Raw genomic sequence first — 83,080 nt, 5'->3', positions numbered from 1 at the left:
GTAGGCGCCCGCGCGGGCGGCGGCCGCTGTCGCGGCGGCGGCGCGGGCGGCCGCGGACTGGTCGAGGGGGTCGCCGGTGACGAGGAGGCGGTAGTAGAGGGGGGCCGAGAGGGCGCGGACGACCTCGTCGGGGTCGGTGCCCTTCGGGAGGTCGCCGCGGTCGACGGCTTCGGTGACGCACGGGGACCACTCGTCGATGCGGACGCGGTAGAAGCGGTGGAGGGCCGCGGCGGTCTGGGGGTCGGAGGCGGCGGCCGCGATGACGGCTTTGAACAGGGGGCCTTGGCGTTCGTCGGTGAGGGTCTTGAGGATCAGGGCGGCGAGGGCGGCCAGGTCGGTGTCGAGGGCGCCGGTGCGGGCGCGCGGGAGCGAGGACTCGGCCATCTCGGCGAGCATGTCGGCGACCAGGCCCGGGACGGTGCCCCAGCGGCGGTAGACGGTGGTCTTGCCGACCCCGGCGAGGCGGGCGACCTCGGCGAGGTCGAGGCCGCCGATGCCCTTGTCGGCCAAGGCGTCCCCGGCAGCGCGGAGCACGGCTTCGCGGACGCGGGCGGTGCGCCCGCCGGGGCGGGACGTGCCCGGGGCGCCAGTGGCCTGATTCATAACGGGACTCCAGTTGCGTTTAGCGGTGTTGCTGAGCTAGCTTAGACCTCGCGTTAATGGAACTGTAGTTCCTTTAGAAGGGATCTCCCATGGAACACCGCCGCCTCGGCCGCTCCGGCCTCCACGTCCCCGCCCTGTCCTTCGGCGCCGGCACCTTCGGCGGCTCCGGGCCGCTCTTCGGCGCGTGGGGCGACACCGGCGTCGCCGAGGCCCGCCGCATGGTCGACATCGCGCTCGACGCCGGGATGTCCATGTTCGACACCGCCGACGTGTACTCCGACGGGGCCTCGGAGGAGGTGCTCGGCGCGGCCCTCAAGGGCCGCAGAGACAAGGCGCTCATCTCGACCAAGGCGGGGCTCCCGATCGGCGAGGGCCCAGGCGACGCCGGGGCCTCCCGCGCCCACCTCGTGCGCGCCGTCGAGGCCGCGCTGCGGCGCCTGGACACCGACTACATCGACCTGTTCCAGCTGCACGCCTTCGACGCCCGCACCCCGGTCGAGGAGACCCTGTCCGTCCTCGACGACCTCGTGCGGGCCGGGAAGATCCGCTACACGGGCGCCTCGAACTACGCGGGCTGGCAGCTCCAGAAGAGCCTCGACGCCGCCGACCGCCTCGGCCGCCAGCGCTTCGCGGCGCACCAGGTCTACTACTCGCTCGTCGGCCGCGACTACGAGTGGGAGCTCATGCCGCTCGGCGTCGACCAGGGCGTCGGGGCCCTGGTGTGGAGCCCGCTCGGCTGGGGCCGGCTCACGGGGAAGATCCGGCGCGGCAGCCCCGTCCCGGACGGCAGCCGCCTGCACCAGACGGCGCAGTTCGGGCCGCCCGTCGAAGACGAAGCGCTGTACCGGATCGTGGACGTCCTCGACGAGGTCGCCGCCGAGACCGGGTGCACGGTCCCGCAGATCGCCCTCAACTGGCTCCTGCGCCGCCCCACCGTCGCCTCGGTCATCGTCGGCGCCCGTAACGAGGAGCAGTTGCGGCAGAACCTCGGCGCCCTCGGCTGGGAGCTCGACGCCGACCAGATCGCCCGCCTCGACAAGGCCAGCGCGAAGACCGCCCCGTACCCGTACTACCCGTACGAGCGCCAGGAGGGCTTCGCGCGGCTCAACCCGCCGGTGATCGCGGCTTAGAGGGCGGCGGAGGCGATGGTGACCGTGTCGGAGCGGCGGTCGCTGGAGCGCATGAGGGCTTCGGGGCGGTCGGTGTAGCCGGGGAGGTCGTCGAGGCCGTGGGTCTGGTCGAAGACCGTGGCGTCGGCGACCTCGCCGTGGAGGGTGAGGGTGAAGCCCTCGGCGGGGACGTCGTAGAACCAGATCTGGTTCGGGCCTTCGGATTCGGTGATCGGGACGTCGGCGGTGGTGCCGTCGGCCAGGGTGACCTCGGCGCGGTCGACGTCGCCGGAGACGCTGAGCCACACGGTGTCCGCGCCGCGCGGGGAGGCGACTTCGAGGGTCGCCGCGTCGGCGGTGCGGGCGGTGTAGACGGCAGTCGGGGCCGGGAGGTCGACGGCTGCGGCGGGGCCGGAGCCGGTGTCGGGGTCGACGGCGTCGACGTAGGCGGCCGGGAGGCCGGACTCGGCGAGGTCGCCGGTGACGTATCCGGCGGTCCAGTCGGAGCGGTCGCGGTCGGTGGAGACCCATGCGGCAGTGCCGGTGTCGGCGTCGAGCACATAGGACAGGTAGGCCTGGCGGGGGTGGTCGGCGTCGAAGCGGTCGACGGCGAGGCCGGTCCCGACGAGGGCGAGGGCGACGAGCGCGGCGGCGGCCGGGATGAAGCGCAGGCGCAGCATCGTCAACAGCGGCAGCGCGGGCGCGGCGAAGAGGAGGATCAGGACCGCGGGGACGGCCGCGAGTTCCAACCCGAAGGCCTCCATGAGGTTCGCGGTCCAGCTGACCTGGACGGCGGCCGGGACGAGGGTGAGGGCGAAGGCGCCGTAGCCGATGAGTCGGGCCCGGCGCGAGCGCCCGTCGAGGAGCATCGCGACCACGAGGCCGACCGCCGCCAGCGCGGGGAGAGCGAAGACGAAGGACACGCCGGGGACCGCGAACACGGTCGCGGTGGCGAGGGCGGCGAGCCAGGCGAGGGGTGCGAGCGCGGTCGCGGCCTCGCCGAGGCGGCGGCGCACGGCCGCGTACCAGGCGGTGAGGGCGGCGACGGCGAAGACGAGGACCGCGAGGTAGTAGAACGTGCGGTTGAACAGGAGGCCCTCCTGGTCGGCGTAGCCGGGGCGCAGGGCCTGGAGCAGGGGCCACAGGCCGACCGCGGCGAGCGCCGAGACGGCAATGGGCGCAATGAAGGTGGCGATCGCGAGGGCGAGGCGCGGCAGGCTCAGGACGCCGCGGGCGCGGGCGAGGGCGGCCGCCGCGATGACGGCGGCGAGGCCGAGGAGCGCCAGGGGCAGGTTCCAGGCGTCGCCGTAGTGGACGAAGAGTCCGAGGAACGAGAAGAAGGTCTGGTCGTGGCCGGTGTCGAGGTCGGCGAGGTCCATGGCGGCGAGGGCGCGGGCGGTGCCGAGGGTGTTCGCGCCGTGGTGCTGGAGGCTCGCGGAGTTGAGGTGGTCGGTGTCGTCGTACGGGGAGTGGTACCAGGCGGCGCCGCCGATGAACGCGTTGTTCAGTCCGATGTAGCCGGCCGCTTGGAGGCGGGTGAAGTCGGTGTCGTTGGGCAGCTGCCGGTACGCCTCGATCGCGGAGGAGTCGCCGTACGGGTGGGGCGCGGCTTCGGCGAACACGTCGATGAGGGCGGCGTTCTCGGTGGAGGTCTCGAACATGAGGGAGGGGCCGGAGACGCCGCGGGCCTCCAGGTTGAACACGACGGTGGGGTCATCGGTGGCGGGGTGGGTGCGGGCGTAGGCCTCGGCGCCGAACAGGCCCATCTCCTCGCCGTCGGTGATGAGGACGACGACGTCGTTGCGGTGCGGCCCTTCGAGGCTGAGGGCGCGGGCGGTCTCGACGATGGCCGCGACGCCGGAGGCGGCGTCGGCGGCGCCGGGGCCGGACGGCACGGAGTCGTAGTGGGAGGTCAGCAGGACCGTGCCGGTCGGGTCGGTGCCGGGGAGGGTGGCGACGATGTTGTCGACCACGCCGAAGCGGACGAGGGCCTCGCCGTCGCCGGGGTCGCGGGCGAGTTCGGTCTGGACCTCGGTGTCGAAGCCGAGTGCGTCGAGTTCGGCGACGAGGTGGTCGCGGACCTCGTCGTGGGCGGGGGTGCCCATCGGGTGGGGTTCGGCGGCCATGGCCTCGACGGTGGCCCAGGCGCGGTCGGCGCTGAACTCGTCCTCCGGGGCGTCGGCCGAGACGGGCGCGGGCGGGGTGGCGTCGATCGCCCAGTTGCCGATGCCGATGAGCGCCAGGGCGGTCAGCACGGCGAAGGCGGCCCAGGGCCGTGGGGGCAGGTGCAGGAGGCGGCCGCGCATGTCAGGTCCTCGTCGACTCGGGGCGGAGGGGCGCCCTCACTGTACTGCCGGGTAACGACGATCACAATCCACGGGGTTCGGGGGCCGTCCGGGGAGGTCGGGCCCGTTGCAGCGCAAAGCGCCCCCGTGCCGGGTGGCACGGGGGCGCTTCGGAAGCCCGGGGCTAGACGGGTTCGAGCTGCTTGTCCTTGGGCTGCTCGGGGACGTCCGCCGGTTCGTGGTCGTCGACGAGCGTGGCCTCGTTGAACGGCTCCTGCCCGGCAAAGACGCGCGTGGCCTGGTCGCGGTCGAACTCCTTGGTCCAGGTGCCGATGAGGACCGTGGCGACGGCGTTCCCGGCGAAGTTGGTGAGCGCGCGGGCCTCGGACATGAACCGGTCGATGCCGAGGATGAACCCGACGCCGTCGACCAGCTCGGGGCGGTGCGACTGGAGCCCGCCCGCGAGGGTCGCGATGCCGGCGCCGGAGACCCCGGCCGCGCCCTTGGAGGCGATGATCATGAAGACCAGCAGGGAGATCTGCTCGCCGAGGCTGAGCGAGTCGCCCTGCGCGGTGGCGATGAACAGCGTCGCCATCGTCAGGTAGATCGCGGTGCCGTCGAGGTTGAACGAGTAGCCGGTCGGGACGGTGATGCCGACGACGGGCTTGCTCACCCCGAGGTGCTCCATCTTGGCGATGAGCCGCGGCAGCGCCGACTCCGAGGACGAGGTGGAGACGATGAGCAGGAACTCCCGGCCGAGGTAGCGCAGCAGCTGGAAGATGTTGACGCGGGCCGCGAGCCACAGGACCGCGCCCAGGACGCAGAACACGAACAGCAGGCAGGTCGCGTAGAACCCGATCATGATGACCGCCAGGCTCTTGAGCGCGTCCCAGCCGGTCTCGCCGACCACGGCCGCGATCGCGCCGAACGCGCCGATCGGCGCGGCCCACATGATCATGGCGAGGATGCGGAAGACGAGGCGCTGGAGGTGCCCGATGCCGACCAGGATCGGCTCGCCCGTGCGGCCCATCTTCTGGAGCGCGAAGCCGGTGAGCAGCGCGACCAGGAGCGCCTGGAGTACCGAGCCGGAGGTGAACGCCGAGACCATGCTCTCGGGGATGATCCCGAGCAGGAACTCGACGGTGCCGCCGCCTCCGGCCTCGGAGGCCGTCTCCTGCGCGGTCGCCGCGGCGGTCGGGTCGAGGTTCATGCCCGAGCCCGGGTGCAGGATGTTGCCGACGACCAGGCCGATCGCCAGCGCGAACGTCGACATGAGCAGGAAGTAGCCGAGGGCGATGAGCCCGACCTTGCCGACCTTCGCGGCCTTGGCCACCGACCCGATCCCCAGGACGATGGTGCAGAAGATGATCGGGACGATCATCATCTTGATGAGGGCCACGAAGCCGGTGCCGAGGGGCTTGAGCTGCTTGGCGAACTCGGGGAACGCGAAGCCGACCGCGATGCCGAGGAGGACGGCGACGATCACGGCGAGGTAGAGGTAGTGGGTGCGATCGCGTCGCTTCGGGGGTGGCGCGGTGGACATCGTTGTCTCCTAGTTCACGGGGAGTTTGACGTAAGTGTCCAAGCGCTTGTGAAGCGAGTCACTATTAAGTTCATTTCGGTCGCGTCAACGGGACGTGATCAAATGTGTCGTGACCAAACCGTGGCCCCTGGCCCGGCAGCTGCTGGTGCTGCAACTCGTCCTGGTCGGCCTGCTCGTGGGCGCCGGGGCGGTGCTGGCGTACGTGGACGCGGGCCGGGCGACCGACGACAACGCGCGCGAGGAGGTCCTGGCGGTGGCCGAGACCGTGGCGGATTCGCCGAGCGTGGAGGCGGCGCTGGAGACGGCCGATCCGAGTGCGGAGTTGCAGCCGTTCGCCGAGCGGGTGCGGGCCGACACGGGGGTCGACTTCATCACGATCATGAGCCCGGAGGGCATCCGGTACACGCATCCCGATCCGGACCAGATCGGGAAGGAGTTCATCGGGAACACCGCGAAGGCCCTTGCGGGCCAGGCGTTCACGGAGACGTACACGGGGACGCTAGGGCCGTCGATGCGCGCGGTGGTGCCGGTGTTCGGGATCAACGGCAAGGTCGTGGCGCTGGTGGCCGTGGGGATCACGATCGAGGCGATCTCGGACGAGCTGAACGAGCGGCTGCTGCCGCTGGCGGGCGTCGCGGTCGGCGTGTTCGTGGTGGGCGTGGCGGGGAGCTACCTGGTGAGCGACCGGCTGCGGCGCCAGACGCGCGGGGTCGCGCCGGCGGAGCTGCGGGACATGTTCGAGTACTACCAGGCGATCCTGCATTCGGTCCGCGAAGGACTCGTCCTGGTGGGCCGGGACGGGCGGATCGCGCTGTGCAACGACGCGGCGCGGGACCTGCTGCGGCTGCCCGCGGACGTCAAGGGCGCGGCCGTGGCGGACCTGGACCTGGCCGCGGACCTGGCGGCGGCGCTGACGGCGGACGAGCCGCGCAGCGACGAGCTGCACCTGACGGACACGCGGCTGCTGCTGGTGAACACGATGCCGGTGGAGTCGCGGGGCAGGTCGATGGGGAACGTGGTGACGCTGCGGGACCACACCGACCTCCAGAACCTGACCGGGGAGCTGGACACGGTGCGCGGGTTCGCCGAGTCGCTGCGGTCGCAGGCGCACGAGTCCGCGAACCGGCTGCACGCGGTGATCTCGCTGATCGAGCTGGGCCGGACCGACCGGGCCGTCGAGTTGGCGACGGCGGAGCTGGAGACGGCGCAGCAGCTCACCGACCGGGTCGTGGGCTCGGTGACCGAGCCGGTGCTGGCCGCTTTGCTGCTGGGCAAGCTGAGCGAGGCGAGCGAGCGCGGGGTGGAGCTGGAGCTGACGGCCGACACGGCGATGCAGGAGGCCGCCGAGGACGTCGACTCGCGGGACCTGATCACGATCCTGGGGAACCTCATCGACAACGCCCTGGACGCGGCCGTCGACAACGCGGCCGAGCGGTCGCCGAAGGTGCGGGTGACGGTGCGGTCGGAGGCCGACGGGCTGTTCGTGCGGGTCGCGGACTCCGGTCCCGGGGTGGACGAGGACGCGGACATCTTCCGCCGCGGCTGGTCGACGAAACCGGACGGCGAGGCCGGGCGCGGCCTCGGCTTGGCGCTCGTGGGGCAGGCGGTGCGCCGCAACCACGGGGCGATCGACGTCGCGAACGATGGCGGCGCCGTGTTCACGGTCCGGCTCCCTATATCGTCGGTCCGATGATCCGCGTACTGGTGGTCGAGGACGACCCGGTGGCCGCCGAGGCCCACCGGGCCTATGTCGAGCGCGTCGCCGGGTTCACGGTGGCCGGGGTCGTCCACGCGGGCAACGACGCGATCCGCTTCTGCGCCAAGAACCCCGTGGACCTGGTCCTGCTCGACTTCTACCTGCCGGACACGCACGGCCTCACGGTGTGCGCGGCCCTGCGGGCGGCCCGCGCGCCGGTCGACGTCATCGCCGTGACCTCGGCCCGCGACCTGTCGGAGGTGCGCGCGGCGGTCTCCTCGGGGGTCATGCAGTACCTGCTCAAGCCGTTCACGTTCGCGACGCTGCGCGGGAAGCTGGAGACGTACCGGACCTGGCGCGAGCAGGTGGGCGGCCCCGGGGAGGTCGGGGGCCAGACCGACGTGGACCGGATGCTCTCGGAGCTGCGCACGCCCGGCGCGGGGCCGCTGCCGAAGGGCCTCAGCGCCTCCACACTGGACGCGATCACGGCGGCGCTCGACGAGGCGACCGAGGGGCTGTCGGCGGCGGCGATCGCCACGGCGGTCGGCATCGCCCGCGTCACCGCCCGCAGATACCTGGAATACCTGGCCGACAACGGCCTGGCCCAGCGCCGCCCGAACTACGGGAGCGTCGGGCGGCCGGAGGTCCAGTACACGCTCGTGCGGGGCTGAACGCGAAGGGGCCGGGACCCGTCGGGTCCCGGCCACCGCCATTGCAGTCCGCTCGGAGAGCGGGGGCGTTAGCGCCAGGCGCTGTCGCGCTGCTTCCAAGCGCTGTCACGCTGCCGCCAGGCGCTGTCGCGCTGCCCGTTGACGTTGTTCGTCATAACTTCTCCCCTCTCGCGTTCGATTCGGTCCCGAGGAATCCCCGGCAAGTGCTTCGCCATTGAATCCCCTGCGGGCGTTCGCGAGTAGAGTCCGTTGAACTCCGTTGAACCGCTCCTCGGCACCCCGGCCGACCACCCCCAGTGGAGGCAGACCCGTGACCTCGAATCCGCGCCCGCCCGGCCCCGACACCGTCGCGAAGCTCTCCTCGTGGCTGGCCGTGCACCTCGCCGACACCGGCCGGACCGTCGCCGAGACCGCCCGCGAGCTGGGCGTGGGCGAGGAGACCGTGCGCGCCTGGCTCGCCGGCCACCCCGTCGAGGACGACGGCGGCGAGTTCGCCCACCTCGACACCGCCGCGAAGCTCGGCGGGTGGCTGCGGGCGCGCATCGCCGACTCCGGCTGCACCGTCCGGGAGATCGCTGAGTCCACTGAGGATGTCAGCCGGGTGACGGTCTACTACTGGATCAAGGGCGAGCACCTCCCCCGGCCCCCGGCCGGGGACAAGCCCGACCGGTTCGACCTGCTCCTGAGCAACCCCCGCCTCGGACTGAGCCTGCGCCAGCGCGTCCAGCTCGACGAAGTCCGCCGCCGCCTCACCGGCACCTCCCTCAAGGCCGCCCCGCCCGCCGCGGACTGGCCCGCCCGCGCCCTGCCCGCCGACGACCGCGCGTTCACCGGCCGGAACGAGGAGCTGCGGCGCCTCGACCGGCTGCTGCGCGAACACGGCCGCGGCAGGGCCGTGGTCATCTCCGCGCTCACCGGCATCGGCGGGGTCGGCAAGACCGCGCTCGCCGTCCACTGGGCCCGCAGCCGGGCCGTCAGGGCGCGGTTCACCGACGGGTGCCTGTACGTCAATCTCAACGGCTACGCCGAGGTGCCGCCGACCAGTCCCGAGCAGGCGCTGACGCGACTCCTGGAGCAGCTCGGCGTCGATCCGAAAGCCGTGCCCACCGAGCTCGACGCGCTCGCCGGGCGGTACCGGGAGGCACTCAAGGGCAGGCGGCTCTTGATCGTGCTCGACAACGCCCACGCCGAACCCCAGGTCCGCCCGCTCCTGCCCGAGGAGGCCGACTGCCTGGTGGTCGTCACCAGCCGCAACCGGCTCGACGGACTCCACGCCACGCACTCCGGGATCACGGGCCTCGCGCTCGACACCCTCACCGCGGCCGAGGCCGCGTCGCTGCTGCGGAACCTGCTGGGGCGCCTGACCGTCAAGGGCGCCAAGGAGGAGGAGATCGCGGCGTTCACCGCCGCCTGCGGCCGCCTGCCGCTGGCGATCCACATCGCGGCGGCCAACTACCTCACCCACCACGCGCGTTCGGCCTCGATCGGCGAGTACGCCCGGACCCTGGCCGGAGACCCGCTCGGCCACTTGAACGTCGGCCCGACCGATCCGTCCACTTCGGTCGCCGCGGCGCTGGGCTGGTCCTACCGGCACCTCACCGGGGCCGCGCAGCGGACGTACCGGCTGCTCGGCCTGTACGCCGGCGCCGACGCCACGACCGCCCTGGCCGCCGCCCTCACCGGCCTGGGCCGCGACGAGACCCGGGCCGCGCTGATGGAGCTGACGCGGGCGAACCTCCTCGCCGAGGACGACCGGGGCCGCTTCTCGTTCCACGACCTCCTGCGCGACCACGCCGCGGCGCTGGCGGACCGCGCCGACACCGCCGCCGAGCGGCGCGAGGCGATGGGGCGGCTGCTCGACCACTACGTGCACACCGCGTACCCGGCGGCGCTACTGCTGCAACCGAGTACGCACCAGCTGGCGATCCCGCTCGGCGAAGCGGCCCCGGGCAGCGACCCCGTGGCCTTCACCGAGCGGGACGCGGCGCTGGCCTGGTTCGAAGCGGAGTTCCCGGGCATGATCGCCACCGCGCTCAACCAGGCCGCCGGGGAGTTCGACGCCCGGGTCTGGCAGTCGGCCTGGTCGCTGTTCGGGTTCTTCAACGTGCGCGGGTACCTCCGCGACCACATCGCCCTCCAGCACACCGCCCTGGCGGCGGCGGCGCGGCTGGGCGAACCGGCCGCGCAGGCCCACTCGCACCGCCTCCTGGCATGGAGCAACACCCGGCTCGGCCGGTTCGACGAAAGCCGCGCGCATCTGGACCGGTCGCTGGAGCTGTCGATCGAAGCGGGCGACCTCGTCGGCCAGGCGGCCACGTACAACAGCCTGGCCGTCCAAGCCGCCCAGCGGCGGGACTACCGCGGGGCGCTCGACCACGCCCGGCGGTTCCTCGACCTGTTCCGGGCCGCGGGCAGCGAGATCGGCGTGGCCCGCGGCCTGGGCGTGGTGGGCTGGTGCCTCGCCCGCGTCGGCGAGTACACCGCAGCGCTCGACTTCTGCAGCCGGGCGCTCGACGCCTGCAAGGCACTGGAATCCGGCGTCCGCTCCAGTATGGAGGCGGACAACTGGACCAGCCTCGCCTTCATCCACCACCAGCTCGGCGACCACGAGCGGTCCCGCCGCTACTACCGGCGAGCCCTCGACCGCCAGCGGGAACTCGGCCAGCACCTGCACGAGGGCGAGACCCTCGATTCCCTGGGCGACCTTCACCACGCCACCGGAGACCCCGACGCCGCCCGCGCCGCCTGGCAGCAGGCGCTTGCGATCTACGCCGACCTGGAGTACTCCGACACCTCCGAACTCCGCGACAAGCTCGCCGCCCTCGACGCCGAACCGGCCTGACCCCACCGGTCCGGTCGAGCCCACCGAGCGCTGTTCCGCAAGCTCGATGTCGGACCTCGGTGGCACCATCGCGGGCATGACCGACACCAAGACCCGCCTGCACCACGATCTGCGAGGCGCCCGCGAGAGCCTCCTGTGGAAACTCGACGGCCTGGGCGAATACGACCTGCGCCGCCCCATGACCCCGACCGGCACCAACCTCCTCGGCCTGGTCAAGCACGTCGGCGGCATCGAGGCGGGCTACTTGGGCGAGGTCCTCGGCCGCCCCATCGCGGACCCGCCTCCCTGGTTCGATGACGACCCGGACGAGCCCAACACCGACATGTGGGCCCGGCCCGGCGAGTCCAGTGCAGCCATCACCGGCTTCTACCGCCGCGTCTGGGCCCACGCCGACGCCGTGATCGACGCCCTCGACCTCGACGCCCCCGGCACCGTCCCCTGGTGGCCCGCCGAGAACGCCGACGTCACCCTCCACCAGATGATCGTCCTCATGATCGGCGAGACCAACCGCCACGGCGGCCACGCCGACATCATCCGCGAACTCATCGACGGCACCACCGGCCTGCGCCCCGACTTCAACGGCCTGCCCGAGAGCAGCGAAGCATGGTGGGCCGACTACCGCGACCGCCTCGAACACGCCGCCCGCGAGGCCGCCGAGCAATAGCCGGCCGCGACCCGGAGGAGGCCGGATGCTGCCGCGGCATTGCCGTTTCCGCTGACGCTCCCGCAACGGGCCGCGCGATGTACTGATCCTGCCGGACGGAACCCCTCCCTGCGGCGGCGGAAGGACGAGACCCGATGAGCACCTTCAGAACAGTGGCGATGTGGACGGGCGTCGCCGTCATCGCGTCGTGCGGCGTGATCCTGCTCGGCGGCGGGAAGGTGGTGTCGGGGGCGCTGATGATCGCCACGGCTTTCACCTTGGCGCTCACGGTCAAGCGGCGCGGGTTCTCCTGGTGGGCGCGCGTCGGACTGGTGTGCGTCGTGCTCGCACTGGTGGCGGCGAACATCTCCACCACCGAGATCCCGGACCCCTCGATGGCGATGGCCGCAGGCTGCACCGAAACCGCCTTCACGGCCACGCCGACCGGATTCAAGTTCCTGGACCAGGTGATCCTCATCTTCAACCACTTCCTCGCCCAGGCGGCGCCTTCCTGAGAGCACCACGCCGCGGAACCGGCTTGACGAGGCCGTGAAGATGATGGGATGCAGCCACTTCGACACGGGTACACCAATCGCACGGTCGGCGACGGCAGGACCGTGGTCAAACACTATGAAGGCCCCGACGCGGCGGCGCGGCGCGACCGGGAGCGGCAGGCGCTCGCCGAGCTCCAGGGAGCCGTGCCGGTCCCGCCGGTGCTCGGCTCCGAGGGCGGGTCGCTGGAGATGGGGTTCGTGGCGGGCGTGCAGGGTCAGGAGCTGATCGAGGCCGGTCATGCGGTGGCGGTGCTTCGCGCTTGCGGCGAGGTGCTGCGGCGGATTCAAGCCGTGCCCGCGCCGCCGGGAACCGTGCTGGTCCACGGCGACTTCGGCCCCAACAACGTGCTCGTCGACCCGGAGGCCTTCGCGGTGACGGCGGTCGTGGACTGGGAGTTCTCCCGCTTCGGCGACCCGCTCGCCGACCTGGCGTGGTGCGAGTGGATCGTGCGGATGCACCACCCCGGCGAGGTCGAGGCCGTCGCGGACTTCCATGCGGCCTATGGCAAGTCGGTGCCGGAGTGGCCCGTGCGGCACGCCGCCATGCTCGAACGCTGCGCCGAACTGCGCGAGTTCTGCGAGCGCTGGGAGCCGGGCGGGGCCGGCGTGCGCAGCTGGGAGGAGCGGCTCGCGGTCACCGCTGCGTGGACGCTCTGACCGGGCGGGGCGGGCGCCCCGCCCGGTTCGGGGGCTAATTCGCGGTCCACGACCACAGTTCCTGGGTGACGATGTAGCTGTAGTTCGACTTGTATCCGCTCGACGCCACGTGACTGCCCGCCTCGGCCCAGTCGAAGTTGCACACCGCCCAGTTGCCGTATCCGAGGTTGTTGCGGCAGTAGCGTTCGTGGACGGAGCCGTTCGAGGTCTCGACCAACGCCATGGCGGCGTAGCCGTCGGCCCTGCCGTCGTACACGTAGACGAGGTCGCCGTCGTACTTCACGCACATCACCGTGGAGCCGAAAGCGTAGTCCGAGACCATGCAGTTGCCCTCCGTCTGCTCGACCGCGGTGCCGGTCTGACAGGACGTTCCACTGTCCCCGCAGCCGATGTAGTAGCTGTCGGCGTGCGCCGCGCCGGGCAGGGCGAAGACCGCGACCGCGGCGACCGCTGCGACAAAGACCGCGCCGCGGCCGAAGGTCCGGTTCGCACTGCGACGCAACCGGTTGACGATGGTTCTCATGGCAAGGGGTCCGTTCAGGAGTCACGTGCCGCACTCTGCGGCAGATACCGCAGCCTAGGACCTTTCCACTAGGCGCGCAATGGTTCTGGGTTCATCTTGTTGTTTTCGCGGGCGCGTAGTGGTCGAGGGCGGTCTCCAGGACGGCTTCGCCGTGGGCGGCGGCGTGGAGGGCGGTGCGGAGGGGGTTGGCCTCGGCGGCGCGGATCGTGCCGGTGACGACGGTGAGGGTGCCGGTGGTCTGGGGCGGGTCGGGGACGGCGCGGTGGCGGCCGAGGAGGTTGAGGACGGCGGAGAGGGTCGTGGCCGGGGCTTCGAGTTCGAAGCGGTCGACCGGTTCGCAGACCACGGTTCCGGCGCGGCGGACCGCCTCGCGGACGACGAGTTCTGTGGTGCGCTTGACGTCCAGAGCGCGCGGCCCGGCCGGCGGGTAGTCGCTTTCGACGACGGTGACGAGCAGGTCGGTGACCGGCCATCCGTGCAGGCCTTCGGAAAGGGGCGCGATGAGGTAGTCCCGCATGGCGTCGCGGTAGCCGTCGGCGTTGCCGTAGACGTGCATCGGGAGGGTGATCAGGTTCGCCGTCACGGCCAGGCCGATCCCGCTGCCGGGGGCGGCAGGTTCGACGGTGACGCCGAGGCTGTAGCCGTACTGGTGCCCGGGGTCGCCCATGCGGACGACGGCGTTGGCGCGGCGGGCGAGGCGTTCGACGCAGACCACGGTGGTGCCGTGGAATTCGACGTCGATGCCGTATTCGGCGGCGAGCGTGTCGGTCAGGACCTCTTGCTGCACTTCGCCGTAGAGGCGGATGCGGGCCGCGCCGCGGTCGGGGCGGACGGCGATGAGCGGGTCGATGTCGGCGAGGTCGGCCAGCGCGCGGTGCAGGTCGGCCTGGCGCAAGGGGTCGGTGGCGATCACGCGCGCTTCAAGGCCGGGCTCGGGCAGGACCGAGGCGGCCGCGGTCGTGTCGGCGCCGATCCAGTCGCCGATGCGGGCGGTGTCGAGCCCCTGCACGCGGCCGATCTGCCCGGCCGCCACGGCGTCGGCGGCCACGGGGCCGCCGGGCGCGAAGACCTCGACGGCGGTCACCGTGGCGGTCCGGTCGGGGCCGAGGACGGCCCGGTCGCGGACGTGCAGGGTCCCTTCGCGCATCCGGACCGTGCAGACCCGCTGCCCCGCAGGCGAACGCTCGATCTTGAAGACCTGCCCGACCGCCGGGCCGTCGCCGGTGCCGGAGGACGCGGGCAGGATCTCGGTGACCGCGGCCGTCAGCTGCTCGACGCCTTGTCCGGTTCTGGCCGAGCCGAACAGCACGGGGTGGACCGTGCCGGCCCTGGTGAGGGCGGCCAGGGAGGCCCTGAGTCGCTTCTCGCCGACGGGTTGCGCGGGGTCGAGCCAGGCTTCGAAGAGGGCGTCGTCGTGCTCGGCCAGCCGCGCGGTCGTCTCATCGGCCCATTGGGGATCGTCCCAAGTGCACGGTTCGGATTCCGTGGCGGTCGTGCCGGGGCGGTGGACCTGCGCGAGCGGGACCAGTGCCGGGGTCAGGCGCTCGGCGACGGCGCGGAGGACCCGCTCGGGGTCGGCGCCGGACCGGTCGATCTTGTTGATGAAGAAGAGCGTCGGGATGCCGAGGCGCCGCAGGGCGCGGAACAGCACGATCGTCTGGGCCTGCACGCCTTCGACGGCCGAGACGACGAGGATCGCGCCGTCGAGGACCGCCAGCGAGCGGTCGACCTCGGCGATGAAGTCGGGGTGCCCGGGCGTGTCGACCACGTTGACGGCGACGCCGTCGGCCTCGAAGGTCGCCACCGCGGCGCGGATGGTGATCCCCCGCTGCCGCTCCAGCGACATCGTGTCGGTCTGCGTGGTGCCGTCGTCGACGCGCCCCAGGCTCGCGATGGCGCCGCCGCGCAGCAGCAGCGCCTCGGTCAGGCTGGTCTTGCCGGCGTCGACATGGGCGACGATCCCGAGGTTGACGCAGCGCCGCGGCGCCCCGTCAGCGGCTTCAGGTCGTGCATGGGCGGACTCGTGCGATCGGTTCATGGCTCCTCATGTGCTGGTCGGTCCTGGATTCGCACATGAATCGGCGCATGATCGGTTTCCTTCGCATTCGGCTGACGGCAACGAGCCCGGACCCGCCGATGGTCCACCCGCAGGTCCCGGCCCGTCAAGTCGATTTCGCGGAGCCGGATCCCGATGAGCCGACAAGCGGCCTTGGGATCGTTACCAAAATTTTCAACGCGCAGGCAACCACGAGGCGGCTTCTGCGCGTACTGTGTGCGACATCGTCGAGTAACGCGGATCCCCCTGCCGCGCAGCGCGTTCCCGACGGCTCGCTCGGTAGTGGACCGAGCGGGTGCCAGAGACGAGAAAGGACTCGCAATGATGCGAAAGAGACTCGCCGCCTTGGTGGGAGCGCTCCTATTTTCGATGACCGTCGTGCTGGGGATCGCCTCCCCTGCGATGGCCGCCGACGAGCCCAACCAGGCCGTGGACGCCGACTGGTCCAGCAACTGCACCCCCAAATACCTCCCCATGGTCGACGGCTGCATCCAGGCCAACGGCGACGACCTGTGGATCAAGGACAACGTCGCCAACGGCTACTCCGTCAAGATGGAGTGGTACGACCTTGACGGCACCCGCACCGGCGAGTGCGTCAACACCCTCGGCCAGGCCAAGGCCTGGACCTACTGCAACAAGGACTTCACCGAAGGCCACGACATCAGGTGGCAGCTCTGCTGGAACTCCGCCAACGGCTGGGACTGCTCCGACTGGTGGACCACCCGGGTCTGAGTGAGTCCGGCCCGCCGGTCCGCATGGGCCGGCGGGCCGTCACACCCCTGTGGCACATTGGGGGCATGTGCCGCAGCATCAAGACCCTGTTCAACTTCGAGCCGCCCGCCACCGACGAAGAGGTCGACGCCGCCGCGCTCCAGTACGTGCGCAAGCTCAGCGGGTCGACCAAGCCGTCGAAGGCCAACGAAGAGGCCTTCGACAAGGCCGTCGCCGCGGTCGCCGAGGCCACCCGGGAGCTTCTCGCCGCCCTGGTGACCACCGCGCCGCCCAAGGACCGCGAGGAAGAGGCTGAGAAGGCGAGGGCCCGGGCCGCCGAGCGGTTCGGGACCGCGTGATCCGGCGGGTGTGTGGCGTGGATCATTGTTGACCTTGACCCGAGGTCAAGGTGGAAGGTTCCCTCATCGGCAGGACGCCGAGGGAACCGAACGCTTCGAAGGAGCGAACCACCATGACCGCCAACGCCTCCACCCGGACCACCGACCTCCAGCGGACCATCGAGTCGATCGTCGACCCCGGCATCATCGGGATCACCGCCCGCGCCAACGACGAGCACGGCGAGTGGACCGGCAGTGCCGGACAGGCCGAACTCGGGAAAGACGCGACGCCGCCTGTCGACGGGCACATCCGCATCGGCAGCAACACCAAGACCTTCACCGCGACCCTGGTCCTGCAACTCGTGGCCGAGGGCCGGCTCGGCCTGGACGATCCGGCCGCCGTTCACCTGCCCGAGTTCGGGATCGACGAGCGGATCACGGTGCGGATGCTGCTCCAGCACACCAGCGGCCTGTTCAACTTCACCGGTGAGGTCTACGAAGACGGCTCGATGGTGTTCGGCGTTCCGATCCCCTACGGCCCCAACGGGAATGAGTGGCTGGACCAGCGGTTCACCTCGTATCGGCCGCAGGAGCTGGTCGAACTCTCGCTTGCCAAGCCCGCGCGGTTCGAGCCCGGGGCGGGTTGGAGCTACTCGAACACCAATTACGTCCTGGCCCGGCTCATCGTCGAGCGGGTCTCCGGCCGCACGGTCCAGGAGGAGCTGGAGCGGCTGATCCTGGCCCCGCTCGGCATGTCGCACACGACGGTCCCGACCGACGCCGAGATCGCCGAGCCGCACGCCCACGCCTACTACCGGTACGAGGACGGCGGCGAGGAGCGCACGGTCGACATCTCCCGCCAGAACCCCTCGTGGGTCTCCGCGGGCGGCGACATGATCTCCACGACCGGTGACCTGCACACCTTCATCGCCGCGCTCACCGGTGGCAAGCTCCTCCCCGACGAGCTGCGCGCGGAGATGTTCACCCCGCGCGTCACGGGCATCCCGGGCATGGACTACGGGCTCGGCGTGTTCGTGCTGACCACCGCCGACGGCGCCACCGTCATCTCCCACAACGGCGCCTCGGTGGGCCACGCGGCGCTCATGTACGCCACCCCCGACGGGTCCACCACTCTCACCGCGGCCCTGAACTGCGTCGACGACGCGAACCTGACGGTGGCAGCGGCGTTCCAGGGCGCCCAGCAGCGCCTGCTCAACGAGGTCTTCGGCGCCTAGCTCACCGGGGCCGTGCCCGGCTCGGTGAGCCGGGCACGGCCGGTCCCCGCACACGCAGCAGCGACCCGAGGCAGGATGAGCCCATGCGCAACGGAGTCACGATCGGCCAGGCGGCCGCGTTCGTCGGCATCACGATCAAAACGGTCCGGCACTACCACAAGCTGGGCCTGGTCCCCGAGCCCGAACGCGACGGTTCCGGTTACCGCCGTTACGGATCGGACGACCTCCTCAAGCTGGTCCGGGTCCGCACCCTCGCCGCCGCAGGAGTGCCTCTTGCCGAGATCGGGCCGCTGCTCGACGCCGACCCCGCGCTCTTCAAGTCCGCGCTCGCGGGGGTCGAGAAGCAGATTGACGACCGCATCGCCGAGCTGGTCGAACGGCGCGCGATGCTGCACCGGCTCGCCGACGGCGACCGTGCTCTATTGCCCGACCGCGCCGTGGAGTTGTTGGGGCGCATGCTCGATGCCGGGTATTCGGAGGAGGAGGTCAGGTCTACGCGGGATGGTTGGGTCCTGGCGCGGGCCTTGGTTCCTGATGACTTCGACGGCTATCTCGACCAGTTCGAACACGCGCTCAACGACCCCTGGCTCACCGCCTTGAGCCGACGCGTCGCCGAAGCCGCGACCTGGGACCCGCACGATCCGCGCCTTGACAAGCTTGCGGCCGACGCGGCCGACCACTACCTGTCCGATCCTGAACTGTTGAAGACCGTCACCGGCATGCAGGCCCGCACCGACACCGCGGCCCGCTACACGATGATCGCCCGCCACGGTGACGAGCCGACACCGGCCATGACGCGACTGTCTGAGCTGTTCGAAGGGCGGCTACGCGCCGCCGGCATCCGCATCCCGCGCGCATAGAAAAGCCCGGCCGGTGAACCTCGGGTTCACCGGCCGGGCTGCGCTTCGGACTAACTCGGCCGCGCTGATCAGGGCCTTGAAGTCAGTCGTAGAGAGGTCGAAGATCGGGGAGTCGTGACCAAGCTTCGAGTCCCTGACCTGGAACGCACCGTCCTGGGTGCGCGCCTCGACACAGCTACTGTCATCGCCGCTGTTGCTTCGGGTGCTCTTTCGCCAATCACCGTATCCAGTCATCAAGCCGCCCTTCAATCATCGATGCGGATTCCCACATCCCTACCATGCGCCCATGGTACAACTCGATCTGCGCTTTTGACTCAAGGTGTCGGCTCTGATCGATCGACTCGATGAAGACGAATGGCGGTGCGGCATCCGGCATTCCGGCCGGCAGGTAGAGCTCGTAGGCATGGTCATTGCCGAAGTGCAGCCCCTCCAAGATCCGGATCTCGCAATTCGGCCATCGGTTGATTTCCATCAGATAGTTGAACTGGGCCTCGGCCCCGCTCCAGTGGCGCATCTCCCAAAGGGCGATTGCGCTCACCAGGAATCGGAGGGCCGGAGCGGGGTTGCGCGGACCGAGGGCCTGAAGTCTGCGAAGCTTGCGTTCCCAGTTCTTCCGCGGGTGCGGGCTGGGTTCCGGAAGCAACTCCAAGTGGTACTCCCATGTCTGAAGCGGACCGGGGAGGTACAACGGCTCCCACTTCCAGACTTCTCCGGAGGTGGCCTCCGCTCGCTCGATGATGAAGATGTTCCTCGTCTCGAGGTCCAGCTCGATCATTCCGACATCCAACTGCTTGATGACATGCCCTAGGAACTTCGAGCGCTTCTCGCTCGCTCCGCACACCCGGGCGAGACTCATCGCCATCCCCGCCTTGGGACGGGTCTCTCCCGTGATCCAGTTGAAAATGGTCCGTACCGTCACCCCGAGATGATCGGCGACCTCCTTTTGGGTCAGGTCGGTCTCGGCAAGCAGCGCAGCGAGTTCGGCCTTGTAATACCAATCCGCGACGGCGGTGAGCGGCATCGGAAACCCCCGGAGTTCGTTGGCATAAACGGACTGTAGCCGAAACAGTACACTCGGCCCGTCACTCCGTGCAATAGGGATGCGGCATCGGAAAGGTTGCGGCACATATCTTTCCAGTCAACCTTTCAAACGACCCTGACCAGCCGAAACTTCCGCCGTGTCGCCGGTTCCGCCGCGCCGGATCAGCGCTTAGATTCGAATCATTGCGAGTTCGTCCGTTCGACTCGCTGTCGGAAGCCAATTGATCTGAAATGGAGGTGTGTGATGGTCGGCGCAACTGCCGCAACGAGTCCGGGCGGGGACTCACTCGATCGAGGGACCTTTCACGATGACTACCGGAGCTACCGTGTGAGGGCGTCGAGCGCCGTCGCTCCCGACTCCTTCCAAGTCATCACCGGGCCGCGCAACGACGACGTTGTCCTCATCGTCTCCGGCCTCAACTCCGGCGACCCCAAAGCCACCTGGGGCCCGTTCTGGAACCGCCTCAAGCCCCAGGCCAAGATCTGGGTGGAGGAGCAGGCGTTCCGGATCTTCTACCGCCGGGGCCTCGCCTCCGCCAGCGCGATTCGGTTCTGCGATGGGTAACCGAACCAAGGACCCGTACAACTTCCGCTCCGACGGCAAGCCCGGTGTGGACGGCTACCTCGGTGACTTCCGGCGCGGGCCGGCGGTCTTCACGCTCTACACCCTCGGCGCCGACCACCCAGGCCGCGCCGAGAAGATCACCGCGTACCTGCTCGACGTGGACGACGGCGCGGGCCCGCGCCAGTGCTGCCGGTTCACCGACGATCCCGAGGACTTCGCGGAGTGGTCCGTCGCGTGGGAGGGCGATGAGTGGTGCCTCTGGATCATGGCGCAGTGCCACACGCTCATCGCCGAACTCGAAGTCGACTGAGAACCGGTACTTATCCTCCTTCCCAACAGGGGCCGGGCGATCTTTGGTGGAAGATCGCCCGGCCCCGCCTTCATGCGTCCCGGGAAGGGCAGAACTTTCGCCGATCCGAGCTCGATTCGTAATAGTCTGGACATCGGTCGGGGCGCCGTTCGTGATCCGATGTGCCTCAACGGTCTGCGGGGCCGGATGGCCGGCCTGCGGGACGCCGCGCCGCCGCAGCGACCGACTCGATGATGGGAGCGACCATGTCAGTCCGCGAAGGAGACCCAGGCCAGGAGGCACCTGAGGAGCTGCGGGTCGTCCCGCTCCGGCTGCCGGTGGAGACCGGTTCGGACGGTCGGGAGTGGATCGTCTGCGAGGCGCCCCGAAGCATGTTGGTGCCCAGGATGCTCGCGGCCACCGGGCTCGCCGGGTACGAACCGGACACGATCGCATGCTTCCTGGCCGCGCTGGAACTCGCCGGGGACGGCGCAGTGTGGGACGTCGGGGCGAACATCGGGGTGTACGGCTTGATCGCGAAAGCGTTGGGCGACAGGGACGTCCGCGGGTTCGAGGCGGTCCCCGACCTCGCGGCGGCGGCCACGGCCGCTGCGGTGGGGAACGGGCTGGACTATCCGATCGAGGCCGTCGCCCTCGGTGCGGAGCCGGGCGAGGCGGTGTTCTACCTGTCCGACCGGTCGGACACCTCGAACTCGCTGGCCGAGGGGTTCCGCCCCTCCTCGCGGTCGCTGACCGTTCCGGTCGACACCGTGGACGAGATCGTGAAGCGCACCGGCGAGCACCCGGCCGTGCTCAAGATCGACACGGAGACGACCGAGCCCGACGTGCTCCGCGGGGCCGCCGTCACGATCGCCGAGCACCGGCCGTGGATCCTCTGCGAGGTCCTCACCCGCCCCTACTGCGGCCCGGCGCTGATGGAGGTCATCGAGTCGTGGGGCTACCAGTGGTTCCTCATCAAGGGCGAGTTCCCTCTCGTCCCAACCGACGAGATCGAGGGCGACGCCGAGGCCATGATGTGGTTGCTCGCCCCGGAGGCGCCGTCACCGGAGTTCTGGGCCGCGGCCCGGCGGTGGCGCGAGCGCCTGAACGCGTGCGGGCCGGTGGGACCGCAGGCGGAGCTGAAGGCCCTGCGCGCCGAACTCAAGGCTGAACGCCGGAAGACCAGGCAGGTCAGGGCGAAGCTGTCGGCCCTGAAGTCCTCGGCCACGATGCAGGCCGGAGGGATCGTCGCCGACGTGGCCCGCCGTCCCCTCCGCGGGACCCTGGCCGCTCCGGGCAAGGCGCTCAGGCTCTGGCGCTCGCGCCGCAGGGGCTGACGCACCCTGCTCGGCCCCTGCACCCGGGAGCGCGGAGCGGTGTGATGACATGTCGCTGACCGATCGGGAGAGCGAGGGGGCGGCGTGGTGGAACGGGTACCTGTGGTGGTGCTGACGGGGTATCTGGGGGCGGGGAAGACGACCCTGCTCAACCACCTGCTGTGTCAGCCCGGGGCCCGGGTCGGGGTGATCGTGAACGACTTCGGCGAAGTGAACGTCGATGCGGGGCTCGTGAGCGGGCAGATCGACGAGCCGGTGTCGATCGCGGGCGGGTGCCTGTGCTGCATCGAGGACCTGAGCGGGCTCGACTCGGCGCTGGAGAAGCTCACGGACCCGAAGTTCGGGCTCGACGTGGTGATCGTCGAGGCCAGCGGGATCGCCGAGCCGGGCGTCATCGCCAAGATGATCCACTTCAGCGAAGCCGGGCGGGTGCGGGCCGGCGGGGTCGTGGACGTGGTCGACGCCGTGGAGTACTTCAACACCGTGGACCGCAACGACCAGCCGCCGGTGCGGTTCAAGGCCGCGACCCTCGCGGTGATCAACAAGAGCGACCGGCTGCCTGAAGGCGAGGCGGAGGGCGCTTTGGCGGCGATCGAGGAGCGGATTCTCGCCGTCAATCCCGAGATCCACATCGTGCGGACCTCGAACGGGCGGGTCGATCCGGCGCTCGTCTACGACACGGCCTCGGTCACCGATCCCGAGGACGAGCTGCCGCTCGCGGCGCTGGCGCGGCAGGCGCACCACGACGCGGGGCACCATGCGCACGCGCAGGCCGTGACGGTCCGGGTCTCCGGGCCCGTCGACCCGGGCGCTTTGATCGCGCTGCTTGAGAATCCGCCGCCTGGGGCGTACCGGATGAAGGGCACGGTCACCGTGGAGTCGGGCGGGCGGCGACGCGGGTTCGTGGTGCACGTCGTGGGCGACCAGATCGACGTCGCCGCCCATCGCGCGGGCGAGGGCGGCGAGCTGGTGGCGATCGGGTCGCACCTCGACGTCGAGGCGGCACGGCCGAGGATCGAGGCCGCGCTCGCCGTCCCGGACCAGCGCGACCCCGAGGGGCTCAAGCGGCTGCTCCGGTACCAGCGGTAGGAGTGGGCGACCGGGCGCTGCCCGACGGCCGCGGCCTGGCGGTCGATCCAGCGCGAGCGCAGCGGTCTGCAAGGACGCGGAGGGTCGGGATCGCGGTGGCGATCAGTCGACCGCGAGGGCGTCGGTCGGCGGGTCGGCGAGGGCTCGTCGCGTGGGGATCGCGGTGGCGGTCCAGGCGAGGAGGACGGCGACGGCCACGGTCGCGGGGATGACCCACAGTGGACCTTGCGGCCAGGGTTCGCCGAGGAAGGCGTGGCCGAGGATCGCCATGGGCAGCACTGAGAAGGCGAGTCCCGCGCCGACCGCGATGGCGGCCGTCACGAGTGATTCGCGGGTGACCATGGCCTGGACTTGGCGGGGTGTTGCGCCGACGGCGCGCAGGGAGGCGAACTCCGTGCGGCGGCGGGAGGTGGCCGCGATGAGGCTGTTGGCGGTGCCGAGGAGGACGTAGCCGGTCATGGAGAGGGTCGCCATGAGGCTGATCCACTGGTCGGGGGTCATCCCGCTGGGCGCCTGCGGGACCGCGGCGCCCGTGGCGACGGTGAGGCCGGGAGTCGTTGCGGCCCAAGCGGTGACGGCGGCCGGGTCGCCGGTGACGAGGGCGGCGTCGTAGAAGCGCGGGTCGTCGAGGAGGTCGGCGGCCAGGACGATCGAGCCGAAGCCGAAGCCGCGCTCGTAGGTCGCGACGACCTCGGGGCGGGCCTCGGTGCCGTCGGGGAGGACCACGTCGATGCGGTCGCCGAGGTCGATGCCCCACATGACGGCCATGGCATCGCTGACGGCGACGGTGTCGCCGTGGAGGTCGGCGAGGTCGCCTTCGGCCTCGCCGAGGTCGGCGACCGATTCGACGCCGGGCGTGAAGGCAAGGGCCGGAGAGGATTCGACGCCGCCGTCGTCGAGTTCGCGGATGAGCTTGGTCTGGGCGACGCCGACCGCGGCGTCCACGCCCGGCTGCTCCCCCAGTGCCGCGAGGTCGGCGGCCGAGACCGGGCCCGTGACGGTCGCGTCGGCGATCGAACCGGCCTCGATCTCCGCGGCCGTGACCTCCGTGTAGGTGGTCTGGGAGAACACCTGCGTGATCGTCAGGCCCACGGCCAGCGCGATGATCGCGACGGCGCCGGCGGTGCGGCGGGCGTAGGCGCGGTTGTTCTTGACCGCCAGCCACATCGGGGCGGGCGTGCGGTCGTCGAGGCGTGTGGCGGCGCGGCGGGTGAGGAGTCCGATGAGGACCGGTCCGGCGAGGGCGAAGCCGATGACGGCGGTGAGGGTGGCGGTGACGGCGGAGATGAACGCGGTCTCGCCGGGGACGAACAGCGGCAGGACCGACTGGGCGGCGGCGCCGAGCAGCAGGAGGATGCCGATGGTGGTGCGGACCGGGCCGGGGTTCCCGGGTTCGACGCGGGATTCGGCGACGGCGGCGGTCGCGGGGAGGCGGGAGGCGCGCATGGCGGCGCCGCGGGCGGCGAGCTGGACGGTGAGGATGAGGAGGGCTGCGGTGGCGAGGGCGCCGATCGGGCCGCGCGCCAAGGGAAGTCCGGCGGGGAGCATGCCGGAGTCGGCGAGGAATCCGGTGAAGGCCCCGGCGAGGAGGTGGCCGACGGCGATGCCGGGGACGAGGGCGATGACGGCGGCCGCGGTGGCCTGGGTGGCGATGAGGCGGCGGACCTGGCGCGGGGTGGCGCCGACGGCGCGCAGGAGGGCGAGGTCGCGGCGCTGGCCCGCAACGGCGACGGCGAGCGCTCCGGCGGTGATGAAGCCGACGAGAAGGATGATGGTGCCGCCCATGGAGAAGGCGAGGGCGACGAGGTCACCGGTGGCGGTGGCTTCGTTGAGGCGTTCGACGTCGCCGCGGGCGTCGCCGGTGGTGACGGCGAGCGCGGGGAGGGCGTCGGTCAGCTGCTCGGCGACGGTGTCGGGGTCGGCGCCGGGTTCGGTGCGGACGGCGATGAGGTCGGCTTCGGTCGCGTCGAGTCCGGCAAGGGTGCGGGCGGTGGCGGCGTCGGTGTACAGGCCGGGGGCATCGGTGAGGCCGGTGACCTGGAGGTCGACGGTGCCGGTGGGGGTGGTGACGGGTGCGGTGTCGCCGATGGCGAGGCCGGTGGCTGCGGCGGTCGCGGTGTCGAGGACGATCTGGCCGGGTCCGGGCGCTTCGCCGTCCACTGTGGCGTCGGTGAGGGCGGCGGTGTCCCAGTTGTGGCCTTCGACGGTGGCCGTGGGGAGGTCGTCGAGGCGGGCGGTGAAGGTGATGTCGGCGGCGGCCGCTTCGACGCCGGGGACGGCGGCGACGGTGTCGAGGATGCTCGCGTCGATCGTCTCGCGTTCGGGGAGCGCGAGGTCGATGTCCTCGGGGACGGGGTGGGTCTGGGTGGCGGCGACGAGGATGTCGGCGTCGGCGAGGCGCTGGGGGCCGAGGTGGGCCGTCAGACCGGTCTCGGCGAGGACGGCGGCGACGGTGACGAGGGCGGCGCCGCCCGCGACGGCGAGGCCGACGGCGACGAGTCCGGGGAGGCGGCGGCGGGCCATGTGGAGGGAGGGGCCGGCCATGCCGAGGCGGCCCGTGGGGAGGGGCTTGGGCATGGTGGTCAACGCCTTCCGAGGGTGGTGAGCCGGCGGGCGAGGTCGGCGGCGTCGGGGTCGGTGACGTAGGCGTCGATGCGGCCGTCGGCGACGACGCAGGCGGCGTGCGCGCGGGCCGCGGCGGCGGGGTCGTGGGTGACCATGACGACGGTCTGCTCCCATTCGTCGACGAGCTCGCGGAGCAGGTCGAGGACTTCGGCGGCGGTGTCGAGATCGAGGGCGCCGGTGGGCTCGTCGGCGAACAGGACGTCGGGGCGGGCGGCGAGGGAGCGGGCGATGGCGGCCCTCTGCTGCTGGCCGCCGGAGAGCTCGGCGGGCCTGCGGTCGAGGAGGTCGGCGAGGCCGACGCGTTCGACGAGGTGGCTCAGCCAGGGGCCGTCGGCGGTCGCGCCGGACAGGCGCAGCGGGAGCGTCAGGTTCTCTTCGACGGTGAGCGAGGGCATGAGGTTGTAGGACTGGAAGACGAACCCGATGCGCTTGCGGCGCAGGAGGGTCCGCTTGGTCTCGCTGAGGCCCGAGAGGCGGTGGCCGCCGACGCGGACTTCGCCGCTCGTCGGGTCGTCCATGCCGGAGGCGCAGTGCAGCAGGGTCGACTTGCCGGACCCGGAGGGGCCCATGACGGCGAGGAACGAGCCCCGCTGCACTTCGAGCGAGACGCGGTCGAGGACGGTGTGCGCGCCGTCGTAGGTCTTGGTGACCTCGCGCAGCTCCAGGGCCGGGGTCCTGGTCGGGTCGGCGCGCCGCTGGCCGCGAGAGGCGGTCAGGCCCTTCACCGGCGCTTGCCCGAGACGACCGCGCGGACGACGAGCCCGGTCGCGCTGGCGAGGGCGATCAGGCCGAACGGCCAGGCCAGGAACCACAGGCCGATGGCCTGGAGGGCGATGTTGAACGCCATCCCGGCGCCGAGGCCGATCCAGAGCGCGGTGGTGGTGAGCTTGTAGTGGTCGCCGGGCGCGGTGTGCGGCGGCGTGTGAGCGGTGGCGGGCTGCTGGTCGTTCATGACGCTCCTCCATTGGTTTCGGATACCACTGACGCTATGGCGAAACGGCTTCGCGCCCAATGCAGTCACCTGGTGATTCAGGGGTGGGGCCAGGGGCCGACCGGGCGGTACAGCCAGCTGCACTGTGACGCCGGGCACGGACCGGTCACGTTCTCGTCCGGGGATCCGTCAAGGGGGTGAACCACGATGAAGGAGACCGACATGGAACCGCGTTTCAACCTCTACGCCTCGCCCGTCGCCCAGAAGGTCGCGAAGTACGTCAACTCGGCCGCGAAGGCCGTCGAGAGCGCCGGGCTGCCCGAGACGATCCCGAACCTGGTGCTGCTGCGCGCCAGCCAGATCAACGGGTGCGGGTTCTGCACCGACATGCACTACAAGGACGCCGTCCACGCCGGGGAGGACCCGGTGCGCCTCAACCTCGTCGCCGCCTGGCGCGAGGCGACGCTCTTCACCGACGCCGAGCGCGCCGCGATCGCGCTGACCGAGGAGGGCACGCGGATCGCCGACGCGCAGACGGGCGTCGCCGACGACGTGTGGGACGCCGCTCGCAAGGAGTTCTCCGACGACCAGCTCGCCGGGCTCATCTCGCTCATCGCGATCATCAACGCCTACAACCGGCTCAACGTCATGGCCGGCAGCCCGGCCGGGGGCTACCAGGTGGGGCAGTTCGCCTAGCGGGCCTGCGGCGCCATGTGGTCGCGGCCTGAAACCAGGTCGCGACCTCGGCGGATCGGATGACATGATCTTCGGGTGCTCCTGACGATCACCACCACCGCGAACCCGGCGACGGACCTGGGCTGGCTGCTGCGCAAGCACCCCGACAAGGTGCAGGCGTTCGAGCAGACCTTCGGGACCGCGTGGGTGTTCTATCCCGAGGCGGGCGAGGACCGGTGCACGGCCGCGCTCCTGCTCGAAGTCGACGCCGCGCGCCTCGCGCGCTCGCATTCGCGCGCCTCCGGGGACGGCTCGATCAAGCAGTACGTGAACGACCGGCCGTACGCGGCGTCTTCGCTGCTGGCGGTGGCTTTGGGGAAGGTCTTCTCGACCGCGCGGACCGGCGTCAGCGAGGAGCGGCCCGACCTGGCCGCGGCCGCGCTGCCGCTGGAGATCGCGCTGCCGGCCGTCCCGTGCAAGGGCGGGCCGGAGCTGGTGCGGGACCTGTTCGAACCGCTGGGCTGGGAGGTCGAGGCGACGGCGGTGCCGCTGCCGGGCTTCGACGCCGACTCCCGGCACGTGCGGGTGCGCCTGCGCGGCGAGGTCCGGCTCTCCGAGGCGCTCAGCCACCTGTACGTGCTGCTGCCGGTCCTCGACGACGCCAAGCACTACTGGGTCGACATCGGCGAGGTCGACAAGCTCGTGCGCTCCGGCGGCGAATGGCTCGCCGCCCACCCGCGGCGCGGCCTCATCGCCCGCCGGTACCTCGCGCACCGCCGGTCCTACGAGCGGGCCGCGTTCGCCAGGCTCGAAGAGGTGGCCGAGGCCGCGGGGTCCGAAGAGGAGTCCCCCGTCGAGGAGGAGGCCGCGGAGGGCAGCGAGGCGTCGCTTCCGCTGCACCGCATCAGGATCGGCGCGGTCATGGACGCGCTCGCCGCGTCGGACGCGGCCTCGGTGCTCGACCTCGGGTGCGGTTCCGGGAAACTCCTCGACGCGCTCCTGGACGATCCGCGGTACACCCGCGTCACCGGCGCCGACGTGTCGTCGCGCGCGATCGGCATGGCCGAGCGGGCGCTCCGGCTCGACCGGATGCCCGAGCGGCGCCGCGCGCGGCTCCAGCTCATCCAGGGCTCGGTCGTCTACCGCGACAAGCGGTTCGCCGGGTACGACGCGGCCGTGCTCATGGAGGTGATCGAGCACCTCGACCCCGGGCGGCTGCCCGCGATGGAGCGGGTCGTGTTCGGCGAGGCCCGACCGCGCACCGTCGTCGTGACCACCCCGAACGCCGATTTCAACGCCCGCTACGGCCTCGGTCGGCACGAGATGCGCCACGACGACCACCGCTTCGAGTGGGACCGGGCGGACTTCGCCGCCTGGACGGCGGCGGTCGCGGGCCGGTACGGGTACCGGGTCCGAATCGAGGGGGTCGGCACCGTCGACCCCGAAGCGGGGACCCCGACGCAGATGGGAGTGTTCGACCGTGACTGACGCGCAGACCATCGCCGTCCCCGAGTTGTCCCTTGTGGTCCTCGTCGGCGTCTCCGGCTCCGGGAAGTCGACGTTCGCGGCCACCCACTTCAAGCCCACGCAGGTGATCTCGTCGGACTACTGCCGGGGCCTGGTGGCCGACGACGAGACCGACCAGGCCGCGACGGCGGAGGCGTTCAAGCTGCTCCACCACATCGTGGGGACGCGGCTGCGGCTCGGGCTGCTCACCGTCGTCGACGCCACGAACGTCCACGAACGCGCCCGCACCGAGCTGGTCGACCTGGCGCGGTCGCACCACGTCCTCGTCGACGCGATCGTCCTCGACGTCGAGCCCGCGCTGGCCGTCGAGCGGAACCTCGCCCGGCCCGACCGGGACTTCGGCGAGGCCGTCGTGCGCCGCCACCACCGCGACCTCAAACGCAGCCTCAAGCACCTGAGCAAGGAGGGCTTCCGGCGCGTCCACCGGCTCACCGGGGCCGAGGCCGTCGCCGCCGCGCGGGTGGTCACCGAGAAATCCTGGAACGACCGCAAGGACGAGACCGGCCCGTTCGACCTCATCGGCGACGTGCACGGCTGCCGCGCCGAACTCGAAGTGCTGCTCGGGGAACTGGGCTGGGCCGTCGAGCGCGACGACCGGGGCCGCGCCGTCGGCGCCGCGCACCCGGAGGGCCGCAAGGCGGTCTTCGTGGGCGACCTGGTCGACCGCGGGCCCGACACTCCGGGCGTGCTGCGCCTGGTCATGGGCATGGTGCGGGCCGGGAACGCGCTATGCGTGCAGGGCAACCACGAGCACAAGCTCGTGCGGGCCCTCAACGGCCGCAGGGTGACCGTCGCGCACGGCCTGGCCGAGTCCCTGGAGCAGCTCGCCGCTGAGGACGAGGCGTTCCGCGAGGAGGCCCGCGCCTTCATGGACGGGCTGCGGGCGCACCTCCTGCTCGACGGCGGGCGGCTCGTCGTCGCGCACGCCGGCCTCAAGGAGGAGTACCACGGGCGGGCCTCGGGCACGGTGCGCTCCTTCGCGCTGTACGGCGACACCACCGGGGAGACCGACGAGTTCGGGCTGCCGGTGCGGCTGCCGTGGGCCGAGGAGTACCGGGGCGCGGCTACGGTCGTCTACGGCCACACCCCGACCGTCGATCCCCAGTGGATCAACAACACGATCTGCCTGGACACCGGCTGCTGCTTCGGCGGGAAGCTCACCGCGCTGCGCTACCCCGAGCGGGAACTCGTGTCCGTGGACGCCGAGCGGGAGTGGTACGCGCCGGTGCGGCCGCTCGCCCCCGCCGCGGCCGAGCGGGACGCGGCGATGCTCGACGCCACGGACGTCGCCGGGGACCGGTACCTGACCACGGATCTCGTCGGGACCGTGAAGGTCCGGGCCGAGAACGCGGCGGCGGCGCTGGAGGTCATGAGCCGCTTCGCGGACGACCCGCGGCGGCTGCTGTACCTGCCGCCGACGATGGCGCCCGTCGACGCCTCCGATGTGGACGGATACCTGGAGCACCCGGCGCAGGCGTTCGCGCAGTACCGCGACCGCGTCGAGCGGGTGGTGTGCGAAGAGAAGCACATGGGCTCGCGGGCCGTGGCACTCGTGTGCCGCGACAAGGAGGTCGCCGCCTCGCGCTTCGGGCTCGACGCCGCGCCGTGGGGCGCACTGCTGACGCGGACCGGGCGGGCGTTCTTCGAGAACGAGGCGCTCACGGGCGACCTGCTCAGCCGGGTCGCGGCCGCCGCTTCCGCTGCGGGCCTGTGGGAGCGGCTGGAGACCGACTGGATGCTGCTCGACTGCGAGCTGCTGCCGTGGTCGGCGAAGGCCAAGGGGCTCATCAAGGACCAGTTCGCCGGCGTCGCGGCCGCGGGCGTCGCCGCGCTCCCGGCCGCTTCGGCGGTCCTGGAGGCCGCGGCCGCACGGGGCCTGGACGTGGGCGCGCTCCTGGAGCGGACCGCTTCGCGCACTGCGAACATCGAGGCGTTCGCGGAGGTGTACCAGCGGTACTGCTGGCCGGTCGACGGGCTCGACGGGGTGCGGCTCGCGCCCTTCCAGGTGCTCGCGACCGAGGGCCGCAACCTGGCCGACCACCGGCACGACTGGCACCTGGAGGTCGTCGACGCGCTCAACGCGGCCGACGCTTCGGCGCTGCTGCTGGAGACGCGGCGGCGGTTCGTCACGCTCGGCACCGCCGACGAGGACGAGGCGACGCAGTGGTGGATCGACCTGTGCGCGGCCGGAGGCGAGGGCATGGTCGTCAAGCCGGTCCTCGACGACCGCCCGCGCCTGCAACCGGGCCTGAAGGTGCGCGGCCGGGAGTACCTGCGGATCATCTACGGCGCGGACTACACCGACCCGGCGAACCTGACGCGCCTGCGTCAGCGGCGCTTGCAGCACAAGCGGTCCCAGGCGCTGCGCGAGTACGCCCTCGGCGTCGAGGCCCTCGACCTGGTGGCGAAGAATGCTCCACTGTGGCAGGTGCACCAGTACGTGTTCGCGATCCTCGCGCTCGAATCCGAGCCGGTCGACCCGCGGCTGTGAGAGGACGGACGGACCCTTGACGTTCGACGCCGGCGCGGTCGCCCGCGCCAACGAGATCCTGCGGACCGAGGCGGGCTCGGGCGTGCACGGGCTCGCCATCGCCGGGGTCAGCGACCACGACGAGACGGGCGTGTTCATCGAGCCGGCCGAGCACGTCATCGGCCTGGCCGAGCCGGTCGACCACGCGACGTGGCGCGACCGGCCCGAGGGGCACCGGTCCCAGGCCGGCGACAGCGAGTGCACTCTGTACTCGCTGCGGAAGTTCCTGCGCCTGGCCGTCGCCGGGAACCCGAACCTGCTGCTGGTGCCGTTCGCGCCTGAGGCTTCGGTGTACCGGACGTCGGTCCTCGGCGACGAGCTTCGCGCGCTCGGCCCGGCGTTCCTGTCCCGGGCGGCCGCGCGGCGGGTCGTCGGCTACCTCGACGGGCAGGTCGCCATGCTGCTGGGCCGGGGCCGCCAGAAGGACATGCCGAAGCGGCCCGAACTCGTTGCGGCGCATGGGTACGACACGAAGTTCGCGTCGCATGCGCTGCGGCTCGGGTTCCAAGGGCTGGAGCTGATCGAGCACGCCCGCCTGACGCTGCCGATGCCCGAGGCCGAGCGCGAACGGGTCCTGCTGGTCAAGTCCGGCGGCGTCCCGGACCTGGACACGGTGCTCGCGGAGATCACGGCGGCACGGGACCGCATCGAGTCCCTTCTGGACGCAGGGAAGACCCCGCTGCCGGAGACGCCGGACCTCGACCGGCTCTCGGCGTGGTCGATCGACGCGCACCGGCGGCACTGGGACTCGACGCGCCCGGACTGATCCGGAGTGGATGTCGGTCGCCGCCGGTACGCTCGCGGCATGGGTGCGCTTCGATATTCGATCAACATCACCGTGGACGGCTGCTGCGATCATCGCGCGATGTCCGGCGGTCAAGAGATGCATGAATACTCGGCGGAGATCTTCGGCCGCGTGGACGCGCTGCTGTTCGGCCGCGTCCTCTACCAGATGATGGAGGAGGCGTGGCGGCTGCCGGACTCGGGCGAACCGCCGGAGTGGATGGACGCCGCGGCGGTGGAGTTCGCCGAGTCGATCGACGCCAAGCCGAAGTACGTCGTCTCGAACACGCTGGAGCAGGTCGACTGGAACGCCGAACTCGTGCGCGGGGACCTGGCCGAGGAGGTCCGCCGGCTCAAGCGCGAGCACGAGCACGGCCTGTACGTGGGCGGGGTGACGCTGCCGCTCGCCTTGGCCGACCTGGGGCTGATCGACGAGTACGAGTTCATCGTCCACCCGCGGATCGCCGGCCACGGCCCGACGCCGTTCGCGGGGCTCGCGGAGTACCTCGACCTCGCGCCGGTGGGCCGCCGGGAGTTCGCCTCCGGCGCGGTGTCGATGCGGTTCGAGCCGCGCCGGTAGACCCCCGCCGCCTCAGACCAATGCGCGCTCGCGGAGGCGGTTCCTGACCAGGAGGTTGATCCGGAACGTCAGGAAGATCAGGGCAAGCCCGTTGAGGGCGTGCACCAGGAACAGCGACTGGCCCCAGAGCGTGCCGGGGACGCTGAGCAGGCCCATGACGTGCTGGAGCAGGACCATGAAGGTGCCCAGGCCGATCAGCCACACGATCCGCGCCCCGGGCCGGGCCGCGAGAGCGAGCAGGATCGCCGCCGCGTAGCCGTACAGCAGGACGTCGCCGTTGAGGAAGTGCAGGCGGAAGCCGTCACCGACCCCGCCGCCGTAGCCGACGCCGAACCCGGCCAGCGCGAACTGGGCGACCAGGAGCGTGAAGAGCAGGATCATCCAGACCCGCAGGAGTCTCGCGAAGACGGGGTTCATGCCGGGACCTCGATTCGTGCGGCGCGCTTGGCGCGTTTCGCGTCGACCGCGCGCTTGGCGAGGCGGGCGACGACCACTTGGACGGTGAGGATGCCGAGTCCGTTGGCGGCGTGGAGGGCGATGCCGATGCCGCCGCGGACGCCTTCGGTGCCGAAGCCGTAGGCGAGCGCGCCCTGCATGAAGATCATGAACAGCGACAGGACGGTCAGCAGGACCGCTTTCCACCCCGGCCGGGCGAGGAGCGCGAAGACCACCGACAGCATGAGCCAGAGCATGAGCATGCCGCCGTTCCCGGCGTGGACGATGAACCGCATGACCCGCTCGTCGCCAGCCGTGACCGCGCCCCATCCGGCGAACCCGACCTGGAGCACGAGGAGGACGACGACGAACCGCGTCCACCCCAAGAAGAACACCTTCACCGCACATTCCCTCCGCACGCTTGTCGCATGCGGGCCAGTGTGCTGAGGTCTTCACCGCCGCGGATCGGCCTGAAGGGGGCAATCGGCCTACCCCGCAGGAGGTACGCCGTGACGCAGCCCTACCCCACCCGGCGGACCTGCCGGGTTCCCGCCGGTCAGCTGCCTCGATTCGCCCGCGAATCCCTGGTGCACTTGAAGACGCCTCTTCCAGCCGACCTAAGGATCGATCGTGCCTCCGATTCACACCGCACCGGCCAAGCTCCTCGCAGTCGTCGGGGTCGGGCTCTTGGGACTCACCGCCTGCACCAGCATGGGCTCCGGTGAGGACGCCGACGGCGCCGAGACCTCCGCTGAGGAGAAGATCGAGGCCGGTCCCGTGGTCGTCGAATGCGAGTACGTGCCCGCCGCGGCCGATCCCGAGGCCGGGCGGAGCATCGAGGGGCCGCTCGACTTGTGCGCGACCGGTCAGGTGGACACGTGGGACATCGCGGTGACCGCGGTGGAGGTCGACGCGACCGAGACGATCCTCGGGTTCGACGACGCCAACACGGCCCCCGACGGGGGCTCCCAGTACTTCATGATCACGTTGAACGGCATCAACAGGGCCGACGAGGCCATGGCTCCCGCCGACCTCTTGATCGGCCTGCGCAACGGGTCCTGGACCTACCAGAGCGGCTGCGGCACCGTCCCCAAGGACCTTGTGGACGTCGGCGAGGTCGCGCCCGGCGAGTCCTTCACTGCGAACCGGTGCGTCGTCGTCGAGACCGAGCAGGTCGAGGGGGCCGTCATCGAGATGGCGCTGCTGAACTCGTGGGACGTGGAGAAGTACACCTACTTCGCCGCCGCTTAGAGGGCGATGCCGTTGACGCCGTTGGGGTTCGGGATTACGCGGCTGGACTCCGCGGCGTCGTCGCTGCCGGTCAGGGCCGCGCGCTCCTCGAAGGCCGTGACGAGGTCTTCGGCGAGTTTTTCCCTGTCCGCCTTGACGACCTCGGCGACCTGGTCGAAGGCCGCGAGGACCTGGTCCCGCAATTCGTCCGGGTCCGAGGAGTCCATCGTCGGCTCGTCGGCCTGTTCGAGGGGCAGTTCCGACAGGATCGTCTTGATGGTGCTCCCCACCCAGCCGACCGCGGCGGGCAGGGCCGGGCCGCCGGGCGTGCTCACCATGATGCCGATGAACGTCAGCCAGCCGATGATCGGCTCGAAGTCGAGGTTCGGGCCCGCCGGGCCGTTGTCGATGGCGGTTCCGGCGGTCCTCACCAGGCCGTCGAGGTGGTGGCGGACCTTCATCACGATCAGCGAGTCGAGTTGCGCCGCATTGGCCAGCGCGTTCGCCATCGCACTGTGGGTCTGCGTCGACCTGGTGAGGTGATCGGAGTAGCCCTCCCTGATCGCGGAGCCGGCGTCGCCGTGCCAGCTCTCGAACCGGTCCTGCACGATGGTGAGCTTGGCGTCGGTCATCGCGCCTTCGTACGACACGGCCAGCTGCCGGAGGTCCGCCGCCAGTGCGTCGAGGTCGCCTTCGTCCTTGTCCACGAGGTTGTCGATGCCGACCATCATGTCGATGACGAAGTTGGTGGCGAGCGGCCAGCACAGGGCGCGCAGTTCCTCTTCCTCAGCGGCGGTCATGCGCGTGTCGAAGTCGAACGTCCAGTTCTCGCGCGGGTTCTGGATCGTGCTCCCGGTGGGGTACCGCTCGTTGAAGAACGCGTCGTAGCGGGACCGGACGTACAGCATCTGGAGCGGCTCGCCGAATCTCGCGACCATCTCCTTGAGCTCGTCCTTGCTGGGCGGCTGGTCGTCTTGCATGCTCTGGAACGTGTCGAACTTCGGCATGGTCAGGAGTCTCCGCGTTCGTCGAGGGGCGGCCGGTCGCCGCCCCGGTCGGTCAACCGGGCCCGCTCGAACAGCGGCTCGGGTTCGATCCCGTAGTCCTGGTGGTCCACCGGCTGCCGGGGGCCGCCCGAGAGCGCCTCCTCGTACCCGGAGCCGCCGTCGGCGCTGTCGAAGTTGCCGAACCGGTAGCCGCTGTCGTACTCGTACTCGCCCGCGTCGACCTTGCCAAACTCGCTTGCGACGGAACCGGTCAGGTCCTCGCCGGCCATTTCGAGGCCGTGCGCGCCCGCGTCGTCGGCCCGCCGGTACTCGTATCCGGCTTCGGCCACGCTCACGCCGACGGCGCGGTGGCTGTCGGCCGTCTCCTCCGTGACCGCGTACAGGAAGCGGTGGCAGCGCATGACGGCCTCGCCGAGGGCGTTGCCCGCGGGCGACCTGCTCAGCGTCGGGATCAGTCCGCGCCCGGCGCTATTGCCGACGGCGGCGAGCCGGTTGGCCATCTCGTCGTAGAAGTCGGCCGCGTACGGCAGCGTTATCTCCCCTGCGTCGATCAGGTCGTCGGGGTCGACTTCGAATCCGCGCATCGCTTCCTCCCTTTCAGTTGTCTTGGGGCGGTGGACGAAGGCGGTGCCGGCGATCCACTGGAGGGGCGACTTCAAGGTAGGGCGGGAGACGGCCGGGGTAAAGGCGGTCAGGAGGCGGTTCACCGGCGGGACTCGGCGCCCCCGCCGCGGTCAGCCGCGGCGTCGGGGCCCGGTGGCCGGTCGGGTCATTCGGCGGCGTCGGCGTCGGGGAGGAAGCGGAGGGAGTCCTCGACGCCGAGGAGGTGGTTGGTCATGCGGATGCGGGCGGCTTCGGGGTCGTGGGCGCACAGGGCGCGCCAGATCGCGAGGTGCTCTTCGTGGGTGCGCTGGAGGACGCCGTCTTCGCGGAGGCTGCGCCACAGGCGTTCGCGCACGGTGCGGCTGGCGAGGGCCTCGATCATGCCGATGAGCACGGGGTTGCCGGTGTGGGAGGCGATGATGCGGTGGAAGGCGATGTCGATCTCCATGAGGCGCTCGTGCGCGTCGGGGTCGCCGCCGTCGAGGAACGGTTCGGCCTCGTCGAGGAGGGTCTTGGCGTCGGCGAGGGAGCCCTCGGTGATGTGCTCGGCCGCGAGCCGGGCGGCCTCGCTCTCCAGGAGGCGGCGGAGGGCGTGGACGTACTCGGCGTGGCCCTCGCCGTGGAGGTCGACCAGGAAGCCCATGGGGGCCAGGAGCTGCGAGACGTCGAGGCTCGTGACGTAGGTGCCGTCCCCCTGCCGGGTGTTGAGGACGCCGAGGATCGACAGCGCCCGGACGCCCTCGCGCAGCGACCCGCGGGAGACCCCGAGGGCCTCGGCCAGCTCCTTCTCGACCGGCAGCCGCTCGCCGGGGCCGAGCTCGCCGTTGAGGATCATGTGCTTGATGCCGTTGACGACATCGTCGGTGCGGGACATGAGGGCAAGTATCGCCGAGGGCATGAGGTCCCGCAAGAATCATCTGACCACTGGTGAGTTCGCTTCCATGGCGGGTTGGGCGGGTTGGGCGATATCCCAGTGGCTTCTCGCGCCCCGGTGGTCGATCCTTTTCCCGTTAATATCCATATATTTCAATGGTTGACAGGTGATCGCGGCGTTACTACGATTTCGATACATCTGATGTTTGGTCGTCCCCGGGAGGTCCGATGCACGAACCGCTGCTCAGCCTCGAAGGGATCTCCAAGGGCTTCCCCGGCGTCCAGGCACTGTCCGATGTGCACCTGGAGCTGCGGGCGGGCGAGGTCCACGCGGTGGTCGGCGAGAACGGCGCGGGCAAGTCGACGCTCATGAAGCTGCTGGCGGGCATCCACCAGAAGGACGCCGACGTCATCCGCATCGACGGCCGCGAGGTCGACATCGACAGCCCGCGGGCCGCGCAGGAGCTGGGGATCAGCATCATCCACCAGGAGTTCTCGCTGATGCCGGACCTCACCATCGCCGAGAACATCTACATCGGACGGGAGCCGCGCACCGGCCTCGGCCTGCTCGTGGACGACCGCAAGCTCAACCGGCTCGCCGCCGACCTGTTCGCGCGCCTGGGGATCGAGCTCGACCCGCGCACCAGGGTCGCCGACCTGCTCGTGGCCCAGCAGCAGGTCGTCGAGATCGCCAAGGCGCTGTCGTTCGACGCGCGCATCCTCATCATGGACGAGCCGACCGCCGCGCTCACCGAGTCCGAGACCGCGAACCTGTTCCGCCTCATCCGCGACCTGCGGGGCGAAGGCACCGGCGTCATCTACATCTCGCACCGCCTCGGCGAGCTCAAGGAGATCTCCGACCGGATCACCGTCCTGCGCGACGGCGAGTACGTCGACACCCTGCCGACCGCCGAAGCCGAACTGCCGCACGTCATCTCGCTCATGGTCGGGCGCCACCTCGCCGCCGGGTCGCGGACCAGGCAAGGGCCGCAGACGGACCGGCCCGTGGTCCTGGAGGTGCGCGGCCTCGGCGACAAGGGGCTCCTGGACGACGTCAGCTTCGACCTGTGCGAAGGCGAGATCCTCGGGTTCGCCGGGCTCGTCGGCGCGGGACGGACCGAGACCGCCCGCATCCTCTGCGGCGCCGACCGGGCCGACCGCGGGCAGATCCTGCTGCGGGGCCGGCCGGTGAAGATCCGGACCCCGGCCGACGCCGCGCGGCTGCGCATCGGCTACCTCTCGGAGGACCGCAAGCGCTTCGGGCTCATGCTCGACCAGGACGTCGGCTTCAACATCCTCGCGTCCTCGCTGGCCGACCACGCCAACGCGCTCGGGTTCATCCACGATGGACCGGCGCGCCGCAGTGCGCAGACGTACGCCGAGCAGCTGCGCATCCGCACGCCGTCGCTGCGCAGCGAGGTCCGGACGCTCTCGGGCGGCAACCAGCAGAAGGTCATCCTCGCCCGCTGGCTCGCGCGCGACTGCGACGTCCTCATCTTCGACGAGCCGACCCGCGGCATCGACGTCGGCGCGAAGGAGGAGATCTACGAACTCCTCGACCGCCTTGCGGGCGAAGGCAAGTCGATCATCATGATCTCCTCCGAGCTGCCGGAGGTGCTGCGCATGGCCGACCGGATCGTCGTCATGTGCGAGGGCAAGGTGACCGGCGTCCTCGACGGGGCCGCGGCCGACCAGAGGACCGTCATGGAGTACGCCACCCGGTCGGGGGCACACGGAGGGATCGCCAGATGAAGCAAGTGGACACCGCCGAACCGGACTCCGGGGACGTCCTGCGCGCAGGCCCGCGCGGGGTCCTCGGCCCCTCCTGGAACCTGGTGCGCCGCCAATTGCAGCAGGTCCTGGCGTTCGCCAGCCTCATCGTCCTCGTCGCGTTCTTCGCGATCGCGAACCCGAACTTCCTGACCTGGTCGAACCTCAGCGGCATCCTGCTGTCCACCGCGGTCATCGGCATCCTCGCGCTCGGCACCACCTTCGTCATCATCACCTCCGGCATCGAGCTGTCGCTGGGCACCGGCATGACGCTCGCGGCGGTCATGACCGGCGTGATGCTCACCGGATGGGGCCTGCCGCTCATGGTCGGCGTCATCGGCGGCGTCCTCACGGGTGCGGTCATCGGGCTGATCAACGGGCTCAGCATCGCCGTGCTCAAGATCCCGCCGTTCATCGCGACCCTCGCGATGATGCTCATCGCCCAAGGGCTCGCGCTCGTCATCTCCGGGACCGCGCCGATCTACTTCACCGACGTCCCCGGGTTCACCGACATCGCGCTGGCCTCCGTCATCCCCGGCGTCCGGCTCCCCAGCGCCGTCCTGATCCTGTTCGCGCTCACCGCCATCGCCGCGCTCATCCTCGCCAAGTCGGTCCTGGGCCGGTACTCGTTCGCCATCGGCAGCAACGAGGAGGCCGCGAGCCTCTCCGGGATCGCCGTGCGCAAGTGGAAGATCGCCGTCTACACGCTCTCGGGCTGCTTCATGGGCATCGCGGGCGTCGTCCTGGCGGCGCGCCTCAACTCCGCCCAGCCCGCGCTCGGCATCGGCTACGAACTCCAGGCGATCGCGGCCGTCGTCATCGGCGGCACCTCGCTCCAGGGCGGCAAGGGCAGCATCATCGGCACGCTCATCGGCGCCCTCATCGTCGGCACCGTCACCAACGGCCTGCGCATCATGTCCATCCCGCAGGAATGGCAGTCCGTCGTCATCGGCCTGGTCATCCTCGCCGCCGTCTACATCGACATCCTCCGCCGGGGCAGGTAGTCCGGCTCCTCCTCCCCCGCAACCAGATCCGTCCCCCCACGAAACGGAGAACCCCATGATGAAACGCAGGGCCGTACTCGTCGCCGCGCCGGGAGCCGCGCTCCTGTTCGCCGGCTGCGGCGACGACGCCACCGAGGGCCTCGACCCCGACAAGCCGTACATCGCGCTGGTGTCCAAGGGCTTCCAGCACCAGTTCTGGCAGGCCGTCCAGGACGGCGCCGAGCAGGCCGCCGCGGAGTTCGACGTCGAGATCACCTTCGAAGGCCCCGACTCCGAATCCGAAGTGGCGCAGCAGATCGACATGCTCCAGACCGCCCTCGACCGCGATCCGGACGCGATCGGGTTCGCCGCCCTCGACTCCCAGGCCTCGGTGCCGCTGATGACCGAGGCCGAGAGCCGCGGCATCCCCGTGGTCGCCTTCGACTCCGGCGTGGACTCCGACGTGCCCGTCACCACCGCCTCCACCGACAACCTCGCCGCGGCCGCGCTCGCCGCGGAGCACATGGTCGAACTCATCGGCGGCGCAGGCAAAGTCGCGCTCGTCGTCCACGACCAGACCAGCGTCACCGGCGTCGAGCGCCGCGACGGGTTCGTGGAGTACATCGAGCAGAACGCGCCCGGCGTCGAGATCGTCGACATCCAGTACGGCGCCGGCGACCAGCTCGAATCCACGAACATCGCCACCGCGATCATCGAGGGCAACCCCGACCTCGCCGGGATCTACGGCGCCAACGAGGGCTCGGCCATCGGCGTCGTCAACGCCGTCCAGGAACTCGACCGCGTCGGCGAGATCGTCGTGATCGGCTTCGACTCCGGCCAGGCACAGATCGACGCGATCATGAACGGCGTCATGGCCGGAGCCATCACCCAGAACCCGGTCGGCATCGGCTACGAGACCGTCAAAGCCGCCGTCGCCGCCATCAACGGCGAGGACCTGCCCGAGACCATCGACACCGGCTTCTACTGGTACGACACCACGAACATCGACGACCCCGAGATCCAGGAAGTCCTGTACGAGTGATGAGAACTCCGGGCCCGTCCGGGGGGCGGGCCCGGTCACTCCCTACAGGACCGGCTCGAAGCGGGCCGTGAAGTGGCGCAGCGCGTTCGGCTCCTCCACGATCCGGTAGCCGGGGAGCCGGTGGGCGCGCTCGGCCAGGCGCTGGCACACCTCGATCACGTAGTCCATGTGGGACTGCGTGTAGGTGCGGCGCGGGATCGCCAGGCGCACCAGGTCCATCGGCGCGGCCTCCTCGGTGCCGTCGGGGCGGCGCCCGAACATGACCGTGCCGATCTCGCAGCTGCGCACGCCCCCGAGCTCGTACAGGGCGACCGCGACGGCCTGCCCCGGGTACTGGAGCGGGTCGAGGTGCGGCAGCAGCGAGCGGGCGTCGATATAGACCGCGTGGCCGCCAATGGGACTCAGCACCGGGATGCCGGCCTTCTGGAGCGCCTCGCCGAGGTACGCGGTCGAGGTGATGCGGTAGCGCAGGTAGTCGTGCTGCACGACCTCCTTGAGGCCCTGGGCGAGCGCTTCGAGGTCGCGCCCGGCGAGACCGCCGTAGGTCGGGAAGCCCTCGGTGAGGATGAGCAGGTTCCGGCACTCCTGCGCCAGGTCGGAATCGTCGAGCGCGAGCCAGCCGCCGATGTTGCCCATCGGGTCCTTCTTGGCGCTCATGGTCATCCCGTCGGCGAGGCCGGCGATGTCGCGCACGATGTCGACCACGTCCCTCTCGCCTTGGCCGTCCTCGCGTTCGCGGATGAACCAGGCGTTCTCGGCGAAGCGGCAGGCGTCGAGGAAGAGGAGCTTGCCGTACTTGTCGCAGACCTCGCGCACGCCGCGCAGGTTTGCGAGGGAGACCGGTTGTCCCCCACCGGAGTTGTTGGTGATGGTGACGAACACGCACGGCACGTCCGGGCCGCGTTCGGTGAGCAGCTCGTCGAGGGCGTCCAGGTCCATGTTGCCCTTGAACGGGTGGAGCGAGGAGGGGTCCTTGCCTTCGGCGATGACGAGGTCGACGGCTTCGGCGCCGGTGGCCTCGACGTTGGCGCGGGTGGTGTCGAAGTGGGTGTTGTTCGGGACGATCCTCCCGGGTCCACCGAGGACGGTGAACAGGATGCGCTCGGCGGCCCGGCCCTGGTGGACGGGGATGACGTGCTCGAAGTCGAACAGCTCGCGCACGGCGTCGCGGAACACGAAGTACGAGGGGGACCCGGCGTAGGACTCGTCGCCGTGCTGGATCGCGGCCCACTGGTCGCGGCTCATCGCGCCGGTGCCGGAGTCGGTGAGCAGGTCGATGAGGACGTCGTCCGCGTGGAGCTGGAAGAGGTTGTAGGAGGCGGCCGCGAGGCGCTCCCGGCGGTCGGCGGCGGTGGTCATCCTGATCGGCTCGACCGAGTGGATGCGGAAGGGTTCGATGATGGTGCGGAATGCGGGCTCGTCCATGCCCACATCATTGTGCTTTCCAGGGCCTCTGAGAAGGACGAACACGACTCGATCCGGCCGTTTCGCGTTACGATCGCGATCTGATTCACGAGAGGGCCTTGCGAATGGAAACCGGGTTGGATCGCATGGACTGGCGGCTCCTCCAGGAGCTCCAGGCCGATGCGCGACTGTCGTTCAACGAGCTGTCGCGGCGCGTGCACCTGTCGGCGCCGGCCGTGGCCGAGCGGGTGCGGCGGCTGGAGACGAGCGGGGCGGTCACCGGCTACCACGCGCACGTGGCGCTGGAGCGGGCCGGATATCCGGTGCAGGCGGTGGTCGTCATGGACTGCTACGGGCCCTCCTGCCTGCTGCGCGACCCCGACGTGGCGGCCTGGCCGCAGATCCGGCAGCTGTTCCGCATCACCGGGGACGGCTGCTCGGTCCTGGTCGCGGCGGTGCCGTCGATGGCCGAGTTCGAGTCGTTCATCGACCGGCTCGCCCGGTACGGGCGGCCCAGTAGCAGCATGGTCCTGTCGCAGCCGGTCGAATGGTCGCCGGTCGTGGAGCTCGAAGGGGGAGAGCAATGACCGAGACGCCGAAGCCCGCCGCCGAGGACGCGGCCGCGCGGGGACTGGACGTCGAGTTCGTGCCGCGCGACCCCGAGACCGGGATGCCGCTCGTCCTGGGGCCCATGGGGGTCAAGACGATCGTGGTGCGGCACAAGGACGGGTTCGTGTTCGTCCTGGTGCCGTACGAGGGCCGGTTCTCGTGGCCGAAGGTGCGAGCCGTGCTGGGCGTGAACAAGCTGAAGCTGCCGGACGCCGACGAGGCGTTCGCCGCGACCGGCTACCGGCGGGGCACGATCACCCCTCTCGGTGCGGCCGAAGCGTTCCCGGTCCTGGCCGACGAGCGGCTGCGGGGCCGGGAGATCCTCGTCGGGTCCGGCTCCCCCGACTTCGCGGCCCGCGTGGACGCGGACGCCCTCATCCGCGCTTACGGCGCGGACGTGGTCGACCTGTCGCCCGAATGACTTGGTACGCAAGTGAAGGGGACGGAGACGGGGCCCGGGGATCGGCCGAGCCCCGCTCCGGGGTGCCTCCCAGCGTAGAGGCCGCGCGTATACGTCGAGTACACGCGGAGCACGGAGCGCTCACGCAGCGCCCCCTGTTAACGTGAACCCCATGCGCTTCAGGGTGCTGGGACCGCTCCGGGCGGAGTCGGAAGGGCGTGAGGCGGCGCTCGGCGGGCCGCGGCAGCGGGCCGTCCTGGCCGCACTGCTCACCGCCCCCAACGAGACGCTGAGCCGCGCCCGCCTCACGGAACTGGTGTGGGACAAACCGAATCCCTCCGCCGAGGCGAACCTGCGCGGCTACGTCTGGAAGCTGCGCGCGGCCTTGCGTGAGCCCGGCGAGGAGCGTCCGCGCATCCTGTGGGACCGGGGCTTCCGCATCCGCGTCGAACCCGGCGAACTCGACGCCTGGGAGTTCGACCTCCTTGCGGCGCAAGCGAGGCGGGACCGGGACGCGGGGCGGACCGCCGACGCCGCCGACGCCTACGGGAAGGCCCTGGCCCTGTGCTCGGGCGAGCCGTTCCAGGACGTCGAGGGCAGCGCCCGGTTCGAGGGCCTGCGCACCGCGCTGCGCGAGCGGCGCGAACGCGTCGTCGAGCAGTACATCGAACTGCGCATGAGCCTCGGCGAGCACGCCGACCTCATCAGCGAACTGCGCGACCGCCATGCGCGCCAACCGCTCTGGGAGCACCTGGCCGCGCAGCTGATGCTCGCGCTGGCGCGCTCGGGACGGCGCGGCGAGGCGCTGGAGGTCTACCGCGACACGCGCGCGGCGCTCGTCGAGACCCTCGGGACCGAGCCCGACAGCGAGCTCCAGGACGTCCACCGGCGGGTCCTGCGCGGCGAGAGCGGGCCCGAGGCGCCGCGCCCGGCGTCGATGCTCGCGCCGGTCGACCAGCTCCCGTTCGACCTGAGCGTCTTCACCGGACGCGACTCCGAGACCGCACTCCTCAACGGGCTCAAGGAACCCGGGACCGGCGTCGCGGTCGTCTCCGGCCCGGCCGGGGTCGGCAAGACCTCGCTCGCGGTCCGCTGGGCCCACCGCGCCAAGGACGCCTTCCCCGACGGGCGGCTCTACGTCGACCTGCGCGGGTTCACGCCCGGCGAGCCGCCGCTCGACCCCGGCGAGGCCCTGCGACGGCTCCTCGAAGCCCTCGGGACGCCCGCCGGGACCATCCCGGCCGGGACCGAGCAGCGCGCCGCCCGGTTCCGGGAACTGCTGGCGGACAAGCGGATGCTCGTCGTCGTCGACAACGCCAAGGACCCCGCGCAGGCCCGCCCGCTCCTGCCGGGCGCGCCCGGCTGCCGCGTCATCGTCACCAGCCGCAGCCGCCTCACCGGGCTCATCGCCTCGACCGGGGCCATGGTCGTCGCGGTCGAGACGATGGACGACGAGCAGGCCCGACCGCTCCTCGCCGCCCGCCTCGGGGCCGCGCGGCTGGACGCCGAACCCGAAGCGGTGCAGCGCATCCTCGACGTCTGCGCGGGCCTGCCCCTCGCGCTGGCGGTCGTCGCCGCGCGCGCCGCGGCCCGTCCCGAGGACCCGCTCGACCTGCTCGCCGACGAGCTGTGCACCGCCGCGACCCCGCTCGACAGCCTCCACAGCGACGACCCGGCGACCGATCCGCGCTCGCTCCTGCGGTGGTCGTACGAGCAGCTGGGCGAGGAGGCGGCGCGGCTGCTGCGGTTCCTGGGCCTGCACCCGCACCTGGACTGGTCGGCGCCCGCGGCCGCGAGCCTGCTCGGCGCCGGCCCCGAACGCACCGGGGCCGCGCTCGCCGAGCTGGTCGAGGCGAACCTGCTGCGGCGCCGGCCCGGGCGGCGATACGGCTGCCACGACCTGGTGCTGGCGTTCGCCGACGAGGTCGCGCCGTCCCCCGCCGAGTCCGCCGCGGTCGTGGAGCGGATGCTCGACCACTACCTGCACACCGCGGTCGCCGCGAGCTTCCTGCTCAACCCGCACCGCGACCCGATCCCGGTGGGGCGGGCCAAGACCGGGGCCGTCGTCGAGCCGCCGGCCGACGGCGCNGGCGCGGCGGCCATGGCGTGGATGGGCGCCGAGCGCGCCGCCCTGATGGCCGCCGTCCGCACCGCCGCCGCGCACGGGTTCGACGCGCACTGCTGGCAGCTGGCGTGGACGCTCCACGACTACCTGCTGCGGCGCGGGCGCCGCCACGACCAGGCCGCGGTCTGGCGGTCGGGGCTCGACGCCGCGGACCGGTTGGGCGACACCGCGGTCCAGACCAGGGCGCACCGCCAGCTCGCGCAGGCGCTCGCGCACCTGGGGCGGCGCGAGGAGGCGCGCGAGCACCTCGAACAGGCGCTGCGCAAGGGCAAGGACCTCGACAACCCCGTCGACCAGGCCCACACGCTGCAGGTGTACGGCGTGCTGTGGCACCGCGAGGGCGCCTACGCCGAGGCGATCGACTGCAACCGCCGCGCCCTCGACTGCTACCGGACCGCCGGGCACCGCGCGGGCCAGGCGGGAGCGCTCAACTCGATCGGCTGGATCCTCACTCTCACCGGGGACCACGAGGCGGCGATCGCCTGCTGCGAGCAGGCGCTCGCGCTCATGCGGTCCATCGGCCACCGCTCCGGCGAGGCGGCCACCGCGGACAGCCTCGGCGTGGCCCACCACGGCCTCGGGCAGTACGACGAGGCCGCGGCGTACCTGCGCCGGGCCGTGGACCTGTACCGGGAGACCGATTCACGGGCCGGCGAGGCGAAGTCGCTGACGCGCCTGGCCGACGTGTACGAGGCCGCGGGCGACGCCGCGGCGGCCGCCGCGGCCCTGGAGCAGGCGCTCCCGGTCCTCGAAGGGCTCGAACTCCCCGACGCCGCGGCGGTCCGCGCCAGACTCGACGGCCTCCGCGGCCGCTGATTATCGTTGCGGTCATGACGATCCCAGCGAACTCCCCTGACGCGACCCTCGCCGAGGCCCCGAAGCTCCAGGCCCGCAACTCCGCCGCCTTCTGGGCCGCGACCGGCCGGGCCCGCGGACACGAGGTCATCGAACGCCGCGCCTACCTCGCCGTCGCGGGCGACGAGCGGGCCGGACTGCGCGTCCTGATCCAGGAGGACGACCTGAGCGCCGAGGAGGCGGCCGAGATCGACGCGCTGATCGCGGGCGCGGCGGGCGCGGTGAACGTCGAAGACCCGTTCAGCGCCCACGACCTGGCCCGTTCGGGGATGCGCAGCTGGCAGATGCCGGTCATGCTCCGCCAGCCCGGGCCCGTGGCCGAGCCGTCCATGGCGGTGGTCCGCGTCGAGGCGGAGGCCGACCTCCAGGCGGCCGAGCGGGCCGTGATCGAGAGCTTCGGGCTGAGCCGGTTCGAGCCGTACCGCGCCGGTGAGCTGTTCCCGGCCGCGCTGCTGAAGGAGCCGGGCGTCGAGGTGTTCATCGCGCTCCTCGACGGCGAGCCCGCCGGGGCCGGGGTCACGGTGGAGGCGGCCGGGATCGGCAGCCACTACTGGGTCGGGACCTTCGAGGCGTTCCGCTCGCGCGGCGTGGGCCGGGCCGTCATGCTCGGGTCCCTCGCGCCGCTCGTGCACCTGCCGGTGACGCTCACCGCGTCGAGACTGGGCGTGCCGCTGTACGAGAAGCTCGGCTACACCGCGGCGGCGCCCTCGACCTGGTGGTCCTCGACCCCGGGTTAAGCCACAGCTCAGGGGTATCCCACTGGACCCGGCTTGACGTCCGAGAGCGGGTCGCGTAAGGTTCGGGCCATACATGCACTGATTGCAATGTATTATTGGTTTTGAAAGTGGGTTTCAATGGGACACGGTCACGACCACGCCGTCGGGCACGCGGGCAGCCGCCACGCGTGGCGGCTGCGCGTCGCCCTGGCGCTGATCGGCGGGTTCTTCGTCGTCGAGCTGGTCACCGGGCTCATGTCGGGGTCGCTCTCGCTCCTGTCCGACGCGGGCCACATGGCCGCCGACGTCGTCACCCTCGCCACCGCGCTCGTCGCCACCCGCCTGGCGACCCGCCCGGACACGACCGGGCGGCGGACCTACGGCTCCTACCGGGCCGAGGTCTTCGCCTCCGGGTTCGCGGTCCTGGTCATGTTCGGCATGGCCGTGTACATCGTCGTCGAGGCCGTCGGCCGCATCGGCGCCGCGCCCCAGATCGAGGTCGGGCCGATGCTCGTCGTCGGCGCGCTCGGCCTCGCGGTCAACCTGGTCGCCATGTGGCTCCTGCGGGCCGGGGCCGGCGAGAGCCTCAACGTCAAGGGCGCCTACATGGAGGTCGTCGCCGACACCGCCGGATCGGTCGGCGTCATCGCCGCGGGCATCCTGGTCGCCGTCACCGGGAACGCGTTCTGGGACACCGCGGTCGCCCTCGCGATCGGGATCTTCGTCGTGGTCCGCGCCGTGCCGCTGGGCCGCCAGGTCCTCGGCGTCCTCGCCCAGCACGCCCCGCACGGCGTCGACCCGGCCCGCGTGACCGCCGACCTCGCCGCGATCGAGGGCGTCGGCGGCGTCCACGACGTGCACCTGTGGACCCTCACCTCCGGCATGAACGTCGCCACCGCGCACCTGGTCACCGAGCCGGGCGCCGACGACCACGCCGTCCTCGACCGCGCCCAGCACCTCATGCGCGACGAGCACGGCATCGCCCACGCCACCGTCCAGCTCGAACCGGCCGTCCACGCCGGCTGCGACGAACCCGGCCGCTGCCCCGCGCCGGTCACCCCGGAGGCGGCCTCAGGCAGGGGATGAGCGCGCCCGGGCCCGTCTCGGAGGGGTACCGCCAGTACCTCCCTCACCGGCGGTTGCGGTCGTACGGTGGAGGTATGGATCGAAGCCAGGACGTCACCGAGTTCCTCAAGTCGCGGCGCGACCGCATGAGCCCGGACCGGGCCGGGATCTTCGGGTCGGCGCGGCGGCGGGTGCCGGGGCTGCGGCGCGAGGAGGTCGCGTTCCTGGCCGGGGTGAGCGTGGACTACTACGTGCGCATGGAGCGCGGCGACCTGCGCGGGGTCTCCCCCGAGGTCCTGGACGCGCTCGCGCGGGCGCTCCAGTTGGACGAGGCCGAGACGGCGTACCTGCACGACCTGGCCGCGGCGGCCGGGCCCGGGGCGCGCAGGCGGCGCGAGAAGCCCGCCGAAGCGGTGATCCGGCCGGGCTTGCAGCAGTTCATCGACGCCGTCACCGGCGCGGCCGTCACGGTCCTGAACCGGCCCGGGGACCTCCTCGCGGCCAATGCGCTGGGACGGGCCCTGTACGCGCCGGTGCTCGACAGTCCCGCCGCGCGAGGGAACATCGCGCGGTTCCTGTACCTCGACCCGGCGTCGCAGCGCTACTGGCCCGACTGGGAGCTCATCGCCGACCAGAACGTGGCGTCGCTGCGGTCGATCGCCGGGCAGCACCCGCACGACAAGGCGCTCACCGACCTCATCGGGGAGCTCGTGACCAGGAGCGACGCGTTCCGAGTGCGCTGGGCCGCCCACGACGTCAGGTTCCACCGCACCGGCGTCAAGCGCCTGCACCACCCCGAGGTCGGGGAGCTGGAGCTGGCGTACGAGGTGATGGAGCTGCCCGCGAGCCCTGAGCTGCGGATGACGGCTTACACGGCCGCGCCCGGGACGCCCAGCGCCGAGCGGCTCGCGCTCCTGGGCAGCCTCGCCGCCAGCGCCGAGCAGACGGACGACACCGATGTGAGCGCCGGGCGCAGCGGCGAACGCGAGGGTTAAGGGAGTAACGGCAGTCCCTCCCGGGCGCGCGGAATCGTTTGTAGCGTCGATTCCATGAGCGAGAGCAATGCGAATGTCGACCTGAACAACGGCGTGCGGATGCCCCTGCTGGGCTTCGGCGTCTTCCAGACCCCGCCCGACGAGACGCGGAACGCGGTCGCCGAGGCGCTGAAGACGGGCTACCGGCTCATCGACACCGCCGCCGCGTACGGCAACGAGCGCGAGGTCGGCCAGGCCATCGCCGACTCCGGGCTGGACCGCGACGAGGTGTTCATCGAGACGAAGGTGTGGATCTCGGACTTCGGGTATGAGGAGACGCTGCACGCGTTCGACAAGTCCGCCGGGAAGCTCGGCGTCGACCACCTCGACCTGTTCATCCTGCACCAGGCGCTGCCGACCGCGTTCGACAAGACCATCGGCGCCTACAAGGCACTCGAAAAACTCCTGGAGGACGGCAAGGTCCGCGCGATCGGCGTCTCCAACTTCATGCCCGACCACCTCGACGCGCTGGCGGCGGAGACCACGGTCGTGCCGGCCGTGAACCAGGTCGAGGTGCACCCGTACTTCGCGCAGCCAGACGTGCAGGCCGCCGACGCGAAGCGCGGCATCCTCACCCAGGCGTGGTCGCCCATCGGCGGCATCACCGCCTACCGCGACACCGGGACCGGCTCGGTCTTCGACGACCCGGTCATCAACGCGATCGCCGAAGCGCACGGCAAGAGCCCCGCGCAGGTGATGCTGCGCTGGCACCTCCAGGAGGGCCGCTCGGCGATCCCCAAGTCCGTCAAGGCGCACCGCATCGCCGAGAACTTCGACGTCTTCGACTTCGAGCTCACCCCTGACCAGGCGCAGGCGATCGACGCCCTCGACACGGGCGTGCGCGGCGGGCCCGAGCCTGCCGACATCACGCTGGAGACGTTCGGCCGCGAGATCCCCGAAGCCTGAATCCACTGCGAGAGAAGGAAACCCACACCATGAAGGCCGCACTCATGTACGCTGCCGGGGACGTCCGCGTCGAGGAGCTCCCCGACCCCGTGATCGAGCAGCCCACCGATGCCGTCGTGCGGGTGGTGCGCTCGTGCATCTGCGGGTCCGACCTGCACCCGTACCACCAGATGCCGGTCACGCCCGGCGGGACGACGATGGGGCACGAGTTCATCGGCGTCGTCGAGGACGTCGGGGCCGAGGTCACCGGTATCCGCAAGGGCGACTTCGTGATCGCGCCGTTCGCGTGGTCCGACAACACGTGCGAGTTCTGCCGCGAGGGCCTGCACACCTCGTGCCTGCACGGCGGGTTCTGGAACAACGGGCAGGGCGTCCTCGGCGGGCAGGCCGAGGCGGTCCGGGTGCCGCTGGCGGACGGCACGCTGGTGGCCGTTCCGGGGATCGGCGAGGACTCGCCGCTGCTGGGCTCGCTGCTCACGCTGTCCGATGTGTACGGAACCGGCTGGCACGCCGCCCGCACCGCGCGGGTCGGTGAGGGCGACACGGTCGCCGTCATCGGCGACGGAGCGGTCGGGCTCATGGCCGTCCTCGCCGCCAAGCAGATGGGCGCCGAGCAGATCATCCTCATGGGACGGCACAAGACCCGCACCGACCTCGGCCGCGAGTACGGGGCGACGGACGTCGTCGCCGAGCGCGGCGAGGAGGGCATCGCGAAGGTCCGCGAACTCGCGGGCGGGCGCGGGGTCCGGAAGGTCCTGGAGGCGGTGGGGCACATGCCCGCGTACGAGCAGGCGCTCGGCGTCGTGCGCGACGGCGGGACCATCTCGCGCGTCGGCGTGCCCCAGTACGCCGAGGCCCAGCTCGGCTGGCCGTTCTTCGGCCGCAACCTGACCCTGACCGGCGGGCCCGCGCCCGCTCGGGCCTACATCGAGCCGCTGCTGCCGGGCGTCCTCGACGGATCGGTCGACCCGGGCAAGGTCTTCGACCGCGCCATCGGGATCGACCAGACGCCGGAGGGCTACGCGGCCATGGACGGCCGCGAAGCCCTCAAGGTCCTGATCGAGTTCTAGCGGCCCGATGCCGGCACCGCCGCCACGCCGTCGAGGCGGTTGTGGCGGCCGCCGGTGCGGCCGGTCATGCGGGCGGGGATGGCGGTTTTCGACCGGTAGAACTTGAGCGGGCTGGAGGAGACGGCTTCCTTGTAGGCGACGGCGGCCCGGCCGGTGAGGTACCAGCGGCTGGGGGTGTCGTCGGGGTTGGTGAACTGGATGACCGCGTCCTTGCGGCCCAGTGAGACCGGCTGGTGGATGTAGCCGAACCGGAACGGCTTGGGGGCCTTGCCCTGTAGCACGCGGGTGACCGATTCGGCGGTGTGGGCCGCCGAGGGGATACCGGACTGGCAGGTGCCGTGGATGAGGCCATAGCCCTGGCGGATCGCGGCCGCGTCGCCGATCGCGAACACCTCAGAGTGCGAGACCGACCGCAAGGTGGCGTCGACCTCGACGCGCCCGTGCGCGTCGACGGCGATCCCGGCGTCGGCGGCGAGCGGGTTGTAGGCGACACCGGTGGTCCACAGCGTCACATCGGTCGGGACGAGTTCGCCGCCTTCGAGTTCCACCGCCCCCTCCAGCACGCGGGCGACCGTGACGCCGGTACGGACCTCGATACCGAGGCGGTCCAGCGAACCTCGCATGTACTCGCGGGCCTTCGGGCCCATCATCGAGCCCGGTTCGCCGCGCGAGAGCAGGCGCACCCGCATGCCCGGGTAGGTCTCGGCGGCTTCGGCGGCCGCTTCGATGCCGGTCAGGCCCGCGCCGCAGACGGTCAGGACGCCTTCGGCGTTGGCGCGCAGCGCTTCGGCGAAGACCGGGTCGTCGATGGTGAAGGCGTGCTCCACGCACGGGGTGGCCGAGCCGAGGGCGTAGACCAGGACGTCGTAGGCGAGCTCGCGGCCATCGTCGAGCACGACGACGCGCTGTTCGGCGTCGATCCGGGCCGCGCGGCCCTTGACGAACGCCACCCCGGCAGGGGCCACGAGGTCGGGGATGGAGTGGGCGCCCAGGTCCTGGCCGACCGCGGCCTGGTGCTGGCGCAAACGCTCGTTGAAAATGTCGGTCGGGTTGACCAGGGTCACCTGGGAGGTCTTGTTGCGCAGGGCGATGCCGGTCGCGGCCATCATGCCGGTGTAACCGGCGCCGAGAATCAGGATGTCGTTCATGCCCCAAGGACGGGCGGCACCGCGGAAACGTGAGGTGCGGTGACCACCGTCACACTGCGCGGAGTTTTTCGGGGTTGGTGATCAGGTGGATCTCCTCGACCGCGCCGTCGACCAGGTACAGCATGACGACCGCAGCGGCGGCCTTGCCCGAGCGGACCACGATCGCCGGGCCGCCGTTGACGTCGGCGAACTCGATGCTTGGGTCCTCGGGCATGCGGCCCGCGAAGGTGACGAGGGCGCGGGCGACCAGGTCCATGCCGAAGATCGTCTTGCGCGGGGCCGGGGCGAGCCCGCCGCCGTCGCTGACCAAGGCGACGTCCGGGGCGAGGATGCCCATGAGCGCGGTGAGGTCGCCTCCGGCGCAGGCGTCCATGAAGGACATGGTGGCGCGCTTGCGGGTGGCGGCGTCGGTGTCGTAGCGGCGGCGCTTGGCGTCGACGTGCTCGCGGGCCCGCTTCGCGGTCTGGCGCACCGACTCCTCGCTGCGGTCGAGGATGCGCGCGATCTCGCCGTGCGAGTAGCCGAAGGCCTCGCGCAGCACGAACACCGCCCGCTCCAGCGGGGACAGGGATTCGAGGACCAGCAGCATCGCCGTGGAGACCGTGTCGGCCAGCGCGAGGTCGTCGGCGAGGTCGCCGCCGGTGGGGACCGGTTCGGGGAGCCAGGGACCGACGTAGGTGACGCGGGCGGCCTGGGCGCTGCGGAGGCGGTCGATGGCGAGGCGGGTGGTGACGGTGACGAGGTACGCGGTGGGGTCGTCGACGGTGGCGGCGTCGACGCGGTTCCAGCGGAGCCATGCCTCCTGGACGACGTCCTCGGCGTCGGTCATGGTGCCGAGGACGCGGTAGGCGACGGCTTGCAGCTTGCCGCGCTGGTCCTCGAAGACGTCCATTGGGCAAGGATATCGGGCCCCGGCGGGAGTGCCGGGGCCCGTGGTTCAGGCGCGCCTGATGAGGAGTGCGAACCCGGCGGCGGCGAGGGCGGCGATGGCGGCGCAGATCCAGAGGGCGCCGTCGGTGCCGACGGCGTCGGTGAGGGTGGCGATGATCGGGATACCGGCGGCGGTGCCGATGTAGCGCATGGTGTTGTTCACGCCCGAGCCCATGCCGCCGCGGTCGGCGGGGACGCTGTCGATGCTGAGGCGGGTCAGGGCGGGGTTGGCCGCGCCGTAGCCCGCTCCGGCGACCAGGAGCGCGGGGACGGCGTGCCACCAGGACCAGCCGCCGGAGAGGCCGACGAGGAGGGCCGAGCCGGCCCCGGCGACGAGGAGCGCGAGGGCGAGGAGCATGCCGGGGGTGAGGGCGATGCGCTTGACCTGCAAGGAGACCACGAACGCGGAGGTGGACCAGATGGCGATCATCGCGGCCGTCTCGATGGGGCCCAGGTGGGTCTCGGACTGGTACACGGTCGGCAGGTAGCTCATCATGCTGATGACGGCGATGCCGGTGACGAGGGCGCCGAGGGAGGCGACGAGGAACGCGGGCCGGGCGAACAGGCCCGGGTCGAGCATCGGTTCGCGGCCGCGGAGCTGGACGAGGACGAACGCGGCGGTGGCGACCGCGGCGGCGATGAGCAGGGCGATGACGAGGGGGTCGGACCAGCCCTGGCGGCCGAGGGTCAGGCTGGACATGAGGGCGGCGACGCCGAGTCCGAGGGTGATCGTCCCGGCGACGTCGGCGCGGCGGGGGTGCTCGGCGCGGGACTCGGGGAGGACGGCGCGGGCGGCCAGGGCCAGGCCGACTGCGGCCGCGGCGTAGAGCCAGTAGGGGCCGTTCCAGCCCCAGGCCGTTCCGAGGAGCGCGGCGAGGACGCCGCCGACGCCGACTCCGAGGCCGAGCATGGCGCCGTAGACGGCGGTGGCGCGGCGGCGGTCGTCGGCGCCGGTGAAGGCCGCGCCCATGATGCCGAGGCTGGAGGTCAGGAGGGCGGCGCTGGCGGCGCCCTGGATGATGCGGGCGGCGACGAACACGAGGGTGTTGGGGGCGAGGGCGGCGAGGAGGACGGCGGCGGCGAAGAGCCAGGCGCCGAAGACGAGGACCCTGCGGCGGCCGTGGTTGTCGGCGAGGCTGCCGGAGGTGAGGAGCGGGACCGCGAGGCCGAGGGAGATCGCGTTGATGATCCAGGTCTGGCCGGTGGCGCTCGCGTGGAGGTGGGCGGCGGTCTGGGGGGCCAGGATGAGCGGGGTCGAGTAGTTGAGGATGACCAGCAGCGGGGCCGCGCAGAGGATCGCCAGGAGGGTGCCGGTCCTGGTGGGGGCCTTGGCCGGGGTGAGGGTGGTCGCCATGGGTGCTCCTTGGTTCGTTCAGTGAACTCACTGGAGCGTAGCAGTGTCGGTTCGTTCATTGAACCGGGGTAGGATCCAGGCATGGCACTGGGCAAGGACTACGTGGGGCAGGACTGCTCGCTCTCGCGCGCGCTGGAGCTGCTCGGCGAGCGGTGGACGCTGCTGGTGGTGCAGAACGCGCTCTACGGCGTGCGCCGCTTCAGCGACTTCCAGGTCCGCCTCGACATCCCCAAGGCGGTCCTCTCCGACCGACTGGCGCACCTGATCGAGGGCGGGGTGATGCGCAAGAGCCAGTACCAGACGGCGCCGCCGCGCTACGAGTACCTGCTCACCGACGCCGGGATCGAGCTGTGGCCGGTGATCTTCGCGATCGGCGTGTGGAGCCGCCGCAACCTCGGCGGCGAGCCGCCGCGGCTGTTCCGCCACGCCGAGTGCGGCACCGACCTGGTGCCGTCGGGCGACTGCCCGAAGTGCGGGCCGATCGAGCCGGCCGAGGTCGAGATGTACCCCGGCCCCGGCCCCAAGCGCATGGACCCGGTCAGCCGGGCGATGAACCGTCCTCGCCGGCTGCTGGAGCCGGTGATTCCGGAGCAGTGAGCGGATCGGTCGTGAACCGCTTCGTGACGTCGGCCGCGACCGGTCGCGCCACGAGCCACAGCAGGGCCGCGAACGCCCAGCCGAGCAGGAGCACAACCGCCTCGGAGCTGGCGAGCACGACGGCCGCGGCGACGACGATGATCGAGAGGACGCCGAGGGTGGACTTCCAGGAGAGGAAGAACTCGGCGGCCGCCACGCGCAGGACGTCGCGGAAGCGGAACGAGAAGAACGAGGTCACCACCAGCAGGTGACCGGACCACACGGCGAGGACGACCAGCAGGACCGCGCCGACCGGCCGCAGGACCGTACCACCGGCGACCGCCCCGGCGAACAGGACGTTCACGGCCAGGACCGTGGCCACCGCGAGGACCGGGACCCACCAGGCGAGCGTGTCGCGCAGGTTGAGCCGCAGCCCGCGCAGGAGCGGGCGGGCCGGGCTCAGGTCCGGCTCCTTCGCCCAGGCGCGCTGCGCGTACAGCGCCGCCGAGAGCGCTGGCGCGACCGGCAGCAGCGCGGCCGCGAAGAGCACCGCGTTCGTCGGCTCAGGCGCCAGCAGCGTCCACAGCAGCAGGGTCGGGACGCCCGCGAGCGCGAGGAACAAGCCGAGGACGAGGTACCGGTAGACCGCGGCGGTCAGCCGGGAGAGCGCCCCCGGTCCGACCTCGTCCGCATGCGTCGCGTTCATGACCGCAACTGTCGCACTTCGGTCTCGGCGACCAGGACCCGGTCCGCGCCGACGCGGCGCTCCGGGCCGGTGATCCGGCGCTGCACTGCGGCGTGCACGTCGGTGCTCGACTGCGCGACGCGCAGTTCGACCGCCCCCGGCTCGACGATCCGGTCGCCGCCGGCGCCGACGAACGAGGCGAGGTCGGCGTGGAGGCGGAACCGGACCTCCGCGGACTCGCCCGGAGCGAGCGACACGCGCCGGTAGGCGATGAGGCGCTGCTCGGGGCGTGTCACCTGCGCGACCGGGTCGTGGAGGTAGACCTGGACTACGTCCTCGGTCACCACGGCGGTCTCGTTGGCGAGAACGACGCTGACGTCGGTGGTGCCGTCGCCCGCCCAGTCCTCGGTCTCGGTCGCCACCGGCCGCCAGGTGAGCGACTGGTACGAGAGGCCGTGGCCGAACGGGTAGAGCGGCGTCGGGTCGATGTTCGACACCTCGTTGGCGCGACCCAGCGGCGGCGCGAGGTACGTCGAGGGCTGGCCGCCGGGCTCGCGCGGGATGCCGACCGGCAGGTGCCCGCTCGGGTTCACTTCGCCCACAAGGACTTCGGCGAGCGCCTGCGCGCCCTGCTGGCCCGGGAAGAACGCCTGCACGATGCCCGCGCACCGGTCGGCCACGGCGCCGAGCGCGTAGGGGCGGCCGGTGAGCAGGACGAGGACGACCGGCTTGCCGGTGTCCAGCAGCGCTTCGAGCAGCGCCTGCTGCTCCCCCGGGAGGCGCAGGTCGGCCGCGTCGCAGCCCTCTCCCGAAGTGCCCCTGCCGAAGAGCCCGGCGCGGTCGCCGAGCGCGGCGACGATGACGTCGGCGTCGCGGGAGGCTTCGATCGCGGCGGCGAAGCCGTCCCGGCCCGGGGCCATGACGTCGCAGCCGGGCGCGCTCGCGACCACCTCGACGCGGGTGGCGAGTTCGTCGAGGACCGTGGGGATGTCGATGCCCAGGCCCGTCTCCGGGTGGTGGACGCCGACGTGCGCGGGGAACGAGTAGCAGCCGAGCATCGCCATCGGGTCGTCGGCGAGCGGGCCGACGAGCGCGACGCGGGCGCCGGCCGCGAGCGGCAGCGTCCCGTCGTTGTCGACCAGGACGACCGCCTCGCGCGCCAGGCGGAGCGCGATCTCGCGGGACTCGGTGTCGTCGAAGGGGACGTCGTTCGCAGGGTTCGGGTCGTAGTCGGCCTCGATGAGGCCGAGTTCGATCTTCTGCTCCAGGACCCGCTGGAGGGCGCGGTCCACGAGGGACTCCTCCAGCTCGCCCGATCGAACCGCTTCGATGAGCGGCGCGCCGAAGGCCGCGACCGACGGGAGCTCCACGTCGATGCCGGCCCACAGGGCACGGGCGGCGGCCTCGCCGTCGGTGGCCGCGACCCTCTGGAGCGTGCGCAGGAACGCGATCGCGAAGTAGTCGGCGACCACGACGCCCTCGAAGCCGAGCGTGCCGCGCAGCAGGTCGGTGAGCAGGCCGCGGTCGCCCGCGGCCGGCATCCCGTCGACCTCGGCGTACGAGTTCATGACCGACCGGGCCCCGCCGTGGCGCAGCGCGGTCTCGAAGGGCGGCAGGAAGATCTCCGCCATCTCGCGCGGGCCGGCCGAGACCGGGCCGTGGTTGCGCCCGGCCTTCGAACCGGAGTACCCGGCGAAGTGCTTGAGCGTGGCCACGACGCCCTCGCCCTCGATGCCGGCCACATAGGACGCGCCGATGGTGCCGACGAGGTACGGGTCCTCGCCGATCGACTCCTCGACGCGGCCCCACCGGTAGTCGCGCACCACGTCGAGGACCGGCGCGAGCCCCTGGTGGACGCCGACCGAGCGCATCGAGCGGGCGATGCGCCCCGACATCTCCCGCACCAGGTCCGGGTCGAAGCTCGCGCCCCACGAGAGCGGCACCGGGAACGCGGTCGCGCCCCAGGCGGCCAGCCCGGCCAGGCACTCCTCGTGGACCTGGGCCGGGATGCCGAAGCGGTTGGCCGCGATGATCTGCCGCTGGGCCCGGGCGAGCGAGGCCGCGCCGGGCCCGGGACCGACCGGGCGGGTGCCGAAGGGCCGCGTCAGCTGCCCGAGGCCGTCGGTGATGACGTCCTCGAAGGCGGGCGCGTCCTGGCTCATGTCGCTCTGGTGGGGTGCGACGTCCCCGCCGGAGGCGTCCGCGCCGACCCAGAGGCCGACGAGCTGGCTCGCCTTCTCCTCCAAGGTCATCGCGGCCACCAGGGCCGCCGCCCGCTCGGCCCGGCCGAACCGGTGGTCGTGCCAGGGCTTGAGATCGGTCGGCGCGGCGGTGGTGTCGATGTCGGTGGTCATGTATGTGGTGTTTCCCTTGAATATGTGACGCGGACTCAGTGGACCGTCCGCGTCATCCCTTGACCGACCCCAGCATGACGCCGGAGACGAAGTAGCGCTGTACGAAGGGGTAGACGCACAGGATCGGGATGACGGTGAGGATCATCGTCACCGCCTGGATGTTCGCCGAGACCAGCGCGGTCGTCGTGCCCGCGGCCGCCGCCCCCTCGGAGGCCGTCGTGGACGCCCCCGCGATGAGGTTGCGCAGGAACAGGGTCACCGGGAACAGCTCGGTCTTGTCGAGGTAGAGGAACGCGGCGAACCAGTCGTTCCAGTACGCGACCGAGTAGAACAGCACCATCGTGGCGATGACCGCCTTCGACAGCGGCAGCACGATCCGCCCGAAGATCCCGTACCAGCCGAGCCCGTCGATCTGCGCGGCCTCTTCGAGGTCCTTGGGGAGGCTCTCGAAGAACGACTTCATGACGAGCAGGTTGAACACGGAGATGGCGCCGGGGAGCACGATGGCCCACATGGTGTTCTTCATGCCCAGCGAGGAGATGAGCACGTAGTTCGGCACGAGGCCGCCGTTGAAGAACATGGTGAACACGGCGATCCCGATGAGCGCCTTGCGTCCCTTGAGGTGCTTCTTCGACAGCACGTACGCGTACGTCGTGGTCAGGACCATCGCGATGGTCGTGCCGACCGCGGTGTACAGCACGGAGTTGCCGTAGTTGCGCCAGAACGTCTCGTTCTGCATGATCGCGGCGTACGTGTCGGTGTTGAAGCCGACCGGCCAGAAGCTGACCTGCCCGGCGTTGATCGCGCCCGGCGAGCTGAACGACTGGGCGAGCACGGTGATGAACGGGTACAGCATGAGCAGGCACAGCAGGGCGAGGACGACCGCGTTGACGGCGCCGAAGACGCGCTGCCCGGTCGTGTCCCGCGTCGCCGCCCGCGGGCGCGCCGCGGGCCGGTTCGTGTTCTTCGCGATGTCGGTCACCACAGGCTCGTCCCCACCATCCGCCGCGAGATCAGGTTCGCGGAAAGCACCATCACGAGGCCGATCACGGCCTGGAACAGGCCGATCGCCGCCGCATAACTGAGATTGTTCGAGACCAGGCCGACCCGGTACAGGTACGTCGAGATGACGTCGGCCGTCTCGTACGTGAGCGGGTTGTACAGCAGCAGGACCTTCTCGAAGCCGACGTTGAGGAACGTCCCGATGTTGAGTACCAGGAGCGTCATCATCGTCGGGCGGATGCCGGGGAGGGTGACGTGCCAGGTCTGGCGCCACCGGCCGGCCCCGTCGATCTTCGCGGCCTCGTACAGGGACTCGTCGACCGTGGTCAGCGCCGCGAGGTAGAGGATCGTCCCCCACCCGACGGTCTGCCACACCTCGGAGCCGACGTAGACCGCGCGGAACCACTCGGGCCGCTGGAGGAAGGGGATCTCCTCCCCGCCGAACGCCCCGATGATCTGGTTGACCGTGCCCTGCAACGAGAGCAGCTGCATGAGCATGCCGACGACGATGACGATCGACAGGAAGTGCGGCAGGTACGAGATGGACTGCACGATCCGCTTGAAGTGGCGCTTGCGCACCTCGTTCAGCATGAGCGCGAGCACGATCGGGAGCGGGAAGCAGACCACGAGGGTCAGCCCGCCGAGGATCGCGGTGTTCGTGAACACGTGCCAGAACGTCGGGTCGTTGATGAACATCTCGATGTACCGCAGGCCGACCCACTCGTCGCCGAACATGCTGCCGCCGGGGCGGAAGCGCCGGAACGCGATGACGTTGCCGATCATCGGGCCATACTTGAAGACCGCGAAGAAGATCAGCGGCACCAGGGCAAGGCTGTAGAGCTGCCAGTCGCGGCGGAACGCCTCGCTCCAGGTCTGCTTGCGCTTGCGGCGCCGCGGCTCCGGGTCCGCGGTGGTGCGGACCGTGATCGCGTCAGGGGCGCCCGCCCCGGCCGCGGCGCGATCCGCCGGCCGGGGGGACTTCTCGTCTTGTGTGAGGGGCATGTGCGCTCCCTCCCGTCCGCGTCGGGGCGGGCGCCCCGACCCGCGGATCAGGAGTTCTCCTCCTCGAACCGGTCGCGGGCGGTGTTGATCAGGTCGATGTACTGCTGGAGGCCCTGGGCCTCCAGCTCGGCCACGTAGTCGTCCCATTCGGCGATGTCGCGCTCGCCCATGATGAACCGCAGCGTGTTCGTGTCGACCGTGTCCTTGATCGGGGTGGCCAGGAGCGAGGCCTGCTCCAGTTCCAGCTCGTCGAGGGGCGCGGGCGGGTTCGGTTCGCGCGGGGTGCGCGTCGCGAGCACCGAGTCGATGTACTCGACGAAGGTCGCGGTGTTGTACGACTCCTTGAGCGCGCGCGACTCGGTCGAGTCGGCGAACACCGAGTTCGACCAGCCGAGGTCGGCCTGGATGTCGGTCGCCGCACCGGGGTTGATGTTGTAGGCGTTGAGGGAGTACTCCGGCTTGAGGGTGATCTTGCCGTCGGCGTCCTTGGTGTAGGTCTCGTCGAGGATGCCCCAGCGGAGCAGCTCGCGGGCCTCGGGGTTGTAGTAGATCCAGTCGAGGAACTGGAGGGTGGCGAGGAAGTACTCGGACTCGGCGACCTCGGAGTTGAGCATGAAGCCGTTCCAGAAGTTGCGGGGTTCGCACACCTGGCCGGCGGGGCCGCCGGGCGGGGCGATCTGGAGGACCTCGTAGTTGCCCTCGCCGACGGTCTCGTTGAGCGCCTGCGCGAACTCGATGGCGGTGCCGCTCGAACCGGACGCGGCGAACACGAGCTCGTTGGCGAACTTCTCGGCCACGCTCCCGCCGCCGCCGCCGTCGTTCGCGGCGGTGAGCGACTCGGTGTCGAGCAGGCCGTCCGCGACGAGGCCGCGGAAGTACTCGACCATCTGCTTGTAGCCCTCGGAGACGGCGGTGTACTGGAGCTTGCCGGAGCCGTCGTCCATCATGCCGTCGCCGAAGCCCCAGCCGGCCTGCGCGCCGAAGGCGTGCGAGGCGTAGTTGAGCATCGAGGCGGCCTCGAAGCCGTCGGCGAGGGGCTTGGAGTCGGGGTACTCGGCCTTGATCTTGACCAGCGCCTCGCGCATCTCGTCCCAGGTCTCGGGGATGCCGCCGCCGACCGTCTCGAACACGTCCTTGCGGATGACCAGCGTGAACACCGGGACCGAGACCTCCTGGAGGCCCGGCAGCATGTAGTACTTGCCGTCGGCCTGCTTCAGGTTGTCGATCATCTCCCCGAGGTCCCACTCCTCCACGTACTTCTGGAAGTGCGGCATGTGCTCCACGTAGTCGCTGATCGGGAGGATCGCGCCCGAGGAGACGAAGGAGTCCTCGTCGCCGGTGTAGATGAGCGGGATGACGGAGGGGGCGTCGCCCGCGCTGATGAGCAGACTGCGCTTCTCCACCGCGTCGCTGAAGGGGATGGTCGTGACTTCGAGCTTCACGTTCGTCCGCTTCTCGATCTCGGTGAAGAACTGCCACGAGTCGGTGATCGGCAGGTCGGGCCACTCGGTCCACAGCAGCGAGAGGGTGAACGCCTCGGTGGCCTTGAACTGCGAGTCCGCGGCGTAGTCGTCCATCGCACCGGTCGACTGGGCGTCGATGTCGACCTCGTCGCCGCCGTCCTCGCTGCACGCGGCCAGCGCGAGGGCGCTGGAAGCGGCGATCGAGATGCCGAAGAGGCCGCGGCGGGTGGGTCTGAACGGCGTCCGCCGGAAAACGTCTGTCATGTCTCTCCTCTTTGAGATCCCCGTGTTCCGCCCAGCGGCGAGCGCGGCGTCCGTTTCAGACGCACGCGCTTGGGGGTGCCGTGCCGAGCGAAAGTTTCGGAGTAGTTTCCGATATTTTCCAGAGCTTAGTTTCACTGGGCGTTCGTGTCAACAACTCACGTCCGTTATCGCCGCGAGATCAGGGCACGCGAAAGGGGCGGACCGGACGGTCCGCCCCTAAACGGCGTCGTGGGAGGTGGTTCTTGTTGCGGGAGTGGCGCTAGTGCCGGTTGAAGTCGGCGGCGAACTCGGGGCCGAGGACCGGCCCGATCGCGACGCGGGCGCGCAGGACCTCCAGGGTCTGGCGCATCGGCTCGGAGAGCTGACTGCCCTCGGTCGCCAGGACGGTGCGGCCGTCGAAGTCGAAGCGCACGGTCCAGAGCTTGTACGCGTACTCGTACCCCACGGCGGTCGCGAGCGTCCCGTCGTGCCGGAACGTCCTGGTGATGCCGTGGAGGAAGTTCCTGCGGTACCACTCTTCGAGGACCAGGTCGCCGTCGGGCGAGAGCTCGCCGCTGGGGCCGTCGAGGACGCCGTCGCGGTAGCTCGCGAACTCGTAGTTGCCGCTGGGGAGCGTCTCGCCGAGGAAGCCGGTGAACTTCTCGGAGCCGAGCCAGTACTCCTGGTCGTCGTCGATGTCGAGCGTCGCTTCGGGCACGGCGGACCCGACGGGGTCGTAACTCGGTTTCACTTGCACACCTTAGCCTCGTTCGTCGGGGTCATTCGCCGGTCCAGCCGTCCGTGCGGTGCTTCTTGCTGCCGTCGGGGTTCTTGTCCCAGCCGCGGTCGGCGCCGTCCACGCCGTCGACCATCTGGGTGCACTGGGGGCAGCACGGCATCGGCTTCTTGTTGTTCGGGGCGGCGTTCTCGACCATGAAGTCCTCAAGCTTGGGCCGGTCCTTGCGCTCGCCCTTGAGGTAGTCCATCTCGGCCTCTTTGAGCGCCTGGTTGGTCGCGCGGCTCTCGGAGTGCTTGCCGGGCTCGCCGTGCTTGTCCTGGTCGGCCTCGTACCGGTTCCAGTTCCCGTCCTTGTAGTTGTCGTAGCGCTCGCGGAGCTTGGGGTGCAGGCGATCGGGGTCGATCGCCTCCTTCGAGTTGTGGTTGTAGAAGACCTTGCCGGACTCGCGGTCCCACACGGCGCTCATGCACGGGCGGCGCCGGTTGCCGGACCAGTGGGTCGAGGGGTCGCGCTCGTCGGAGACCTCGTCGATCTTGTCGTGCAGGGCCTCGCGCAGGCGCTTGCGGTCGGCCTCGACGTCGCCGCTCGGCTTCATCTTGTCGGGGGCGCGCTTGATCGGGGGGTTGAGGTCCGGGGTCTCGTCGGTCTTGCCGCCGCCCTTCCCGCCCTTGCCGCCGCCCTTGCGGTTCTTGTTCAGCGCCTTGTTGAAGGCCTTCGGGTCGTTGAGCATCTCGGACAGCAGCCGGGAGGCGCCGTCGGGCATGTTGCGGTCGCCGCCGCCCCTAGCCATTGAGCACCTTCGTGATCGCCATGTCCATCAGCTTGTCGATGATCATCCCGGTGATGGTCTTGAAGATCGGGATCTGGGCGAGCGACGCCCCGAAGGTGACGGCCGCGAACGCGATGGCCTGGGCGATCTGGAACGCGAGGATCGCGAGCTGGATGATCACCTGGATCTTCAGCGCCAGGACGATGGCGGCCATGATCGTCAGGCCGATGTTGAGCTTGTTGGCCGGGTCGCCGGCGTCGGCGAGGTTGTTGGCCGAGGACTCCTCGCCCTCCCACTCGGCCTGGAACGCGTCGATGTGGGAGCCGCGGTTGTTCTCCAGGAGGGTGCGGGCCGCGTTCTGGAGGGACTCGATCCGCGGGCCGAGCTGGTCGGCCATGCCGGTCCACTCCCCCGCCAGTTTGAACAGGGACTCCTCGTCGGACTCGGGCCACTCGTAGCCGAGCATGCCGAGGATCTCGATGAGCGGAGAGGGCAGGTCCATGCCCATGGGCGGAGACTCCTTGGGAGAGAAGGGATCGGATCAGGCGCCGAGGTCGCCCTGGAACTTCGCGAAGATTGCGGCGACCTCGTCGTCGCCCACCTCGTGGTCGTCCGCCATCTCGCGGAGCGCCTGCGACAGGCTGGTCAGGTCCTCGATGTTGGTGGTGAAGCACTCGGTGGCCGCGTCCATGACCGCGCCGTGGCCGAGGCCGCCCGCGGTGCCGATGAGGTCGCCGCCGAACGCGTCGGCGTACTGCTCCACCGCGGCCGTGAACTGGTCGAAGAGCGCCTGCACGTCGTCGCGCGCGGCGTCGAGCTCGTCGGCCGACTTGCGGATGGTCTCGGGGGTGACTTCAAAGCCCTCCATGGTCACCGTCCTCCGTAGAGCTTGGTCATGAGGTCGGAGATCGAGGCGCCCATGGCCTCGAACTGCCGCACGGACGCGTCCTGCATCTTCGCGGCCTGCTCGTTCATCGCGGCCATGTCGGGGACGGGCCCGGCGGGCGCGGTCTGCTCCGCGCGCAGGTCGATCGCCTCGTTGACGGCGAGCGTCAGCTGCGCCACCAGCGCCTCGGGGCCGTCCTTGAGCGCGCTGAGGGTCATCTTGATCCGCTCGAACCTGCCGTCGGGGCCCAAGGTCACCTTGATGCGGCCCTCAGACGCCTCCGTCACGATCGGGTCCGCTTGGGCCCCGGGCATGTCGGCGGCCGTCGACAGGGTCCCGTGGACCTGCGCGAGCTGATCCCCAATCCGGTCTTCTCCGAACATTCCGACCTCCCGACCCGTCACCATACCGGAACGGATTTCACGTTGGTGCGCACCGTCAAGACGACTTACTATTGAGCTTCGCCATCACCTGGGTGATCGAGGCGCTCATCTCCTGGAACTTCGGCACGGCGGCGGCCTGGATCTCGGCGATGGACTCGTTGATGGCGTTCAGGTCGGGGACGCGCTCGCCGGTCCCGACCATCTCGGCGCGCCGGTCCAGCGCCTCGTTCAGCGCCAGCCGCACGTGCTCGGCGATGAAGTCCGAGCCCTCCTTGAACCCCTTGGGGTCCACCTCGATCTGCGAGACGCGGCCGTCCGCGCCGAGGGTGACGCGCACGCTCCCCTTCCCCGACTCGGCCGTCACGGGCACCGCCTGGTGCTCCTCCGGCGAGCCGGTCGCCGCCGCCAGCGCAGCCCGCTGCTCGGCCAGCCGCGCGGCGTAGTCTCCTGCTCCGGACATCGGACCTCCCTAGGGCTGCGAAGCAACGATCCTAAGCCGGGCGGGAACGTCCGCTGCGCGCCGGTTCCGCACGGGTGACCTAGCGCCACCTCAGGTTCCGACACGACGGCGGCCCGCACCGAACGGTGCGGGCCGGCGTGGTCGCGCGTGCGCTATTCGAAGGTCTCGACGCGCAGGTGGCGCAGGAGGTGGACGTTCGTGGCGTACCCCGAGGCGGCCGCGAAGCCGAACTTGAAGGTCTCGGGGGCTTGGTGCGGGACGTGCGTTTCGAGGACGCGGACCCAGCCATTGCCGTCTTGGAAGTCGATGTCCACGGTGACGTCGGGGTGCTCCTCGTCGGAGACCTTGAGCTTGACGAGGCGCTTGGACTCCTGGCGGCCGTCGGCGTTGAGGTGCTCGGGGAAGTCGGTGCCGAAGATGTCGCCGTCGACGTCGGAGCCGATCTTCTCGTCGGTGGCGGTGGTCCCCAGCAGGCAGTAGCCGTCCAGGCCCTGGCCGGGGCCGCGCAGGGCGACGTTGTCGGGGGCGCGGTTGCCCCACTCGTGCAGGTGCTCGGGCGCCCGCTGGTCCTCGGGGCATCCGCGGCCGCGGCCCTCGGTGTCGGCGGAGAAGTTGCCCCAGCCGTCAAGGCCGAGGCCGAGGTAGCCCCCGTCGACGCCGTCGCGCACGACGTTCTCGCGGTCGAACTGGGCGTAGCCGAGGCTGCCGCCGTAGGCGCCGACCTCGGTCAGGTCGGTCTCCCCGTCGACGATGAAGAGCGAGATGCCGTCGGCGCCGGTGCCGCCGTACTGGTACATCGCGAAGGTGATCTCGATGCCGCCCCTGTTCTCCAGGGGCTTGTTGTAGACCATGCCGCCGTAGTCGTAGGTCCCGCCGTCGGTGAGCTGGAGGTACCCGGGGTCCTTGCCCATCTCGGGGACCGGGCCCAGGGTCTGGTCGGCGCAGGAGTCGAAGTCGTTCTCGTCGCCGGCGACGGTGCTGGCGGTGAGGCAGACGTTGAGGGACTGGAACGCGGGGTCGTCGAGGGTCGCGCCGGTGAAGGGCTCCTGGACCAGGAGCGTCTTCTCTTCGGCGCCTTGGGCTCCGGCGGTGCCGGGGAGGGCGGCGAGGGTGCCGGCGAGCAGCATCGAGCCCGCTCCGAGCATGGCGATCCGGTTCACTGTCACTCCTTCGGTCGGGTGTGGATCGACCGTAGAACAGGTTCGGCGGCCGGGACGGCGATTCACCGTTTCGACATATCTCAATATGTGAGAAATTCGCTTGCTTTCCGGGCCGGTGGCCTCGGATTCCGCGGTCTTCCCTTGACACATATTGAAGGTCATGATTCAGTGCCTTCACTGACCCGGTTAAGTTGCAACTCCGCCGCAGCCGAGACCGCACCGCCGCCGCGACGGTCAGCCGGGCCACGCCAATCCCTCGATCCGAAAGCGGAGCAGAAGATGATCAGAAGGCGCACAATCTTCACCATCGCCGCGGGCACCGCCTTCGCGGCCACGGCCTGCACCGACGAAGGCACCGGCAGCGAGGACCCCTCGGACCTCTCGATGGACCAGTTCCCCCGCAACGAGACCCTCTACTCCACCGGTTCAGCCTGGGGCCCGCCCGCGGACTGGAACACCATCAGCCCCGGCGAGGTCACCGGCCTCAACGGACTCGGCTACGAGTCCCTGTTCCTGTTCGACCCCAACACCACCGAGCTCACGCCCTGGCTCGCCGAGTCCGGCGAGTGGACCGAGGAGCTCGTCTACACGCTCAAGCTCCGGCCCGGCATCACCTGGTCCGACGGCGAGCAGCTCACCTCCGCCGACGTCAAGTACACCGCCGAGCTCGGCAAGATCGAGGCCGTCCCCTACGCCAACATCTGGAACTGGCTCTCCGCCGTCGACGCCCCCGACGACCTCACGGTCGTCTTCACCTTCACCGAAGCGCGCCACCAGGAGTGGAACAACTTCCTGTGGGCCGAGCAGATCGTCCCCGAGCACGTCCTCTCGCAACTGTCCGAAGAGGAGATCCTCACCGGCGCCAACGAGAACCCCGTCGTCTCCGGCCCCTACACCGTCCACAGCTTCGACCAGGACCGGCTCGCCTGGGTCAAGCGCGACGACTGGTGGGCCACCGAGGCGCTCGGCCTGGAGGTCGCGCCCCGGTTCATCGTCGACATCGTCAACACCTCCAACGAGGTCACCCTCAACCTCATGGCGCAGGGCGAACTCGACATCTCCAACAACTTCCTGCCCGGCATCCAGGACCTCATCGCCGCCAACCCCGACCTGAGCACCTACTACGACGGACCGCCGTACATGCTCTCGGCCAACACCGCGATGCTCATCCCCAACACCACGATCGAGCCCCTCGACGACCCCGAGTTCCGCCGCGCCATGGCCTTCGCCATCGACGGCGCCAAGATCGTCGACTCGGTCTACTCGGGACTCGTCGCCGCCGCCAGCCCCACCGGGCTGCTCCCGATCTGGGAGAAGTACTACGACCAGGCCGTCATCGACGAGGTCGGGTTCAGCTACAGCGCCAGCGAAGCCGCCTCGATCCTCGCCGCCGCCGGGTACGAGGACGCCGACGGCGACGGGTTCGTCGAGACCAAGGGCGGCGACCCCATCGAGTTCAAGCTCAACGTGCCCACCGGCTGGACCGACTGGGAGGAGGCCGCCCGAAGCATGGCGACCGACCTGCGCGCCGCGGGCATCAACGTCACCGAGGAGTTCATCGACGCCGGCGCCGTCGACGACGCCCGCACCACCGGCGACTTCCAGCTCATGCTCAACAACTGGAGCGGCACCAGCCACACGCCGTGGACCCACTACCGGTACCTGTTCCAGCTGCCCGTCCTCGACAGCCAGTCCACCGCGAACTTCTCGCGCTGGACCAACGAGGAGGCGTGGACCCTCACCGAGGAGCTCGCCGCCACCGCCGCCGAGGACCCCCGCTACCAGGAGATCCTCTCCGCGCTCCAGCGCCACGCGCTGGTCGACATGCCGGCCATCCCGATCTGGTACAACGGCGCCTGGTCCCAGGTCAACAACAGCGTCTGGACGAACTGGCCCTCCGAGTCCGGCGGCGGCCCGCACGTGTTCCCGTCCATGTGGAACACCCTCTGGAACATGGGCTCGATCTACATGCTGACCGAGCTCAAGCTCGCCGAGTAGTCCCGCGGGGCGGGGCCCGCGCGGCCCCGCCCACCCCAGCCGCTAGGAGTTCCCATGGGCCGCTACTTCAGGCGCAAACTGCTCATCTACGGACTGACGTTCGTCATCGCAGTCTCCATCAACTTCGCCGTCCCCCGCCTCATGCCCGGGGACCCCGTCGCGCGGATGCTCACCCGCAACTCCGTCGCCAACGTCGAGTCCTCCGAGGCCATGCGCGGGTATTTCAACGAGCTGTTCGGCCTCGACGTGCCGCTGTGGCAGCAGTACTTCAACTACTGGGGCGCCCTGTTCCGCGGCGACCTCGGCGTCAGCGTCTTCGCGTTCCCCTCGCCGGTGGCGACGGTGGTCGCCGACGCCCTGCCGTACACGCTCGCGCTGCTGCTGCCGTCGATCCTCTTGAGCTGGTTCGTCGGGAACGCCCTGGGCGCCATGGCCGCCCGCAACAAGCTCCTCGACAACGGCGCCCTGCCGATCGGGTACGTCCTCACCGCGGTCCCCTACATGTGGCTGGCGATCCTCCTCGCGTGGGTCGGCGGCATCATCCTCGGCTGGTTCCCCGTCGCCGGCGGCTACAGCTTCGCGCTCACCCCCGCGTTCACGTGGACGTTCATCGTCGACCTGGTCCACCACTGGTTCCTGCCGTTCCTGTCGCTGTTCGTCGTCGCCCTCGGCGGCTGGGCCATCGGCATGCGCAACCTCGTCATCTACGAGCTCGAATCGGACTACTCGAACTACCTCCAGGCCCTCGGCGCCCCCAACCGGCTGGTGCGCCGCTACGCGTTCCGCAACGCGGTCCTGCCGCAGATCACCGGCCTCGCCCTGCAACTGGGCGTGGTCGTCGGCGGGGCCCTGGTCACCGAGGTCGTCTTCGCCTACCCGGGCCTGGGGAGCCTCCTGCTCAACGCCATCAGCAGCCAGGACTTCTTCCTGCTCCAGGGCATCCTGCTGTTCATCGTCATCGGCGTCCTCGTCTTCAACTTCCTGGCCGACGTCGTGTACGTCCTGGTCGACCCCCGCACCCGCCTCGGACTCGAAGGAGGCCAGTCATGAGCGCCGAAGTCGTCCTCCAGACCGAGCGCATCGGACGGCGCCACGAGCACCTGTACTTCGCGCTGCGCAACCCCAAGGTCGCCATCGGCCTGGCGATCGTGCTCGCGCTGCTCCTGCTCGGGCTCTTCGGGCCGTTCTTCCTGTCCGACTCGCCCAACGAGTACGTCGGCCCCAAATCCGAAGCGCCGTCGGGCGAGTACTGGTTCGGCACCACCTACTTCGGACAGGACGTGTTCACGCAGTTCGTCCACGGCCTGCGGTCCTCGTACCTGGTCGGGACGCTCGGCGGCGGCATCTCCTTCGTCATCGGCCTCGCCGTCGGCTTCACCGCCGGGTACCGCGGCGGCATGGTCGACGAGGTCCTCAACATGATCACCAACGTGGTCCTGGTGCTCCCGGCGCTGGCCGTCCTCATCGTCATCAGCTCCTACCTGGAGGTGCGCGGGGTCGTCAGCCAGGCCGTCATCATCGGGATCTTCTCGTGGCCGTGGGTCGCCAGAGCCGTACGCGCCCAGACGTTCACGCTCGCCAACCGCGACTACGTGGACCTGGCGCGCCTCACCGGCAAGCGCTCCTGGCAGATCATCGTCCGCGAGATCATGCCGAACATGGCGTCCTACCTGCTCATGTCGATGATCCTGCTCTTCGGCGGCGCGATCCTGTTCGCCGCGATGCTCGACTTCATCGGCCTGGGCCCGGCCAACGCCGTCTCGCTGGGCACCATGATGCAGCAGTCCATGGCGTGGAGCTCCCTCCACTTGGGAATGTGGTGGTGGTTCGTCCCGCCCGGCCTGGCGATCACGCTCATCGTGGGGGCGCTGTACATCACCAACGTCGGCCTCGACGAGGTCTTCAACCCCAAGCTGAGGGAGATGTAGCCATGACCTTGGAAGTGGCGGACCTCCAGGTCCACTACCGGACCCTCAAAGGCGACGTGCGCGCCCTCGACGGCGTCTCGTTCTCCCTCGCCGACGGCGAGATCGTCGGCCTCGCGGGCGAATCGGGCTGCGGGAAGACCACCCTCGGCAAGAGCCTCATCCGCCTCGACGGCCGGATGCGCCACGTCGGCGGCACCGCCGTCCTCGACGGCGACGAGCTGCCGATCGGCGACGACAAGGCCATGAACGCCCGCCGGTGGAAAGAGGTCTCGATCATCCCGCAGTACTCGATGAGCGCGCTCAACCCGACCCGCAAGATCGGGAAGATGATCGCCGAGCTGCTGCGGGCCCGCGGGAAGTCGTACCGGGAGTTCAAGGACGAGCTGGTGCGGCGCCTCGAACTCGTCGGGCTCACCGAGAAGGTCCTCGACAACTACCCGATCGAGCTGTCGGGCGGCATGAAGCAGCGCGTGGTCATGGTCCTGTCCACACTGCTCGATCCGAGCCTGCTCATCGCCGACGAGGTCACCTCCGCGCTCGACGTCACCAACCAGCGCGCCGTCGCCGAGACCCTGGTCCGCTTCCGCGACATGGGATTCGTCAAGTCGATGATCGTGGTCACCCACGACCTGTCGCTGGTGTACCAGATCGCCGACACCATCATGGTCATGTACGCCGGGCGGATCGTCGAGAAGGCCCCGGCCGAGACGATCATCAAGTCCCCCAAGCACCCCTACACGCGGGCGCTCATCGGCGCCCTGCCCGAGGTCGGGCTCGAATACGGCGACGAGCGGCTCCAGTCGATCCCCGGCAAGCCCCCGCACCTGCTCAACCCGCCGACCGGGTGCCGGTTCCGGGCCAGGTGCCCGCTCGCGTCCGAGGAGTGCGAGGCCGAGCCGCCGACGGTCACCGTCGAAGCGGGCCACGAGGTCTCCTGCTGGAAGGCGAACTGAGATGCTCGAACTCAAGCACGTGTGGAAGTCCTACCGGATCGGCGCGCTCGGCTCCAAGCGATTGACGGCCGTCCGGGACGTCAGCATCGACATCGCCCCCGGCGAGGTCCTGTCCGTGGTCGGCGAGTCCGGCAGCGGCAAGACCACGATCGGGAAGATGGTCCTCCAGCTCACCTCCGTCACCCGCGGGGAGATCCTGCTCGACGGCGAGGACGTCACCGCGCACGGCCACGCCGAGCGCAAGGCGTACTACCGGAAGGTCCAGGGCGTCTTCCAGGACCCGTTCAGCAGCTACAACCCGATCTTCAAGGCCGACAGGATCTTCGAGACCGTCCGGGAGTCCTATTTCCCGGGCGTCAAGCGCGCGGAGTGGACCGCGCGGGTCGAGGACGTGCTGCAAGGGGTGCGGCTCGACCCCGGCTCGGTCCTCGACAAGTACCCGCACCAGCTCAGCGGCGGGCAGCTCCAGCGGATGCTCATCGCCCGCGCGCTGCTGCTCGACATCAAGGTGCTGGTCGCCGACGAGATCATCAGCATGCTCGACGCCTCCACCAGGATCGACGTACTGAACCTGCTGGGCGAGTTGAAGGAGCGCGGCCTGGGCGTCCTGTTCATCACGCACGACCTGTCGCTGGCGAACTACATCAGCGAGCGGGTCGTCATCATGCGCCACGGCGCGGTCGTGGAGGCGGGCGCGACCGGGAAGGTGTTCACCGATCCGCGGCATCCCTATTCGCGGAACCTGCTGGCGTCGGTGCCGCAGCTGCACCGGAAGTGGTCCGACGGCACGGCCGAACCCGAAGCGCTGGAACCGGACGGCGACCGCGACGTCGCACCGCCGCCGCTGACGGAGGTCGACGAGCACCACTGGGTCGCGGCGGCACCGTGAACCGTGACCGCCCACGACCTTGAGGAGGACGCATGGCCAGGCGGTTCACGATCACCGACATCGCCGCGGCGGCGGGCGTCTCGAAGGGCGCGGTCTCCTACGCGCTCAACGGCCGCCCCGGCGTCTCCGAGGCGACCCGCGCGAAGATCCTGGCGATCGCCGCCGAGATGGGCTTCGTCCCGAACCGGGCGGCGAGGTCCTTGTCCGTGGCCACTTCACAGGTCGTGGGTCTCGCGCTGAAGCGCTCGGCGCGGACGCTCGGGATCGAGCCGTACTTCATGGAGTTGATCTCCGGGATCGAGGCGACGCTCTCAGCCGGGTCCTACGGGCTCACGCTGCAAGTGGTCGACACCGTCGAGGAGGAGATCGAGGTCTACCGGCGCTGGTGGGCGGAGCGCCGCGTCGACGGGGTCCTGCTGTGCGACGTGGGGATCGCGGACCGGCGGCTCGACTTCGTCGCCGACCTGGGGCTGCCCGCGGTGGCCGTGGGCGGTCCGCTCGCAGGGGCCCGCCTGCCGGCGGTGTGGCACGACGACGCCGGGCCGTGCCTGGAGATCCTCGAATATCTGCATGCTCTGGGGCACAGGCGGATCGCGCGCGTCGCCGGGTTCGCGCACCTGCTGCACACCGCGATCCGCGACGGCGCCTACGCCGAGGCCGCCGCCGGGCTCGGTCTCGACTCGCTGACCACGGTCCACAGCGACTACACGGGCGAGCAGGGCGCGGATCTGACGCGGGGTCTGCTGGCCGGCGCCGACCGCCCGACGGCGATCATCTTCGACAACGACGTCACCGCCGTCGCCGGACTCGGGGTCGCCCACGAGCTCGGCATCGACGTGCCGGACCGGCTCTCGATCGTCGCCTGGGACGACTCGCCGCTGTGCCGCCTCACCCATCCCGCGCTGACCACGCTGACCCGCGACATCACCGCCTACGGCTCCCAGTGCGCCGCGGCACTGCTGGCCGTCATCGGGGCGGCGCCGGACCAGGACCGGACGCCGTCGGTCCGGTGCCGTCCGGCGCGGCTGTCACCTCGGGGTTCGACCGGGCCGGCGGTCGAGTCCTAACTGGCCGGGTCGTACTGGAACTCCCGCAACTCCTGCGCGCAGCGGCAGGCCTTGGCGACCTTCGCGGCCCACTCCTCCGCCTCCTTGCGGGTGGGGACTTCGAGGACGAGGTAGCCGCCGTTCGGGACCGTGCGGTCCGGGTAGCCGCCGGGGGTGATCGTGCCGTCGGCGGCCACGCGCACGGGCTCGACGTCCTCGTTGACGCCGCCGCCGAAGACGTACACGCCCGCTTGCCTGGCCGCTTCGACGACGGCGTGCGCATCGTCGGCCACGGCCTGGAAGTCCTCTGCGGGGAACACCATGGCCTCGCCCGGGAACGAGATCAGGTACTTCGTCATTCGCAGCCTCCTCTGCTCGGGTCGCGCCGCCGGTCGGCGCTGCGACGAGTATCGCCCCGGCGTCCGACATTTCGGCGAAGCGCCCGCCGGTGCGCGCCCGGTGGGTTAGACCTTCTGTGAGGACCTGCGAGCGACGAGGAGCGGTCGATGCGAGCCGATATTCGGGCCATGAAGTACCTGGTGATGTCCGGATCAGGGCGCCGGGGGTCGTTCAACCGGCGGCTCGCCGCGCGGGCGGCCGCCGTGGTCGAGTACCTCGGCGAGCACCCCGATCCGGTGCTCGACCGCGTCCGGCACGCCTAAGGCGCGCCGAACCAGTCGGTGAGGGCCTGCTCCAGGGACGGCGCGGCGGTGTCGGCCGATTCGTTGACCGTTGCGGCCCAGGCGATGTGGGCGTCGGGGCGGATCAGCAGGGCGTCGGCGGGCCGGCCGTCGGACTCGGCGGTGACGACGTCGACCCGGTCGGCCCACTTCCCGGCGGCCTCGACCAGGTCGCTCCGGCCGGCCAGGTCGAGCAGGACGGGCCGGGCCGCGTGCATCAACTCGGCGACGCTGGTCGCGCCTGCGGCGGTGCGCAGCGGCAGGTCGGGACTGAACGCGCCGGTCAGCGGGTGCCGGTCGGCGCCGGGGACCGGGTAGCGGACGTCGGCCCCGGCGAGGAGGGCGCCCATGCGGCGCAGGGCCGGCTCGTCGGCGAGCAGTTCCTGGAACACCGCGCGGAGCGCGTCGGCGGCCTCGTCATGGCCGCGCCGCAGCGCCACCTGCGCCTGGGTGTGCAGGAGGGTGCGGGCCCCGGCGAGGTGGCGCTCGTCGTGGTAGGTCTCCAGCAGCCCCTCGGGCGCGCGGCCGCCGAGGACGGCGGCGAGCTTCCACGCGAGGTTGACCGCGTCGAGCATCCCGGCGTTGATCGCGACGCCGGTGGCGGGGAACTGGTGGGCCGCGTCGCCCGCGATCATGATGCGCCCCTTGCGGTACCGCTCGGCCTGGCGGGCCTTGAAGGTGAAGCGCGACAGGCGCAGCGGGGTGTGCACGGGCGGCCGGAGGCCGAGGACGCGCTCGACGCTGTCCTGGACCTCCTCCAGGGCCATCGGCACGTCGTCGTCGTATTCGGTGAGCTCGTCCTCGGTGGTGTAGAGCGAGACGACCTGGTTGCCGGGCGAGGCGGCGAGGCCCATGAGGCCCCGGTCGGTGCGGGTGAACCCGGCGGCGATGGTGCCGAGGCCCGGGAATTCGAGGTCGCCGTTGGCGTGGACGACCGCGGTGTCCGGGACGGTGACCTGGGCGAGCCGGTTGACCTCGGGATACGCGGTGCCGGGGAAGGCGATGCCGGCCGATTCGCGGATCGGGCTGCGGGCGCCGTCGGCGCCGACGACGTACCGGGCGGTCAGGCGGTACGTGCCGTCCGGACCCTGGACGTCCACTGTGGCCGCGTCATCGTCCTGGCTCACGCCGGTGACCTCATGGCCGCGGCGGACCTCCACGCCCAGCTCCTCGACGCGCTCGTCGAGGACCTTTTCCAGTTTCGCCTGCGGCAGCGGCAGGGCATGCATCGGGCCGTCCTGGAGCCCGGTGAGGTCGAGATGGACGCCGCCGAACGGGAACTTCGGTTCCGGCATGGGACCCTTGCACGCGTTCACGAACCGGTCCAACAGCCCGCGATAGCGCAGCAGCTCCAGCACCTGCCCGCCGAGCCCGCCCGCCTTCGGCGTGTCCCGGCGCTCGCTCTTGCGCTCCAGCACCAGCGGCCGCACCCCGCCCAGTCGCAGCTCGGCCGCCAGCATCAGCCCGGTCGGGCCGGCGCCCACGACGATCACGTCCCAGTTGTCCACAGTGTTCAATTCGTCTCCCAGTCGTTCCGATCCAGCAAGCCGCACCCGGGCAGCCTAGGCGGCGAAGATTCGGGCGGTGGCCCCGGCGCGGGTGAGGATGGCGTGGGCGGCGACGGCGGTCGGGTGGTCGATGCCGGTGAGGATCTTGGACGGGACCTGCTCGCTGAGGCGCTTCGCCTCGGCGAGGCCGGTGCCGTTCAGGGCCCGGATCTCCTTGATGACGTAGATCTTCTTGGGGCCGGCGTCGTCGAGGATGATCGTGAAGGTGCCCGGGACGGCTGCGGGCGCATCGGCCGGGAGCGCGGCGGTCTCGGTGATCCGGACGGCGGCGCCGACGTCGGCGAGGATGCGGTAGGCGGCGCTGGCCGACTGGTGGTCGACGCCGGAGAGCACGGTCGAGGGGGTGCGGTCGACCAGGTCCTTCGCTTCGGCGAGCCCCAGGCCGGTGATGTCCCTGAGCTCCTTGATGACCTGGATCTTCTTCGCGCCGGTGCCGTCGAGGATCAGCGACCACTCGCCGGGGCGCGCTTCGGGGCTGAACCTGCGGGCCTGGGCCGCCTTGTCCCGGTTGGCGCGCGCCGTGCCCGCGAACTTCATCACCGCGCCGACGACCAGGATGAGTGTCAGCACCACCAGCGCGATTGAGAGGCCTTCGGTCATGGGGATCGGGTCCTTCCGGGTGGTCGTGACGTTCACGCGACGGCCAGCGTACTCGGCCGGGGCGAAGCCGCGGTGCGGGTTCGTTTCGCTTCGGCACGCCGGAGGGGTTCCCAGATCGCACCGACGCGTTGCTTAATGGACATCAGTTCCGGGCACACCACATGACCTCCGGGTGGGCGCAGGTCCGCGCGGAGCTTTCTCGTCATGAGCGCTGAACGAAAGGTGAACCGGCATGAGTACGGCGTTGACCGAAGACGAGGCGGCCGCCTTCATCGGCCGGACCGGCTTCACCACCGGACCATCGCGGCGCGTCGGCGTCGAACTCGAATGGCTGGTCCACCCCCGCGGCGACCTGGAGACGGGTTGGGACCTTCCGAACGGCGGCATCGTCACGCGGGAGGCGGGCGGCCAGGTCGAGCTGAGCTCGCCCCCGGCCGACGACCTGGCCGCGTGCATCACGGCCGTCGAGACCGACCAGGCCGCGCTGGCGGCGGTCCTCGCCGAGCGGGGGCAGACCGTCCGGGGCGGCGGGTTCGACGGGGTGCGGACGCCGGTGCGGCTGGTCGACGACCAGCGGTACCGGGCGATGGAGGCGTACTACGACCGGACGGGCCCGTGGGGGCGGATGGTCATGTGCGGCACCGCATCCATCCAGGTGAACCTCGACGCGGGCGACGACGGCCCGGGGCCCACGGGGCTGCGGCGGCGCTGGGACCTCGTGCACCGCATCGGCCCGGTCCTGGTGGCCGCGTTCGCGAACTCGCCGCTGCTGGACGGGAGCGCCAGCGGCTGGAAGTCCACCCGCCAGGCCCTGTGGGCGAAGCTCCCGGGGTGGGGCCGCGTGATCTCCGAGTCGGGCGACCTGCGCCGCGGGTTCGCCGATTTCGTGCTCGACGCCGAGGTCATGTGCCGCCGCTGCGACCCACCCGGTTCGTGGTCGGCCCCGCCGGGGCTGACGCTGCGGTCCTGGATCAAGGAGGGCGTCGACGGCGCGCACCCGACGCTTGAGGACGTCGAGTACCACCTGACCACGCTCTTCCCGCTGGTGCGGCCGCGCGGCTGGCTGGAGCTGCGGATGATCGACCAGCAGCACGGCGACGGCTGGATCGCCCCCGCGATCGTCGCCGCGACCCTCATGGACGACCCCCGCGCCGCCGAGGCCGCTTACGAGGCGACGGCACTGCTCTGCGGCGACCGCCCCCAACCTCCGGAACCGGTCTGGCAGCGGGCCGCCCGCAACGGCCTGGAGGACCCGGTCCTCTACAAGGTCGCCCAGGAATGCTTCACCGCCGCAACCGAAGCGCTCCTGCGCAACGGCGCGCCCCAGCGCCTGCAGACCGTCCTCGCCGACTTCCGCCGCACCTACACCGACCGCGCCCGCTGCCCGGCCGACGACCTTTTGGACGCCCTCGGCTAGGGGCCGGCCACCATGGCCGGGGTCTCGCTGATGGCGCGCATGGCGCGCTCAACCGTTTCCTCGTTCTCGCCGTAGGGCGCCACGTAGTCGATCACCGCGCGGGCCGCGTCTTCGCCGAGGATCTTGGTGATCGTCCACGCGGCGAGGTACTGCGAGGCGAGGCAACCGCCCGCCGTGGCGATGTTGCCTTCGGCGTGGAACGGCACGTCGAGGACCTTGACCCCGCGGGCCTCCAGGAACGGCCGGGTCTTGATGTCGGTGCACGCCGGCATGGCTCCGAGGGTCCCGTGCGCGGCGAGGACCAGCGCGCCGGAGCACTGCGACCCGATCAACTGCCTCGACGGGTCCAGGACCAGCCGCGCGAGCATCTCGTCATCGGCGGCGATCTCCCGCGCCTGCACCCCGCTGCCGATCAGCACGACATCGGCCTCGGCCACGAACGACATGGGACGCTGCCCGGTCACCTCGACCCCGTTCATCGAGGTGACGACGGGCGTCGGCGTGGTGATGAACGCTTCGAGCCCGTCCTTCCGGCACCGGTTGATGATCGCAGAGGCGATGAAACTGTCGAGCTCATTGAACCCGTCAAAGGTGACCACGGCTACCTGCGGCATGAACGCTCCCTCGGTCCGACGACGCGCTCCACCCTACGGCGGCCTCGGTCGACACACCACCGGTTCAGGGGTCACCAGTCGTGGACGGTGCCGTCGTGGAGGCGGTTGAAGGGGAGGTAGGCCTGGACGTAGGGGTACTTGCCCGCTTCGTCGGTGTCGAGGTCGACGCCGAGGCCGGGGCGGTCGCCGGGGTGGAGATAGCCGTCGGTCCAGGTGAAGGACTGCTGGAACACCTGGTCGGTCTTGGCGCCGTGCTTCATGTACTCCTGGATGCCGAAGTTGTGGATCGACAGACCGAGATGCATCGCCGCCGCCATGCCGACCGGGGAGATGTCCGTGGGACCGTGCATGCCCGACTTGATCTGGTACTGGGCGGCATAGTCCAGGACCTTCTTCAGGTGGCTGATGCCGCCGGTGTGGGTGACCGCTGAGCGGACGTAGTCGATGAGCTGCTCGCGGATGATCTGCTGGTAGTCCCACACCGTGTTGAAGATTTCACCGATGGCGAGGGGCGTCGTGGTGTGCTGGCGGACCAGGCGCAGCGCCTCCTGGTTCTCGGCGGGGGTGACGTCTTCGAGCCAGAACAGGTCATAGGGTTCAAGGGATTTGCCCAGTTGCGCGGCCTGGATCGGGGTGAGGCGGTGGTGGGCGTCGTGCAGCAGCGGCAGCTCCGGCCCGAACTCACCCCGGACCGCCTCGAACACGGTCGGCACGTGCCGCAGGTAGGAGCGGGTGTCCCAGTCCTCCTCGGCCGGGAGCGCGCCCCGCTGGGCCGGTTCGTGGTCGTAGCGGACCCCGTCCATCGCCTTGAACGTGGCGTTGGAGGCGATCCCGTAGATCGACTGCAAGCCAGGGACCCCGGTCTGGATCCGGATCGCCCGGTAGCCCTGGGCCTGGTGGGAGCGAACCGAATCGAACAGCTCGTCGAGATCTTTGCCCGAAGCATGGCCGTAGGCCAGGAGGCCGGTCCTGGAGGCCCCGCCCAGCAGTTGATAAACGGGCATGCCCGCGGCTTTGCCCTTGATGTCCCACAGGGCCATATCGACCGCGGCGATCGCCGCCATCGTCACCGGGCCGCGCCGCCAGTACGCGGAGCGGTAGAGGAACTGCCAGGTGTCCTCGATCCGGTGGGCGTCGCGCCCGAGCAGGAGCGGCACCACGTGCTCGGACAGGTACGCGACCACGGCCAGTTCGCGGCCGTTCAACGTCGCGTCCCCGAGCCCGGTCAAGCCGTCGTCGGTGGTCAGCTTCAACGTCACGAAGTTCCGATCCGGACTCGTGACGATCACTTCAGCCTTCTCGATGATCATGGTCAGATTCGCTCTCTCGTCAGGCGCAGGACGCGGGCGGTCGGGGCGGGCACGTCAGTCGCGATGCGGAGCACGCCGTCAGCAGCGTTCCAGGCGCAGCTCCAGTCGCCTATGCCGGGCGTGCCGGGAGCAGGGAACACCTGGTCGCAGACGACGTGTTCGCCGCGCAGTGCCGGGAGCGCGAGTTCCAGGGTGCCCGAAGCGCCGGGAAGGCGCCAGACGGTCACGACCACGGCCTGCTCGGTGTGGAGCGCAAAGGCCTGCCAGGGGCCGCGGTGCTCCAGGCCAAGCGGCCAGGAGGGGACGGCAGAAGCGTTGTGCGGCAAGAGTTCCCGATGCGCGGCGACGGCGGTGGCGACAAGCGCCAACTGCTCGTCGTCCATGCGGGCGAGGTGGCCGCTGAGATACAGGCGCCCGGTGATCCCCGCGACGAGGGTGAAGGCCGACTCCTCGGCGCTCATCTCGGGTTGCGCGTAGCCCCAGTGCCCGGCCTGTTCGGGGAGGATCGAGGCCGGGGTGGCGGCTGCGATCGCGGGGTACATGACCGGATCTTGCTGGTCTGATGTGGACTGGAGGTGGAGGCGGGAGAGGATCGCGTAGTCGGCGCGCATGCCGCCGGAGGCGCAGTTCTCGATGAGGAGGCCGGGGTGGCGGGCGAGGACGGCGTCGAGCCAGGAGAGATAGGCGCGGCAGTGTTCGAGCAGGCCAGCGCCCGGAGCGAGACCGCCGACGTCCGTCCCGGGGCCGGGCATGATGTTGTAGTCGAGCTTGAAGAAGCCGACGCCCATGCCTACGAGGCGGTCGACGACGGCGTCGAGGTGTGTCCGTGCGGCCGGGTGGCGCAGGTCGAGTTGGTAGCGACCGTGCTCGACGACGCGGTGGCCGCCGCGCTGGAAGAACGCGTCGGCGGGCAGGATGTCGGCGATCTTGGAGCGGACGCCGACGACTTCGGGTTCGAGCCAGATCCCGGGGACCAGGCCGAGTTCGCGGATGCGGTCGAGGACGGCGCCGAGGCCGTCGGGGAAGCGCGAGGCGCTGGGTTCCCACTCCCCCACCGCATCCCACCAGCCGCCGGCATCGTCGTCGTACCAGCCCGCGTCGATGCAGTAGTAGTCCGCGCCGGCCCTGGCGGCGGCTTCGGCGAGCGGGAGGATCTTGGCGGCGGTCGGGTCGCCCATGAGGGTGTTCATGTAGTCGTTGAAGACGACCGGGAGCGGGCCTTCGAGTCCCGCGGTTCCCTTGGCCGCCACCAAGGCCCGGCGGTGGGCGGTGAGTCCGGCCAGCGCGGCCCCTACCGGGTCGTTGCCGCGCGCAACCGTGATGGCAACGGGCACCGACGTGAAGGTCTCGCCTGGCGCGAGGACGAGGCTCCACTGGTGTTCGGCGTCGGTGGGGCCCAGGAGGGCGAGCGAGGCGCCGGTGCGGTCTTCGCCGATCTCCCAGTGCCAGGCGCCGTTGTGCTCGATCTGGAAGGCGAGGCCCGCATCAGGGCCGACGATGAGGCCGGTCGGGAGTCGCTCCCCTGTGGACCATGAGCTGCGGGTGGTGACGGCCATGCGGGCGCGGTTCATGTGGTGGTGCACCGCGGGGTCCATGGCGGGCAGGCCGACCTCGCGCAGCGGGGCGCGGTGCCAGCGCGATTCGGCGACCCAGTCGTTGTCGCCCCAGAGAACGTCGAGGTCCTCGATCGTGCTGTCGGCGTTGACGAAGGTGCCCAGGACGAGGGAGGTCACGGCCTGGACGGTGATCGGCTGGTCGGCGCGGAGCACGGTCCAGGTCCGCACGGCGCGGGCGGAGGGGCTGAAGACGCTGGTGGCGTGGAGGCCGGTGACGGGATCGGCCTGGTGGAGGTGCAGTTCGCCGCCGGTGAGGTCGTGGCCGGTGTAGCGCAGGCGGGATCCGACGGTGGTGCAGGTGTAGCGGTGGCTGCCGGGGAAGCGGCCGTGGCCGAGGGCCTGGACCTCCACAAGGGGCGATGTGGTGGCGGGAGGGCCGGGCGGTGTGCCTGCGGGGGTGAAGGACCGGAGGGTGACCGGCGCGTCGGCATCGGTGGTGAATTCGAGGTCGAAGTCTCCGGTAGACCATCGCAGTGCCATGGCGTGCCTCCTCGCGGCGCCGCCCGGCCTCGCGGCCGGGCGGCGGGTGTCGTTCTACAGCAGGTCGTTCGCGCAGCGCAGGGCGGCGGCGAACGCGTCCGGGCCGGCCCCGGCGGGGGTCTCGACGCGGATCACGGCGGTCTCGCCCGCGCGCAGGGTGATCATGCCCCGGTCGGCGCGGGCACGCGGGTCCGCGGTGTCGGCGTGACAGAACACGTCACGGGCGAGGGAGGTCGCGGTCAGGCGCAGTTCGACGGCGTCTTCGACCGGCACGGCCTCGACGCGGAGCGGGTTCGGGTCGAGCCGCTGGTCGACGACTTCGGCGCCGTAGTGGAACGCGGGCGCGAAGGCCCCGTCGTCGGCGACGGCGACGATGGCTTCGGCGGCCGGGTCGCCGAACGTAGCGATTTCGGCGGGCAGGGCGATCGTGGCCGCGCCGCGCGCGGGGACCTGGGCCTGGACGGTGGTCTTGGCGAGGGCGGTGCCGTCGAAGGTCTCGCGGACGATCGCGAAGTCGCCGTCGTAGTCCTCGCCGGTGTCGTTGACCAGGACGAGTGCGAGCGTGTCGAACTCGGGGACGGTGCCTTCCCATGCTTCGGCCCACGCCTGCTCGGAGGGCCGGGGCTGGAAGGTCGCCAGGCGCGGGGCGTACATGTCGCGCAGGGCGTGCCACAGCGGTTTGCGGTGCTCGGCGAAGTCGACGGCGGCCCAGGAGACGACGGGCCAGTTGTCGTTGAGCTGCCACAGGATCGTGCCGGTGTTGTGGGGTGTGAGCGAGCGGAAGTGCTCGACGCCGAAGCGGATGGCGTGGGCCTGGTTGAGCTGCGTGGTCCAGTGCCAGTCCTGGATGGACTGCGGGTCGGGGAGGTGGCCCTGCCAGCCGCGCTGGAGTTTGGCGTTGCCGTGGTTGGCCTTCTGGTGCACCAGCATCTGGTGGCCGAAGGGGTCGAGGGGCTCGTCGTGGACGACCTCGGCGAGGGTGGACCAGGCGGGCGGGGCCTGGAAGCCGAACTCGGAGACGAAGCGGGGGCGGTACTCGGCGTAGACGCGGTAGTCGACGCGGTTCCACACGTCCCAGACGTGCATGGTGCCGTAGCGCTCGTCGTTGGGGTGGCGGTAGTCGCCGAACGAGTAGGGGCTCGCGGGCGAGTAGGGCCGGGTCGGGTCCAGTTCGGACAGTACTTTGGGAATGAGGTCGGTGTAGTAGGCGTCGCCCCAGCCGCGGCCGCCGAGGCGGTGGGCCCAGGACCAGTCGACCGAGCCCCAGGTGTTCTCGTTGTTGCCGTTCCACAGGATCAGCGACGGGTGCGGGCTGAGGCGGGCGACGTTCTCGCGGACCTCGGCCTCGACCTCGGAGCGCAGCGGGTCGTCCTCGCTGTATGCGGCGCAGGCGAACAGGAAGTCCTGCCACATGAGCAGGCCCCGCTCGTCGGCCAGATCGTAGAGGACATCGGATTCGTAGATGCCGCCTCCCCACACGCGCAGGAGGTTCACGTTGGCGTCGAGGGCGTCGTCAACGCGGCGGGCGTATCGGTCGCGGTCGATCTCGGTGAGGAAGGCGTGGTCGGGGATCCAGTTGGCGCCGCGCACGAGGACGCGCTCGCCGTTGACGCGGATGTCGAACGGGGCTCCGGCCTCGTCGGGGGCGGTGTCGAGTTCGACGGTGCGGAAGCCGACTCGGCCGTGCCACTCCCCTTGCCCGGCAGTGACGTCCACTTCGTACAGCGGCTGGTCGCCGTGGCCGACGGGCCACCAGCGGCGGACGTTCTCGACGGTGACGACTGCAACCGCCGAATCCGAGCCCGCGGGGATGGTCACGGCGGTCTCCAGCGGGCGGCCGTCGGGGTCGGTGACTACCACGAGGGCCTCCACGTCGCCGACCTCGCGCTCGATGTCCACGTGAACAGTGAGGACGCCGTCGTGGCCGCCGTCCTCACGGGCGACCACGTCGACCAGGGGCCGCACGCCCGCGATGCGCGCGCCCGACCACGAGTCGAGGCCGATGGGCTTCCAGATCCCGGCGCCCGCGACGTCGATGCCCCAGTCCCAGCCGAACGAGCAGGCCATCTTGCGGAGCTGGTTGTACGCGTGGTGGTTCGTGTGCGGCAGGGCGCCGTCGCGCTCGGCGCGCGCCGCGGCCTCGGGGACCGGGGCGGCGAAGACGACCGTGAGGGTGTTCTCGCCTTCGCGCAGGTGCTCGCGCACATCCCAGCGGTAGGACCGGAACATGTTCTGCGTGCGGCCGACCTCGATCCCGTTGAGCTCCACGGTCGCCACGGTGTCGAGGCCGAGGGCGACCAGGTCGTGGCGCCCCGACCCGTCGTCCGTCCACGTGAACGCGGTTGCGAACCGCCACGAGGTGTCGCCGATCCACTGCTGCGCGGCCTCGTTGTCGCCGTCGA

Annotated in this window: 79 protein-coding genes; 41 read left to right on the top strand and 38 right to left on the bottom strand. The window is 70.8% G+C overall.

Annotated features, from left to right (window positions below):
• Window positions 1-603, bottom strand: a 603-nt coding sequence (locus DI269_RS11285; RefSeq protein ID WP_112135839.1) for a TetR/AcrR family transcriptional regulator, incomplete at its 3' end; no start/stop codon positions are given.
• A gap of 89 nt (window positions 604-692) precedes the next feature.
• Here DI269_RS11285 and DI269_RS11280 point away from each other — a divergent pair.
• Window positions 693-1,733: an aldo/keto reductase gene (locus DI269_RS11280; RefSeq protein ID WP_112135836.1), complete on the top strand. Its 1,041-nt coding sequence runs from the start codon at window positions 693-695 to the stop codon at window positions 1,731-1,733.
• Here the strand turns inward: DI269_RS11280 and DI269_RS11275 are convergent.
• Window positions 1,730-4,018 (bottom strand): M28 family peptidase, encoded by a 2,289-nt coding sequence (locus DI269_RS11275; RefSeq protein ID WP_112135834.1) that lies wholly within the window; start codon window positions 4,016-4,018, stop codon window positions 1,730-1,732. The two genes, DI269_RS11280 and DI269_RS11275, sit on opposite strands and share 4 nt — an antisense overlap.
• A gap of 163 nt (window positions 4,019-4,181) precedes the next feature.
• Window positions 4,182-5,540, bottom strand: coding sequence for a cation:dicarboxylate symporter family transporter (locus DI269_RS11270; RefSeq protein ID WP_112135831.1), 1,359 nt, complete (start codon window positions 5,538-5,540; stop codon window positions 4,182-4,184).
• Between the two features lie 109 nt (window positions 5,541-5,649).
• Between DI269_RS11270 and DI269_RS11265 the strand changes: the two genes are divergently transcribed.
• The 6 genes from DI269_RS11265 to DI269_RS11240 all read left to right on the top strand — a co-directional run bounded on the left by DI269_RS11265 (window position 5,650) and on the right by DI269_RS11240 (window position 12,603).
• Window positions 5,650-7,233: an ATP-binding protein gene (locus DI269_RS11265; RefSeq protein WP_232822704.1), complete on the top strand. Its 1,584-nt coding sequence runs from the start codon at window positions 5,650-5,652 to the stop codon at window positions 7,231-7,233.
• Window positions 7,230-7,907, top strand: coding sequence for a response regulator (locus DI269_RS11260; RefSeq protein ID WP_112135828.1), 678 nt, complete (start codon window positions 7,230-7,232; stop codon window positions 7,905-7,907). The genes DI269_RS11265 and DI269_RS11260 overlap by 4 nt, the downstream gene beginning before the upstream one ends.
• A gap of 310 nt (window positions 7,908-8,217) precedes the next feature.
• The gene (locus tag DI269_RS11255) at window positions 8,218-10,749 is read left to right on the top strand and encodes a tetratricopeptide repeat protein (RefSeq protein WP_112135826.1); all 2,532 of its coding nucleotides are present in this window, start codon (window positions 8,218-8,220) and stop codon (window positions 10,747-10,749) included.
• A gap of 76 nt (window positions 10,750-10,825) precedes the next feature.
• Complete coding sequence (locus DI269_RS11250) at window positions 10,826-11,413, top strand: DinB family protein (protein WP_112135857.1); 588 nt, start codon at window positions 10,826-10,828, stop codon at window positions 11,411-11,413.
• 134 nt (window positions 11,414-11,547) lie between these two features.
• Window positions 11,548-11,907 (top strand): hypothetical protein, encoded by a 360-nt coding sequence (locus tag DI269_RS11245; RefSeq protein ID WP_112135824.1) that lies wholly within the window; start codon window positions 11,548-11,550, stop codon window positions 11,905-11,907.
• Window positions 11,908-11,955: 48 nt separating this feature from the next.
• Window positions 11,956-12,603 carry a phosphotransferase gene (locus DI269_RS11240; protein ID WP_112135822.1) on the top strand — a complete coding sequence of 216 codons (648 nt, stop codon included), beginning with the start codon at window positions 11,956-11,958 and terminating at the stop codon, window positions 12,601-12,603.
• Window positions 12,604-12,637: 34 nt separating this feature from the next.
• On the opposite strand, the gene DI269_RS27010 is transcribed toward DI269_RS11240, so the two are convergent.
• Window positions 12,638-13,126 (bottom strand): hypothetical protein, encoded by a 489-nt coding sequence (locus DI269_RS27010; protein ID WP_157974903.1) that lies wholly within the window; start codon window positions 13,124-13,126, stop codon window positions 12,638-12,640.
• 91 nt (window positions 13,127-13,217) lie between these two features.
• On the bottom strand, window positions 13,218-15,164 hold the full coding sequence (locus tag DI269_RS11230) for a GTP-binding protein (protein WP_112135820.1): 1,947 nt from the start codon (window positions 15,162-15,164) through the stop codon (window positions 13,218-13,220).
• Window positions 15,165-15,503: 339 nt separating this feature from the next.
• Between DI269_RS11230 and DI269_RS11225 the strand changes: the two genes are divergently transcribed.
• The 4 genes from DI269_RS11225 (at window position 15,504) to DI269_RS11210 (ending at window position 18,326) form a co-directional block, all read left to right on the top strand.
• Entirely contained in the window at window positions 15,504-15,914 is a 411-nt protein-coding gene (locus tag DI269_RS11225; protein WP_157974902.1) for a hypothetical protein, read from the top strand.
• A 65-nt stretch (window positions 15,915-15,979) separates the two neighbouring features.
• The gene (locus DI269_RS11220; protein ID WP_112135816.1) at window positions 15,980-16,252 is read left to right on the top strand and encodes a DUF2277 domain-containing protein; all 273 of its coding nucleotides are present in this window, start codon (window positions 15,980-15,982) and stop codon (window positions 16,250-16,252) included.
• A 113-nt stretch (window positions 16,253-16,365) separates the two neighbouring features.
• On the top strand, window positions 16,366-17,466 hold the full coding sequence (locus DI269_RS11215; protein WP_112135814.1) for a serine hydrolase domain-containing protein: 1,101 nt from the start codon (window positions 16,366-16,368) through the stop codon (window positions 17,464-17,466).
• An 83-nt stretch (window positions 17,467-17,549) separates the two neighbouring features.
• Window positions 17,550-18,326 carry a MerR family transcriptional regulator gene (locus DI269_RS11210; RefSeq protein ID WP_112135812.1) on the top strand — a complete coding sequence of 259 codons (777 nt, stop codon included), beginning with the start codon at window positions 17,550-17,552 and terminating at the stop codon, window positions 18,324-18,326.
• Here DI269_RS11210 and DI269_RS11205 read toward each other — a convergent pair.
• Both DI269_RS11205 and DI269_RS11200 read right to left on the bottom strand, forming a co-directional pair.
• On the bottom strand, window positions 18,291-18,560 hold the full coding sequence (locus DI269_RS11205; RefSeq protein ID WP_112135810.1) for a DUF397 domain-containing protein: 270 nt from the start codon (window positions 18,558-18,560) through the stop codon (window positions 18,291-18,293). The genes DI269_RS11210 and DI269_RS11205 overlap by 36 nt on opposite strands.
• Window positions 18,544-19,347, bottom strand: a complete 804-nt coding sequence (locus DI269_RS11200; RefSeq protein WP_112135808.1) for a Scr1 family TA system antitoxin-like transcriptional regulator — start codon at window positions 19,345-19,347, stop codon at window positions 18,544-18,546. The genes DI269_RS11205 and DI269_RS11200 overlap by 17 nt, the downstream gene beginning before the upstream one ends.
• A 348-nt stretch (window positions 19,348-19,695) precedes the next feature.
• Between DI269_RS11200 and DI269_RS11195 the strand changes: the two genes are divergently transcribed.
• The 4 genes from DI269_RS11195 to DI269_RS11180 all read left to right on the top strand — a co-directional run bounded on the left by DI269_RS11195 (window position 19,696) and on the right by DI269_RS11180 (window position 22,647).
• Window positions 19,696-19,932 (top strand): hypothetical protein, encoded by a 237-nt coding sequence (locus DI269_RS11195; protein ID WP_112135806.1) that lies wholly within the window; start codon window positions 19,696-19,698, stop codon window positions 19,930-19,932.
• Window positions 19,925-20,242: a hypothetical protein gene (locus DI269_RS11190; RefSeq protein ID WP_112135803.1), complete on the top strand. Its 318-nt coding sequence runs from the start codon at window positions 19,925-19,927 to the stop codon at window positions 20,240-20,242. The genes DI269_RS11195 and DI269_RS11190 overlap by 8 nt, the downstream gene beginning before the upstream one ends.
• Before the next feature lie 245 nt (window positions 20,243-20,487).
• Window positions 20,488-21,558 (top strand): FkbM family methyltransferase, encoded by a 1,071-nt coding sequence (locus DI269_RS11185; RefSeq protein ID WP_157974901.1) that lies wholly within the window; start codon window positions 20,488-20,490, stop codon window positions 21,556-21,558.
• Between the two features lie 84 nt (window positions 21,559-21,642).
• Window positions 21,643-22,647: a CobW family GTP-binding protein gene (locus tag DI269_RS11180; protein WP_408612287.1), complete on the top strand. Its 1,005-nt coding sequence runs from the start codon at window positions 21,643-21,645 to the stop codon at window positions 22,645-22,647.
• A gap of 102 nt (window positions 22,648-22,749) precedes the next feature.
• Here DI269_RS11180 and DI269_RS27005 read toward each other — a convergent pair whose 3' ends face one another.
• The 3 genes from DI269_RS27005 to DI269_RS28160 are packed head-to-tail and all read right to left on the bottom strand — an operon-like array spanning window position 22,750 to window position 26,224.
• On the bottom strand, window positions 22,750-25,224 hold the full coding sequence (locus DI269_RS27005; protein WP_157974900.1) for an FtsX-like permease family protein: 2,475 nt from the start codon (window positions 25,222-25,224) through the stop codon (window positions 22,750-22,752).
• A 5-nt stretch (window positions 25,225-25,229) separates the two neighbouring features.
• Window positions 25,230-25,988 carry an ABC transporter ATP-binding protein gene (locus DI269_RS11170; RefSeq protein WP_408612288.1) on the bottom strand — a complete coding sequence of 253 codons (759 nt, stop codon included), beginning with the start codon at window positions 25,986-25,988 and terminating at the stop codon, window positions 25,230-25,232.
• A gap of 5 nt (window positions 25,989-25,993) precedes the next feature.
• On the bottom strand, window positions 25,994-26,224 hold the full coding sequence (locus tag DI269_RS28160; protein ID WP_232822702.1) for a hypothetical protein: 231 nt from the start codon (window positions 26,222-26,224) through the stop codon (window positions 25,994-25,996).
• 201 nt (window positions 26,225-26,425) lie between these two features.
• On the opposite strand from DI269_RS28160, the gene DI269_RS11165 reads away from it, so the two are divergent.
• From DI269_RS11165 to DI269_RS11145, 5 genes are all read left to right on the top strand, one after another.
• Complete coding sequence (locus tag DI269_RS11165; RefSeq protein ID WP_112135852.1) at window positions 26,426-26,899, top strand: carboxymuconolactone decarboxylase family protein; 474 nt, start codon at window positions 26,426-26,428, stop codon at window positions 26,897-26,899.
• 75 nt (window positions 26,900-26,974) lie between these two features.
• Window positions 26,975-28,366, top strand: coding sequence for a 3' terminal RNA ribose 2'-O-methyltransferase Hen1 (locus DI269_RS11160; protein ID WP_112135794.1), 1,392 nt, complete (start codon window positions 26,975-26,977; stop codon window positions 28,364-28,366).
• Window positions 28,359-30,896 carry a polynucleotide kinase-phosphatase gene (locus DI269_RS11155; RefSeq protein ID WP_112135791.1) on the top strand — a complete coding sequence of 846 codons (2,538 nt, stop codon included), beginning with the start codon at window positions 28,359-28,361 and terminating at the stop codon, window positions 30,894-30,896. Before DI269_RS11160 ends, DI269_RS11155 begins: the two co-directional genes overlap by 8 nt.
• Window positions 30,897-30,912: 16 nt before the next feature.
• Window positions 30,913-31,701: a nucleotidyltransferase domain-containing protein gene (locus tag DI269_RS11150; protein WP_198667326.1), complete on the top strand. Its 789-nt coding sequence runs from the start codon at window positions 30,913-30,915 to the stop codon at window positions 31,699-31,701.
• Window positions 31,702-31,740: 39 nt separating this feature from the next.
• Window positions 31,741-32,298, top strand: coding sequence for a dihydrofolate reductase family protein (locus DI269_RS11145; protein WP_112135786.1), 558 nt, complete (start codon window positions 31,741-31,743; stop codon window positions 32,296-32,298).
• Window positions 32,299-32,310: 12 nt separating this feature from the next.
• On the opposite strand, the gene DI269_RS11140 is transcribed toward DI269_RS11145, so the two are convergent.
• Together DI269_RS11140 and DI269_RS11135 are read right to left on the bottom strand one after the other, a co-directional pair.
• Entirely contained in the window at window positions 32,311-32,715 is a 405-nt protein-coding gene (locus tag DI269_RS11140; RefSeq protein WP_112135783.1) for a hypothetical protein, read from the bottom strand.
• Window positions 32,712-33,134 carry a hypothetical protein gene (locus DI269_RS11135; protein WP_112135781.1) on the bottom strand — a complete coding sequence of 141 codons (423 nt, stop codon included), beginning with the start codon at window positions 33,132-33,134 and terminating at the stop codon, window positions 32,712-32,714. Before DI269_RS11135 ends, DI269_RS11140 begins: the two co-directional genes overlap by 4 nt.
• Before the next feature lie 229 nt (window positions 33,135-33,363).
• On the opposite strand from DI269_RS11135, the gene DI269_RS11130 reads away from it, so the two are divergent.
• A complete protein-coding gene (locus DI269_RS11130; RefSeq protein ID WP_112135778.1) occupies window positions 33,364-33,984 on the top strand; it encodes a hypothetical protein in 621 nt (206 codons plus the stop codon).
• Here DI269_RS11130 and DI269_RS11125 read toward each other — a convergent pair.
• The 3 genes from DI269_RS11125 to DI269_RS11115 all read right to left on the bottom strand — a co-directional run bounded on the left by DI269_RS11125 (window position 33,981) and on the right by DI269_RS11115 (window position 36,447).
• Entirely contained in the window at window positions 33,981-34,970 is a 990-nt protein-coding gene (locus tag DI269_RS11125) for a hypothetical protein (RefSeq protein ID WP_112135775.1), read from the bottom strand. The genes DI269_RS11130 and DI269_RS11125 overlap by 4 nt on opposite strands.
• Before the next feature lie 2 nt (window positions 34,971-34,972).
• On the bottom strand, window positions 34,973-35,554 hold the full coding sequence (locus DI269_RS11120; protein ID WP_112135773.1) for a hypothetical protein: 582 nt from the start codon (window positions 35,552-35,554) through the stop codon (window positions 34,973-34,975).
• A gap of 185 nt (window positions 35,555-35,739) precedes the next feature.
• A complete protein-coding gene (locus DI269_RS11115) occupies window positions 35,740-36,447 on the bottom strand; it encodes a FadR/GntR family transcriptional regulator (RefSeq protein ID WP_112135849.1) in 708 nt (235 codons plus the stop codon).
• Window positions 36,448-36,674: 227 nt separating this feature from the next.
• Here DI269_RS11115 and DI269_RS11110 point away from each other — a divergent pair, with 227 nt between their 5' ends.
• The 3 genes from DI269_RS11110 to DI269_RS11100 are packed head-to-tail and all read left to right on the top strand — an operon-like array spanning window position 36,675 to window position 40,241.
• Window positions 36,675-38,198 carry a sugar ABC transporter ATP-binding protein gene (locus DI269_RS11110; protein WP_112135770.1) on the top strand — a complete coding sequence of 508 codons (1,524 nt, stop codon included), beginning with the start codon at window positions 36,675-36,677 and terminating at the stop codon, window positions 38,196-38,198.
• Window positions 38,195-39,220: an ABC transporter permease gene (locus tag DI269_RS11105; RefSeq protein ID WP_112135768.1), complete on the top strand. Its 1,026-nt coding sequence runs from the start codon at window positions 38,195-38,197 to the stop codon at window positions 39,218-39,220. Before DI269_RS11110 ends, DI269_RS11105 begins: the two co-directional genes overlap by 4 nt.
• 55 nt (window positions 39,221-39,275) lie before the next feature.
• Window positions 39,276-40,241, top strand: a complete 966-nt coding sequence (locus DI269_RS11100; protein ID WP_112135765.1) for an ABC transporter substrate-binding protein — start codon at window positions 39,276-39,278, stop codon at window positions 40,239-40,241.
• Window positions 40,242-40,283: 42 nt separating this feature from the next.
• Here the strand turns inward: DI269_RS11100 and DI269_RS11095 are convergent, their stop codons facing one another.
• Window positions 40,284-41,666 (bottom strand): tryptophanase, encoded by a 1,383-nt coding sequence (locus tag DI269_RS11095; RefSeq protein WP_112135763.1) that lies wholly within the window; start codon window positions 41,664-41,666, stop codon window positions 40,284-40,286.
• A 116-nt stretch (window positions 41,667-41,782) separates the two neighbouring features.
• Here DI269_RS11095 and DI269_RS11090 point away from each other — a divergent pair, with 116 nt between their 5' ends.
• From DI269_RS11090 to DI269_RS11055, 8 genes are all read left to right on the top strand, one after another.
• Complete coding sequence (locus DI269_RS11090; RefSeq protein WP_112135761.1) at window positions 41,783-42,232, top strand: Lrp/AsnC family transcriptional regulator; 450 nt, start codon at window positions 41,783-41,785, stop codon at window positions 42,230-42,232.
• Complete coding sequence (locus DI269_RS11085; protein WP_112135758.1) at window positions 42,229-42,675, top strand: aminoacyl-tRNA deacylase; 447 nt, start codon at window positions 42,229-42,231, stop codon at window positions 42,673-42,675. The genes DI269_RS11090 and DI269_RS11085 overlap by 4 nt, the downstream gene beginning before the upstream one ends.
• A gap of 151 nt (window positions 42,676-42,826) precedes the next feature.
• Window positions 42,827-45,595 (top strand): AfsR/SARP family transcriptional regulator, encoded by a 2,769-nt coding sequence (locus DI269_RS11080; protein WP_112135756.1) that lies wholly within the window; start codon window positions 42,827-42,829, stop codon window positions 45,593-45,595.
• A gap of 14 nt (window positions 45,596-45,609) precedes the next feature.
• The gene (locus tag DI269_RS11075; protein WP_112135753.1) at window positions 45,610-46,371 is read left to right on the top strand and encodes a GNAT family N-acetyltransferase; all 762 of its coding nucleotides are present in this window, start codon (window positions 45,610-45,612) and stop codon (window positions 46,369-46,371) included.
• Between the two features lie 117 nt (window positions 46,372-46,488).
• On the top strand, window positions 46,489-47,436 hold the full coding sequence (locus tag DI269_RS11070; protein ID WP_112135751.1) for a cation diffusion facilitator family transporter: 948 nt from the start codon (window positions 46,489-46,491) through the stop codon (window positions 47,434-47,436).
• 74 nt (window positions 47,437-47,510) lie between these two features.
• Window positions 47,511-48,410 carry a helix-turn-helix domain-containing protein gene (locus DI269_RS11065; RefSeq protein ID WP_112135748.1) on the top strand — a complete coding sequence of 300 codons (900 nt, stop codon included), beginning with the start codon at window positions 47,511-47,513 and terminating at the stop codon, window positions 48,408-48,410.
• 54 nt (window positions 48,411-48,464) lie between these two features.
• Window positions 48,465-49,355: an aldo/keto reductase gene (locus DI269_RS11060; RefSeq protein ID WP_112135746.1), complete on the top strand. Its 891-nt coding sequence runs from the start codon at window positions 48,465-48,467 to the stop codon at window positions 49,353-49,355.
• A gap of 29 nt (window positions 49,356-49,384) precedes the next feature.
• Entirely contained in the window at window positions 49,385-50,425 is a 1,041-nt protein-coding gene (locus DI269_RS11055; RefSeq protein ID WP_112135744.1) for a zinc-dependent alcohol dehydrogenase family protein, read from the top strand.
• Here the strand turns inward: DI269_RS11055 and DI269_RS11050 are convergent.
• Genes DI269_RS11050 through DI269_RS11040 form a run of 3 tightly spaced genes read right to left on the bottom strand, consistent with a single transcriptional unit; the run spans window position 50,422 to window position 53,857 of the window.
• Window positions 50,422-51,573, bottom strand: coding sequence for an NAD(P)/FAD-dependent oxidoreductase (locus DI269_RS11050; RefSeq protein ID WP_112135742.1), 1,152 nt, complete (start codon window positions 51,571-51,573; stop codon window positions 50,422-50,424). The two genes, DI269_RS11055 and DI269_RS11050, sit on opposite strands and share 4 nt — an antisense overlap.
• Before the next feature lie 49 nt (window positions 51,574-51,622).
• A complete protein-coding gene (gene sigJ, locus DI269_RS11045; protein ID WP_112135739.1) occupies window positions 51,623-52,465 on the bottom strand; it encodes an RNA polymerase sigma factor SigJ in 843 nt (280 codons plus the stop codon).
• A 45-nt stretch (window positions 52,466-52,510) separates the two neighbouring features.
• Window positions 52,511-53,857: an MFS transporter gene (locus tag DI269_RS11040; protein ID WP_112135737.1), complete on the bottom strand. Its 1,347-nt coding sequence runs from the start codon at window positions 53,855-53,857 to the stop codon at window positions 52,511-52,513.
• 81 nt (window positions 53,858-53,938) lie between these two features.
• Here DI269_RS11040 and DI269_RS11035 point away from each other — a divergent pair, with 81 nt between their 5' ends.
• Window positions 53,939-54,454 carry a winged helix-turn-helix transcriptional regulator gene (locus tag DI269_RS11035; protein ID WP_112135735.1) on the top strand — a complete coding sequence of 172 codons (516 nt, stop codon included), beginning with the start codon at window positions 53,939-53,941 and terminating at the stop codon, window positions 54,452-54,454.
• Here the strand turns inward: DI269_RS11035 and DI269_RS11030 are convergent.
• The 12 genes from DI269_RS11030 to DI269_RS10975 form a co-directional block, all read right to left on the bottom strand.
• Window positions 54,396-55,139: a DUF624 domain-containing protein gene (locus DI269_RS11030; protein WP_112135733.1), complete on the bottom strand. Its 744-nt coding sequence runs from the start codon at window positions 55,137-55,139 to the stop codon at window positions 54,396-54,398. The two genes, DI269_RS11035 and DI269_RS11030, sit on opposite strands and share 59 nt — an antisense overlap.
• Window positions 55,136-57,472, bottom strand: a complete 2,337-nt coding sequence (locus DI269_RS11025) for a beta-xylosidase/alpha-l-arabinosidase (RefSeq protein WP_112135731.1) — start codon at window positions 57,470-57,472, stop codon at window positions 55,136-55,138. Before DI269_RS11025 ends, DI269_RS11030 begins: the two co-directional genes overlap by 4 nt.
• Before the next feature lie 52 nt (window positions 57,473-57,524).
• Window positions 57,525-58,457 (bottom strand): carbohydrate ABC transporter permease, encoded by a 933-nt coding sequence (locus DI269_RS11020; RefSeq protein ID WP_408612286.1) that lies wholly within the window; start codon window positions 58,455-58,457, stop codon window positions 57,525-57,527.
• Window positions 58,451-59,476: an ABC transporter permease gene (locus DI269_RS11015; protein WP_112135729.1), complete on the bottom strand. Its 1,026-nt coding sequence runs from the start codon at window positions 59,474-59,476 to the stop codon at window positions 58,451-58,453. The genes DI269_RS11020 and DI269_RS11015 overlap by 7 nt, the downstream gene beginning before the upstream one ends.
• 47 nt (window positions 59,477-59,523) lie before the next feature.
• On the bottom strand, window positions 59,524-61,203 hold the full coding sequence (locus DI269_RS11010; RefSeq protein ID WP_112135727.1) for an ABC transporter substrate-binding protein: 1,680 nt from the start codon (window positions 61,201-61,203) through the stop codon (window positions 59,524-59,526).
• Between the two features lie 259 nt (window positions 61,204-61,462).
• Complete coding sequence (locus tag DI269_RS11005; protein WP_112135725.1) at window positions 61,463-61,933, bottom strand: toxin-antitoxin system YwqK family antitoxin; 471 nt, start codon at window positions 61,931-61,933, stop codon at window positions 61,463-61,465.
• Window positions 61,934-61,961: 28 nt separating this feature from the next.
• Complete coding sequence (locus DI269_RS11000) at window positions 61,962-62,711, bottom strand: YwqJ-related putative deaminase (RefSeq protein ID WP_112135723.1); 750 nt, start codon at window positions 62,709-62,711, stop codon at window positions 61,962-61,964.
• Window positions 62,704-63,198 (bottom strand): WXG100-like domain-containing protein, encoded by a 495-nt coding sequence (locus DI269_RS10995; protein ID WP_112135721.1) that lies wholly within the window; start codon window positions 63,196-63,198, stop codon window positions 62,704-62,706. The genes DI269_RS11000 and DI269_RS10995 overlap by 8 nt, the downstream gene beginning before the upstream one ends.
• A gap of 33 nt (window positions 63,199-63,231) precedes the next feature.
• On the bottom strand, window positions 63,232-63,558 hold the full coding sequence (locus DI269_RS10990; RefSeq protein WP_112135719.1) for a WXG100 family type VII secretion target: 327 nt from the start codon (window positions 63,556-63,558) through the stop codon (window positions 63,232-63,234).
• Window positions 63,559-63,560: 2 nt separating this feature from the next.
• The gene (locus DI269_RS10985; protein WP_112135717.1) at window positions 63,561-63,959 is read right to left on the bottom strand and encodes a hypothetical protein; all 399 of its coding nucleotides are present in this window, start codon (window positions 63,957-63,959) and stop codon (window positions 63,561-63,563) included.
• 55 nt (window positions 63,960-64,014) lie between these two features.
• Window positions 64,015-64,419: a YbaB/EbfC family nucleoid-associated protein gene (locus DI269_RS10980; RefSeq protein ID WP_112135715.1), complete on the bottom strand. Its 405-nt coding sequence runs from the start codon at window positions 64,417-64,419 to the stop codon at window positions 64,015-64,017.
• A gap of 152 nt (window positions 64,420-64,571) precedes the next feature.
• Window positions 64,572-65,579, bottom strand: a complete 1,008-nt coding sequence (locus tag DI269_RS10975; protein ID WP_112135713.1) for an L-type lectin family protein — start codon at window positions 65,577-65,579, stop codon at window positions 64,572-64,574.
• Between the two features lie 279 nt (window positions 65,580-65,858).
• On the opposite strand from DI269_RS10975, the gene DI269_RS10970 reads away from it, so the two are divergent.
• From DI269_RS10970 to DI269_RS10945, 6 genes are read left to right on the top strand one after another with little or no spacing between them, the layout of a single operon-like run.
• Complete coding sequence (locus DI269_RS10970) at window positions 65,859-67,577, top strand: ABC transporter substrate-binding protein (protein ID WP_112135711.1); 1,719 nt, start codon at window positions 65,859-65,861, stop codon at window positions 67,575-67,577.
• A gap of 54 nt (window positions 67,578-67,631) precedes the next feature.
• Window positions 67,632-68,627, top strand: coding sequence for an ABC transporter permease (locus DI269_RS10965; protein WP_112135710.1), 996 nt, complete (start codon window positions 67,632-67,634; stop codon window positions 68,625-68,627).
• The gene (locus DI269_RS10960) at window positions 68,624-69,505 is read left to right on the top strand and encodes an ABC transporter permease (RefSeq protein ID WP_112135707.1); all 882 of its coding nucleotides are present in this window, start codon (window positions 68,624-68,626) and stop codon (window positions 69,503-69,505) included. The genes DI269_RS10965 and DI269_RS10960 overlap by 4 nt, the downstream gene beginning before the upstream one ends.
• A gap of 2 nt (window positions 69,506-69,507) precedes the next feature.
• Complete coding sequence (locus DI269_RS10955) at window positions 69,508-70,458, top strand: ABC transporter ATP-binding protein (RefSeq protein WP_112135705.1); 951 nt, start codon at window positions 69,508-69,510, stop codon at window positions 70,456-70,458.
• A gap of 1 nt (window position 70,459) precedes the next feature.
• Window positions 70,460-71,347, top strand: a complete 888-nt coding sequence (locus DI269_RS10950; protein WP_112135703.1) for an ABC transporter ATP-binding protein — start codon at window positions 70,460-70,462, stop codon at window positions 71,345-71,347.
• Between the two features lie 32 nt (window positions 71,348-71,379).
• Window positions 71,380-72,414 (top strand): LacI family DNA-binding transcriptional regulator, encoded by a 1,035-nt coding sequence (locus DI269_RS10945; RefSeq protein ID WP_112135700.1) that lies wholly within the window; start codon window positions 71,380-71,382, stop codon window positions 72,412-72,414.
• Here DI269_RS10945 and DI269_RS10940 read toward each other — a convergent pair.
• The gene (locus tag DI269_RS10940; protein ID WP_112135698.1) at window positions 72,411-72,752 is read right to left on the bottom strand and encodes a YciI family protein; all 342 of its coding nucleotides are present in this window, start codon (window positions 72,750-72,752) and stop codon (window positions 72,411-72,413) included. The two genes, DI269_RS10945 and DI269_RS10940, sit on opposite strands and share 4 nt — an antisense overlap.
• A gap of 147 nt (window positions 72,753-72,899) precedes the next feature.
• On the opposite strand from DI269_RS10940, the gene DI269_RS27000 reads away from it, so the two are divergent.
• Window positions 72,900-73,055, top strand: a complete 156-nt coding sequence (locus tag DI269_RS27000; protein WP_157974899.1) for a hypothetical protein — start codon at window positions 72,900-72,902, stop codon at window positions 73,053-73,055.
• Here DI269_RS27000 and DI269_RS10935 read toward each other — a convergent pair.
• The gene (locus tag DI269_RS10935; RefSeq protein ID WP_112135696.1) at window positions 73,052-74,581 is read right to left on the bottom strand and encodes an FAD-dependent monooxygenase; all 1,530 of its coding nucleotides are present in this window, start codon (window positions 74,579-74,581) and stop codon (window positions 73,052-73,054) included. The genes DI269_RS27000 and DI269_RS10935 overlap by 4 nt on opposite strands.
• Window positions 74,582-74,635: 54 nt before the next feature.
• Window positions 74,636-75,277: a ribosomal protein L7/L12 gene (locus DI269_RS28775; protein WP_198667324.1), complete on the bottom strand. Its 642-nt coding sequence runs from the start codon at window positions 75,275-75,277 to the stop codon at window positions 74,636-74,638.
• 196 nt (window positions 75,278-75,473) lie between these two features.
• Between DI269_RS28775 and DI269_RS10925 the strand changes: the two genes are divergently transcribed.
• Window positions 75,474-76,658, top strand: coding sequence for a glutamate-cysteine ligase family protein (locus tag DI269_RS10925; RefSeq protein WP_112135694.1), 1,185 nt, complete (start codon window positions 75,474-75,476; stop codon window positions 76,656-76,658).
• Here the strand turns inward: DI269_RS10925 and DI269_RS10920 are convergent.
• The 4 genes from DI269_RS10920 to DI269_RS10905 all read right to left on the bottom strand — a co-directional run.
• The gene (locus DI269_RS10920) at window positions 76,655-77,272 is read right to left on the bottom strand and encodes a DJ-1/PfpI family protein (RefSeq protein ID WP_112135692.1); all 618 of its coding nucleotides are present in this window, start codon (window positions 77,270-77,272) and stop codon (window positions 76,655-76,657) included. The two genes, DI269_RS10925 and DI269_RS10920, sit on opposite strands and share 4 nt — an antisense overlap.
• Before the next feature lie 71 nt (window positions 77,273-77,343).
• On the bottom strand, window positions 77,344-78,582 hold the full coding sequence (gene manD, locus DI269_RS10915; protein ID WP_112135690.1) for a D-mannonate dehydratase ManD: 1,239 nt from the start codon (window positions 78,580-78,582) through the stop codon (window positions 77,344-77,346).
• A 2-nt stretch (window positions 78,583-78,584) separates the two neighbouring features.
• Complete coding sequence (locus tag DI269_RS10910; RefSeq protein ID WP_112135688.1) at window positions 78,585-80,678, bottom strand: glycoside hydrolase family 36 protein; 2,094 nt, start codon at window positions 80,676-80,678, stop codon at window positions 78,585-78,587.
• Between the two features lie 54 nt (window positions 80,679-80,732).
• A partial coding sequence (locus DI269_RS10905) for a glycoside hydrolase family 2 protein (protein ID WP_198667323.1) occupies window positions 80,733-83,080 on the bottom strand: 2,348 nt, incomplete at its 5' end.

Source organism: Glycomyces dulcitolivorans (assembly GCF_003265355.1).
In the GTDB taxonomy this organism is placed as follows: domain Bacteria; phylum Actinomycetota; class Actinomycetes; order Mycobacteriales; family Micromonosporaceae; genus Glycomyces; species Glycomyces dulcitolivorans.
This window is presented reverse-complemented; position numbering and strand designations above follow the sequence as displayed.

What these genes read in the sequence shown, in the direction of transcription:
- DI269_RS11280 (WP_112135836.1), top strand. Translation starts at nt 693, where the DNA reads ATGGAACACCGCCGCCTCGGCCGCTCCGGCCTCCACGTCCCCGCCCTG.
- DI269_RS27010 (WP_157974903.1), bottom strand. Translation starts at nt 13,126, where the DNA reads ATGAGAACCATCGTCAACCGGTTGCGTCGCAGTGCGAACCGGACCTTC.
- DI269_RS11225 (WP_157974902.1), top strand. Translation starts at nt 15,504, where the DNA reads ATGATGCGAAAGAGACTCGCCGCCTTGGTGGGAGCGCTCCTATTTTCG.
- DI269_RS11140 (WP_112135783.1), bottom strand. Translation starts at nt 32,715, where the DNA reads ATGAACCCCGTCTTCGCGAGACTCCTGCGGGTCTGGATGATCCTGCTC.
- DI269_RS11010 (WP_112135727.1), bottom strand. Translation starts at nt 61,203, where the DNA reads ATGACAGACGTTTTCCGGCGGACGCCGTTCAGACCCACCCGCCGCGGC.
- sigJ (WP_112135739.1), bottom strand. Translation starts at nt 52,465, where the DNA reads ATGGACGTCTTCGAGGACCAGCGCGGCAAGCTGCAAGCCGTCGCCTAC.
- DI269_RS11250 (WP_112135857.1), top strand. Translation starts at nt 10,826, where the DNA reads ATGACCGACACCAAGACCCGCCTGCACCACGATCTGCGAGGCGCCCGC.
- DI269_RS10965 (WP_112135710.1), top strand. Translation starts at nt 67,632, where the DNA reads ATGGGCCGCTACTTCAGGCGCAAACTGCTCATCTACGGACTGACGTTC.
- DI269_RS11165 (WP_112135852.1), top strand. Translation starts at nt 26,426, where the DNA reads ATGGAACCGCGTTTCAACCTCTACGCCTCGCCCGTCGCCCAGAAGGTC.
- DI269_RS11190 (WP_112135803.1), top strand. Translation starts at nt 19,925, where the DNA reads ATGGGTAACCGAACCAAGGACCCGTACAACTTCCGCTCCGACGGCAAG.
- DI269_RS11035 (WP_112135735.1), top strand. Translation starts at nt 53,939, where the DNA reads ATGGCACTGGGCAAGGACTACGTGGGGCAGGACTGCTCGCTCTCGCGC.
- DI269_RS11145 (WP_112135786.1), top strand. Translation starts at nt 31,741, where the DNA reads ATGGGTGCGCTTCGATATTCGATCAACATCACCGTGGACGGCTGCTGC.
- DI269_RS11100 (WP_112135765.1), top strand. Translation starts at nt 39,276, where the DNA reads ATGATGAAACGCAGGGCCGTACTCGTCGCCGCGCCGGGAGCCGCGCTC.
- DI269_RS11040 (WP_112135737.1), bottom strand. Translation starts at nt 53,857, where the DNA reads ATGGCGACCACCCTCACCCCGGCCAAGGCCCCCACCAGGACCGGCACC.
- DI269_RS10950 (WP_112135703.1), top strand. Translation starts at nt 70,460, where the DNA reads ATGCTCGAACTCAAGCACGTGTGGAAGTCCTACCGGATCGGCGCGCTC.
- DI269_RS10990 (WP_112135719.1), bottom strand. Translation starts at nt 63,558, where the DNA reads ATGGAGGGCTTTGAAGTCACCCCCGAGACCATCCGCAAGTCGGCCGAC.
- DI269_RS27005 (WP_157974900.1), bottom strand. Translation starts at nt 25,224, where the DNA reads ATGCCCAAGCCCCTCCCCACGGGCCGCCTCGGCATGGCCGGCCCCTCC.
- DI269_RS11215 (WP_112135814.1), top strand. Translation starts at nt 16,366, where the DNA reads ATGACCGCCAACGCCTCCACCCGGACCACCGACCTCCAGCGGACCATC.
- DI269_RS28160 (WP_232822702.1), bottom strand. Translation starts at nt 26,224, where the DNA reads ATGAACGACCAGCAGCCCGCCACCGCTCACACGCCGCCGCACACCGCG.
- manD (WP_112135690.1), bottom strand. Translation starts at nt 78,582, where the DNA reads ATGATCATCGAGAAGGCTGAAGTGATCGTCACGAGTCCGGATCGGAAC.
- DI269_RS11105 (WP_112135768.1), top strand. Translation starts at nt 38,195, where the DNA reads ATGAAGCAAGTGGACACCGCCGAACCGGACTCCGGGGACGTCCTGCGC.
- DI269_RS11095 (WP_112135763.1), bottom strand. Translation starts at nt 41,666, where the DNA reads ATGGACGAGCCCGCATTCCGCACCATCATCGAACCCTTCCGCATCCAC.
- DI269_RS11110 (WP_112135770.1), top strand. Translation starts at nt 36,675, where the DNA reads ATGCACGAACCGCTGCTCAGCCTCGAAGGGATCTCCAAGGGCTTCCCC.
- DI269_RS11270 (WP_112135831.1), bottom strand. Translation starts at nt 5,540, where the DNA reads ATGTCCACCGCGCCACCCCCGAAGCGACGCGATCGCACCCACTACCTC.
- DI269_RS10920 (WP_112135692.1), bottom strand. Translation starts at nt 77,272, where the DNA reads ATGCCGCAGGTAGCCGTGGTCACCTTTGACGGGTTCAATGAGCTCGAC.
- DI269_RS10940 (WP_112135698.1), bottom strand. Translation starts at nt 72,752, where the DNA reads ATGACGAAGTACCTGATCTCGTTCCCGGGCGAGGCCATGGTGTTCCCC.
- DI269_RS10980 (WP_112135715.1), bottom strand. Translation starts at nt 64,419, where the DNA reads ATGTCCGGAGCAGGAGACTACGCCGCGCGGCTGGCCGAGCAGCGGGCT.
- DI269_RS10995 (WP_112135721.1), bottom strand. Translation starts at nt 63,198, where the DNA reads ATGGGCATGGACCTGCCCTCTCCGCTCATCGAGATCCTCGGCATGCTC.
- DI269_RS11230 (WP_112135820.1), bottom strand. Translation starts at nt 15,164, where the DNA reads ATGAACCGATCGCACGAGTCCGCCCATGCACGACCTGAAGCCGCTGAC.
- DI269_RS11210 (WP_112135812.1), top strand. Translation starts at nt 17,550, where the DNA reads ATGCGCAACGGAGTCACGATCGGCCAGGCGGCCGCGTTCGTCGGCATC.
- DI269_RS27000 (WP_157974899.1), top strand. Translation starts at nt 72,900, where the DNA reads ATGCGAGCCGATATTCGGGCCATGAAGTACCTGGTGATGTCCGGATCA.
- DI269_RS10960 (WP_112135707.1), top strand. Translation starts at nt 68,624, where the DNA reads ATGAGCGCCGAAGTCGTCCTCCAGACCGAGCGCATCGGACGGCGCCAC.
- DI269_RS11050 (WP_112135742.1), bottom strand. Translation starts at nt 51,573, where the DNA reads ATGAACGACATCCTGATTCTCGGCGCCGGTTACACCGGCATGATGGCC.
- DI269_RS11120 (WP_112135773.1), bottom strand. Translation starts at nt 35,554, where the DNA reads ATGCGCGGATTCGAAGTCGACCCCGACGACCTGATCGACGCAGGGGAG.
- DI269_RS11115 (WP_112135849.1), bottom strand. Translation starts at nt 36,447, where the DNA reads ATGTCCCGCACCGACGATGTCGTCAACGGCATCAAGCACATGATCCTC.
- DI269_RS11125 (WP_112135775.1), bottom strand. Translation starts at nt 34,970, where the DNA reads ATGCCGAAGTTCGACACGTTCCAGAGCATGCAAGACGACCAGCCGCCC.
- DI269_RS11240 (WP_112135822.1), top strand. Translation starts at nt 11,956, where the DNA reads ATGCAGCCACTTCGACACGGGTACACCAATCGCACGGTCGGCGACGGC.
- DI269_RS11260 (WP_112135828.1), top strand. Translation starts at nt 7,230, where the DNA reads ATGATCCGCGTACTGGTGGTCGAGGACGACCCGGTGGCCGCCGAGGCC.
- DI269_RS10925 (WP_112135694.1), top strand. Translation starts at nt 75,474, where the DNA reads ATGAGTACGGCGTTGACCGAAGACGAGGCGGCCGCCTTCATCGGCCGG.
- DI269_RS10945 (WP_112135700.1), top strand. Translation starts at nt 71,380, where the DNA reads ATGGCCAGGCGGTTCACGATCACCGACATCGCCGCGGCGGCGGGCGTC.
- DI269_RS11185 (WP_157974901.1), top strand. Translation starts at nt 20,488, where the DNA reads ATGTCAGTCCGCGAAGGAGACCCAGGCCAGGAGGCACCTGAGGAGCTG.
- DI269_RS11025 (WP_112135731.1), bottom strand. Translation starts at nt 57,472, where the DNA reads ATGACCACCGACATCGACACCACCGCCGCGCCGACCGATCTCAAGCCC.
- DI269_RS11055 (WP_112135744.1), top strand. Translation starts at nt 49,385, where the DNA reads ATGAAGGCCGCACTCATGTACGCTGCCGGGGACGTCCGCGTCGAGGAG.
- DI269_RS11060 (WP_112135746.1), top strand. Translation starts at nt 48,465, where the DNA reads ATGAGCGAGAGCAATGCGAATGTCGACCTGAACAACGGCGTGCGGATG.
- DI269_RS10970 (WP_112135711.1), top strand. Translation starts at nt 65,859, where the DNA reads ATGATCAGAAGGCGCACAATCTTCACCATCGCCGCGGGCACCGCCTTC.
- DI269_RS11220 (WP_112135816.1), top strand. Translation starts at nt 15,980, where the DNA reads ATGTGCCGCAGCATCAAGACCCTGTTCAACTTCGAGCCGCCCGCCACC.
- DI269_RS11205 (WP_112135810.1), bottom strand. Translation starts at nt 18,560, where the DNA reads ATGACTGGATACGGTGATTGGCGAAAGAGCACCCGAAGCAACAGCGGC.
- DI269_RS11075 (WP_112135753.1), top strand. Translation starts at nt 45,610, where the DNA reads ATGACGATCCCAGCGAACTCCCCTGACGCGACCCTCGCCGAGGCCCCG.
- DI269_RS10910 (WP_112135688.1), bottom strand. Translation starts at nt 80,678, where the DNA reads ATGGCACTGCGATGGTCTACCGGAGACTTCGACCTCGAATTCACCACC.
- DI269_RS10985 (WP_112135717.1), bottom strand. Translation starts at nt 63,959, where the DNA reads ATGTTCGGAGAAGACCGGATTGGGGATCAGCTCGCGCAGGTCCACGGG.
- DI269_RS10955 (WP_112135705.1), top strand. Translation starts at nt 69,508, where the DNA reads ATGACCTTGGAAGTGGCGGACCTCCAGGTCCACTACCGGACCCTCAAA.
- DI269_RS11015 (WP_112135729.1), bottom strand. Translation starts at nt 59,476, where the DNA reads ATGCCCCTCACACAAGACGAGAAGTCCCCCCGGCCGGCGGATCGCGCC.
- DI269_RS11085 (WP_112135758.1), top strand. Translation starts at nt 42,229, where the DNA reads ATGACCGAGACGCCGAAGCCCGCCGCCGAGGACGCGGCCGCGCGGGGA.
- DI269_RS11000 (WP_112135723.1), bottom strand. Translation starts at nt 62,711, where the DNA reads ATGGCTAGGGGCGGCGGCGACCGCAACATGCCCGACGGCGCCTCCCGG.
- DI269_RS11275 (WP_112135834.1), bottom strand. Translation starts at nt 4,018, where the DNA reads ATGCGCGGCCGCCTCCTGCACCTGCCCCCACGGCCCTGGGCCGCCTTC.
- DI269_RS11030 (WP_112135733.1), bottom strand. Translation starts at nt 55,139, where the DNA reads ATGAACGCGACGCATGCGGACGAGGTCGGACCGGGGGCGCTCTCCCGG.
- DI269_RS11245 (WP_112135824.1), top strand. Translation starts at nt 11,548, where the DNA reads ATGAGCACCTTCAGAACAGTGGCGATGTGGACGGGCGTCGCCGTCATC.
- DI269_RS11070 (WP_112135751.1), top strand. Translation starts at nt 46,489, where the DNA reads ATGGGACACGGTCACGACCACGCCGTCGGGCACGCGGGCAGCCGCCAC.
- DI269_RS11200 (WP_112135808.1), bottom strand. Translation starts at nt 19,347, where the DNA reads ATGCCGCTCACCGCCGTCGCGGATTGGTATTACAAGGCCGAACTCGCT.
- DI269_RS11065 (WP_112135748.1), top strand. Translation starts at nt 47,511, where the DNA reads ATGGATCGAAGCCAGGACGTCACCGAGTTCCTCAAGTCGCGGCGCGAC.